Raw genomic sequence first — 82,204 nt, 5'->3', positions numbered from 1 at the left:
CGCCGTTTCTGTTCGAAATAGCCGTTGTCTTTCGTAAATTTAATATATTCCAGGATCATATTCCAGACTTCCTTGATCCCTATCTGGTAATAGCCTGAATAAGTCAGGACTTTCGGAATCCAGCCGGAAGCGGTAGGAGGGAAAAGATGCAAGGCGTTCCGGTAGTGGGATGCAGCCATTTTGGCTTTTTCGATATTGTCGCCGTCCGCCTTATTGATAATAACGCCATCCGCCATCTCCATGATTCCCCGCTTGATACCCTGTAATTCGTCACCCGTTCCGGCCAACTGGATCAACAAAAAGAAGTCGACCATTGAATGAACGGCGGTTTCGCTTTGCCCGACGCCTACGGTTTCGACAAAAACGGTATCAAAGCCGGCGGCTTCGCAAAGGATAATCGTCTCACGGGTTTTCCTCGCCACGCCACCTAAAGAACCGGCGGCTGGAGAAGGACGGATAAATGCATTTTTCTCACGGGAGAGGGCTTCCATACGGGTTTTATCACCTAAAATGCTCCCCTTCGTGCGTTCACTACTCGGATCGATCGCCAAGGTTGCCAACCGGTGCCCTTGTTTCAGGATGTACATTCCAAAGGCGTCGATGGAGGTACTTTTGCCGGCTCCCGGAACTCCGGTGATACCGACACGAACCGATTTCCCGGAAAAAGGCAGGCATTTTTCAATAATGTCCTGAGCTAAGTTCTGATGTTCTTCCCGTGTACTTTCAACCAAAGTAACCGCCTGACTGAGCATCGTGATATTTCCCTTCAGAATGGCCTCCACAAACTCTCCCGCCGAATAGGTTTTCTGCCGCGCCTTCGGCTTGAAATACGGATTAACGGTGGGAACATTTCCGATCCCCTTATTCACCCTCAATCCTTTATATTGGGCATCATTCTCCGGATATTCCATCTTTATTTTTCTTTTTCCGCCGTCACTTTAATTTGACGAACGGGACCGTTCGGGTCATTACATACAAGGGTAATCAAAGCATCCAATGAAGATTCTAACTTTTTCGGATTCAATTTCACTTTGAGTATGGCGGTTTTCCCTGCGTCTATCTTTTTGGGAAGTTTCCCGATCTCCAACAGTTCCTGTCGATCTGACGAAATGCTATGGATAAGGAGAGGGGATTGCCCCGAGTTAGATATTTCAACTATCCCGGTTGCATCGCTTCCGAACAGTCCGAACAGCCAACCCTTTTCGGATACTTTCCCGAGCTTAAGCATGGTACCCGAAAGTTGAATAGAAGGAGCTTTCGCCTTTTGTTCAGCCGTAAGCTTGCTGAAATCTTCCACAATATTGGCACTAATAGGGAAATCCTGTCTCTGAATTTCCTTCTTTCCTTGGAAAACAGACAGGACGGCGGGCACGGAAACATGTCCCAGCTTCTTCTGTCCCGGATGAATCGATATCAGAACCTCCCGGACGGCGCCCGGCCTCAACGTATCGAAATCAGCGGTAACATTCAGGTCGGAAGGCAACTTTTCCAACCGGACGGTAACCGCCTGCGTTCCTGAATTCTTCACCCAAAGGCGTTCCTTCCGCGTTTCATTCTGGGAAACAATGGAAAATGAGATATTGTTTCTGCTTAGTTCCAGCGGACCTACTTTCTGAATAAAAGTGACGACCGGCCGCTCCGGTTTAGCGACGACCTCACCGGATATAGATAAAGTAACTCTCCGGTCGGCTGCATTACTCATGATATTAATCGTCTTATAGAAAGGGCCCGGACGGCCTTTCGGATCGTAGGCCACCCATACTTCCCCCGTCTTGCCGGGAGCAATCGGGGCGGACGGCCATTCCGGTCTCGTACAACCACAAGAAGCCAATACTCCCTTGATTACCAAGTTCTCCGTCCCGATATTTTTGACGACAAAGACATGGCTGACAGGCCCGTCTTCCTCTTTGATCGTTCCGAAATCATAGTTCTTGTTATCAACGGCTATTTGCGCTGTATTCTGCCCTGATACGGCTGCCCCTTCCCAGAACAAACAAGCAACAATACCGAGTAATAGCTTCAGGTAATGCATTCTTTACTGTATCACATTCCCTTTAATGGTTAAGATATAGCTGCCGGTCTTTCCGTTACTGTAAACCGAAACCGGTTTTGTAAATGGACCGGGACGGCCATTCGGGTCGAAAGTAACCTTGATCTCTCCTCCTTTTGAAGGAGCGATCGGCTCTTTGCTCCAGGCCGGGGTCGTACAGCCGCAAGACGCTACGACACGGGTAATAACCAAAGGGACTTCCCCTTCGTTCTTTATTTTAAAAGTATAACTAACCGGGCCGGCCGATTCTTTTATATCACCAAAATCATGCGTTGTTTCGCTTGCTACGATAGCAGCGCTTTTTTGTTGGGCAGATGCTACACCTGCAGCCAACAGAATTGCCATAAATACAAATACCAAACGTTTCATAGTCTTTCCTTTTGTAACCATTATATGCTGCAAAGTTAAATTCTTTTTGATATATACAGGCTTTACCTCCTAAGAAAAGTAGCTAAAAGTAGATATTAATAGTAAAAATCATTACTTTTGTACTGTTTTGTTCCGTAGATCCCGTTCGTGATCCGGATGAAAAGGGAATCAGGTGAAAGTCCTGGACAGTCCCGCTGCTGTAAGCTCTTTTAAGGCTTTAGACAAACCCAGGCCACTGGAAAGAAAGGAAACAGGCACCAAAGCCGGTTTTCCGGATTCCGGGAAGGATGTGCTAAAGTAGAGTAAGTCAGAAGACCTGCAAAACAAACTAATTTCAAATGGCTTTCGAGGACGAGCCAGAAAAACTTATACGGATTGACACCTATCGCGTCTTTTATGAGACAAAAATGTGACTATCGGACTCTGCTGGCAGGGGTTCTGTTTTTATTTTGTGCATCTGCAGTTGCGCAACGGAAGGACTCTATCCGTACGCAATACTTAGCGCCCGTGGAGGTAAAAACGAAAGCCATGCCCTCCATCAGCCGGGCAACCGCTCCTTTACAGAGGATAACACACGAAGAAATCAATCAATTGGGTATCCAGTCGCTTCCGGATGCCGTCCGCCGTTTTGCAGGTGTATCCGTAAAAGACTACGGAGGTATCGGCGGACTGAAGACCGTATCCATACGCGGCTTCGGAGCGCAACATACCGCCGTAACCTATGACGGAGTGGCTGTTAGCGACGTACAATCCGGGCAGGTCGACATCGGCCGTTTCTCATTGGAGAACATATCGACCGTAAGCATTGCCATCGGGCAGTCGGACGACATCTTCCAGCCTGCACGCAGTTTCGCCTCGGTCGGCATCCTGTCCATCGAGACTCAGACGCCCACCTTTGAAGGCAAGAAGCAGGCAGGCACGGTACAGACCCGTACAGGTTCGTTCGGGCTATTCGCTCCTTTCCTCTCTTTCACACAACAACTAACCCCGGTGTTCACCTATTCGGCCAACGGGGAATGGCAACGGGCGGACGGAAATTATCCTTTCGACTTCAACAACGGTGCGGAGATCGAACGCCGCAAGCGCCTGAACTCCGACGTAGATATCCTGCGCGGAGAACTCAATCTCTACGGCTCTTTCGGGAAAGGCGGCGACTTGCGGGTCAAGGGAAATTATTTCCATTCCGACCGGGGACTTCCGGGAAGTGCCATCTCCTATAACATAGAGGCAGACGACCGGCTTAAAGACAAAGATCTATTTGTCCAGGCATCCTATAAGAATGAGTTGGGCAAATGCTTTTCCATCAAGGGAAATGCCAAGTTTACCCGCTCCTACTCCTTTTATAAAGATTATGGCAATTACATCGACGGCTATGTAGATAACATTTATACCCAACGCGAATATTACGCGTCGGCAACTCTTCTTTACAAGCCCATCCGCCACCTTCACTTTTCCCTGGGGCAAGACTTGTCATCCAATGATTTAAAGATAAACTATTCCGGACAGGATCCCGGAAGAACGACATCACTGTCGGCGCTCCGGATGAAATACGAAACAGACAGGCTGATCTTCATCACCGGATTGCTTGCGACCTTCGCCCATGAAAGCGTGAAGACGGGAGAAAAGCCGGACGATAAGAAAAAGCTATCCCCCGCCGTCAGCCTTTCCTGGCGTCCGATACCGGCAGCGAACTGGCATCTGAGAGGAAACTATAAAAACATATACCGGTTGCCGACATTCAATGACCTTTACTATTTCCGCATAGGAAATACGGAACTTCGCCCGGAGAATGCCCAACAATACAATATCGGGACGACCTGGATAGGAAAACTGTCCGATGCCATAGACTGGGTAGATGTATCAGCCGATGTTTATTATAATAAAGTCGAAGACAAGATAGCGGCCATTTCACCGACGCTCTTCATGTGGAAAATGATGAATGTCGGGTCCGTGGACATCAAAGGCGTAGACATCAACGTCGGGATGTCGGTACTTCTGGGGAAATGCCTTTCGCTCCGCGTCAACGGTTCCTATAGCTATCAATCGGCCATCGACCTGACAAATCCCGAAGCGAAAAACTACAAAGCGCAGATCCCTTACACTCCCAAACATTCGGGAAACGGGGCGGTGAGCTTGCTGACTCCCTGGATAAACTTGTCTTATAGCGTTGTGGCTTCCGGCGTAAGGTATTCTTTTCTTGAGAATATCCGGCGCAACCGGCTGGATCCTTATTGGGATCATACCGTTTCCGTCAACCGGACGTTTGCCTTTAGCGAATCATCAGCTTTGCGGCTGCAGGCCGATTTCCTGAATTTAGCGAATGAGAATTACGAGATTATACAATCCTACCCGATGCCCGGGCATTCTTTCCGGGTATCGGCCGCATGGACTTTTTAAAAACTTAAAAATGAGAATTATGAAAGCAAGATTTTTTTTATTGAAAACGGTATTATTTGCAGCATTTGCAACAGCGTTCATTTCCTGTTCAGACAATGATGAACCCGAAGTTCCCGTTGAAAAAGAATGGTGGCAAAAAGAAGGCGCTTATATTTTGAACCAGGGAAAATTCACCTCCAATAATGCAGAGCTTGGGTATTATATCAGTGAAGAAAAAAAGTACCAGGAAGTTTTCGAAACGGCAAATGAGGGCTTGAAATTGGGAGACACCGGACAGGACATGGTTATTTACGGCTCAAAAATTTATGTCGCAGTCTATAACTCGGGCATTATCCGTGTACTCGACCGGGCCGGGAAGCAGATCCAGACCATCGAATCGAAAAAGAACGGAACTTTGCAAAACCCCAGATATTTTACTACGTATCAAGGGAAAGTATATGTAACGTACTATGATGGCTATTTAGCCCAGATCGACACGACCTCCCTTCAGGTGGTAAAAGACGTGAAAGTAGGCAATAATCCGGAATATGTAACAATTACCAACGGCAAGCTATACGTTGCCAATTCGGGCGGGATGAACTACCCCAACTATGATAAAACCGTCTCGGTAGTCGATCCGGCCACTATGTCAAAAACGAAAGACATAGAAGTTGCGCCTGACCCAGTGCAATTACTTTCTGACAAAGAAGGAGATGTTTATTTAATATCATGGACCTACCCTAATTATACTCTGCAACGAATCGACGGAGCGACAGATCAGGTAACCACTATTACGACAGCCCATTTTATGGCGATCAATCCGGCAGGAGATAAAATTTATGGAGTCGTATCTCCCTACTCGGCAAATCCCATTACCGCCGAATTTTTCACCTATGACGCCGTAGAGGAAAAATTGTCGCAAACCAGCTTCGTTACAGACGGCACGATTGTAAAATCCTTCTGCTCGCTGAATGTCGATCCTTCCAACGGGGATATTTATATCGGTACATCTAATTCTGTGGAAAGCGGCGACATGTATGTATTTACCTCGGCAGGAGTATTGAAAGACAAGTTCCAAGTCGGCCTCAATGTTGCAGGAGCCTTCTTTCCTAAAAATTAAGCCGCTTTCATGAAAAAGAGGCTTGTTCTTTCCCAATTGCTCCTTCTTCCTCTCCTCTTCTGCCTGTTTGCGTGCGGAGGAGGAAAGAAGGAGACTTCCGCCACAAACGGGGCGATGGGTTATACCGTCGAATATGCCCGGGGATTCCAGGTAAACAGGCAGCCGGACTACACGGTGGTCACGGTGCGTGATCCGTGGGATACCATCCGCGTGCTGCAGCAGTATGTCTTGGTTGAAAAGTCCGCCTCCCTACCCGCCTCCCTTCCCTCCGGTAAACTGATCCGCACACCTCTGACTAACGTAGTAGCTTATTCCACCATCCACTGTGCCACGTTACAGGAACTGCAATCGATCGGAATTATCAAAGGAGTTTGTGAATCCAAATACATCGACATCCCGTACATTAAACAGGCGGTCGCCGAAGGGCGGATTCCCGACCTGGGAATGGCAGGCAACCCCGATATAGAAAGGGTGATAATGCTTTCACCGGATGCCATATTCGCAACTCCGATCCAGGGAATGCCCTACGGAAACGTCGAGAAGACAGGAATCCCGATGATCGAAACGCCCGATTATATGGAGTCATCTCCGTTGGGACGCGCCGAATGGATCCGTTTCTACTCGCTTTTTATCGGCAAAGAAGCGTTGGCAGACTCGCTTTTCCATGAAACAGTTGGCCGCTACCGGGCCATATGCGAAAAAACCAAACAGGTAGACCGGAGTCCGAGCGTTTTTATGGACCTGAAATATGGAAATGTTTGGTATATTGCAGGCGGAAAAAGTTTTTTAGCGAATATGGTCAAAGATGCAGGAGCAAATTACATCTGGGCGGATGATTCTTCTACCGGAGCCTTGCCGCTGGCATTCGAAACAGTACTCGATAAGGCGGGAGAGGCGGAAATATGGCTGGTCAAGTATAATAATATGGAAGACCTCACCTATCTCCGCTTAGCAAACGAATACAAGCCTTACAGTTATTTCACCGCATTTAAAAACCGGAGTATCTATGAATGCAATACGGGAAAAAGCACCTATTACGAAGACCTGCCGATCCATCCGGATTATATCTTGCAAGATATGGCTTTCGTTTTCCATCCCGAATTATTTCCCGGATATGAACCGAAGTATTATCAAAAAATGAAGGAATAAGGGAACGATTGATGAAAGTATCCTCCGGAATCACATATTCATTTTTACTGCTGCTGGCAATCGCTTTGCTTTTCTTTGCCAACCTGCTGTTCGGTTCCGTGCGGATTCCTGCTCCAAGCGTTTGGAATATTATGCTCGGGCATTCGGCGGAAAGGGAAGCTTGGCAACAGATCGTACTGGAATCGCGACTTCCCCAGGCCGTCACCGCGCTCTTCACCGGCGGAGCGCTGGCCGTCTCGGGGTTAATGCTTCAAACTTTCTTTCGGAATCCATTGGCCGATCCCGGAATTCTGGGTATCAGCTCGGGCGCCAGCTTAGGCGTGGCGGTTGTCATGCTCACCATCGGGAGCGCATTCAGCGGTTTTTCCTCCTTCTTCCTGCCCCATTCCCTTATAATCGTACTGGGGGCTTTCCTCGGCTCTTTGCTTGTCTTGGGGATTATCATCGCTTTCTCGTCGATCGTACGCAATAATATCCTCCTTCTGATCATCGGTATTATGGTAGGCTACCTCTCCTCCTCTCTCATTACGTTGATGAAATTCTGGAGTACCAGTGAAAGTGTTTTCGTCTATACCATCTGGGGTATGGGTGACTTCTCTGGCGTTTCATCCGCGCAACTCCCTTTTTATATCATTGCGGTATCCGCAGGGCTGATCTTTTCCCTGTTGCTCATTAAGCCGCTGAATGCTCTGTTGCTGGGAGAAAACTATGCCATCAATTTGGGAATCAAGGTGCGGGCCGTACGTCTGATGATCCTGTTCTGCACCGGATTGCTGACCGCGGTCACGACCGCCTTTTGCGGCCCGATTTCCTTTCTCGGTTTAGCCGTCCCCCATATGGCACGTCTTATATTGAAAACCTCCAACCATAAATCACTTCTGCCGGTCACCATCCTTTCCGGATCGGTCATGGCCCTGTTATGCAACCTCATCAGCCACCTTCCGGGCAGCGCCGGCATCATTCCGCTGAACGCAATTACCCCATTGTTCGGTACGCCCGTCATCCTTTATGTCATCCTAAAACAGCGAAAAAGCAAAGGAACTTATTGATTTTACCTTCCACTTTTTCCAAAGTTCGTATCTTTAAGGCAAACTCGAGTAAAAAATGAACCTAATAAAAACAACCTGGAAACGATTCATCTCCAGTGAAAAATCAGGTGGATTGATATTAATTGCCTGCACACTGATATCTTTATTAATTGCAAATTCGAGTGTTGGCGAGGTCTATCTCTCCTACTGGGATTATCCGCTCGGCGGGCATAGCCTGGCACTCTGGATTAACGACGGATTGATGGCGCTCTTTTTTCTTCTGGTCGGACTCGAGTTGGTCCAGGACCTCAGTGAAGGCGAACTGTCGAACCGCAAGACTGCATACTTACCGATGATAGCAGCCATCGGGGGCATGCTGGTTCCTGCTGCAATCTATCTCTTATTCAACGCCGGTACCGCCACCCATTCGGGGTTCGGAATCCCGATGGCTACGGATATAGCTTTTGCGTTAGGGATCTTATCTCTTTTAGGTAGCCGCGTTCCGCTCGCCCTGAAAGTTTTCCTAACGGCCTTGGCGGTTATTGACGATTTAGGAGCCATTCTGGTCATCGCCCTTTTCTACTCCACCTCACTTTCCTGGGTATACTTGGGAGCCTCGCTTGCAGTATTCGCCCTGTTACTGATTCTCAACAAATATTTCAAGGTAAAGAGCCTATTCCCTTATCTGATCGGAGGAGTACTGATGTGGTACTGGATGTTGCATTCAGGAGTACATGCCACGATCGCCGGCGTGCTGCTGGCCATAGCAATCCCTTTTGAAAAAAGAAATCCGGATTGCCTATCCATACGCATACGCAACTACCTGCACTACCCGGTTGCTTTTCTCGTCCTACCTTTATTTGCTTTAGCCAATACGGCCATACAGGTTGAAGGCAACTGGGACGCCGCTCTGGGAGAACCCTTCGCCATCGGTATTCTGGCCGGATTAATTATCGGAAAACCGATCGGCATCACGCTTTTCTCCTACCTATCGGTCAAAGCCAAACTCTGCCATCTCCCTTCCGGAGTAAAATGGAAAGAGTTGGCAGGTGCAGGCATGCTCGGCGGCATCGGATTTACAATGTCGATATTCATTACGCTATTGGCATTCAAGGGAAATAGCCATTTTATCAATGATTCTAAATTATTTATCCTTTTAGCCTCCCTATGCTCCGCGATCCTGGGTTTCGCCTGGTTAAACAATGTATTAAAAAAGAAGAAAGGTTAAACGGATCCTTATTGACTTGCGCACAAAACGCAAGAGAAAAACGCAATTTTCATGCGGATTATAGTGAAATATTCAATCCTATTGACTAAATTCGCACCCCGTAAGCAAGGAGAGATGCTCGAGTGGTTGAAGAGGCACGCCTGGAAAGCGTGTAAACCCCTAAAGGGTTTCGCGGGTTCGAATCCCGCTTTCTCCGCTGGAAATAAGGCAGTTACCAAAACAGGTAGCTGCCTTATTTATTTATGCAGATAAACAAAACATCGGTTATGATAGGTTTTAAACGGGTTTTATCTTAAGTTTGATTGCAAATTTATGGACGAGGTAAGACTATATTTAGACACACAAAGAGAGAAAAAAGGCGGTTCGTTTTTGTTACCAGATAAATTGTAGCTATTTTTATTCCCAAAATCTCACATAATAGAATCAATTAAATTATTGTAGCCAAACTATTTCTAACTAATTAAACAAAACATGATGAAAAAGACTATTTTTTTCTTACTCGGCCTGTCCTTCTTCCTATCAATACAGGAAAAGGTTTCAGCACAAAACGACACGCCACTCTGGGCGAAAGAAACGCCGGAACAAAAAACAAAACGCATGCAATGGTGGACACATGATCGGTTCGGGATGTTCATTCATTGGGGAATTTACGCTTTGCCTGCCCGTCACGAATGGGTGAAAAACAGAGAACGGATTAGTGACGAGGCATACCAAACCTATTTCGACCATTTTAACCCCGATCTGTATAATCCCGAAGAATGGGCGGCCAAAGCCAAAGCTGCAGGAGTAAAATACGTGGTGATCACAACCAAACATCATGACGGATTCTGCCTTTGGGATAGTAAATATACGGACTTCAAGGTAACAAACACGCCTTATAAGAAAGATTTAATCCGGCCTTTCGTGGAGGCGTTTCGCAACGCGGGCATCCAGATCGGATTTTACTACTCGTTGATCGACTGGCACCATCCTGATTTCCCCTACGACCGCATGCACCCTAATGCTCCCCAGACTAAGGAAGAGAGGGTTAAGGCCAATGAGAAAAGGAATCTGAAAAAGTATCAACAGTATATGAAGGATCAATTAACAGAACTTCTGACCCAATACGGACAAATCGACGAACTATTTCTCGACTTTTCATACCCCGGGGAAGAGGGCAAGGGACATGAAGACTGGGATGCTGAAGGATTGTTGAAAGTGATCCGCAAACTTCAACCTCAGATTTTAGTAGACAACCGCCTGGATTTGGACGACACGACGTGGGGATGGGATTTTGTGACTCCCGAACAGTTTATGCCGCAGGAATGGCCGACTGTAAACGGTGTTCGCGTCCCTTGGGAGACCTGCCAAACCTTCTCCGGCTCGTGGGGATACTACCGGGACGAATATACGTGGAAAAGCCCGCATCAATTGGTAGTCATGCTGATCGAAACAGTCAGTAAAGGGGGAAACCTGTTGCTGAACGTAGGTCCGACGGCACGTGGTGTTTTCGACGACCGGGCGGACGAACGGCTGAGCGCCATCGGCCGGTGGATGAAGTTCCACAGTCGTTCTATTTACGGTTGTACGCAAGCGCCGGATGATTTTAAAGTTCCGCAAAACTGCTTCCTTACCTACAACCCGGAAACGAAGCGGCTATACATCCACGTATTGGAATGGCCGTTCAAATCATTGAATCTCCCCGGTTACAAAGGAAGGATCAAGTATGCCCAACTGCTGAATGACGATTCGGAAATCCAGTTCCGCACGCAAGCAGTGAAAGGTTCCCATACGACAGAAAGTACGGGTGAAGACGATGTCATCCTGTCCCTTCCGGTAGAACGCCCGGACGTGGAAGTTCCGGTAATCGAACTGATATTAAATTAGTCTCCTTACTTTCCCGAAGGAAGTATCCGGATAAGAAAAGGGGCTGTAACTTGTCCCAAAAGCCGTAACTTATACGGAAAAAATCCAGTGCACTGAATTTTATAAATGAGTGCACTGGATTTTATAAATGAGTATACTGGATTTCATAAATGAATATACTGGATTTTCTGGGCGGCTCAGTGCTTTTTAGGCAACCTCATCTTTTTTTCCGACTTTACTATGGCATCACCCAATACAGACTGCAGGATAAAAACTTCCCGCCACCGAATCGATTTAGAATTCCAGGTCCCAGAGACCGGCGCTACGCTCCAGTTCCACCAGTGCGGCATTGCTTTGATAGAGAGTCTCTATGTATTGGGTTTGTACGTCGTCAAACGTACGCTGGGCATCCAGCACTTCCAATAAAGAAACCTCCCCCCTGTCGTAGCTGTATGTTTTCCCTTCAATGACTTCGCGGGCCGCTTGCAAAAGCCCTTTCTCATAATGTTGCACTTGCTCGGAATAAGATTCATAGTTACGAAAGGCCTGCATGACTTCGGTTTCTACCTGGAGCAAGGCCTGCTGATACTGCGCTTCAGCCTGCTGTTCACGGAAGCGGGCTGCATGAACCGCTCCTTTATTGAAATTAGAAAATTTCAAAGGAATAGCAATCCCCGCCGTAATTCCCGTAAACGGAGGAGCCGGCGCTTCCTCGTTATGCACGCGGGCATTCCGGCTAACCGCAAGCGACAGGTCGATATCCGTATTGCGTTCACGGCGCGTGACGGTTAAGGCGCGGCTTGCTACCTCTTTGTTTTTCAGGGCGGCTACTATATCGCTTCGGTTTTCACCGGCCGAACGGAGCAAATTCTGCAGAATAAATTCACGGGATTTGCTTTCCAGCCGGGCATCCGGCTGAAAAACGGAGTCCTTGCCTTGCGTTCCGGTATAAAGATTCAATCGGCCAAAGGCATTGAGTAATTCTACTTGGGCCTGTTTCAATTCATTGCGGATCATATCCGCCTCGACACGGCTCTGAATCGCATCCACCTCTTTTATCTTTCCCAAAGCATGCCGCAGGCTGTCACTCTCGGCCAAGCGGCGTACCGCTCCATAAGAGTTGGCTTTCACCTTATAAACTTCGTTCTGCTTTATCGCCTCCAGATAAGCCAAAGTTGCGTCTGCCTGCAGATTGCGCAAATAATCTTCAAGCAGTGCTTCGGCCAGTTGCTTCTCACTCTTGGCCAAGGCAATGCCGGCTCCGCGTTTACCCAACGTAAAAGTCTTGCTCAGTTCGACTTCGACGCCCTCTCCCATTTTAAGCGAGGAATTCTCATTATTAAAATAAGAAACCGAAAGATTCGGATCGTTAAAGACCTTGGACGCTACCAGTTCGGCATCCGAAACGGAGACCTTCAAGCGCTCGGCCGCATATTCAAAATTGCCGGCAATCACCTTCTCCATATACTGCCGGTATGACAAAGGGAGCAAAGGCTGCCCTGCCATAACCGGGAAAAAGATCCCTGTCAATAACAGGAAAACGATTATTCTATTTTTCATCTTGTAACGTTGTTTGACTCTCCTTATCCAATGCGCGTTTTTCGATCAGATAATAGAAAGACGGCAATACATAAAGTGTAATGACGGTAGAAAACAAAAGTCCGTAAACAATGACCGTTGCCAGAGGCCGCTGGACATCCGAGCCGATGCCGGTACTGACCGAAGCCGGCAACAAGCCCAAAATGGCAACGGTAGCTGTCATCAGAATCGGGCGGAAACGGTGACGGGTTCCATCGACAACCGCAGTCATCAAGTCTTCCCCGTGAAGCCGGAGGTAATTGATATGGGTTATCATGATCACTCCATTCTGGATGGCCACTCCTATCAACGCAATAAATCCGACAGCCGAAGAAACATTGAGTGTCATTCCGCGCAAATTCAACGCCAGCATACCGCCGAATATCGCTAACGGCACCACGCACATCATCAGAGCCGCCTGACGGAATTTCCCGCAAGCCCAGAACAAAAGCATCAACATAATTCCCAAGGCCATTGGCACCACCGCACCCAATCGTTGATAGGCCCGGCGTTGGTTTTCAAACTGCCCCGCCCATTTCAGGTGAACTTGCTCCGGATTATATTTAACCTCTTTTGATATCAACCGATTGGCCTGTTCCAGGAAAGCGGTCAAGTCCACACCCCGCAGGTTGACACGGACCGTCAGATGGCGCTGGTTCATTTCCCGCGTAATGGTACTGGCGCCGGCAGTCATCTTTATCTGAGCCACTTGTGAAAGGGGAATCTTCTTCCCGTCAGTGGTGGTAAGCAGCAGGTTTCCTATCTTCTCGGGAGTGTCACGACTCTCTTCGATGAAGCGACAAGTCACGTCATAACTCTTGCTTCCGACGAATATCCGGGAGATCGCACTTCCTCCGATAGCCATTTCGACCAGGTCGGTAACATCCGAAACATTGAGCCCGTACCGGGCAATCCGCTCCCGGTCGGCAATAATTTGCAATTGGGGCATCGGAGGTTCCTGATCGATTGTGACATCCGCCGCTCCCGGAATCTCTTTCAACAAGCGGACAATCTGTTCGGCCATATGGCGGGTTTCCACGACATCGTCATTATAGATCTTGAGCGCCAGGTCACTATGAGCACCGGCAATCTGATCCATTACCATATCGATGATCGGTTGGGAAAATCCGACAGTATAACCAGGCAGGGTAGATAATTTCTGCGACATTTCGTCTATCAGATCCGCCTTTGTCTTTCCCCGTTTCCACGTGTTATAGGGTTTCAAACCGACTGCACATTCCACATGGGAAAGAGAAAAAGCCTCCGCCCCCTCATCATCGCGCCCTACCTGGGTCATGACATACGAAACTTCCTCGAAACCGGAAATGACTTTACGCAATTCTGCTCCCATCTCTTTTGACTTCTCGATCGAAATGCCCGGAGGCAGTTGAACCTGTATCCAGATGGAACCTTCATCCAGAGGAGGCAGAAAGTCCTTTCCAACCGTATAGCTCAACGCTCCGGCGGCCAGTAGGATCACGAGAAGAGGTACGATCACCTGCTTGGGGCGTTTCAATATGTGAACCGTCTGCCGGTGATAACCGTCGGAAAGTTTTTCCAACCATTTATTATGATAGATTTTCCCCGGTTTCCGGTAAGCATAGAAGGCCAGTCCCGGGATCAGCAGCAAGGCGACACACAACGCTCCGACCAACGCATAGCCGATCGTATAAGCCATCGGCGTAAACAATTTCTTTTCAATATGTTCGAAAGCGAATAACGGCAAATAGGCCGTGATAATGATCAATGTGGAAAAGAAGATCGGGCGGGCTACTTCCCTGGCCCGGCCCAAGACGCTTTCCTCATCCAATACCTCCTCCGGATTCCGTTCGCGCTTCTTCAGTATAGTCTCCATCATGACAATCGATCCGTCGACCAATATACCGAAATCGATAGCTCCCAAAGAAAGCAAGTTGGCCGGGATATTGGTCAGATGCATCAGGATAAAAGCGATTAACAGGGAAAGCGGGATCGTGATGGCTACCAACAGGGCGCCCCGCCAATTCCCCAGGAAGAGAATCAATACCAGAACGACCAGTACCATTCCTTCGAACAAGGTATGCGATACCGTATTCAATGTCGTATTTACCAGATCGGTACGATCCATGAAAACATGCAGCTTCGTGCCCTTGGGCAAGATATCGCTATTCAGTTCCTCTACAGCGGCATGAACCCCTTCGAGCACCCGGGAAGGGTTTTGCCCGCGGAGCATCTGCACGATACCTTCCACACCGTCGGAATAGTTCCGTTCTTTGTCCTTGAATCCGAGCACGCCTTTTCGCTCCAATGTTCCGTATTTCAATGTACCCAGATCGCTAAGATAAACCGGCATTCCCTTCTCCGTTTTAATGACAATCCGCCCCAAGTCTTCCAGATCCCTTACCAATCCGATTCCACGAATCACATAGCTCAGGTCGCCATGACTCAGCATACTTCCGCCGGCATTGACATTATTCTTTTCGATTTTTCCGGTAATATCATCGAGCGTAACATCGTATTGCTCCATTTTCCGGGGATCGATCTCTATCTGATACTGAGTGGTGATTCCTCCATAATTACTGACGTCGGCCACACCCGTCACCTGTTTGAGCCGTGGAATCACGACCCATTTATGCAAGTCCGTCAACTCCCTCAAATTCTGATGGTCGCTTTCCAGAATATAACGGAAGATCTCACCCGTCGGAGAAGTCAGTGGATTTAATCCGGGAACAGCGTCATAGGGCAGTTCCACGTCCGTCAGCCGTTCTTGTACCCGTTGCCTCGCCCAATAATCATCAATTCCATCATCAAAAACAAGGATAATCGTGGATAATCCGAACGTATTTTTACTACGCATCACACTTAATCCCGGCAAGCCGTTCATTGCCCGTTCAATAGGAATACTGATCTGCTGCTCGATCTCTTCGGCAGCCAATCCGGGAACTTGTGTAACGACCTGTACGGTCGTATCCGCAATGTCGGGATAGGCGTCAATCGCCAGTTGCTTCCAGCAATAATAACCGACCAGAGCCAAAAACACAAAAAGGACGAACATCAAACCCCGTCGATGTAACGCCAGATAAATAATCTTCTTCATCGCGATTACTGTGCATCAAGTAAATAAAAGGCCCCGGTTGTCACTAATTCCTCTCCGGGAACCAGTCCCGAAAGAATGACCGTTTTCCCCTCTTTCGTCTCCCCGGCTGACACCGGTTGTTTCCGGAAAGAGTTCTTTCCGAGCGACACCCATACATAACTTCCCGCTTCCTCTTGCAGGAGAGCTGACGCGGGCACCCGGATAACTTCCGTTTCATGGTCGCTCAGCCGCACGGTTCCATACATCGACGGTTTCATTAACCGTTCCCGGTTATCACATTCGATCAGCAATTCCACCGAGCGTGTTTCTTCATCCAAAAGCTCGCTGATATGGTAAATCTTACCCTTTATCGGCCGGTCGGGCAAAGCGACCAGCCGGATCTCCACCTCTTCCGAAGACCGGAGAAGATGTAAATCCTTTTCCTTAATATTCGCCACGAACCAGACTTTATTCAGATTCGCCACGACAGCCACGGGTTCCGCGTCTTCCTTAAAATATTGTCCGATGACAATTCGGTCCAGGACAATCTCCCCGCTGATCGGAGAGCGGACAACCAACGGTTGTCCCACTATCAGTTTCTGCGGATCGATCTGGTAAACTTTCAGCGAGGCTATCCAGTTCTCCAATTCCTTTTTCTTTAATTCATAGTCTGCCTCCGCCTCTTCCAACTCTTTTTGGACGCCGACTTTATTTTTAAACAAATCCCGTTCCCTGTTCAGGTTCTTAAGGGCCAGCTCCAACTCCTGCTTTGCCTGGTAGTATGATTTACCCGTTTCAAAGAAGGAAGGAGAACTGATTTCAAAGAGGGGACTTCCTTCCGACACTTTTTGCCCCAAGCGAATGAATGTCCGGGTGATCCGTCCCGCAAAAGGAGGTGCTATTTCGGCGTAACCGGTCGGAATCGCCCGTACGACACCGGATGTGGAAAACTCCATCCGATATGGTTCGGTGCTGATTTTCTCTGTTTTCAATTTCCCCAATACCGGAGATTTCTCCCCGATTTGCAAGGTATCTCCCCGCAAAGTCATTGCAGACGAACCTCCGTCCTCCTCTTTCGGAGAATGGCAAGCACATGCAAACAGCAAGGGAAACATGAGTAATAACTTATGTTTCATATCTAATAAGTATCTTTTTATGAAAATAATAATTGGTTGCCGCCCTTACGGCAATAAAAATCTCAACAATTATATAGATATGAAACCGGAGGAGCTCTCAGATGAGGTCCCGATAGAATTGTTCTTTTCGTCGTCCGAACGGGTGCCGTAAAAACGCAAAACAAAAGGACGGAAAACAAAGAGAGCATAGAAGCCGGCATCCAGTCCAGCAGGATGGAGTTCAATGCTCCAATGAGTTCAAAAGCGGCCTGGCTATGCGTATGATGCGGCAATCCGTCCGCTCCGGGTAAGAAAGGGTGTGAATGAGTAATACTGTAATGCGGAAAGAAGTGAGTATGGGTAAAAGCCGTTATCCCCACATAGTAACTTACAAAAATTACCAGCAGAAACGAGCCGAATATCGATTTATACCTAATCTTCATCTCCTTACCTATCAGCCGCAAAAGTAATTCATTTATTTTAGAAAAGAAGAATTTCCGCTGATAAGAAAAGATTAAGACTCTTTTTCCCTGAGTTCGCTACAAGGATGCCTAATCCCAACAAAAATTATCAAAAAACCCGCCAATTCATTTGTACCTTCCCATAGATGTATGTGACTTTAGTTTTTATAGAGGTTTACTTATCAGGGACGGGAGCTTCATTCGAACCGGCTTCTTTCGTATCGACTCCTTTAAGATAAGAAGGCAGGTTCATGCCAGCCAGGTTGAAAAGATCGTTCAGTGGTGGTACGCTTTTCATCAATCCCGAAACAAAATTAGCGGTTGAAGTTTTTCCTTCCCCGTCCTTACCAGAGGCATTATCCCAAACCGTCACCTTGTCGATCTTAATATTTTTAATCGCTTCGACCTGTGTTTTAACCAATTCCGGCAACTTTTCGATCAACAGTAATTGGTAAGCATCCGTAGCATTGCCGCCTGCAGCTTTCACCATCTCCCGATAACCTTCCGCTTGCTTTGTCAGGATTTCATATAAACCGCGCGCTTCCGCATCCATCTTTGCAAAGATCGCATCCGCTTCTCCTTTTGCCTGTATTCTCACTTTCTCGGCTTCTCCCTGCGCGTCAATGATCATCTTCTGCTTTTCTATTTCAGCCGGGACGACTACATTCGCAATCTGTGTAGAGCGTTCCCTTTCCGAACGGGCTAATTCCGCTTTTTGCTCCGCTTGGTAGGCTTCCTCCAGGGCTTTCGCCTGTTGTACCTTTTCTGCCGAAATAGCAAGCCGCATCGCTTCCGCCTCGCGCTCGCGACGGGTTGCATCCGAATTGGCAATGGTTATTTTCGCTCCATTTTCCCCCTGAATGGCAATTGCGTTCGCCTCGGAAGTCTTCACACGCGTATCCCTGGCTGCTTCAGCCTTTCCGATAAGTTCATCCCTTTCGGCTTGCGCAATACTGACCTCCCGGTCTTTTTGCGTATTCGCAATTTTCACATCCCGATCCCGGTTCGTCTCGGCAATCTGTACATCCCGTTCCCGGTCGGCTCCCGCTTTTCCTGTTTCACCGATTTTCTCCTGTTCGGCGACGCTCACTTTCGCTTCATTAATCGCCTTTGCAGCCGCTTCTTTTCCCAAAGCATCAATATATCCGGACTCATCGTTGATGTCCGTTACATTCACATTGATTAATTTCAAACCAATCTTCCGAAGCTCAGCATCGACATTGATGGAGATATTATCCAAAAACTTATCGCGATCGGAATTGATTTCTTCGATTGTCATGGTGGCGATTACCAAACGCAGTTGCCCGAACAGTATATCCTGCGACAATTCCTGAATCTGAACCGGTGAAAGCCCTAACAAACGTTCGGCTGCCGTGCTCATTGTTTCCGGATCGGTCGAAATCGCAATTGTAAACCGGCATGGCACATCTACCCGGATGTTTTGACGGCTCAAAGCGCTTTTCAAATTCGCCTCGATCGAAATCGGCTTTAAGTCCAGAAAGGCATAATCCTGGATGACCGGCCAGATGAAACTACCTCCCCCATGTACGCACCGGGCGGAAGATCCCCCCGTCTTACCATAGATGACCAATATTTTATCTGATGGACAACGCTTGTAGCGAGAGGCAAGAAACAACATGAGTACGACCAGCACGATAGCCAGCACTCCGATAAGAAGAACAATTCCTGATTCCATAATTAATTTATTTGTTTTTGATTTAATCCATCTTAGTCACAACTAATGTATTTCCTTCTATACGGACGACTTTCACGTTGCCTCCCGTTTTAAGCTCTGTGTTGCCGGTTGTCACAGCTTCCATCTCCCGAACCGAACCATTGATACTAATCAGCACTTTCCCTTTCCCTCCCTTTAATGGAGGGATCTTCAGATAGACATTTCCTGTCTTTCCGATCATGTCTTCGATCTTCACCGTATTATCTTCACTCAGTTTCAGAAAAGCTTTAATGACAATCAGAAAAATCAGGGCAAAAAGACAACCGACAAAAAGAGAAACAAGTCCTAAGATCAATTTGGAACTGAAAACGGAATAAAATGCAACGCCTGACCATCCAAAACCTAAAAGAAAATTTACAATATTACGGAGGGACAGAAGATGAAGCGGATTTTCCATTTCACCTGCATGTGTTTCCATATCGGCATCTCCCCCTCCTACAAGTGAAGCAACAGTCAGCAAAATAAAAACAAAACTGGAACCGCAGGCGATATACCAATAAATTGCCTGAAGTGATTCCATCGTGGTAAAAAACTCTTTCATTATTTGTTTTTTTAAAAGGTCGGATTAAATGAGTAATAGACTTTACAAATATAAAGATTATTTAATAACTTATCTATCTTCGCCACCATTAATCGGATGCTATTTCTAGACGTTTATTTTGCCGTAGTAACCTGCATGACTTGATAATAATATTCACTCACCGTCTGATCAACCCATTGTGCATACTCCTTCAGTTTTTCCGGGCGTTTGCCTTGTTGCCTCCATTCCGAAAGCAGTTCTGACGATTTCTTCCATAACAGTTCTTCCAGAGGAGCCAGTTTCTGCAAAATTCCTTTCCCGTCTGCCGAGAGTAAAGCTGCCCAATTCAGATAATCACTCCCTTCGCCATATTGGATGGGAAACAATCGGTTCTTCAAGGAAAGCGACCAATCACATAGCTGGGCCTTTTCCTTAGAGTCAGCCAACATAATAGAAGGATAAATATGCCGGGGATTAAGCCAGACCGGAATTGCAACCGTTGTCAAAGGGGAGCCCAACAAGGTCCACATCGTAGTCATTTCGAGTGCTTCTCCTTTCTTTACTCCCTGGACGGCTATGGCAGAGGCCGTACTGTAGCGGATAATATAATCGCGAAAAGGAACAAAGGCAGGCTGTTCGGCTGTTGTAGGAAGGTTTTCCCGCAGGTTGGTTCCCGTCAGACCGTGCGTCAGGCAACGGGCCACATCTTTGAGTAGGAATTCGGGGGTAAGTCCACTGCATAGAGCAGCTTGATAAAATAAGACAGTAGCCTGCTGGTAACGACTCAATCCCATATCCCTCGTCCGATCACCCGAATAAGAAAAATTTGTTCGAATAAGATAACCGGAAGGGGCTATTTTCGAGTCGTTCACATCATATTTTACGTAATGATCGTCCCCTGTTTCATAATAAGCCGCTCCACCTTGGGCATCAATCACTCCGAAATTCGCGCTGACTAACAGCGGCCGGGGAAGCGTATCCAACAGTTTTTCAAAATCAGCCAAGGTCGCACAAGCTTGCAAAGCCTTTTTCATAACAATACCTTCCCGTTCTTCCCGGTTCTTATTGGAAGGAGGGTTCAGATTATAAGAGGCCGAATTCATTATCGCGAAACCGGTACTATTATAACCGCCCCAAACTTCCAAGCCCAACGTATCGCTCGTATTCACAATACCGATATATTCATACTTTCCATCGGAAAAAGACATCAGTTTATTCTGCAAACTCCCCGTATCCCGCTGTTTAAACAATAGAGGACGACCGTCCGGTGTACCTTTTCCCGAAATAATAGCTGTTGTACAAGCCATTAAATGGATAGAAGCAGAAAGAAAAAGCCCCGCAATACAAATAAGTGTTCTCATAGGATAAGTATATTAAATGCATGAAACATAAAAAACAGAATACGAATGCAATATACAGATAAAACAATTAAAAAGGAAACTCTCTCCGACTGAATTGCCATTTTAGGGATTAATCCTAAGTTCTTATGTTTGTAAAAGGTTAAAGCTATAAGCCAAGATTATTATATATTTAAGATGCATCTTCGGAGCAGTGTCAAAAGGAAATCCTGCCAAAATTCATAACTATGAATACGCACATTCATAGTTATGATTGCGTTCGTTCACAGTTATGGTTGAGTTCATTCATAGTTATCAATTTTTTAAGTGGATAAGCGAGTCCAACTTGTATTTTGACATAACCTTAAATATACCACATTGAGGGTATTGCCCTGTTGGGAGACTAGGCATACATTTGCAGCATAGAAAGATAGAATGTGATAAAACGAACATAATCCGAAAGATAAAAACTAATTAATTAATAAGACTTATGAACAGATCGAAATTCGTACAGCTTGTTGCTCTATTGCTTTTTGCCGGCACACTTGCCGCACAAAAACCTCAGGAGGAGACCATCTATATAAAGAGTCCCAAATTCACGACTCCCCTGATTGAAAAATGGATCAATGAATACAGCAAAAAAAACACCCAGGTGGTACTGAAAATCGCGGACAAACAGACGGCTCCCAATGCAGATGTTGATCTGGTTATTTCCAAAGTATCCGAAGATGAATTGCAACCGGGCCAATTCGTTTCCTACATTGGCCGGTATGCATTGCTACCGGTGGCCAACACTCAAAACCCGACACTCGACAAACTGAGCAAGAAGAAATTGAATAATAAAAGACTGAAAGAACTTTTCTTTGAAAAGGATATATTGGATGAAGATGCGTCTGCCCCTTCCAAAAACGACTTGAATGCAACCATCTATTCGGGAAACAACGAAGAATCGGTTGCTTCCGCTTTCGCTTCGCATTTCGGATATACTCCGGCAAGTCTGAAGGGGAAAAAAATATCGGGTGATGATATCTATCTTCTTCATGCCATAAAAAAGGATCCTTCAGGAATCACGTTCAACAACCTGAGTTATATCTACGACACGGATACCCGTCAGTTGAAAAAAGACTTGGCAATTGTCCCTCTGGACCTGAAGAAAGAACAACGGGAGGCTTTGGAAGCTTCGAATATCGACAAAACCATTGCATTAATCGAATCGGAGGAGATCGACCTGATTCCAGTGGAAGCGATCGGTTTCGTATACCAAAACAATAATCCCGAAATAAAGAATTTCTTGAAATGGATATTGTCCGAAGGGCAAACATATAATCACCAATACGGATTCCTGAATCCTGACCAAAAGACGCTGTCCGCCGAATTAGAACAGATCAACAAACAACATAACAACAATCTGACATCTCTGCAATCCAAATAAGTTCTATCTAAAATGAGTGTCGAAATATACGTATGATTTTTCATACGTATATTTTTTGCCTGTAATTGTCTTGCTGAAAATTCAGTGAACGAACTCTTTTATTTCAACAAGATTCCCTAACTTTGGACGCTGAACAACTTACCAAGGATGAAAAAAATAGTAAATTATATTTTCTTGCTGTTATTCAGCCTGCTGACACTCGGTATCGTCTTGTCTTGCAAAGAAAAGCGGGGAGAATTGATCCGCATTTGGTTCAACGGCAGCTATAACCGGGATTTCAACGACCTCAACGATTTGCACCTCTCTTCTGCCAAAACCTTGGGAATCGAACCTGTGGCATCGAGGGAAAAAGCCAAACACGCTTCCCGGAAGATGAAAGAAATCCGCTCGAATGATTACTATGACGTAGAAGAATTAACCCACTCCATTCCTTTTTTAGTACCGGAGGCCGAAAAATTACTGAAAGATATAGGTACGAATTTCCAGGATACACTCAAGAATCATAATGCACCTCTCTACCGCTTGCTGGTAACCAGCATTACGCGCACGACCGAAGATATTTCGAAACTACGGAAAAGAAACTTCAATTCGTCTCTGAATTCCGCCCACCTTTATGGTACGACGTTCGATATTTCATGGAACCGCTTTCCTAAAGTGGACGAAAAAGATACCCTGAATATCCCGGCAGAAGATCTAAAAATGGCGCTTGCTATGACGCTTCGCGACTTGCAAAAAGCCAAGCGTTGCTACATCAAGCATGAACGCAAGCAAGGATGCTTCCATATAACCGTGCGAAAAGAATCCTGAGCCCAACCTTATGGATTTTCACCCTCGATTCTGGATAGCCTCCACTCTTGCTGACAGTCTGACGCAAAAAACACGAGAACAAAGTTTTTGCCCATCCCATTTGTTTTCTATTAAAAATCAAACAGGTAGGATTTATGACTTCTTGTCAGCCGACCTGCCATTCCAAAAAGATGCTACTTTTTTCCTGTTTTGGCACACAATTTGACATATCCAGAATAAAGGATCAAAACAGAATTAAATAACAACAAATATAAAGTATAAAATTATGGGAAAAATTATTGGAATAGACTTAGGAACAACAAACTCCTGTGTTGCCGTTCTGGAAGGAAACGAACCGGTAGTCATCGCGAACAGCGAAGGAAAAAGAACTACGCCTTCCATCGTCGCTTTCGTTGAAGGCGGAGAACGGAAAGTAGGAGACCCGGCTAAACGTCAGGCCATCACGAACCCGCAGAGAACGATTTTCTCCATCAAGCGTTTTATGGGAGAAACGTATGATCAGGTAACGAAAGAAATAGCCCGTGTGCCTTACAAAGTGGTACGGGGTGAGAATAATACGCCTCGGGTTGACATCGACGGCCGTCTATACACCCCGCAGGAAATATCCGCAATGATACTTCAGAAGATGAAAAAGACGGCGGAAGATTATTTGGGGCAGGAAGTAACGGAAGCGGTCATCACGGTCCCCGCTTACTTCAGCGACGCTCAACGCCAAGCTACAAAGGAAGCCGGGGAAATCGCCGGATTGCAAGTGCGCCGTATCGTGAACGAACCGACTGCTGCCGCATTGGCTTATGGTTTGGACAAATCGTCCAAAGACATGAAAATTGCCGTATTCGACTTGGGTGGAGGTACATTTGATATATCCATCCTTGAATTGGGTGACGGTGTATTTGAAGTAAAATCGACCAATGGGGATACCCACTTGGGAGGAGATGACTTCGACCATAAAATCATCGATTGGTTGGCTGAAGAGTTCCAGAAAGAAGAAGGTCTCGACTTACGTAAAGACCCGATGGCTTTGCAACGGTTGAAAGAAGCTGCCGAAAAGGCAAAAATTGAATTGTCAAGTTCAACGAGTACGGAAATTAACTTGCCGTATATCATGCCGGTCAATGGAATTCCCAAACACTTGGTAAAGACATTAACCCGCGCCAAATTCGAACAACTGACCGATTCTTTGATTCAGGCTTGCCTCGAACCGTGTAAAAAAGCGGTCGCCGATGCCGGTTTGACAACATCCGACATAGATGAAGTGATCTTGGTAGGTGGTTCAACCCGTATTCCTGCCATTCAATCGATCGTAGAAAAGTTCTTCGGCAAAACTCCATCCAAAGGTGTAAACCCGGATGAGGTGGTTGCTGTCGGTGCCGCTATCCAAGGCGGTGTGTTGACCGGTGAAGTGAAAGATGTCTTGTTGTTGGATGTAACGCCTTTGTCCTTAGGTATTGAAACCATGGGTGGCGTGATGACAAAATTAATCGAGTCAAATACAACCATTCCGACAAAGAAATCCGAAGTGTTTACCACCGCGGTCGACAACCAGCCTTCCGTTGAAATTCATATCTTGCAGGGCGAACGTCCTTTGGCCAAAGACAATAAGTCAATCGGCCGTTTCCACTTGGATGGCATACCTAATGCAGCGCGTGGTGTCCCACAGATTGAAGTGACATTCGATATCGATGCCAATGGTATCCTGAATGTTTCCGCGAAAGACAAGGGAACCGGCAAAACGCAAAGTATCCGTATTGAAGCATCCAGTGGTTTGAGTGATGATGAAGTTAAGCGGATGAGGGAAGAAGCTGCCGCCAATGCCGAAGCCGACAGAAAAGAAAAGGAACGCATCGACAAGTTGAACCAGGCCGATAGTTTGATTTTCCAGACGGAAAAGCAATTGAAGGATTTGGGAGACAAGTTACCTGCGGACAAGAAGGCCTCGATTGAAGCCGCTTTGAACAAATTGAAAGACGCCCACAAGATTCAGGATGTGAATGCAATCGATGCAGCAACAGCTGAATTGAACACCGTCTTCCAAGCTGCCAGCCAGGACATCTACAATTCTCAGGCGCAAAGCGGAGCCCAAGCCGGAGCCAACCCCAACGCAGGAGCAGGTAGCAGCAGCAACAGCAATACCGGCACCGACAACAAAGGAGACGTCACCGATGTCGACTTCGAGGAAGTGAAGTAAAAGGCGATTAGAAATAATTGATAAATATTAGAAATAGGATGTAAACATTTGGTTTACATCCTATTTTATTTTTAATAAAGTTCTTGAATGCTATTGTTCTTGATTATTTTTTATCATCATTTGTACCATAATTGTATCGAAACTTATTTGAAGACGAAATGGAACTTATAAGCACTTATGAATACTTATAGGTACTTAAACTATAAAGATAACGATGAATAGAATTCAAAAACAATATGCGGTGTGTGGATAGGCTTTTGTTACAAAGACGATATCAGAAAAAATTACTTTACGGATATTTACGACACTCCAATCTATGAAAATGGCATTCAGCTAAAGGATATAGTTATGTTAATAAAAATAATCAAAAGCCTATCATACAGACCTATAAAGATCAGTAATTTCGAGGAAGTCTGCAATCTGCCTCAATGTGCTGGAGAACTATTCTTCATGTTTCCGAAAGCAAAGCATCCATTTGACAAAATACAATGTTTCGGAGATACATATTTCTTGTTTCAACACCAACACAAAGGGTATTCTGCTGTATTCCAAGCTGAGTTATACTCCTTATGCTATCGAAAGGCGGATGACACTTCAAGGCGAATCGTTAGCTTAATCAAACTTAGAAAGATAGTTTCGTAAAATTACAACCTCTATTTTTCAAATATTTACTAAATTTGTTAGTGATTCTAAATACATAGTTTTATGAGCGAAAGCAATGAAAATATCAAGACTTCGATTATAGCTTTAGAGAAGCATGCTTTAGAGTTATGGAACAACGGAAATCCTGATGGATTTATAAACTTATCTTCTACTGAAGTTGTCTATATTGACCCTGCTTTCGAGCAAAAACTTGAAGGGAAGAAGGCATTGGAAGATTATTATAACATTATCAGGGGGAAGATTAAAATCGACCAATATGAAATGATAAATCCCACCGTGCAACTATCTTCGGATACCGCTGTCCTAACATATAATTATGAGGCTCATAGGGGTGGTATGGCGTTCAAGATGAACTGTACAGAGGTTTACAGATTAAATTCAACTAATAAGTGGGAAATCTTACATACCCATTGGTCCTTTGTTCAGTCAAAATAACAATATGGACAATTTGCCTTTTTGGATACTGACGGTCGCTTATGCAGCACATATATTGGAAGAATATATGTTGAATTGGAAGAAATGGGCTCAGGAAATATCCAATCTACAATTAGAATGGTCTGAGTTCTTTGTTGCTAATTTTGCTGTTATCGTTTTAGGTATCAGTTGCTCTGTTGTGGGTTTCAGTTGTCCTGTTTATTCTTATCTGTTTGTTGGCTTATCCTTTATCAATGGCTTATTTGCACATATTGGGACAACAATAATATTAATTTTGAAGTAAAGAATCACAATCAGTCTAATAAAAAGCGATTATCTCTAATATGATAATCGCTTTTTTTATGCCTAATCGTCGAGGGACGAATTATTGGTTATACTGCTTTCACGCGCGATTAAAGCCATTTTGCGGAAGGAGCCCCAGTGGTAGCCTCCGATGAGACCGGTAGAACGAATGACCCGGTGACAAGGAATCCAGAGTGAAACAGGATTGCTGCCTACGGCTGTCCCTACCGCCCGGTTCGCTTGCGGACGGCCTATTTCGCGGGCTATATCGCCATAAGTGACTAAGCAACCTTCCGGTATCTTCAGCAAAGCCTCCCAGACTTTCAGTTGGAAATCAGTACCTTTAAGATATAATTTCAGTTCACCTTGAGATTCCCTGTCAGGCTCAAAAAAATGCAAAGCTTGTTGCTGATGAACGTCCGCACCTTCTTCCCATTTTGCCTGCGGGAAAAGAGCCTTCAACTCATTCAGCGCCGCTACTTCCTCATCTGCAAATCCCATGAAACAAAGCCCTTTGCCGGTAGACGCTGTCAGAATCCTACCTAAGGGGGTTGGATGAAAAGAATACCGGACATTCAATCCGGCGCCGCCGTTTTTATACTCACCCGGCGTCATGCCTTCCACCCGGATAAAGAGATCGTGCAAACGCCCGGTTCCGGACAAGCCGGTCTCCATGGCTGCATCGAAAAGGCTTGATCTGCCTTCACGCAACATCTTCTTCGCATTTTCCAGACTGACATATTGAAGAAACTTCTTGGGGCTGACTCCGGCCCATTCGGTAAAAATGCGCTGGAAATGAAAAGGACTCATCCCCATCTGCCGGGCAATATCTTCCAGCGCAGGCTGCTGCCGATAGTGCGTGTAAATATACTCTATCGCTTTCCGGATCCGTTCGAAATTAGTTTGTTGCTGTGCATTCATTTCCATTCTTTTTATTTCGTGGACAGTGCAAATCTAAAAGAATTTCATGAAAGAAACGACCCGAATCTTGCTAATGTTGCTCTCTTTAAAGTAGCCCTCTAAGGAAAGGAAGGGTCATGCTTTGGGCAGGCAAATCATATTTGGCAAGCTCTGAAACCGTACCGATCTTTACGGTGATCGCATCTTTCGGAAGTGCGGCAAACATATCTTCATCGGTAGTATCGTCACCGATCGCCAGGATAAAATCATAGGAATCCTGAGCCAAAAGACGCTTCGCCTCATATCCTTTATTATAATCGGCAGTCTTGATCTCAATCACTTTATTTCCTCTCATTATCTGCAGATTCAGACGGGTACAAGGGCTTATCAATTTCCGGATTAACTGATTGACACGTAAATCGGCTAACCATATATCCACATTTCGGTAATGCCAGACCAAAGCCGTCTTCTTTACTTCCATCTTCGAGCGTGGAGTCCGACTGATGGTCTGCTCAAGGATATGCAGGATCTCGTCATCCCATTCGATTTCATTGATGCGACTATGCCACACTCCTTCTTCCTTGTAGAACGTTCCGTGCTCTGCCGCCAGTCCGATAGGCAAATGGCCGAACCAATTCTCTAACGTGTCCTTATCCCTTCCGCTGTTAATGACTACCTTATTATGGGGATCCGCCGACAAATCGGTCAACAAGGCCAGCAACTCCTTTGTCGGCCTGGCTTGACTCGGATCATTATAAAAACGGCTCAACGTACCGTCGTAGTCAAAGAGGAGTAAACGTTTATGCGCCTGTTGATAACGTTTGCGGATTTGTTTCAGGCTTTCGGATTCGACAATCTTCCGGCTCATCTTCTCATTCCTTGCCTTTATATCTTCCAGTTCCTGGATAAAATCGCCGGCCCATTGCTTAACCGTATGCTTGGATATGACATTCTGCATTTTTTTCAACAACACCATCTGCTCATCGACCGACATCTCCAAAGCCTGTTGGATCGCTTCTTCGATCTCGTTTGTATCCGTCGGATTCACGATGATTGCATCGGACAGTTCGATCGCCGCTCCTGCCATTTCACTTAAGATCAAAACACCCGGCTGATCTCTCTTCGCTGCCAGATATTCCTTAGCAACCAGGTTCATCCCGTCCCTTAGCGGAGTAACCAATGCGATGTCCGCAATATGATACATCGCCGTCAGCTCTTCAAACGAAAAGGAACGGTAGAAATAATACACCGGCGTCCAGTTGATTGTCGAATAACGCCCGTTGATAAGACCGGTCATCTCATCGATCTTTGTCTTCAGATCGGCATACAGATCGACCGTATCCCGAGAAGGCACCACAATCATTACCAAAGACACTTTACCATGATACTCCGGATGTTTCTCCAGAAAGCCGAGGAAACTTCTCAAACGGATCAGAATTCCCTTGCTGTAATCCAGCCGGTCGACCGCCAAGATCAACTTATGACTTCCAAAGCTACTTTTAAGCTCTTTTGCTTTTTTGCTGACTACCGGATCCAAGATCGCATCGCGATATAAATCATAGTTAATTCCCATGGGGAACGCATCCACTTCGGCCATGTGATCCTCCATCTGGATCTCATCCAAGTTACAATCCACATTCAACACACGGTAGACGGTACTGATAAAATGGCGCATATAATCATAAGTATGGAACCCGATGAGATCGGCTCCCAGCAGTCCGTGCAAGATTTCCGCCCGCTCCGGCAGCCCACGGAACAGCTCATAGGAAGGGAAAGGGATATGATGAAAATAACCGATGCTTACTCCGGTCGTTTTTCCGCGCAGCATTGCCGGAAGCAACATCAGTTGATAATCCTGGATCCAGACGGTATCCCCCGGTTCGATAATCCGGAGCGCCGCCCGGCAAAACAACTGATTCACTTTCTTATATGCGATCCAATAATCGCTATTATATTCAATATAAGAGAAGAAATAATGGCATAAAGGCCAAAGCGTACTATTACTATAGCCTTCATAGTACTTCTCTATCTGTTCAGGAGTCAGGTGAACCGGATGAAAATCCAAGTCTACCAACCGGTTATCAATCTGCTTTTTCTCTTCGGGACTATCGATATACATGCCCGGCCATCCGACCCAATGAATCTCCTGTGCAGATTCCAACGAGCTTAAGCCGGTTGCCAGGCCTCCCTCACTCCTGACAATTTTATATTCTCCTGCTTCCTCTTTAATTTTTACGGGAAGCCTATTCGATATTATAATTAATTTCATAAGGGATTTTTTATTTTGAAAAAAAGATTATTTGATCAGTCTTTGTCGCAAATTAGAAAAAAAAAATCAAAAAGACAAATATCAATTCTTTTTATTTAAATTTAGCCGGTAGAATCCCTTATGATAAGTCTGTCAATACGGATAAGATCCCATCGCTTCACTTTTGCCAATCAACAGCGGGAAACAAGTCTTGCTACATACTGATTTTCATGCAAATATATATCCAATCTATTGTTTGCCGCAGGTCGCCACGAGGACGACCATGATAAGCTTCGAGGCTGACCTTGGTTAAAAATAGAATATCCGTTGTCATGGCAGAACGAAGGTGCTGCCTTAGCAGCGTTGTCCTTATACCCCGGCATAAAAAGAGTGTACTTTCTTATTTGAGAGACCTCATTTTTTTTATTTTTCGATAGAAATGGTTACTTTGCGGGTCATCTTAGTTTTTAAGACTAAGAAATTGTTTAATTTTTACCGAATTATATTATTAGAATAAGCATGAAAAGTTTAGATTATGGTGTCATAGGCAATTGCCGAAGCGCTGCGCTCATCTCTAAGACAGGAAGTATCGATTGGTTTTGCTTTCCGGATTTTGACTCTCCTTCCATCTTCTCCAAATTGCTGGATGAAAAGATCGGCGGCAGTTTCAGCATTGAAGTTTCCCAAGCTTATGCTGTAAAGCAAAAATACGTGGAAAGAACCAACATACTTTGTACCCGCTACGAATCGGCTGAAGGCATCTTTGAATTATTCGACTTTATGCCCCGCTACCGGACTTCGGACACAACCTATTATATGGCGCCTGAAATCGATCGTTATATCCGCTATGTCAGCGGAACGCCGCGCTTTCGCATCCGCTATGATCCCAGGATGAATTACGCCAGGGAGCAGGCCGTCCACCGTAAATTCAAGGAATACATACGTACCTCATCCGTTAGTAACGACAGGGACAACATCTACCTCTATTCCGGAATCGATTTTGACGATATACTTGAGCAGCGCGAGATTACTCTGACGAAAGATGAATTCCTGTTGCTCTCCTATAACCAGAAACTGATACCAATCAATATCAAACGTATCCTACTGGATTATCAGCGGACAAAAGTTTATTGGCTGAACTGGGACAACCGTTCCAAGAAATTTAAGGAATATAACGAACAAATCGCCCGGAGCCTGTTGACTCTGAAACTCATGTCCGCCGAACCGTCCGGAGCCGTCCTGGCCGCCATAACAACAGCGATGCCGGAAACAATCGGCGAGGAACGAAACTGGGACTACCGTTTCTGTTGGATGCGTGACGCCTCCATGTCGATCGCCACCCTCCTCCGGATGGGGCATCAGGGCGCCGCCCGCCGGTTCCTCGGTTTCATCAAACGCATCCTAAAATCCAAATACGATACGTTTCAGATCATGTACAGCATTCGCGGCGAACGGACGCTTACGGAAGAGATACTACCTCATCTCAGCGGATATGAAAACTCCCGGCCGGTACGCATCGGGAATGCCGCCTACGACCAGAAGCAGAACGATTCCCTCGGTTACCTGCTCGAGGTAGTCTACCGGTATTACATCTATTTTACCGGAACGCTGGACGAAGTGGAGGAGATATGGGAAGTCGTCAAGAATGTGGTAAAAACCATCTATGCCGAATGGCAGAACGCAGACCAAAGCATTTGGGAATTCCGGAACACGAAGGATTACTTTGTCTTTTCCAAAGTCATGTCGTGGGTTGCCTTGGACCGGGCTGCCCAGATTGCCGCCCTACTCGGAAAGACCTATTATGAACAGGAATGGAGACAAGAAGCCGACCGCATTTATCAGGATGTGCTGGAAAAGGGATGGAACGAAGAGCTACAAAGCTTCACCCAGACTTACGGGGGAAGCGAAGTCGATTCTTCCCTCCTGTTGATGGAATACTATAATTTCATCCAGCCGAATGACGAGAAATATGTGAAAACAGTCCAACGGATCAAAAAAGAGTTGTTCAACGACGGATTGATGTTCCGGTATAAAAACAAAGATGATTTCGGTACTCCCACATCCGCCTTCACGATTTGTACATTCTGGATGGTCCGCGCGCTCTATATGACCGGTTCGAAAGACGAGGCAAAAACGCTTTTCGACCAGCTTCTCACCTATTCCAACCATGTCGGCCTGTTCAGCGAAGACCTCGATTTCAAGACCAAACGGCAACTCGGCAACTTTCCGCAAGCCTACTCTCACCTGGCATTGATCGACACGGCCGCCCTCTTCACGGAAGAGCGGGTCTTGTCCAAATTTATCCGTCCGTGAACGGCATCAGGTGATGCAATCCTGTAAATGTGTCAAAAGTCCATCGTGGGGTGTGTAGGGGCGAATTGAATTCGCCCGTATTATGGAATCATGTATATAATACGTTGATTTTTATTAAATTGAATAGGAGCGGGCGAATGCAATTCGCCCCTACGGAATTCCCTTATGGCCCTTTTGACACACCTTCTCTCTCAAAACGGAATCAATGCAGCCCGAAAAATATATTAGAAAGGATGATAGCCAACACCAACAAGGTGATAAAGACATACAGATAATCGCGTTCGATGAAGAAGGCAAGCGCCGAAAAGGCCACCCTGATCACCGGGGTGGCTATCAATACGATGACCCCCAATTGGATAATCGCCGCCCCATCTCCTTCGAGCACGTGCGGCAAGATGCACGGTAACTCCCGGAGATACGCATCCACGCCGGGAAAAGGTTCCCCTGCAGGCGTTGAACTGTAGTCGGCAGTGACTCCGTGATGCTGATACAGGTAGAAAATGGCCCCCACCCCGGTGATGCAGCAGGAAAGCACCACTCCGTAACGCAGTAACTTCCCGATGAGAAGCTCCACATCCCGTTCCATCCAGAATTCTTTGGTAAAAATCCGTTTCATTACTTACAACTTTCCGCTTAAACCATTATACATCATTGTGATGGCGACAATGAAGATGACGACACTGAATAGCAAACGTAAATTCCGCACATTCGCTTTCGGAAGGATCTTCGAGCCCAGGAAAGCGCCCAGAAGTACACCCGTCACAATCGGCATTGCCAATCCCGGATCAATATATCCCCTTTGCAGATAAATAACCGCACTGGCAGCAGTGGTCACTCCCACCATAAAATTACTGGTCGTCGTAGATACTTTGAACGGTATCTTCATTGCCGTATCCATCGCCAACACTTTTAAAGCTCCGGATCCGATTCCCAGGATTCCGGACAAGACGCCAGCCAATGTCATCAGTGAGTAACCTCCCAGCACATGCTGTACTTTATATCGGACTACTTCTCCTTCCCGTGTTATATAGGAACTATTCAAATGAAGTTTCTCTCCCAACGGGTCTCCCTTTTCATTCGGATCCGCTTCCGTTTTTTTGTAAAAAATAGTTCTTAGGGAAGAAAAAATCAACACGCAGCCAAAAAGCACAGCGATAAAACCATTATTTAAATAGATCGCTACCAACGCCCCGACAACCGCACCGGTAGTCGTGGCTATCTCCAGGAACATACCAATGCGTATATTGGTAATACCCTCTTTCAAATAAGCCGCCGCCGCGCCGGAGGAACTGGCGATAGAAGTCACTAATGAAGCGCCGATTGCATAACGCAGATCTACCCCAAAGGCCAAAGTAAGCAGGGGGATAATAACAAATCCTCCCCCCAAGCCCGTCAACGAACCGAGAAAGCCGGCCAGAATAGCTCCGCAAAAAAGAATCAACGTAAACAATCCTAATGTCATAGGCCGCAAAGATATAAAAAACACAGAATGTTTTTTCGTTATACAGATAAAGTTTTTTCTGTACAAGTCAGAATAAAGAATTTCTATTAGCTGGAGTTTGAATGGTAACGTTCAGATTAAAAAGAATAACCGATCCCGATAAACCCGGTATGACAGAACGCCTTCTTTGAAGTAAGATGTTTATTTAACAGATCTCCCTCTATGACTATGTTTCTTCTTCCGGAATAAAGGTCGTAGGTAGAAAGGTTATAGCCGGCTAACAAAGACCAGTTATCGACAGTCAAGGCCAAATAATTTTTCACTTCATAGAAGAAGACACGTCCTCCTTTATTCTTGACTGTTTTATAGTTGGAAGGTATTTCGAAGGTTTCGGTATTAATAGAAGCAAACTCCAACGTTTCGTCGGGTATGGGATTGATTAAAAGGCCCGGTTCCATAGTAATGAAAAGACAGTCGCTTACGAGGGGAAATTTGAAACGTAAAGCCGGACGGAAAAGCAAAACCGCTGCTTTCTCCTTCCGACTGATCCGCCATTGATAGGTAAGGCCGCCTACTAAATCGTAATGCAGGTTTTCCACCACTTCCGTCACCGCCCGTATGCTTCCCACAATTCCGATATTCTTAAGAAGCCTGTAAGAATAAGAAGGTTCGAATTCAAAAGCAAGATAGGAATTTAAACCGGTTGAAAACTGGAATTCGTTTTTCAGAGGTTTAACGACCTGTTGCGCAGCACCTCTCAATGGACAAAGACAAGTAATAATCCATATCCAATAGATCGCAAAATACCTCTTTCCCATCAGAATATAAAACCTATCCCGCCCGAAAGGGAGTGACGTGTATTGTGATCTTTCTTTACATCTGAAATTACACCTGCATCAGAATAGTAAGTTAAATCGTAACGAATAGATTGTAAATGATACCCTAACAGAAAGTTTAAGGCAAAAAGTTTACGTAACTGAAGTTTATAACCCAACCCCGTATTTAACAACAATCCCGCGTTAGATATTCCTGTTCCAATACCGTAACCTACTTTAGCAAAAACGTAGGGTCTTTCATTGGCTCGAATAGGAGAATAAGCAACTTTTACAAAAACAGGCAGAATTGTATAGGAGGGATCATATAACTTTTCAACGCCGACACCTATTCCGGCAGATAAACGTCTATTTATATCATACATTCCGGCTATATTGAAATCGAAACCACTTAATCCTGATTTTATTGTCCAGAAATCACTCTTTTCATAAAGACCAAGCAGATAATTAGAATCTATATGAACGTGAGATTTATCTTGTCCGCACGCCAGAACCGTTTTCAAAACAATGATTAAAACAAAAAGAGACTTCAATATTGTTTTCATAAGTAAGTAAATGAATTATAAAACATTAATATAAATATTACATATGGGTAACAATGACGACATATTCTCCTAATTAGTATCAAGTATTCTCCAATTTATTCAACCTCACTCTATCTTATAGATAAAGTGAGGCCCTATTTTTAATTTATATCATTAGACTAATTTAATCCCATCGTTCTTACAACTTCCGCTTCTCTTTTTTTTATCCTCATCCCTTGCCAATACTCACCAAATTTTGCAGCCACATACATGTCTCCATTTGCTAAAGTAGGATAAGCCATCTGGGTACTACCTTGAACCACTTTAACGAGTGTACTGGTATAATCACTAAAGGTCTGAGGAAAACTTGCTAAATTTACAGTAATCATAAATTTTGCCTGCGAAGCAAATACATGCGTATATGACTCAGTATTAATTTTTTGGACATCTTGATCACGAAAAAAAGTAATTATATGAGTACGATTAACAACCAATGCGGCTTCAGCTTTATCCCAGTCTGTTTGATTTTGTGGAACTAAAGATTTTAACCAATCAAAAGCTATTTTAGATCCTTGATTAAGTATTTTATCAAATGTAGAAGCATCAAAATTTGGCATAACCATTGTTTTCACATTTATTTTATACAATGCACCTGGAATATCCATATATTGAACGGGAGATACAGAATTAGAAAGATTCTGCATTTCATCCATGTCTTCTTTAAATTTGTCAGGGATCTTAGTAACAAGAATAACATTTCTCCAACCGACTCTTAAATCATCAGAAGGCGTTTTACTCCATCCGATCCAGTTTTTCTTATCTGTCCAACCTTGTGCTCCAATCTCAGTATAAACAACATAATCGTAGAAATAAAAGGAACCCTTAACACGTCTTTTATCTGTATGTGGATAATACTTTCCAAACTCTCTTGTTGAACCAAATAAATTTTGAACAATTTTTCCCAACCAAGTCGTCCTATCAGCCGTAAACCAATCTAATTTATCAAGAATTGGGTCTAAACCTGTGTGCGATCCAGATTTTAAAGTCATAGGACTTTCACCTTCAATATACTCATTTTCAACCTTCTTATCAAAGAAAGTATCATACCTATATATACCATCTGCAACTATATAAAGCTTATCTCCTATCAACTCCCCTTTCACGAGACTATCCTTCTCATAAATAGCTTCAAATCCTTTCTTCTTATTTTCATTGTAATAATAAGTACCATTAGTAGTTATTCTATAAACAATGTTGTCAACAATAATTTCTCCTTTTTTATTTAATAATTTAGCAAACTCTGGATTTGGTACATATTCATGCATTACCTCGGGATAATTTTTCTGCTCATACATGGATTCGCCAGCTGGCAAAGATTGTTCTCCCGACGATGCAATTCCAGATTTTGTTCGTATTTCTTGGCTTTTTCTTTGGTTTATTGAAGCATTCAATTCATCCTTAGTACTAAATGATAGAATCGCGTCTTCGTTCATTTCTTCTATTTTTACTTCTTCATAGACATCAGATACTTCTGAACAGGAAAAAAGACCAATAAAAAGTGTAATAATTGGAATAATAAAATAATTTGCTTTCATAATTTATGATATGACATAGGTTAATAGTTCACGAATATACACAATAAATTTAACAATCAAATATATTCCAAAAAATTTCATAATAAATCCTGTAAGAATTCCTAAAGTGAACCGATCCCTCCATTTTCACTACAAATAAATAGCAATCAATGTAGAGAGATATCATTGAAAAGGCAGAGCCTATTCTCTGCCGGAGCCTTGAATCAAAAGTTTGCCGGCCATTGGAAGGCTTGTCGTCGGCCATTAGCAGACCTACCAATGGTGAACAACAGGTCTTCCAACGGCCGTCAAACAATAAATCCGGACTGTGATCTTACCGAAACGAATAGATTCCGCCACTGCTACCGGCAGGGAGAAAGGCTCTTCTTCACCTACTCTTTCAGAAGCGCGAGTAAACGATCCAACGCCGCAGCCGGATTAGCCTCGGCTCCCAACAGGGAAACAAATTTACTACCAATAATAGCTCCGGAGGAATTGCCGGAAGCCGCTTCCAAGGTTGCTTTATTACTGATACCGAAGCCAACCAGACGCGGATTCTTCAGGTTCATACCATTGATGCGTCGGAAATAGGCTTGTTTTTGTTCGTCAAAACTCTGTTGTGCACCGGTAATCGCCGCACTTGAGACCATATAGATGAAGCCGGAAGTATGGGCGTCGATCTCACGGATGCGCTCCTCCGAGGTTTCGGGAGTAATCAGCATAATGATTTTCAGTCCATAACGGTCCGCCACCTCCTTGTAATCGGCCAGATAGTCGGCAAACGGAAGATCAGGAATGATCATCCCGTTGACACCGACTTCGGAACAAGAGCGGCAGAAAGCCTCGAAACCATACCGCATGATCGGGTTCAGATAGCCCATTAAGATCAATGGGAGAGTAACTTCCTTACGGATATCTTTCAGTTGTTGAAAAAGCAGCCGGAGCGACATACCGTTGCGAAGCGCCCGGGTAGCGGCATCCTGAATGACCGGCCCGTCCGCCATGGGGTCCGAAAAAGGAATGCCGATCTCGGCCATATCGATCCCTTTGGCCTGCAAAGTGCGAAGTATCTCCACAGTATCGTTCAAATGAGGATATCCAGCTGTAAAATAGAGGGAAAGAATCCCTTGTTTCTTTGTTTCGAATAAATGAGTAATGCAATTCATTGTTGTTGTTTTTTGTAGTGATTGATAAAATCGGACAAACGGGGAATGTCTTTCAAAGCCGGCTCCGTTTCGAAGCCGCTGTTCAGATCGATGCCTGCCATTTGCAAATGATGGAAGGCCGCCAAGTCACCGAGGCTGCCGGGATGAAGCCCGCCGCTCAGCAAAAAAGGCGTCTTTCCGGTGTAGGTGGCCAGGATAGACCAGTCGAACCGTTTGCCGGAACCGCCATAAGCCGCCGCCTTCGTGTCGAAAAGGAAATAGTCGACCCGCCCATCATAGTCTGCCGTAGGCGGCAGCGCTTCTCCGCTCGCTACCGGAAAAGCCTTAATGACCGAAAGCCCCCTTTTCTGCAGGGTGTAACAGGTTTCCGGCGATTCATGCCCGTGTAGCTGCAGATAATCCAGCTCCAATTCACCGGCGACCTGCATCATCTGTTCCAGCGGAGCATCGACAAAGACGCCGACTTTCTTCCGTGAAGACGAACGGATCGCCTCGACCCGTTCCTTATCCAGCGATACATAGCGCGGCGAACGGGGATAAAAGATAAATCCCATCCAGTCGACCGCCAGCGCCGCCACTGCACGGATATTCTCCGGTTCGCGCAATCCGCAAACCTTGATCAGCATGGCAACCCTCCGATAAAGTCAGCCAGCGCTTTCCCGGGATTCTCCGCACGCATGAAAGTCTCCCCGATCAGGAAACCGCGGAAACCGGACGCCCGCAACCGCGCCACCGTCTCCGGATTGGAGATTCCGCTTTCCGAAACCAACAAGGGGGAGTAGCCATAAGTCGCCGACACTTCTTTCATGCCTTCTATCAAAAGATATGAGTTCCCGACGTCAGTATAAAAAGTTCCCAGATTCCGGTTATTCACCCCCAGTAAGTCGATGCAAGGGTTCAACCGGGAAAGCTCCCCGGGATGATGTACCTCCAGCAAAACTTCCAACCCCAGGACATGAGCCGTCTCGGCCAGAGAATAGCACTCGTCTTCCGTCAGGCAGGAGGCGATCAACAAGACTGCGTCCGCCCCCATCACCCGCGCCTGGTAAAGCTGATACGAATCGAGGATAAAATCTTTCCGCAGCAAAGGCAGTTCCACCAGCCGGCGGGCACGCTGCAGATCTCCCAAAGAACCGCCGAAAAAGCGCTCGTCCGTCAAGATAGAACAAGCAGCTGCTCCTGCCGCTTCATACGCGGGAAGCACTTTCGTGATGTCCGCATCAGGGTAGAGCCACCCTTTGGAGGGTGATTTCCGCTTGAACTCGGCAATGATTCCTGTCTTGGATTGCGCCAACGAAGCCCGCATCGAACGGGTAGACCGCTCCAGGCGATCGCTTCCGAAAGCCAAAAGGGTTTCCAGAGGAACCGCTTCCTTTTGCCGGGCAATCTCAATCCGTTTATTCGCAACGATTTCGTCTAATATATCTTTCATTATTCAGGTATTTAAAGAAACAAATTTCTTAAAGGAAGCCAGTGCTTTCCCGCCCTCCAACGATTCGCGCACCTCCGCCAGGCAATCCTGTATCTTCTTCTCCGGGCAGATCACCTGGATCGCAAAAGCAGAATTAGCCAGCACGCAGTTCTTTTGCGCTGCCGTCGCGGTATTCCCCAGTACGGCATCGAATATTTTCGCCGCATCTTCCGGCGTATCCCCGCCATATAGGTCTTTCTCCTCACAACGCTCGAAACCGAGCATCTCCGGGGTATAGACTTTTTCCATTTCCGGCAGCGATACCTTGAATTCGGTTGTCAACGAGATTTCGTCGTATCCGTCCAAACTATGCACTACACCGAACCGGATACCGCTCTCCTGATAAATATAACTATACAAACGCAGCATCGGCAAGCTGTAAACACCTAACAACTGATAAGCCGGCAGCACCGGATTCACCAACGGGCCCAAGATATTGAAAAAACTGCGGACGCCCAAACTTTTCCGGACGGGAGCCACTGCCTTCAAGGCCGGATTAAACAAAGGCGCGTGCAAATAGGCCAGGTTCGTTTCCTCGATAGAGCGGCGCAGACGGTCGATATCCGAAGTAAACTTAACCCCGTGCTGTTCGATCACATTGCTGGCGCCGCTGACGGAAGTCGCCCCGTAGTTCCCATGTTTGACCACTTTATATCCGGCGCCCGCCAGGACAAAGCAAGAGGCGGTACTGATGTTAAACGTATTCTTTCCGTCACCGCCGGTTCCGACAATATCGATCGGCCGGAATTCCGAAAGATCAACCGGGATCCGCATCTCCAGCAAGGCGTCCCGGAATCCAGCCACTTCCTCCACGGAAATACTGCGCATCAGGAAAACCGTGATCAGGCTTGCAACCTGCGCTTCACTGTATTTGCCGTCCGCAATGTTTTGCAGGATCTGATGAGCTTCTTCCCGCCCCAGATACTGATGTTCGAATAATCTATATAATATTTCCTTCATGATCTTATAAATTTAACCAGTTACGAATAATTGTTTTTCCTTGCGGCGTAAGAATGGACTCAGGATGAAACTGGATCCCGTGTACATCATATTTACGATGCCTTATCGCCATGATTTGCTTCTCTACCAGATCTTCGGCCGTTATTTCGAGGCAATCCGGAAAGTCCTCCTTCGAAACTACCCAGGAGTGATAACGACCTGCGCGGAAAGCAGGTTCCAACCCTTCCAACAGTGGATCCCGGGCAATCACACGGATTTCAGAGCAGACGCCATGATGCACATTCGTCAGGTTCTCCAGCTTCGCCCCAAAAGCCTCGCCGATAGCCTGCTCGCCCAGGCAGACGCCGAGAATGGATTTCGTCGGGGCGTACCGCCGGATCAACGGTAAAAGGATGCCGGCCTCTTCGGGGATACCTGGTCCGGGAGAAAGGACGATCTTATCGAAACGGTCGACCTCATCCAGGGAAATCTTGTCATTTCGGTGCACCTCCACATCCGCACCGAATTCCCTCAGTATATGAAGTAAATTATAAGTGAAAGAATCGTAATTGTCGAATAATAATATTTTCATGATCTATCTTAATTCTTTACGGTTGCAGCTAAGGAGATCGCTTTTTTCAACGCTCCCAATTTACTGTTCACTTCCTGCAATTCACGCGCATCATCGCTCTTGGCTACGATTCCGGCTCCGGCCTGGTAGTACAGCACGTTTCCCCGGCTGACAAAGGTACGGATCGTAATGGCCTGATTCAGGTCGCCGTTTAGTCCGATAAATCCGATGCAGCCTCCGTAGGCACCCCGGTTATGCTTTTCCAGTTCGGTGATCAGCTCCATGGCGCGCACTTTGGGTGCCCCGCTCAGCGTTCCGGCAGGGAAGGTATCGATATAGGTCTTAATCGAGTTGCTGTCCGGACGGATCTCTCCGCTGACGCGGGAAACGAGATGGATCACATGGCTGTAATATTGTACCTCCTTGTAGAAATCGACCTTTACGTTATCCGCATTCCGGCTCAGGTCATTCCTGGCAAGGTCTACCAGCATGACATGCTCGGCATTTTCCTTCGGATCGGCCAACAAAGCTTCCGTCCGTTGTTTGTCCAAGGCAAAATCCCCGGTACGGAAAGCCGTCCCGGCAATCGGATCGATGCTGGCATGGCGGCCGCCCACCTTGCAATGCGTTTCCGGCGAAGAACCGAAAATACGGAATCCGCCGAAATCGAAATAGAACAGGTAAGGCGACGGATTGATACTCCGCAAGGCCCGGTAGACCTTAAAGTCATCCCCCTTGAAAGGCTGCTCGAAGCGGCGGCTCAATACGATCTGGAAAACGTCGCCCCGCAGGCAATGCCGCACTCCTTCGCGTACCATCGCCCGGTATTCCTCATCCGTGATCGGAGAAGTCTCTTCTCCTTCCGGAATAAAGTTATAGGAAGCGAAATTACGATTCTCTATCATCGACTCGATGCTTTCCAAGCCGCTTTCCTCTTTTTCACGAAGCAGCTCGACGAGCGTCAGTTCGTTTCTGAAATGGTCGAACACGATTACGTACTTATACAGTATATAAAGAATATCCGGTGCATCGTTCTCCGCATGATGAGACTCGATGACCGGAATATTTTCGAAATAACGTACGGCATCAAAAGCGGTATATCCGTACAATCCGCAAACCTCTTTCTTGGGGCCTTCTACCTGAAAGCAACGGAGAAAGGCGTTCAAGGCATCCTCTACCCGGTAATCTTCGGTCAGGGTAGTTACCTCCGTTACGCCGTCAGGATATGTCGCGGTCGCTTTTCCACAATTGACCCCATAACTGGCCAGGGGGGAAAGCGCAATAAAAGACAAGCTGTTCTCATTTCCGTGAAAGTCCGAGCTTTCCAGTAGAGCGGACTCGGGGTAAAGATCCCTCAATTTCAGATAAAGGCTGACCGGTGTATGCAAGTCGCCGAGCAACTGCTTTGTTTTAGTTTTAAAAATGTAATCCATCTTTCCTATCTATTAATTGTTTTTACTTCCATAGCCGGCCTTCTTCGCCTTGATATAAGTTTCCATATCCTTGTCCCCGCGACCCGAAACGGTCAGCACGACCACATCTTCGGGTTTAAACGCCACTTTTGACAAAGCACCCAGCGCATGAGCGCTTTCCAATGCCGGGATGATGCCTTCGAACGCTGTCAGTTCGAAAGCGGCCTCCAGCGCCTCATCGTCGTCGATGGCCAAAACAGTCGCCCGGTGTTCCAAGGCCAGGTTGGCATGAATCGGGCCGATCCCCGGATAATCCAGCCCGGCGGAGATGGAGTAAGGCTCTTCGATCTGCCCGTCTTCATTCTGCATCACCAAGGTACGCGAGCCGTGGATGATCCCGAGTTTTCCCAAGTGGATCGTAGCGGCGCTTTCGCCGGAATCCACACCTTTGCCACCGGCTTCCGCCAGGATAATCTTCACCCGGTCGTCGTCGATATAATGGTAAATGGTTCCGGCCGCGTTGCTTCCTCCGCCGACACAGGCGAACAGATAGTCGGGATAATCCCGCCCTTCCTGCTCCAGCAACTGTTTTTTGATCTCCTCGCTGATCACGGACTGAAGGCGCGCCACCATATCCGGATAAGGATGCGGGCCGACGGTCGATCCAATGATATAATAGGTATCGGAAGGATGGCAACACCAGTCGCGGATCGCCTCGTTGGTCGCGTCCTTCAGCGTCATATTGCCGGAAGTGACCGGTACGACCGTCGCGCCGAGCATCTCCATCTTTTCCACATTCGGCTGTTGCCGTTCTACATCGGTCTTGCCCATATAGACGACGCAAGGCATGTCCATCAAGGCGCAGACCGTCGCCGTGGCAACCCCATGCTGGCCGGCTCCCGTTTCGGCGATGATCCTTGTTTTCCCCATCCGCCGGGCCAGCAGGATCTGTCCGATCGTATTATTGATCTTATGCGCTCCGGTATGATTCAGGTCTTCCCGCTTCAGGTATATCCGGCATCCGTATTTATCACTTAACCGTTTCGCCAGATAGAGAGGCGAAGGACGGCCCACGTAATCCCTCAGCAACTGTTCATATTCCTTGCGGAAAGATTCGCTCTCCAATACAGTCAGGTATGTCTTCTGCAGATCCTCCACACACTGATGCAGTATTTCAGGAACATAGGCCCCGCCGAACCGTCCGTAATACCCCTTCTCATCCACTTGATACGTTTTCATTTTCTTTTGATCATTTATATAATTGTTTTTCCTTATTCCGCTAAACAAAAAGACCTGTCGTAAGTACGACAGGCCTTCATTTATATCTATTCCTTATATAATACACATAGGACCGCTCCTTACGACATTTTGAGTTGTAAGAGACGCCACCACCAATATGTATTTACAAGCACTGTATTCATTTTTCCGTTATTTCGACAGCAAATATACAACTTCTCTATAAAAATGAAAATAAAAATGAGATTTTTTTGTAAGATGTTCTTTAGATGATTTATTTTATCCTTATTAAGTCTGTCTATGACCAGCTAATTTTCACTCTTCCTTCAGATCCGATCCCATATCGTTGTTGTTGGATCGGTGTTCCGTTTGCGTCCAAGCATTGTTATAATCTATTAATTCTATGGCACTTGTTGTTCCGGCAGGATTGAAAAAGTCTGTGCGCCCCTCTAAATTCCATGTATGTATAACAGCAGATCAGGTGGGATCTACCAAATGATAACCTCCTTGATAATAGTGTGTAATTTCCTGCTGTGTACTTGAATAGCGGGTTTCAAAGGTCCCTGTTGCGGAGAAATCGATCAAAGCTGGTTCGGTAAATATCACCTTTCTCGTATGTGCATCAATAAATCCTATTTCCGTATTATGCCGGTAATCGGCATACAAATAGATTTTATAAACGAGCATAGGCACAGTATCGGTTTTTGCCGGTATTTCCTTTATGATCAGTTCCGCAAGAAAATCAACAACATCTTCCAACGGTATATTCTTGTATCTGGCAAAACTCTCCATTGCTTCACGTTCAGTAATGGATGGTTGGATATTAATGTCACTAATACTTATATAATGCCCATGTGCAAATTACATTTTTCAGTTTTTATAATGAAAGTTATATCCTTCGCCTTCTACTTTTACACCTTTATAATATTGTTCAAAATGTTCGTGGGCAAATTCTTTTTGTTTTTGTTTCCGTTCTGTTTTCCTGAATTCGTCGGTTGATTATATACCCAGCATCTCTTTAAAAAAGACATCCGCGGTTGCCGGAACTATTGTACGTTTCTCATCTGCAGAAAATTCTACGGATTCAAGGACTCCTTTGGAATTTTTTAGTAAAATCGTTTCTTGTGCTAAACCGCTCCCTACCATTACCATAAAAATGGCTGCAAAAATCAGTTTTCTCATAACTGTCATTTTTTACGTTGATAAATAAAAGTATCAAATGTGGAAAACATATCGATGAATTATAACCATATTTTATCCTCATAAAATTTGTATGAATATTTAATGACGATAGTTTTATCGTATGAGCCATGATACAAAAAAGTATCATCTATCCAATATATAGCTTCAGAAACAACATATTCATTTGTATCATCATAATAATAAACCATCGTACCATTCTCTAAATATTCGATATATCTATTTGCTTTATATGGTTCTGTTACACCACTAACTCCTTTTTCTATTAGTTCCCATTTACCTACTATCGCGTTCTTGGGATCAAAAGGCGAAGTATTGGTCTCATCTTTACTACATGAAATAAGCATTATCAATGTGCTTTAAAAAATTAGTTTTTTCATCTATTTTTGTTTTTATCAATAAAACATTTTCATAGGACTAAAGGACTGTATGTTACAAATATCAGTGGCGGAGTAGTTGTTTTCATAAGCATTAGAATTAAATAATGGTTTGTATTATTCCTATAACATAGATACTTATTTCTTTCAAAAGGTTGCATCGGTTATCCAAGAGAGAAAGCCCTAACAGTCAAAAGACCTGAAGGTAGTTCGTCGAGAGTATATTCATTAAGCAAAAGAACAAGGAGCGGTTCACATTTACATGCTGTAAAAATACAAAAGTTTCGCATAAAATATTCAATAAAAAGAATAGCCCGATCCAATGAGATAAAGGCATACGCAATAGCCACCGGATTATAAGCAACATCCGCTCCACGAATATTAAAAGTCCAGGCAATCGTGTCTAACGTACTGATAAGAATCGAATCGGCTTTTGCTTGGCGGATGCTCTCACGTATCCGTGCGATCTTACTTGCCGTCGATTCGCCCGAAAACTCGACGGGGAAAATCCGAATCTTGCTTTTAGGGATCGAAGGACGATTCTCCCAAATGGCAGACAACGGATCATAGTCGCTCACCAGATTAATACCGGCAACACCGATGCGTTCTTTCAGGACCATGGCGTCTTTGGCGGCATAGACATTCGCATCGATACCCACAGCCTCTCCGGGTTTTAGTTCACTAATGAGCCAGTCGGTAAAAGAAGGGGTCTCTGGCAAACGATCTTTGAATAGAGCGATTTCTGAACCTTCCAACTCATTAGCCGCCTGGATAAAATAGCGGGAGTCCGTCCACAGACCTGCCTTCGATAAGGTTATCACTAACGTCCCAGCTGATCCGGTGAAACCACTTAGCCAGACCCTGCTTTCATAATAAGCGGGAGGATACTCACTCATATGCGGATCGGTACTCGGAACAATAAAAGCATGCAGACCGTGTTCTTTCATAAACAGCCTCAGGTCGGCTATGCGTTTATTTATGATATTAATTTTATTAGATTTTAAACATCTTATTCAATCTGCTTCTTGCTCGTTCACAATCGTTTTCAGCCATTTTACCAGCGAGAAGATCACGACAGCCGCGACCAGACATAAGGCCGCATTCATCATAAAGAAAAAGGCCTTATGGTCAAACTGATCCCACAGTCCGGCCAAGATTCCACTCAGTTTATTCCCGATCGAGTTTGACAAGAACCATCCCCCCATCATAAAGGCGGTAATATTCTTCGGGCTGAGTTTGGAAGTAAGCGAGAGACCGATCGGTCCGATCAATAATTCACCTACTGTAATCACGACATAACAGCCCACCAGCCACAACATTGGAGCCTTGTGGGTATAAATATCGGTAAACAAAACGGCAAATACCATTACCAATGATGATAATCCCGTAATCACCAATCCCCAAGCCATTTTTTCCGGGGTAGAGGGTTCCTTGCCTCTTCTTTTCAGAAAAGAGAAAAAGCCGATCATCAAGGGAGTCAACAAAACAATGAAAAAAGGACCGACCGATTGGAAAATCTCCGTCGACAGCAACGTCACTTTTTGTCCCTCTTCCGGCAAGCGGTCGGGAGACTGATTCTTAAAATAACTCGGATAATCATAGGTATTAAGTATCTGATCATTCCTATCTACCACCGTTTTTAAACGACTATCTAAGAACGGCACGGAATCTTTCTCATAAGTAAGCGTCTGTGTCATTTTAGCAGCATCTGCCGCCTTTGCTATGGCGACAGGCATTTCACGGTCGGTATATGTTTCGGCAAAGGTAGTCAACGCGGTCGCATTCTGCTGGAACACGGCAAAGAAAGGTATCATGATCACATATACGATAAGCAGCGCTTTTATTTGAGTATGCTCGGCTTTCGGTGCCCGGAACACAAGAGAACCGAAAAACACGATGACCGGAACACAGGCAAATAAAAAGGCATCAGCCGAATCCGTCCCGAGCAGATTACCGGGGATCAGCCACCCTACCGCTGCAAAAAGAATCGCCGGCACAAAGACATACAGCAGCACTTTGCTGATATCCGAACCGGCGTGTTCCTGTTTTTTAATGATATCGGCTTCCTTTATATGCTTTGTACCCGAGAGAAATACTATTAGACCGACGATCATGCCTATACTTGCTGCCAGGAAAGCATATCCCCAGCCATACTCATTCCGAAGGAAAGCCGCCACAAAATTACAAATGAAAGCACCTACGTTCACTCTCATGTAAAAAAAGCTGTAACCTGCATCCTTCTGGGCTTTATATTGCTCCTTGGTATATAAGTTACCCAATAAAGTAGTCATGTTCGGCTTGAAGAAGCCGTTTCCAAATATGATCAGCAGCAAAGCTCCCCATAATAGGTTCTCCGAAGGTATAGACAGCAATGCATAACCCAAAGCCATCAATAATCCACCTATAATAATAGACAAGCGGTAGCCGAGCAATTTATCAGCAATCATCCCTCCAAGAAAAGGGGTCAGATATACCAATCCCAGGTAGGTGCCTACGATATCATATGCTCTACTTTGCTCCATCCCCATGCCATCGGCACTCATTAGATAAAGCGTGAAAATACCCAACATCAGATAGTAACCGAAGCGCTCCCACATTTCCGTCATAAACAGGAAAACGAGGCCGGCAGGATGCTTGCTTGTCTTTGTGCTCATTACAACAACGTTTTTATACACTTTTGCTTAAAATTCGAGCAAAAGTATGAAATAAAGGTCACAAAAAACCACAAAAAACAACTTACATCATAGTCAAGGGGGCATTTTATTTTTATTTTATTTGATTACATTTTATTTTCATCTCAATTTTTTTTGTCTTTGAGTGAACAAAAATTGAGTGCACTGGATGGTTACATAGAAGTATACTCGATTATTCAGCGTAATTTCAATGAGGAGGGAATCAAGCGGCAGGTTGAAATCATTGAATTCCGGAAACTAAAAAAAGCATAAAAAAAATTCAAGATCACCCTTGTTTTCATTTTAATTTTGAACTTTACATACAGGTTTTAAATTAAGGATGGATATGAAAAAGATTCGATTAGGTAAAACAGGTTTGGAAGTTGCACGCATCAACTTCGGGGGAAATGTCTTCGGATGGACATTGGACGAAAAACAGTCGTTCGAAATATTGGACACTTTTACGGAAGCCGGATTTAATTTCATCGATACGGCCGACACCTATTCCTGGTGGGTGGATGGGAATATCGGAGGCGAGTCGGAAGCGATCATCGGCAAATGGATGAAAAGCCGGGGAAATCGCGACCGGATCATCATCGCGACCAAGGTCGGTTCACAGAACCGCGAGCACGGCGTGGACAGCAGCAAAAAACACATTTTGAAATCGATCGACGAATCGCTGAAACGATTGCAGACGGATACGATCGACCTGTATTATACTCATTTCGACGATGGCGTCACACCGGTGGAAGAAACGCTTTCCGCCTATGATGAGATTATCAAGGCCGGTAAGGTACGTTATATCGGTGCATCGAATGTTTCGCCCGCCCGGCTGGTTGAGTCGCTCGAATTGGCAAAAAAAACGGGATTGCCCGCTTACCAGACGCTCCAACCACATTATAATCTCGTGGAACGCACCCACTACGAAGCAGAATATGCGCCAATCGTAGCGAAGTATGGATTAAGCGTGCTCACCTACTGGTCGCTGGCTTCCGGGTTCCTTTCCGGGAAATACCGTTCGCAAGCGGATCTGGCGAAAAGCGTACGTGGTGAAGCAGTTGGAAAATACCTGAATGAAAAGGGATTGAATGTTTTAAAAGCCTTAGACGAAGTCTCCGGGAAACACGGCAGCCAACCGGCAACCGTAGCACTGGCCTGGTTATTGGCCCAACCGCATGTGGCTGCTCCCATCGTCAGCGCAACCAGTAAAAGTCAGTTAAAGACTCTCTTTGCCGCTCCCGGACTGGTTTTGGATAAGGAAGATCTGGCGTTATTGGACAAGGCAAGCAAATAATTAACGGCAACGAATGAACAATAACATTTCTATTCCGAACGGAAAGCTTAGTAACTGTTTAAATTTTTCAAGAACTGATTTCGAGAAGAAAAACGAGCAGATTTCGCCGCCGAAATTTTTGAGTTTAGCGGGCTAAATGATAAAATTCTTGGTAAGAAAGATGCCGTTTTGGCTCAAAATGCTTCATTGACTAAAATATAAACAGTTATTTAACTAAAAGAAGAAAGATGAAATCTTTGAAAGAATGGCTCCCCGTTATCGGCATGGCCTTCGCCGCCTTTGTCTTCAATACGACGGAATTTGCTCCGATCGGGCTATTGACCGACATTGCGGCAGATTTCAAGAAAAGCGAGGCGCAAACCGGTTTACTAATTACCATCTACGCATGGGTGGTAGCGATTGCCTCGCTACCACTCATGCTTCTTTGTGCCCGGATGGAAGGGCGCAAATTATTAGGGATCTTATTCATCCTTTTCATCGGGAGCCATGTGTTGTCTTATTTTGCCACGAGTTTCAGTATCTTAATGATTTCACGAATCGGAGTAGCCTGCGCCCATTCCGTTTTCTGGTCGGTAGCCTCCCCCTATGCCGTTCGTATCGCTCCACGGGGTAGCAAGTCGATCGCATTGGGAGTCCTCTCCGGAGGCACCTCCATTGCAATGGTATTAGGCCTACCCTTAGGACGGATGATAGGGCTGCATGCGGGTTGGAGGATGACTTTTCTGATCATTGCCATGGCCGCAACCGTAGTTATGGCATTACTTATGTATTTACTGCCGCCGCTTCCCAGTAAAAACTCGGGCTCGATCCGAAGTCTGCTCGGCTTGCTCAAACGCCCGGCGTTGCTCTGGCTATATCTTTTGACAGCCATCACGATTACGGCCCATTTCACAGGCTACAGCTATATCGAACCATTCATGCACCAGGTTGCCGGGTTAAGCAGCGACTACATTACGATGATACTATTGTTATTCGGTTTGGCCGGCATATGCGGCAGCTTGCTGTTTTCCAAATACAATGATAAAAACCCAGCAAACCTTATGGTCTTAGCCATAGGTTGTATCACGATTGCATTGCTTCTGCTCTATCCTTCGGCCATTCATCCTTACAGTCTCATCGCCCTATGCCTTTTCTGGGGGATAAGCATCACTCTGTTCAATCTGGTTTTCCAGCTGGTTGTCATCCAGTTGGCACCGGACGCCACAGCCGTTGCCATGTCGATCTATTCGGGGATTTACAATGTAGGGATCGGCTCGGGAGCTTTAGTCGGAGGACTGGTCAGCACTCATGCCAACATCGCTGATATAGGAATAGCCGGAGCCGCCATTGCTTTCTTTTCCTTTCTCTTCAGCCTCCTTTTCCTAAGGTCCTACCTTCGAAAAAGGGATTATAAAATAACAAAGATCCAGGAATAAAAATATCATACAGCTATCTATTTCTACTTTTATGATTACCTTCATAAATTGTAGCGTATATCATCGGGATGCCTATGATGAACAAGTTAGCCGAATGTACCCAAAAGCCATTTCCACGCAGGGATAACTTCAATAACCTGGCTATCAAACTCAAGCGTCTGTTCCATATCCCGTGTGATAATTAATAATTTGCGACAATCCAATACATTAGATATTTTCAGAAGGGCATTTACTTCCCTGTCAAACGTACCTTCACTCTTGTCAAGAGTGTAACATACCTGAATAGCGGTAGATATTTCAGGAATATAAAAATCAACCTCAATCCCTTTATTATAGAAATAAACGGCATCATTACGGCCATAGATACGTAACAGATGAATCGCGACTAAATTCTCTAACAGGGATGTGTTTCCTTCAAGCAGAAAAAGGTTAAGTATTCCGTTATCGGTAAAATAATATTTTGGAGTTGTTTCTTTATCAACAAGTTTGCTTGCTATATTTTGTACGGGAGTTATAAGCCAGGCATCTTTGGCATACTCTATATAATTAATAACAGTGTTTGTTCCTATTTTTGCTCCGGTAGAGGATACGACATTGGCAATCCGGGTAAAGGACATAGGTTGTTTAACACTTTCCGCCAGTTTCTTGAATAGAACACGTAACGCAAACGTATTTTCCACCGCATGACGGGTGACTATATCTCCCAGATAGATTTTCTGATAAATACTTGTCAAATAATCCCTTTTGACCAAAAGCTTCGCACCCTCCGGTAATCCGCCAAAATAGAAATAGTCGTTGAACTTTCTTAAAATCCCCGCTTTGGCTTCCGTGGATAGTAAAGTATTCCCGGTGATATTCATATTATTTGCAGTCAAAAACTCCTTGAAGTCATACGGATAGACATCAACAGTAATATACCGACCTCCGAGAGTCGTTTGAATATCCTGACTTAGCATTTTCGCATTACTACCCGTGACATAAACCCGGTGTTTCGTGTCGGCCATCCGGCGGGCAAATTTTTCCCATCCGGCAATATTCTGTATTTCATCAAGGAATAAAATAGGTTTTTTTCCATACAACTCCAGGTGAACCTCTAACAACAGATTCAAATCCCCGACGGTCATACCGCCCAAACGTTCATCCTCAAAATTAATATAAAGCATCTCATCCCAGCCGATTCCTTGGGCAAGCAACTGCTGCATCCGTTGGTAAAGCAAGTAAGATTTCCCAGCTCTCCTGATACCTACAAAAACATAATTTCCAAACTCTTCAAAGGTAAAATCTCTCGGAATCACCTCATATTTGGGAACCTCCGCTTGATTGTCGGCTATCACTGTTTTCAGTATATTTTTATCCATAGCACACGTTTTATTCTGTCGGCAGAACAAATATAGGCACATTCTATTTCGTACGCAAAACAAAATGCGCCTATTTGAAAAAAGGTAGCTCTCTTCTGCTACAAGCTAAGGCGAAACGAATTGCCCTGGTGCAGCCTTCTTAACGATTCGGCCTGATAACCCTCAGGACCTGGCATATCCAGATATTCTTTCTTGAAAATTTCAATAAGCAGAAAAAACATTGACAATCATATTATTCAAATTCCATCGGCAGGAATGCTTGAAATAGGAAAAATATCACAAAACTTTTTAATACATTCGTAGCACATTATGAGCAATATCGTTAACGGACTATTATGAACAAACATCCTTCCATAACGGTGTTAATGGCTGTTTACAATGCAGAAAAGTATCTGAAAGAAACACATTAAGGGCTTTTGTAAATCTAAAATTATGCGAACCTTAAACCATATATTCGTTCTATTTATTATTTTAAACACCCACAGCATCACACTATCAGCAATGATACGCTGACTGTCAAACAGATGCAGGAAGATATCGACTACTATTTTGAGACAAACAGACTAAATTATACCGCTATGAAAATTAAAAAGTATATGGATGGGCATACTGGGATTAATTTCCCCTCCTTCTTTTCGGACAGTGGGAAAAATCTGCAATACTTCCCCCAGGTACGGCTCCCGGACAATCAAATCCTGTTGAATGAAGATACCCTATGTTCCATAAATGGCATCCCCGCCCCGGAGATATTCAAAGAACTTGATTTATTGGTAAGTTGGGAGGCTCACCCTAAAAACAGACAAAAGAAAATGAATGAATATTTATCTCCTTTACTGCACCATATTTACAAGATATCTTCCCCATTTAAATTCGTACTCCGAAAGAAAGGGAGCGAAAATAACACAGACTCCATTATCGCTTCTGTTGATTACCAGACATGGAACCGTGCTTATAACCATTTATCTGCCAAGCGATACACGGAGTCTTACTTAAGTTATGATTATTTCCCGAAGGATTCGATTGCATTGCTGTATTATAACAATAGTAATATTTCCGGGAATGACGCTTTGAAAAACCAATTTGACCGTTTTGCCGAAGTTTTTTTTCAACAAGTCGAGCAGCAGGGAATAAAGTATCTCTTCATTGATGTCTCTCAAAATAAAGGAGGAAGTGATCTGGCGCACCAATCTTTCTATCACTATTTAAGAGCGGATTCTTACAAAGTTCACATGAATGTTGTTGCTAAAAAAGAGGGGGCTTTAAAATTGTATGACGATTATTATGAAACCACAATGAAAGCTGTCGGCAAGGAAAAAGGATCGAAACTCTCCAGAAAAGCTTTTGAGAAAAAAGATCCATGGGTTAAGAATATAATTATTCCCTTGATAAAAAAAGGAAAGATCGAACGAAGATACAATAACCCGAGTAAGAATACAGGATTTAAAGGAAAGATTTTTATTATTATGGGTGAAAATACATATTCAGCCGGATATGACTTCTGCGAAACTTCAAAAAGAGGAAGTATAGGCCTGTTGGTGGGTGAAGAACCCGGACAACGTAGTCCTTTTTGCGGAAATCAGGTAAGCGATCGATTGCCGGCTTCCGGCATTACTTTTTACTATCCGACCACATACGACTGGACTGGACCCGTTTTGCCTAATAAAGAGGGCTTTTTACTTCCTGATATCCCTTATCCCTTAGATCGGTTATTAGACATCGACGATTATAAAAAAATCATTGAAATAAGTAGGGAACGGAATCTGTAGATATCGGCAAAATTGCTTTAGTAAATTTTGCGATAAAAGTCAATTGTAAATATTTAGGAGAAAAATTTTCGACCGACTATTAATCGCTAATAATAGAACAATATAGATCAAAATAATTAAATGAAAAAAGAGCTCTTAATTCTATTGCTCTTTTGTATAGGTTGCAATCATACGGAGAGCAGGGACGAACTGGACATTTTAAGACCGGAAGAAATGCAAGAAGATATACATCTATTTTTCCGTGAAATCAGGAATATCCATCCGGACCTCTATGAAAGATATGACTCTGCAACTTTCGTCTCTCTGGAATCCCGAATGACAGAATCCTGCTCGAGTCCTATGTCCTTGTATGAATTTAAGATTCAGCTTTTAAAGACATCCAAATTCTTGGATGGACACACTGGTTTTCATATATCCCCGATGATTGGCTCATACCATTTTCCGGCAGTCAGATTTGAAGGCGATCAAATGATCCTGGAAGAAGATAGGATCTTGTCCATTCAAAACAAATCAGCTTCCGCTTTAGCTCTGAGCATTGATTCCATGGTTTCATGGGAGTTTCTGCCTGAAATCCGGAATGAAAGGAAAAACTTATTACTAAACAGGATGATACGCCAACCTATAGCCGAACCGTATAGCTATGAATGTACGCTTAAAAAAGGGGAAAGGGTATATCCGGTTTCTATCCCGGCCTCTTTTTCTGATGATTCCACTTCAGTAAAAAAAGACTCCAACTACATGAAGCCTTATGCTTCCACATTCTACCCCAAACACTCGATTGCTGTCCTCTATTACAATACATGTTGGTTCCTTAAGGAAAAGGAGAAAAATGATTTCGTTCAATTTATAGATTCCTTTTTCAAAGAACTGACCAAACAGAAAATAAAAGCCCTGTTTATTGATGTGACAGTGAATGGCGGAGGAAACGGAGAAAACGGCACAATCCTACTCAATCGATTAATCAAGAACACATTGAGTGTCGCCGTTAACATCTCTGGCAAAAAAGAAGGAGTAGAAAGATTCTGTAACTCCGGCCTCCCGGATGACGAATGGGTTAAGACATACGGTCTCCCAATGATAAAGGATGGTTTCTCAAACCATAAACAGCTATTTTTCTCTAAAAAGGATTACTACCCAGGAGATGTTTTTATACGAATGGGCAATCAGACTTTTTCTGCAGCGGCAGACTTCTGCTTATACGCGCGACAATCCAGTTCCGCCTTATTAGTAGGAGAAACGGCAGGGCAACGATATCCTATTTGTGGAAATATTATTTTCGGTAACTTGCCAAATTCAGGAATCAAATATCAGATTCCTACCACCAAAGCAGAATTCATTTCTCCTCTTATCAAAGACGGATATATTCATCCGGATATTGTCTACAAAATAAACCATGCACTGAACTTAACAGATTATAAAACGATCATAAACTTAAATGCAAAGGGGCGGCATTCGACTCCATAAAAGCTATTCCGCCATCAGGACCCGGGCGTATCGAGGTATTCTTTTTTGAAAATACCGATCAGGAGGAAAAACATCGACAGAAACAACGGACCGAATATAATTCCCCAGAAGCCGAAAAGCGAAAGCCCCAAGATCACTCCGAAAACAGTAATCAGGGGGTGGATATCGGCCAGTCTCTTCTGAATGACCAGCCGGATCACATTGTCTACATTCGTAAGGATGATAAGCGAATAGGCAGCCAGTCCAATCGCCCCGAACCAATTTCCGACAATTGCGAAATAGACGCAAATGGGAAACCAAACCAAGCCGGTGCCGACCAATGGGATAATGGTGGCAAAGCAGGTCAGAAATCCGAAAAGGAAAGGACTCGGTACTCCAAAGATCAGATAACCAATAACGGCAATGCCTCCCTGTATCACGGCCAACAAAGGGATGCCGATTGCATTCGAACGCACCATCATTTTAACTTCATTCATCACACTCTTCTTATTTTCATCATTGAAGGGTAAAAGGTCGTATAGGTAATCTTCCATCCGTCTATTACTGATCAACATAAAATAAAGCAGGAAGATAAGCACGATCGAATTGATGACGATGCCGCTGATTTGTCCGATCAGAAACTGTATGGCTCTTGACGCAACTCCTGTAATAGTCGTTAAATTATCCGTACTTAAGATATTATAGCCGGTTCGATCCTGAACGGTCGCGATAATGCTCTGGCACATCTGAATCATGGGAGTCAAATCCAGATTGATATGCTGTATCTTCCCCATCGCAGCCCAAAAGAAAAGGAAGGTCGGAACCAAAAGGCACAAGATGACTTCCAAGAGGATCAAAATCGCTGCCAACGGAGCTTTCATCTTCGTCTGCAACCAAGCCATCTGCCCGCGTACCAGTGTGTAGATTGTGAAAGCTCCCAATAAACCGTTGAAGAAAGACCATAATTCGAAAAAAATTGTCAGTCCGAAAAACAAGATCAGAATGATCAGGGAATATTTCCAATACCGTTCTTTAGTTGTTGGCATAGCGCTTCTTTTTAAGTTGATGAATTTCGGTAAAAATAGTAAATATTCCGGATAGAAAACAGAATTAAAAAAGGAGAATTTCTTTTCAGAAACGCTCCTCTTTTTTTTGTCATTCAATATTCTTCCGAACCTTGGTCAGATATTCTTTCATTGCCACCGTATCTTTCTTCTTTATGATCTCCTGCAAAAGGGTCAATTCGTTTTGAATCCGTTCGATCTGTTTGGGAGTCCGGGGATTGAAAAGTATCTCTGTCAGAAGGTAATCATCTTCCGAGAGCAGGCCGTTGGCAATCTTCATGTGCCGTTTGAAGGTAGTTCCCGGCGCATCCTGATGAATCATTGTAGCGGCAAAGACAAGCGTCGACGCGAAGGGTATCCCCAGGGAATAAGCAACCACGCGGTCATGCTCTTCAAACGTATACTCGAAAATGTTGAGATGAAGCTTGGCGTAAAGATCCTTGAAAAAGATCTTTCCCAGATGATCCCCTTCCGAGATGATGATCGTATTTTCCTTCTGAAGGTTCCCCAGGTTGGCAAAAGTCGGGCCGAACATCGGATGGGTAGACACAAAAGGAAATCCGGACGCTTTATAAAAATCCTGCAGGTTGTTCTTCACCGAAGCGATATCCGAAATGATGCAGTTAGGTGGCAGAAAGGGAAGCACTTCATTAAAAGCGTCGATGGTATAATTGAGAGTGACGCAATTGATCACCAGGTCCGGCGCAAAGTCTTTCACTTCATCGGCAGTCTCCATCCGGACGGCGTGATAGATAAACCGCATACGCAAAGGATCTTTATCCAAAACAGCCACTTCATGCTCAAAACTCAGCAAGTCCGTAAAGAAAGATCCCATCTTTCCGGCGCCCAAAATCAATATTTTCATTTCAGTTCATTCATTATAATCATCTGCTGACGCACAGATTCTTCGTGTATCTCCTTCAATATCTCTTTGACAAAGTCGGCGCTCAGATCAAGCGAACTCCCCATCTGCGAACGGTTCTCCAAGATCTCACCATACCGAGGCGTCTGCAGGATGGGCATGTTATGCTCTTTCTTATAAATTCCTATTTCGCGGGAAACGCGCATCCGCTTGGCCAGGAGTTCCAATAGTTGTTCGTCTATATTGTCGATCTGCCGGCGAAGTTCGGAAAGGTTTTCCGTTGTCTGGTTCGTCTCACGGATCACCAGTAAGTTCAGTACATAATCCAGCACATCCGGCGTAATTTGCTGGAAAGCGTCGCTCCAGGCTTTGTCCGGATTGCAATGGGATTCGACGATCAGTCCGTCGAAATTCAGATCCATGGCCTGCTGGCACAGAGGAGCAATCAATTCGCGTTTTCCGCCGATATGACTCGGATCGCAGAAGATCGGCAGGTTGGGGAGACGGCGGCGTAATTCGATCGGGATATGCCAAAGAGGAAGATTGCGGTAGATCTTCTTGTCATACGAACTGAATCCGCGATGGATGGCAGCCAGCCGGTGAATGCCGGCGCCATAAAGCCGTTCGATGGCTCCGATCCAAAGTTCCAGGTCCGGATTGACCGGATTCTTTATTAATACGGGGATATCTACTCCCGACAAAGCATCGGCAATCTCTTGGACGGCAAAAGGGTTAACCGCCGTACGTGCGCCAATCCAGAAATAATCGATACCGGCTTCAAGCGCCGCCTCCACATGTACTTTCGTCGCCACTTCGGTTGCTATATACATGCCGGTCTCTTCTTTAGCCCGTTTCATCCATTTTAAACCTTCCATCCCGACGCCTTCGAAGCCACCCGGTTTGGTACGCGGTTTCCAGATTCCGGCACGGAAAATCTTTATGCCTTTGCCCGACAAGGCGCGGGCGCTGTCCAACACTTGTTCCTCCGACTCGGCGCTACAAGGGCCGGCTATCACAATCGGACGTTTGCCGTCTACTCCGGGCAACAAAATTGATTCGAAATTCATTTCCATCTTATTTTCTTTTATTTGATTACTGTTTTTATTCTGTTCAAAGCCTCTTCCAATTGTTCATTTTTGCAGCAAAGTGAAATACGGACATAACGGTCGCCGTTACTGCCGAAGATAAATCCGGGAGTGATAAACACATTCGCCTCGTATAATACCCGGTTCGCCAGGTCTTCCCCGCTAACAATATCCTCCGGTATCTTTCCCCAGAGAAACATTCCGACCTGATCCTGATCGAACGTACATCCCAACGCCTGCATAATCCGGCCGGCCAAGTCCCGGCGGCTGCGATACGTCCGGTTGATTCCGTCATACCATTCTTTTGTCGCCTTGAGGGCTTCCACCGCCGCCTTCTGCATCGGACGGAACTGCCCGGAATCGACGTTGCTCTTCACTTTCAGTATCCATTGGATAAACCGTGGGTTGGAAGCCACCATCGCCATACGCCATCCCGGCATATTATGCGCTTTACTCATCGAATTCAGCTCGACACCGATCTCTTTGGCGCCGGGTATGCTTAACATACTGATCGGAGAATCATTCAGGATAAAGCTATACGGATTGTCATTACAGATCACAATGCCCTGTTCCCGGCCGAAAGCCACCAGTTTCTCGTACACCTCGATCGTAGCATTGGCACCGGTCGGCATATTCGGGTAGTTGGTCCACATCAATTTGACCCCGGACAAATCCATCCGTTCCAAGGCCTCGAAATCGGGCATCCACCCATTCTCCTCCTTCAAGTCATAAGGAATCAGGTTGGCGCCGACCAGACGGCTGACGGAACTGTAAGTCGGATATCCCGGATTGGGAACCAGCACGCCGTCCCCCGGATTCAGAAAGGCCATCGAGATATGGAGTATTCCCTCTTTAGAGCCGATCAGAGGTTGGATTTCCGTTTTCGGATCCAACGATACGTGGAACCACTCCTTATACCAGTCGGCAAAGCCCTGGCGAAGTTCGGGAATGCCGATATAAGGCTGGTAACCATGGGCATCCGACCGGTGCGCATCCTCACAGAGCGCATCTACCGCAGCCATCGACGGGGGTAAATCAGGGCTTCCGACTCCCAGGTTGATGACCTTCTTACCGGCGGCATTCATTTCAGCCACCTCCTTGAGTTTCCTTGAAAAATAGTACTCTGAAACCCCGGCCAGGCGATCGGCAGGCTTAACCTCAGATACTTTGCTCACCTTCTGCATATTCTCCTAATATTTTAAAGTCTTTCGTCAAAGGGATAATCGCATCCAACGCCTGTTTGTAGCGGGTGTAATCGGAAAAAGTCAGATTGATGTAAAACTGATATTCCCATTCCCGCCCGATAATAGGCAAGGATTGTATTTTAGTAAGATTCATGTCATAAAAAGAAAGGATGGAAAGGGTTTTGGAAAGGCTTCCGGCGGTATGGGGAAGAGCGAAAACGAGGGAGGCTTTATTTTTCCGAACCCCGTCCAGCAATTCTTCCGCCCTCCAACGGTCGGCAAGAACCAAAAAACGGGTGAAGTTTCGCTTATTGGTTTCTATTCCCTCAGCTAATACCTTCAACCCGTAACACTCTGCCGCCTCTCTACTGCAAATCGCCGCGTGCCCTTTCAGTTTCTTCTCCGATATAATTTTGGCGCTTAAGGCGGTGTCGTCCATCTCCACTATTTTTACACTGGGCAGCGTATCCAGGAAGTCCGAACATTGCATCAATGCGATCGGATGCGAATTAACTTCTTCGATCTCCTCCATCGACGTACCGGGAAGGACGGCGAAAGAGTGTGAAATACGTTGTTTGTATTCCCCGACGACATAGCATTTGCTCCGGTAAATCAACTCGTGATTTTGCAGCAAGCTACCGGCAATCGTATTCTCAATGGCCATTAATCCGACAACCGAAGGATCTTTTTCAATCGATGCAATGACTTCCCGAAAGGTATGGCAGGGAATAAGCTCTACCTCATCCTGCCCATAATAATGACGGGCGGCGATGTCGTGATAGGAACCGGCAATACCTTGAATAGCTACTTTTCTTTTCATCTGGCTTCTTTTATTATCATAAAAAAAAGTCCCACCGTTATCGGCAGGACTCTCTGTTTCTATATTGATTTCTTTTTTATCATTGATCAACGCTTTACAAACAAATTCCTGCCTTCACTCTGCTAAAGTAAAAGTAAAAATAAGAATATGTAAAGCTAAATCGTGTCATTTACTTCTCTCTCATTTCAAATTCGGCGTAAAAGTATTATTTTTTTTTGAAATGCAAACTATTTATTGATAAAAATAATTGATTTTAAAGATTAAAAATATCCTCCTTTTTCTTTTATCTGTTGAATTGTTTGTCCTTCTTTCACCCAGCCGAAGATCGTTTTCTCGTTTTCTTTTATCTCCTCCGCCCGGAGCAATACTTTATAGGCCATATCGCGGGGAACCACCAATACGCCGTCCATATCACCCAAGACCACATCTCCCGGACGAATCAGAACGTCACCGACAAGAATAGGTATTTGGTAATGTGTAATCTGACAACGTCCCAAACTTCCGTTTGAAATCCGGTATTTATAAAAGACCGGAAAATCTGCAGCCAAAATCTGTCGTGTATCCCGAATGCCCCCATCAATACAAGCAGCCTTTACCTTTTTCCCTTTTGCTGTTGCAGACATGACTCCTCCCCATAAGGTCGCTTTATCGTCATGGCTGGTATCCCATAATACAAAGGCATCCTCTCCCATCTCGTCCAGCATCTGGGTACGGAATTCCATCTCGCCTTGGATTATTACATTCGGCGAGCTTTTCACCGTAAAAGCAAAACCGGCAATAGTGTCATACTCGCGCAAAGGCAGGATATATCCGGGCAAAGCCTGGTTCAAGCAACAAAACTCGCGCAAGACATCATTGACCGCGCCGGTATAAAGCTGTTCGAAACGTTGCAATAATTCTTTTCCGGCAATGGGAAATTTCGTTTCGGGTATATATTCCCTGGACTCTATCAGTTGTTCCAGATTCATCATACCCACCTCTTTTTTGTATTGATCTACACTCATAACTATATTTATTATCCTATTCTATTATTCTTTTCCCTATTAAAACAAAAGGCTCATTCCACCGTCCACGTAATAGTCCGCCCCCGTTATATAACGCCCGGCTTCCGAGCATAAGAGCAAGGCTAACTGGGCGCAGTCGTCCGGGTTGCCTACATAACCCAGCGGAATCTTTTTTTCGGTTGCTTTCCGATATTCCGGATTAGCCAGGACCGCTTCATTACGTCCCGTGCCAATAGCGCCGGGGGCCAGCGTATTTACCGTAATGCCCCAGGGAGCCAACTGGGGAGCCAGGTTTGAGACTAAGTTGGTTAAAGCCATCTTCGAAGCGGCATACACACACATTTCGGGATGGGGCCTTTTTTGCTGTACGGAACCAATGTTCAGAATTCTCCCCCATCCTTTCTCTTTCATATAAGGTACCGCCCCCTGTATAAGAAACAATGTAGCGCGTACATTCACATTCATTTGCTGCGCAAAATCCTCTTTCGTCACTTCATCCCAGAACTTCCGTATCTGGTAAGAGGCATTCGCCACCAGGATATCGGCCGGACATTGATGTTCGGCTACAAAAGCCAGGTAATTTTCACGCACCTCCTCCCGTGCCAAATCATAGGGCCATAACCAAACCTTGTTACCATACTTTTCCGCCCATTCCGCCGTCTCTTCGGCTAACGGAGTATTACTCCGGTAATTAATAATCACATTAGCTCCGGCTTCAGCCAACGCAAGCACGATCGATCTTCCGATGCCTTGCCCGCCTCCCGTTACCAGTGCCGTTTTTCCTGTCAAATCATACTTATTTCCCATTTTCTTTCTATTTAAATAAAGGGCAGCCTTTCACTCCATTCTCTATCCATACTAACTCTCCCCGCTCTGTTTCCGTAACCAACAATCCTCCGGTCGGGAGAAATGCACAGTTGGTAGGATTCTTGCCCGGCAGAGGTATCTCTTCTATGATTTGTCCTTCGGGAGACACTACTTTGACGGCTTGTTTTCCGAATACGGCTACATATAAATTGCCATCCGAATCGAAAGCCATCCCGTCAGGCCCGACAGGGCCTCCGACTTCCACCCAAGGAGCCTCTTCTGTCCATCTACAGGAAACAGCATCCCATTTCCCCTTCCAAATCCTATGACGATAAGTTTCGGCAACAACCAATTCTTTCCCATCGGGAGTAAACGCCAAACCATTGGGGAAGAATTTCTGCTCTGTGATTTTTCTCACTATTCCTTTAGATAAAACGCAGGCATAGCCTGTCGGTTCCTGCCTGGAATTACCCGGGCAGGTAAAAAGCAGATTGCCGGACAGATCAAAAGCCAGATCGTTCGGTTGGTTCAACGGTTCTTCTTCTACTGTCGAACAAACCACTTCGATGTTCTTCGTTTGTTGGTCAAAGCGGGAAATGCAATTATTCTTTGAATCGCAGAACCAGATATTATCCATCCGGTCAATCGCAATTCCATTCGGCCCGCCATTGACCGGATATCGCTTTATCTCTTGTTCCGAGGTAAAACATAGCAGATTACCTCCTTTCAATTCGACCAACCAAATAGTTCCCTGGGAATCGATAGCCGGCCCTTCGGGAAAATCCAGTCCGTTTAATAATACCTTACTCATAACTCTTTACCTTAATAGTCAATCGTTTGTTCCTGAGCCTTTGCATTCCATGATTTAACAACAAGCTTTACCTGTTTCACAGGCTGCTTCTCCCGCAAAAGAATTTCCATATCAATCTGCTTCGACTCTCCGGGGGCCAGCCAAAAGAAATTATCATTTGCATAAAACGACCGGCTACATCCTTCTATATCCATCGTTGTCATGAAAGAAGGATTCTTCCCCGTATTTTTGACGGTAAAAGAAATCGTCCCTCTGTCGTTCATAAATGACTCTTTTTTCACACTCGAAAGTACCAACGATGTTTTAGTCTTAGCGACTGTAGGTTTTAGCCATGGGCCTTTGTCCAAAGCAGGCCATGCAACCGGTTCCGTACTATATTGATGATAAAATGCCGGATCTTCCATCAATCGAATGGTCCTCGGCCAATATTCAGCTTGTGAAACCAGTTGGTCTTTATCATTATATAAAGACGCCACTGCAAAGAAATATTTTTCTTTATACGAATCAGGAATAGAGAAACTACCTAAGTCAAGAGAAGTCACAGACGTTCCCTGTAAAACTTGTAGCGGTTTCCGTTCCTTCCAAATCTCATTGAACCGATAATCCAATATCCGCACTTCTACCTTTCCACTGACGGAAGGCTGATTCACTTCGTTCAGCACCTTTATTTTCACGGGGAATTCCTCCCCCGGAGCCCATAGAAGACGCTCTATAGCAAAAGATATGCGAGTCGGTTCATACGTCCTTTTCAAAAAGTAATAAGTTGCCGACGGTTGTCCGTAACCATCCACCAGATGGATGGCCGCCACTACCGGCCAGGGACGTTTATATACCCAGGGCATCAGTCCGGTCGTAATCGGATAATTACCTTGGAAGCTTTCCGACATCACCTGGTAAAACTCTCCTGCCCCGACTTGGGTCGCCTCGGCAATTTTCTCTATATCCGGCTTGGACATATCGTCGATATGGGAAGCGCGGCTTAACATCCGGGGAACACGGGCGGGATTATATTCGGCAAAATGTTCCACGAATTCCGGATGGGAAGCGGCGAATTCCTTATCATACATGCCGCTTAGATTATTCAGCTCCGAATCAGTCACGACCTCCCGGATATTTCTCGCATCCGTAATGCTATGGATTCCCGTCTCCGCTACATAGGGAACCAAATCAAACGTTTTATACCAGGACGGATCAAAGTCCGGATACAAATGCATCGACCCGGCATCCGGAGAAGTTCTCAAGAACGGCCTTGTAGGATCGAATATCGCTAAGTTCCTTTCCAGGATGCCGATGGAAGCCGCATTACCCGTCGAATAGGGGTTAAACTCATTGCCGCCGCACCAGACCGCCAAAGAAGGTTCGTTTCTCAAGCGGAAAATATTCTGGCAAACCTGTGCTTCCCAAACATCCTGAGGCCATTCGGGCGTGTCGAAATTAGCTATGCAAAAGTCCTGCCAGACCATGATCCCGTATTTATTACAGGCATCGTAAAACTCCTTGCTTTCCAACAGGCCGCTTCCCCAGATCCGGAACATTTGTATGCCGGCTTCTTTTGCCATCCGGATCGCCCAGTCGTATTTATCCGCAGTCAGGTCATATAAGGCGTCTACCGGCATCCAATTGATTCCTTTGACAAAGATCTTTTGTCCGTTCACGACAAACTGCCAGTCCTGCCAACGGTCGTTGGTTCGAATGCCGGCGCTCCGGACTTGCTCTATCTTGCGAATGCCAAAATCAAACTCGATACAATCGGCTTTCCCTCCGTCTACATATAAGGTAACCCTTGCCTTATAATAATCGGGGGAGCCGATACCGTTCGGGTTCCACAACTTGGGATGATCCAGGGTAAAAGCTTCTTCCAACCAGCAACGTCCTTCAATGACATAAGGAGTGAACTCCCGAGTATAAGCGGCCCGGCCTTTGTCGATTAACTCCAGAACGACTTTAAGTTTCTCCTTTACAGGCCTATTCAGCGGCGCTGTTTTGGGATTACTGTAATCCACTAACTGCCGGTTTCCATCGGGATGCAAAATATAGTCTTTTGAATTCGTCCCGGAAAAGAGTTCTACGCTAAAGCCTATATCCGCCTGATTATCTTTTAATTGCTTAGTAAAAAGGAAAGGCCGTTCCAGATGATAATGAGGCACTATTTCGATACGAATATTCCGCCACATGCCTAAATTGAAATAAGGTTCCATAGCGCTTCCACCCGTAAGAAACCAACCTTTTACAATTTTTCCCGGCTTCCGGCTATCATGATTCGGGTTATTATAGTTGGCGGAAATTACCTCGACTATCAATTCATTATTTCCCCCAAAGGAAGCTTCCTTGCTAATTTCGATGACCGGGCCACCGAATATACCCTGATGCGTGCCTAAGAGCTTCCCATTTAACCATATTTTGGCAAAATAATCGATCCCGTCAAAATTCAACAGAATATTTTTCCCTTTGGCTTCATCAGGTAAACTAAATTCCTTTTTATAATACCAGACTTTTTGTTCCAGTTTTTCATGTTCCTTTGCATTCAGGTGTTTATAAGGATCACCCAGCTTGCCGGCTTTAAAATGTGCCATTTGTACGGAAGTGGGATAAGCAACCGTAAACCAGTTGTTTTCATTCAATTCATTTAAATCGGCAACGGGTTTGTCTTTTGCGCTCAAAAGCCAACCCGGGGAAAGATCGATATGCTGTTCCTCTGTACGGGGAAATACATAATAAGGAGATTCCAGCACTTTCTCCTGTGCATAAAGCGTTGTATTAAAGAGAAAGCCGATCCATAAAAGATATTTTATTTTCATAATTCCTTTCTATTATCTAAAAACATATGATTGAAAACCAGCGGAATAATCAAGAGAAAAAGGAGTGCATTAATTTCTCCGATTCAGTACTGTCGTTTTTTGAATAAGGATGCGTCGAAAGTCACCGCTTATCAACTTAAAAAATTGACAACTATGAATGAACGCAGTCATAACTATGAACGAACGCAATCATAACTATGAATGTGTGTATTCATAGCTATGAATTTTTGCAGGATTTCCTCTTGACACATCCTCATCTTCAAACTCATTTGCAGCGTCTAAATACCTCCTACATTAGGATACCAATCCGGCCGGCGGGGATCCTGATGGAAACGGGCGTAATAATCGCCATGTTCCTCATAATAGCGTTCGTATTTCGCCATCTTCTCTTCATCCAATGCGACTCCCAGACCGGGCCCGTCCGGCACCTTAATGGCCCCGTCCACGTACTGCATCTTTCCTCCCTGGATGATATCGTCTTCCAGATAATGATAATGCGCATCGCCGGGCATCGTCATGGCCGGAATCGTGGAGGCAGTATGCAACATCGCCGCCAATTCAATACCAAATTCAGCGCCGGAATGCATCGCTACTCCCAGGTTAAACGTCCGGCAGACAGCCGTCAGGTCTTTCACCCCTCTCGGCCCTTCCCAGTAATGGAGGTCGGTAAGGATAATATCGATCGAACGCAAATGGATGGAAGGGCCCAGATCATCGAACTTATTCGGATACATGTTCGTTGCCAGGGGAATGCGAACTTGTTCCCGAACCGCTTTCATGCCTTCGATTCCCCAGGAAGGATCCTCGTAATATTGCAGCTCCAGATCTTCCATCCGGCGCCCGGCTTTCACAGCGGTAGCCACACTCCAGACTCCATTCGGATCGATACGCAGCCCGAAGTCATCGCCTAATTTTTTACGGCAAAGCTCCAGGACTCTGACTTCTTCCATCGGATCCATTACGCCGGCTTTCAATTTCATGGCGGTAACGCCCAATTGCTCTTTCAACTGGACACAGAAGTCCGCCATATCCTCCGCACAAGTATCATCTCCTCCCTCCGGGCGGTCATAGCGCCAGAACAGATAAGCGATCATGGGGATGGAATCCCGCAGCTTGCCCCCGAGTAATTGATTCATCGGGACATTGCACGCTTTTCCCATAATGTCCAGGCAAGCGATCTCGATAGCACCATACAAACGCGAGTTGGATAGATAATAAATACTCCGGAGGACTTTCAACTTGATCGCTTCCAGGTCGAACGGATCCATACCTACAATACGCGGCTTGAGCTTCAGGAGCGCGGCCCTGGAATCTCCGCCTCCCACTTCCCCAAGGCCGACAATCCCCTCGTCGGTAATCAGTTCCAATACTGTCCGTAACAAATAACCGGGATGTACCCCTGTGTTGTGCCGCAACATACAATTCATCGGTATGGCCACACACCGCACCCTCATGTCAATAATCTTCATTTCTTTTATTTTTTATAGATAAACTATTTGTTCGATTTCTATTCTTATAAATTAAAGCCGTCGCCGTCGTTTTTCAAATAAAAATCTTTATACTGCGTTTTCCCCTTTTGATCTTTCCAGCTGACCCGGTATTCGCCTCTGAATCCGCGGAATTTAAGGACACTCCCTTTCTCTACTTTTGCCGTAAGCTGCGTTTTCCATTCATGATTGATCAATTGATCCAAAGCAAAAAAGGCAGGCTTCGGTTTCATATCCCGGGAAAAGATTCCCGATACGGAAGGCTCGCCCGGAGCGCCGCAATCATCCACTACATTCCACCAGGTAATACCCATCATCGGCTTGATGCTGAACCATAAGCGATAGAGATTGCGGGTAATTATCGCTTGGATCGCTTGTCCTTTTTCATCATTTCCCGGAGCCGTGATAGTTATTTCACTTAAATGGATGGGTAGGCCTGCTTGGGCAATTGTGGATATCTTTTTCCATACAATCTCCGGCGTTTCTATCGCTTTTCCGTCAGCAATATCCAGGCATTGTTGCGGATCGAACAGATGCATTTGCGAACCCATGATATCGATCTTGCAACCGCGCGCCAACAAATCTTTTACCTGATCGACGTAACTTTGATCGTTTTTATAGTCATTAATGTTCATCTTTATATTCCCGGGGAAAACGCGGTTCGCCACTTTGAACGCTTCATAGGTATAATCTCCGGGCATAATGCCATAATGACTTTTACAAATACCGTCACCCGGGATCATCCGCCCCAGAGAATAATCAGTAGCGCTTTCATTAACGATATCCCAACTATCGATCCGGTCTCCGTAATATTCCGCCAGCTCTACAATACGTTTTTCGAATAATTGCTTCATTTTTTTCGTATAATCAGGCAATAAAGCCTCTACCTGTTGGGGAGTCATTTTATTATATTCATCTGTAAACTTGTCTCCGATGGTACCCTTCTTTTCAGAAGCGAACTCAGCCAATCCCTTCAGATTATTTTTCTCTTCTTCCGTAGCATATTTTTCGAATAGCCACTCAGGATGTTGCCAGCGACGGTTTCCCCAAATAAGAGTATGTCCATGCAGACGAATTCCCTTACTCTCGCAGAAACGGACTACCTGGTCGGAAGAAGGACGGCGCCAATGCGGCTCTTTCTTTGGTTCTTCCACGCCATTCCAATAGGCTTCCGTATCCCAATATTCCTCCCTGAGACGGGGACGATTGGGTTGCATCTCGAATTTCTTCCAATAAAAAGAGATTGTTGCTGAATTAAATAAAGTACCGTACAATTCTTTGTACTTCTCATTGCGTTCGCGCGTTCCCAATTGGTTATAATTAAAAATATGGGCGCCAAAAATAAAGTCATGGGAAAGCTGTTCCACTTTCACTTCCGTACCGACCGGAACCGTACCCAGTTTGCATACCGCATCCGCTTTCCGGTTTTGTTCGATATCCCGGTCTATTTTCGCCTGGACTTCCGGGTTCCACAATTTCCAATAGGCTTCGCTCATCACGGCATCCGGTTGGATCTCCTGCGCATATCCTTTCACACACAATAGAGCAAACAATAATAAAAGTTTCATTTTCATAATTCGTTTCTTTAATATTTAGTATGGTATTCTTCCTTATAATATTCTTTTTCAAAGAAAAATTTGATGGCTATAAAGACCATTAAAGCAGCGATCACATAAAACAAAGAAAGTGAAGATATGCCGATTGATAATCCGTATTCCATTTTGACAAAGCCTAATACTAATGGAGCAAAAGCGCCTACAAGAAACGCAAAAGCAGTCATAATTCCTACAGAAGAGGATCTTAAATCCGGTTGAATCACATCAAATAAAGCGGCATACAAATTTGAATCATAGATTCCTCTGAAAAAACCGAATAAGGCCAATGCCAAACAGCTTACATATAAATTAGAAGTATATCCCATTATAAAAATAAAAGGAGCTCCTAACAGTAAACCGATGAATTCCGTCTTCATCCGAATCGTTTTATGTTTTAACGCTAATTTATCCGATAGTTTTCCACCGAAAATAACCCCGACTAAAGCAAGGGAAAAATGGAAAAACATAGAAATAAAGCTGGCTGTAGATAGAGGCAAATTAAACTTTTCATGATAGAAGGTAGGCATCCAGGTTACATACCCGATATTGACGAACACCATTCCCCCAAATGCCAGACAGAGCATCCAAACTGTTTTCTTTTTGAATATCTCCCGTATGACCTTTCCAATAGAATGTTGTGTTTTTTCTATCTTCTCGTGTGGTGTATCCTTCATCCTGAAAAACAAATATATAGAAAGCAGAAGTCCTCCTATACCGAACGTAAAAAAAGAGAAATGCCATCCGAAACGCTCTCCGATATAAGCTGCCAGAAAGCCGCTTACCACGATTCCGACATAAAGTGATGTTTGATGAATAGACATGGCCATCGCTCTCGTTTTCTGATGATATTGCCCGATCAAAGAGGTTGCTGCAGGATAATAAAAGGCTTCTCCCCCGCCGGTCGTAATTCCCCTTAGAATAATCAACGAAATGAGTCCTGTACTGAATCCGGTCAATAAAGTTCCGACACTGAAAACAAGAAGGCTCGTGAATATAATCCATTTACGTTTCATAAAATCGCCTAAATAGCCGCCGACCGGCACCAAAAGGCCATACACAACTGTAAAGATGGAGGCGACCAGGCCCAATTCGACATCTGTCAGATGGAGATCTTCTTTGATTAAGGGAATAACTGCATTAAATATTTGCCGGTCTCCTTGATTCAAGAAATAAGCAAACCAAAGCATGATAATCAATTCCCATTTATAGGGCACTACCTTTTTATTCATATTTTTATTATTGACAGGAAAGGTTATCCTTGCTTATAATAAAGTAAGGATAACTCCCCTTTACTTTAATAACCCGGGTTCTGATCGACAGTTGCATCCAATCCTTTGTTATAGTCAAACTCTGTTGTCGGTATCGGAAACAGAAAATGTTTATCCGCTACATCAATCCCTTTGACCTCCTTAATCACCTGTTTCGCAATGCCTAAACGGACAAGAAATGGCCAACGCTTCGCTTCATTATAATTTTCATAAGCCTGCTCACGAACCAACAAATTTATAAACTTCTCTTTGGTATTATATTCCTCCAACTTAAAATCAACGGGCGAAGGGGCTGTTGGAGAATAGCCATAAGCTCTTCGATGTATCATATTCAACTTCTCCATTGCATCTGCCGTAGGTGAACCGGAAGCTTGTGTAGTGGCTTCGGCATATAACAACAAGATGTCTGCATAACGAATCAGTGGATTGGATACGTTGGCGGCTCCTCCCCCTGTTGCTTCAGGGTCATAAAATTTAGACGGCAAATAAGTATTATCTCCCAAGCCAATATTATAATGTAATATATTATAATCTTTCCTGAGATCATTCACATCCCATTCGGCAATCACTTTATTTGTTGAAGTAGTGTATAGCCCATACCATCCTCCGGCTCCATGCATCTTTTTCCCTTCGATCGTGGCGCCCGGATGAGCGCAAAACATCACAAATTCCCATCCCAAATCATTCGTCCGGGAAGATTTCAGATAAAAGATCTCTTCCGGGGTATTCGTTACATCGGGTCCGAATATTTTTTCAAATTCCCTGGAAGTTGTGACCGGAACTAAACTATATGCTCCACTATTAATCACCTCCTCAGTCAGTCGTTTCGCCTCTGTATAATTTCCCAACTGAGCTTGAACCTGGGCAAGTAAACTTTTAGCTATGTTTTTCCCCGGTGTCCCAACGAGTCTTGGTTTATCCGGTGCATTTGCAACAGCATATTCCAAATCGCTTTTAATAAGTGCGTATATATCCTCTGCAGAACTTTTAGCCAAGTTCCATTCTGACATATTTTCTTCCGTTCTTAAAGGTGCAGCATTCCAGAAGCGAACTAAATAATAGTAACTAAAAGCACGTAAAAATTTCAGTTCTCCAATATAGGCCGCTTTTTGCGTATCATTTAATTCTGTAGCTTCGGATAAACGTGATATAGGAATATTACAATCACGAATAGCTCCATATAAAGACCCCCATATTCCATTTGTTCTATTCACATTAGTCGTATTTAATCCGGCATATCTACTATTATCTTCCCAACTACCTCTTCCATACTGATAGTCTGCAAAGCATTCCATTATTCCAGGATAACTCATTGCAAAACCACTTCTCAATTTTGCCAATGGAGCCATCACTGCTGCATCCGCTTCTGCTGCAGTATTATAAAATGTTTCAGCAGCGACCGCTTTGGGCTCTTCATCCAGCCAATTCTGGCAGGATATAAAAGATAGCATCCCAATCATAACTATAAATAATATATTTTTTTTCATTTTCTTATTTATTTAAAATGAGACTTTCACACCAAATGATATCGTTTTACTATTGGGATAAGTCAAGTAATCCAACCCAAGATTTACAGAATTGCCACCTCCCCACGAGTTGACTTCAGGATCCATTCCGGAATAATCGGTAATTGTTAATATATTTTGTGCACTTACATAGAGTTGAATTCCTTTCAACCAATGCCCCGGACTCCATTTTTGAATGGGCAAGCGATAGGCCAGAGAAATATTTTTCAAACGTAAATAGGAACCATCTTCAATAAATCGATCCGAATGAACCAGATTTTGATTGGCTGTCAGTCTGGGATATTTAGCTACAGCATTCTGTTCCGGAGTATTAGAAGAAGACCAATGGCTATAAAGTACATCTTTCCTCAGATTCAACCCCATCCCATAATCATAATTCGCCGTTTCTCCCACATTATATATATCATTACCTCGGCTTCCCTGCAGGAAAAAAGAGAATTCGAAATCCTTATATTGAATAGTTGAATTTAATCCATAGGTGAAATCCGGATTGGGATCTCCCAAAACAAATCGATCTTCTGTGGTCAAATTACCATCATTATCCACATCGATATATTTAAGTTGTCCGTTCTCATCATATCCATCTTCTTTAAAAACATAGAAAACACCCAAAGGCTCTCCTTCTCGTATTAAATTTATGGTACCGTCAATATATGATAAACCGACACTGCTTCCATAAATATCATTCCCATCATACAATTTTTCGACCCGATTCTTATTCAATGCAAAATTAACAGACGCATTCCACAGAAAATCTTTTGTGCGGATCAAATCTCCGTCAATCAAAAGTTCGAACCCTCTATTACTCATTTCGCCTATATTCTGAATGGTATTACTATAACCTGTAGACGCAGGTAAGGAAACCGAATTCAACAGATTGGTCGTTTTTTTATAATAATAATCGGCTGTTATGCGTAAACGTTGATCCAACAAACTTAAATCCATACCAAAATTCCACTGAGTAGTCGTTTCCCACTTTAAGTTTGCCGGGAAAGTCGTACTTGCTGCATAATAGGTATATACATCTCCATTTGCCGGAGCCTTTCCTTGGCTCAACATATTCATAGTAGTATAAGGACTGATAGCCGTAGAACCAGTGGCCCCCCAACCTACACGAAGTTTTAAGTCCGAAAGGAAATCCGCGTCTTTTAGAAAATCTTCATCTGAAATACGCCAAGCTAAGGCCGCAGATGGAAAATATCCCCATTTATCTCCCTTGCTATAGCGAGAAGAGCCGTCAGCACGTATACTTGCCGTTGCCAGGTATTTACCTTTATAGGAATAGTTTGCCCGTCCCAAATAAGACATTAAAACCCATTTGGTATAACTGGTTCCGGGAGTGCCATGATTTGCTGCCGCTCCTAACTGGTAAGACTCCGGTGCATCACTTAGGAAACCATTTCCACTGGCGGATAAAGAAGTTCCTTTATATTCCTGATAGGTAAAACCTCCCATCAGATTCAAGCGATGATTTTCTGCAATTGTTAGATCATAATTGGCGATATTTTCATTGACAATTGTTGTCTCTTGATTACTTGATACCGAAGCGCTGGATGAACTATATAGATATTTGGAAGTAGTGTAGCTATCCGTACGATAATTAAGCGATTCAATGCCTAAAGAAGATTTAATAGATAACCCTTTTACCGGCTTCCAAGTAAGAGCTGCATTTACATTACTAAGATCAGCTTTTGTCTTATTGCTGGTTTCATTTATCAAATTAATTGGATTATACAATGCATTTGACATAAACGGATAAGCTAAACGGAGATCTTGGTAGGAACCATCTTCATTATACGGTGTTAATGTAGGAGGGGATGCTATGGCTCCCCCAATGAGAGATCCCCCTCTATTACTTCCACTAGAGCTTTTCAGATGCTTGTCTGTTCTTGTATAAGAAGCAATTAATGACAAATCAAAATAATCATTGATAGCATGATCTATACTGGAACGCACATTGTATTTATTATATAGACTATTAGGGATAAGCCCGTCTCTTAACATAAGCGAACCGCTTGCGAGTATCCTTGTCTTTTCTGTCCCTCCGCTTATAGTAACATTGTGATTCTGAACAGGCGCATCTTTAAACACAAGAGATTGCCAATCTGTTCCTTTACCAAAAGCGGCAATTTGTTCAGCTGTAAAATACTCTTTTCCGGTAGCAATCAGTCGCTGTTCATTATACAATTCCCCCCATTCGGTACCATTCATCATATCCAGTTTTTTAATTTGTGACTGCATACCATATTCAAAATTGTAATCAACGGATGTAGTTCCGGTCTTTCCTTTTTTGGTCGTAATAAGAATTACCCCGTTAGCACCACGAGAACCATAAATAGCTGTTGCCGAAGCATCTTTAAGCACTTCGACCGATTCTATATCATAATTATTGATGGAAGAAGCATTGGAAGGTATTCCATCAATTACATACAAAGGAGTATTATCTCCTCGGATAGAGTTGGTTCCACGAATACGAATACTGAAATTTCCTTCCGGAGATCCGGTGTTGGAAGTAATGACAACTCCCGGTACACGGCCTTGCAAGGCTTGAATCGGATTGGCAACCGTAAAAGCTGTCATATCCTTTGCTTTTACAGAACTGAGTGAGCCGGTTAGGTCGCTTTTTCTCATCGTACCATAACCAACAACGACCACCTCCTCCAATACTTCCGTATCTTCATTTAAAGCGACATCGACAACCGTTCTATCGCCGATTGAAATTTCTTGGCTCATGTATCCAATACAGGAGAACAAGAGAACAGATTGTCTGGGGACTTCCAATCTGTAGTTACCATTAAGGTCGGAAATCGTTCCGATAGAGGCAGAACCTTTCACGACTACATTCACACCTACCAGCGGTTCGCCGGTCTTCACATCTGTTACTTTCCCTTGGATAGTCTGCTGGGCATAAGCCGGGAGGGAAAATAGCAAAACCAATAAGAAAAACAAGAATCGTTTTTTCATGAAATAGTGATTTAAGTTTATAATATAAAAGTAACTTTTACATTGCAATATTAATACACCATCATATTATATGCAAACAATCAGGACAAAAATTTTATAAACATGCCTTTAAACATAAAATAAGGGCTTTTTTCATATATTAAAGACGAAAATACAAGTTATCTCAAAAATAGCTATAATTTTGCATTATAAAATTAAACTCATGATACAGGTTGTTAATAGAGCATTGAACATTCTTGAAATAATTGCTAAGAATCCGGAAAAAGAAGTAGGACTTTCCGAAATTGCCGATTCACTGGGACTAAACCATGGTACTTGCGCTAATATTTTAAAAACATTAGTGAATCGTGATTATGTAGAACAAACGGCTGCAAAGAAAGGATATAAATTAGGTTACATGGCCTACCGACTCACCAATGCAAATTACTACAACGTAGAACTGCTGAATGTATCCAAAGCTTCTATGGAAGATCTGGCAAATGAAATTAATGAAACGGTAATCTTATCCGCCATAAAGAATGATAAACGTATTCTATTGAAGGAAATCCCCTGCAATCATGAAGTCCAAGTGAAAACAGCACAGGAATCATCCGTATATAGAGCAACTACCGGCCGGATGATCCTGGCTTTCTATTCTCCGAAAGAGCTGGATGACTTTGTGCAAAGAATCGGATTGCCTTCGGAAGAGGATTGGCCGGAAGTAAAGACCAAAACAGATTTGATCCATCTTCTGGACGAGATAAGGACGAAGAAGTTTGAGATAACTTGTAACAAAAACCATGTGATCGGATTGGCAACCCCCTTATTCAAGAAAGACACGGTAATTGCAAGCTTAGGTATTTATTTGCCGGACTTGCGTTTCGGGAAAACTGAAAAGAGCAAAATAGTCAAGGCCCTCCAAACGGCAACAGATCTCATTAATAAGGAACTTACCAGGTTACATATATAAAAGTTATCTGTATTTTTGTTGATCGTATTAACGGTATTGCTTATGGAATTTTACGAAGATAAAAATATTGAATACAAAAGGATAGATAAACTGTTTGGGAAAAAAGCCGTTCTTTCTGATATTGCAGAAGAATGCGTGGCTTTTGCCAATGCCCAGGGAGGATGGATCATTGCGGGAATTTCAGACGGAAAAACAGAACCGCCTCCATATCAAAAAATAGACCCGGATGAAATGAATAAGGTTGTTTCAAGGTTACGTTCATTAACTGATAGCGTAGGTTTTGTTAATCCTGAAATCATTACGCACGAAAACAGCGGACAATTCTTCAAATTTCGAATATTGCCGACTTCCAGGACAATAGCGACAACGACCTCCGGTAAAGTCTTTATTCGTATCACAGATAAATGTATGCCGGTTTCAGGTGAAGATTTAACAAGCCTTGCGGCTGATAAAAACGCTTTCCAATGGGAATTAGTCCCAACAAAAACATCTTTAAATAACGCTGACGAAAAAGCTAAAACAGAATTTCTAAATGATATTCGTAATTCTCCAAAAATATCGGATTTCATTAAAAACAAAGACAATAATGAAATTTTATCCTATTACCAGCTTATTACAGAGGATGGAATACTTACAAATTTAGGAGTCCTTTGGATGGGAACGCCTGCTCAAAGGGCCAGACTTGCGTATCCAATAACGGTTCAATATATCGTATATAATACGAACGGAGAAAAAATACGAAAGACAGATTGGCATTTCCATCAATTCTCGCCCAAACAACTTTTATTAAATATAGAGAAAAATGCGATAGAACTCACTTATACCACTGAAATATCCGACGGACTATTCCGCAAACAAATTCGCAATTACCCAAAAGAGGTAATCCGGGAATTATTAGTTAATGCAATGGCTCATAAAAGATTTACTATTTCAGGGGATATCTTTATTGAAGTCTATCCTGATAAATTTGTTATTACCAGTCCAGGAGGTTTACCTCTCGGAATTACCGAACATAATATTTTACATGAACGTTCACGTCGGAATCCCCATTTAATACAGACATTCCATGATTTAGATTTAATGGAAGGTGAAGGTTCAGGTTATGATCTAGTTTATGAAAAGTTAGCTCGTGATGGCAAGCAACTACCAATTGTTGAAAGTTCTATTACGAAAGTAGCCGTTACCGTATTTTCGGGAATCGTTGATAATGAAGTATTGTCCATCCTTGATTATATAGACAAACACTTTCAACTCACCCAAAAAGAATATATCACTTTAGGAATTATTGCAACAGAACATAAAATTCTTACGACTCAACTATCAGACAGGTTACAATTGACTTCTCAAGACCGTATAAGAACTTGGATGGGAAGTTTGCAGGAGAAAAGAATTATTATTACACGTGGAGTTAAGAAAGGAACAGAATATTTGTTGAATCCGGAACTTTTCGCATCGGCTAAATTAGGCATTATCCCGACCTTGAAAACGATTGAGCCATTCAAATTGGAAGCATTGATCGAGGAAGATCTGAAATATAATGGAGAAAGTAAAATGTCTGATGTACAAAATCGGATAAAGGAAGTTCCCAGAGAAGATATTCAAAAAGCTGTATATCGGATGGTTGAACGTGGAAATATAATTGCTTTTGGTGGAAAGCGAAACCGTACTTATTGTTTGGCTAAAAAAAAATAATAGAAAAATAAAACATCGCTATAAATCAAGCTATATACTGATAATCAATAAATTAATTTATTTTCAGCACATTTCAATTCTAATATAAATTGAAACCACTTTTTTAGTAACGGCTTAAAGTGAGCTGGTATGACCTGAAAAACACTTCGAGACTCTTCTCAATGTACTTATACCAGCATGGAAGCGCCCAACAAAGCTATATCTTCTTGCTTAGATACAAGAATCTTTACCTTACGGACGGTTTCCGGATAGGGGAAACCGGCAAGGCATTCGTGCATACGAGGAGCAAAATATTCATAGGCTTGGGAAATGCTTCCGCCGAAAATGATAGCCTGCGGATCGTAGGCAAACAAGATGGCCTTGACTAATTCGCCGATATGCAGACCGATCTCTTTCCAAAGGCGAAGGGCGTACGGATCTCCGTTCCAGGCCCGTTCGTAGGCTTCTTTTCCCGTAAGGCGGTACATCTCGGAGAAAAAGGCGCTGCCGCAATAATACTCATAGTTTTGTTCCAGATAAGGCAGGCAGCCGATCTCTCCCGCACCGGTATTATTCCCGCAAAACAATTTGCCATCGATGATAAGCCCGGCTCCTACGCCAGTTCCCAGGGCCACGCAAACCAGATCTTTATAGCCTTTGCCTTCACCGAAATAGCATTCGCCCAAAGCAAAGCAATTGCAATCGTTATTTACGCCGACGGGGAGACCGAATTCTTTCGATAAAATCTTTTTCAATGGAACCTCCTTCCACGAAGGTATATTCGCCACATTATACACCGTACCGGTCTCCGCATCGACTACCGAAGGCACACCGATGCCGATGCCTTTTACTTCCGGCGTAAGCAACTGCCGTATAATCCCCTCTATCTGCGCCAACACTCCCGCTTCGGAAAGATGAGCCTTTGTCGGTTCCATTATTTTCCGTCGGATTTCTCCTTTTTCTATTAAGCCGGCACGGACATTCGTTCCTCCTAAATCGATTCCTATTTTCATATATCTGAAGCTTGTTACGCCATCATTCCATTCCCAACAAGTATAAAGTTATTTACGGAGAGAGAAGCATCAGACTACCTTGACTCCGGCCTGGACGCTGAGCATTGACTTCGGGACCGAGGCTTTCACGCTATCAATCAACTTCTGGGCCAAGGTATGGCGCACAAAGTCTTTGCGGGTGACAAATACGATCTCACGCGCCGGCTTCGGAATGGCAAAAGGACGAACCAGTTCCAATTGCTCAGAATGCAATTGCAGGGAAGCAAGTTCCGGGATAAAGGTGATTCCGTTGCCGCTTTCCACCATCCGCATAAAAGTCTCCATACTGCCCAACTGGTAAGCGGCCTGGCGAAGTTTCACCTTCTCCATCTGGCAAAAACGCATCAACTGATCACGGAAGCAATGTCCTTCGTCCAACAGCCACAGGCGTTCCTGGCTGATATCCGCCGAACGGATCAATTCGTGTTTAAAGACAGGCTCGTTCCGTGAAATATAGCCGAGGAACTGTTCATAATACAAAGTTTGGTTGTTCAACAGATCTTCATCTTCCCTGGAAGCAATGATGCCGGCATCCACCTCTCCGTTCAGCAGAGCGTTCACAGTCTTTGCCGTCTTCATTTCGACAAAACGGATATCCAGTTCCGGATGATTGGAGGTCAGTTGTTGGATAAAGCGGGGCAGTAGATAGGGAGCGATCGTCGGAAGAATGGCGAGGGTAAAGGTACCTTTAAGCGACTGTTCTTCCTCGCTGACAATGTCTTTGATCAAGGAGGCCTGGTGAATGACAACCCTTGCCTGTTCGATAACCTTGCGGCCGGCGGGCGTAGGTTTGATGGGTTGCATACTGCGGTCAAAAAGTTTAACATTCAGTTCGTCTTCCAGTTTTTGAATCATCATACTCAGCGTAGGTTGCGTGACCCGGCAAAGTTCGGCCGCCCGTCCGAAATGACGGCAAGTATCCACAGCCAAAACGTACTCCAATTGTTGTATCGTCATATTTCCAGTTTTTTATATAGCATAAAGAGTGATTCCGAATGACATATGCGTACAAAGGTAATAAAAACAATCGGAGTATATCCTTTTTTCTGTCAGGGCAGTGGCAAAACTTAAAATAGTTACCTTTGTCCGGTTAAACACTTCGATTATTAATAAATTATGCTGAGCGAAAATATAACTTTCCCTGCCGAATGGTATCCGCAAAGCGGAGTACAGTTGACCTGGCCGCATAAACAGACCGATTGGGCCCCTATCCTGAACGAAGTCACCTCCTGTTTCGTCCGGATTGCCAAGGAGATTTTAAAACAAGAATGCCTGCTGATTGTCTGCACCGATGAGAAGGAGGTACAGAGGCAGCTCGGAAAGGTGGACTATAGCCGGGTCCTTTTCAGGGAAATGGAGACGAACGATACCTGGGCCCGCGACCACGGCGGAATTTCCGTCTTTGAAGACGGCGTACCGACCCTCTACGATTTCGTTTTCAATGGCTGGGGGCTGAAGTTCCCTGCTAATCATGACAACCTGATCAACCGTAAGCTCGTGGAGAACGACACTTTTGCCGAAGGGGTGGTTCCGCTCAGCCTGATACCGATCGTCCTGGAAGGAGGAAGCATCGAGTCGGACGGGCAGGGCACGTTGCTGACCACTGTAGAATGCCTTTCTTCGCCCAACCGGAACGAATATCTTTCAAAAGAACAACTGGAAGTCCATCTGAAGGAGATTTTCGGGCTGAAGCGCATCCTCTGGCTGGAGAGCGGTTACCTTGCGGGAGACGATACGGACAGCCATATCGATACCCTCGCCCGCTTCTGCGATGCAGACACGATTGCCTACGTACAATGCACGGAGGAAGAGGACGAGCATTTTGCCGAGTTATCCCTCATGGAAGAACAACTAAAATCCTTCCGTACAGCGACAGGACAGCCCTACCGGCTCATCCCGCTTCCGATGGCCGACAAGGTGGAATGGAACGGCGAACGCCTGCCTGCCACCTATGCCAATTTCCTGATCATTAACGGCGCCGTGCTGGTTCCCTTCTACGATTCGCCGAAGGATGAGGTTGCGAAGGCGGCATTGCAACAAGCCTTCCCGGATCGGGAGATAATCGGAATAAATTGCCTACCTTTGATCAAACAACACGGATCCTTGCATTGTATCACCATGCAGTATCCGGAAGGATTTCTTAATATAAAAGAGAAATAAAAGATGAAAGTCGGAATCATACAACAGGCGAACAGTCCTGACATACAAACCAATATCGAAAAGCTAAAATCCCATATCAGGCAATGCGCCGGAGAGGGGGCCGAGCTGATCGTCCTGCAGGAACTGCACAATAGTCTCTACTTCTGCCAGACCGAAGACACCCGTCTATTCGACCTTGCGGAAACGATTCCGGGCCCGTCTACGGAGATATTCGGAGCATTGGCAAAAGAATTGGGCGCCGTCCTGATCCTTTCCCTATTCGAGAAACGGGCTCCCGGACTTTTCCACAATACGGCAGTCGTGCTGGAGAAAGACGGCCGTATCGCCGGGAAATACCGTAAAATGCATATTCCGGATGATCCCGCTTACTATGAAAAGTTTTACTTCACGCCCGGAGACCTGGGTTTCGAACCGATCGACACTTCAGCCGGCCGCCTGGGCGTATTGGTCTGCTGGGATCAGTGGTATCCCGAAGCCGCCCGGCTGATGGCCATGCGGGGAGCCGAACTATTGATCTATCCAACGGCAATCGGTTGGGAAAGCGCCGACCCGGAAGACGAGAAAATCCGCCAGTTGAATGCGTGGAAAACCGTTCAGCGCGGGCATGCCGTAGCCAATGGGCTCCCGGTGATCGCAGTCAACCGTACCGGTCATGAGCCCGATCCCTCCGGACAGACGAACGGCATCCGGTTTTGGGGCAACAGCTTCGCCTGCGGCCCCCAGGGAGAACTACTCTGCGAATTATCGGGTGATAAGGAAGAAATACAAATCGTTGAAATCGACCGAACCCGGACGGAGCAAGTCCGCCGTTGGTGGCCTTTCTTCCGCGACCGCCGTATCGACGCCTTCGGCGGCATTACCGAACGCTTTTTAAAATAATAATATCAATAGGGCAAATTCGCATTTAAACTCCTATTATGTTCGGCGGAAGCTGATTCCCGGCACTTCATCATCCAGTAGCTCCTCCTATTTAAACTCTTGTTATGTTCGGCGGAAGCATCGATATGGGACATGCCCGCGCCCTGATTCCGGATTTAAACTCTTGTTATGTTCGGCGGAAGCTCCAGCTTCCGTCGGTGATAAAAGCGAGGCTCCCGCCTCGCAATGATTATCCTTTTTTAAAAATAGGCAAAGCAGAAGCTTTGCTTCCAACACGACGGAGTGAGGACATTCCGAACAAATGGGGAAAGTTTGCCCTGATAATTATTTACCAATATTTTGGACGTTTCAATATCATCATCTATTATTTCTTTTAGTTTAGTCGCTTCAAAGAAAATATCTATCAGGCAGATACTGAAACCCTTTTTTATTTTATCCCATTAAAATTTAAACGAGCCCTTAAATTAAAATAACATAAATTTATCGAGCACTGATTGATCATTACCTATGGAATATCAATCCTTAAAGAAATAAAACAATTAAAATGAAAAATGATCCTATTTGCAGGAGTTTCTCTATATTTTACTTAATATTGTGGCATAAAAAGTAAAGACATACATTTGATATCATTTTGTAAACAAATTACGTAAAACAACTTCAATAATGGAGAAGACAAGAAGAACTTTTATCAAAAAAATGACAACAGCGGGAATAGCTGCTGCCGGATTAAGCATCGCGGGAAATGCATCCGCCGTAGAAACATCAATCACAGAAACCCAACAAAAGAAGAAAGCGGCCGGAAAAGACGATGGGAAACTTCGTTTCGGCTTTATAGGTACCGGCTCCCGTTGCCAGGAGCATATCAATAATGTACTGGCGATCTCCGGTAATAAGATCGTGGCCATTTGCGATATACAGAAAGGACCTCTGGAACGTACACTCAAACATATTGCCAAATTCAATGTCCCGGAGCCGAAGATTTACACCGGCAGCGAACGGGCTTTCGAGCAGATGCTGAACAATGAGGAGTTCGATTGCGTGATCATAGCCAGTCCGTGGGAATGGCACGTCCCCATGTCGGTTGCCGCCATGAAGGCCGGCGTCCCGTACGTAGGCGTGGAAGTTTCCGCCGCCAATACGCTGGAAGAATGCTGGGACTTGGTGAATGTCTCCGAAACGACGGGCAGCCATCTGAATATCATGGAGAATGTTTGCTACCGGCGGGACGTGATGGCCTCCCTCCGGATGGTGCGGGAAGGCCTTTTCGGCGAACTGCTTCACGGGGAATGCGG

General features: G+C 44.7%; 68 protein-coding genes, 1 tRNA gene, 1 pseudogene and 1 riboswitch. Of the genes and pseudogenes, 23 read left to right on the top strand and 47 right to left on the bottom strand.

Translation table 11 applies throughout. The features are described 5' to 3' along the window. From meaB to BQ8014_RS05970, 3 genes are all read right to left on the bottom strand, one after another. A partial coding sequence (gene meaB, locus BQ8014_RS05980) for a methylmalonyl Co-A mutase-associated GTPase MeaB (RefSeq protein WP_080905842.1) occupies positions 1–911 on the bottom strand: 911 nt, incomplete at its 3' end. Positions 912–913: 2 nt separating this feature from the next. Continuing rightward, the gene (locus BQ8014_RS05975; protein ID WP_080903574.1) at positions 914–2,032 is read right to left on the bottom strand and encodes a DUF1573 domain-containing protein; all 1,119 of its coding nucleotides are present in this window, start codon (positions 2,030–2,032) and stop codon (positions 914–916) included. Between the two features lie 3 nt (positions 2,033–2,035). Continuing rightward, entirely contained in the window at positions 2,036–2,419 is a 384-nt protein-coding gene (locus BQ8014_RS05970; protein ID WP_080905841.1) for a DUF1573 domain-containing protein, read from the bottom strand. Positions 2,420–2,529: 110 nt separating this feature from the next. Continuing rightward, a riboswitch (cobalamin riboswitch) is annotated at positions 2,530–2,758 on the top strand. Between the two features lie 57 nt (positions 2,759–2,815). Here BQ8014_RS05970 and BQ8014_RS05965 point away from each other — a divergent pair. The 7 genes from BQ8014_RS05965 to BQ8014_RS05935 all read left to right on the top strand — a co-directional run bounded on the left by BQ8014_RS05965 (position 2,816) and on the right by BQ8014_RS05935 (position 11,186). Then, positions 2,816–4,816, top strand: a complete 2,001-nt coding sequence (locus tag BQ8014_RS05965; protein WP_080903573.1) for a TonB-dependent receptor plug domain-containing protein — start codon at positions 2,816–2,818, stop codon at positions 4,814–4,816. A 19-nt stretch (positions 4,817–4,835) separates the two neighbouring features. Next, positions 4,836–5,915, top strand: coding sequence for a YncE family protein (locus BQ8014_RS05960; protein WP_080903572.1), 1,080 nt, complete (start codon positions 4,836–4,838; stop codon positions 5,913–5,915). A 9-nt stretch (positions 5,916–5,924) separates the two neighbouring features. After that, complete coding sequence (locus BQ8014_RS05955) at positions 5,925–7,064, top strand: ABC transporter substrate-binding protein (protein WP_080903571.1); 1,140 nt, start codon at positions 5,925–5,927, stop codon at positions 7,062–7,064. Positions 7,065–7,075: 11 nt separating this feature from the next. Then, positions 7,076–8,113 carry an iron ABC transporter permease gene (locus BQ8014_RS05950; protein WP_080903570.1) on the top strand — a complete coding sequence of 346 codons (1,038 nt, stop codon included), beginning with the start codon at positions 7,076–7,078 and terminating at the stop codon, positions 8,111–8,113. Between the two features lie 55 nt (positions 8,114–8,168). Further along, positions 8,169–9,320, top strand: coding sequence for a Na+/H+ antiporter NhaA (gene nhaA, locus BQ8014_RS05945; RefSeq protein WP_080903569.1), 1,152 nt, complete (start codon positions 8,169–8,171; stop codon positions 9,318–9,320). A gap of 108 nt (positions 9,321–9,428) precedes the next feature. Continuing rightward, positions 9,429–9,516: transfer RNA gene (locus tag BQ8014_RS05940), tRNA-Ser, on the top strand. 278 nt (positions 9,517–9,794) lie between these two features. Next, a complete protein-coding gene (locus BQ8014_RS05935; protein WP_080905840.1) occupies positions 9,795–11,186 on the top strand; it encodes an alpha-L-fucosidase in 1,392 nt (463 codons plus the stop codon). Positions 11,187–11,459: 273 nt separating this feature from the next. Here BQ8014_RS05935 and BQ8014_RS05930 read toward each other — a convergent pair whose 3' ends face one another. The 7 genes from BQ8014_RS05930 to BQ8014_RS05900 all read right to left on the bottom strand — a co-directional run bounded on the left by BQ8014_RS05930 (position 11,460) and on the right by BQ8014_RS05900 (position 20,990). Continuing rightward, a complete protein-coding gene (locus BQ8014_RS05930) occupies positions 11,460–12,725 on the bottom strand; it encodes a TolC family protein (RefSeq protein WP_080903568.1) in 1,266 nt (421 codons plus the stop codon). Beyond that, entirely contained in the window at positions 12,715–15,819 is a 3,105-nt protein-coding gene (locus BQ8014_RS05925) for an efflux RND transporter permease subunit (protein WP_080903567.1), read from the bottom strand. Before BQ8014_RS05925 ends, BQ8014_RS05930 begins: the two co-directional genes overlap by 11 nt. A gap of 5 nt (positions 15,820–15,824) precedes the next feature. Further along, entirely contained in the window at positions 15,825–16,934 is a 1,110-nt protein-coding gene (locus BQ8014_RS05920; protein WP_080903566.1) for an efflux RND transporter periplasmic adaptor subunit, read from the bottom strand. A gap of 62 nt (positions 16,935–16,996) precedes the next feature. After that, a complete protein-coding gene (locus tag BQ8014_RS19680) occupies positions 16,997–17,356 on the bottom strand; it encodes a hypothetical protein (protein WP_234997992.1) in 360 nt (119 codons plus the stop codon). Positions 17,357–17,549: 193 nt separating this feature from the next. Continuing rightward, entirely contained in the window at positions 17,550–19,070 is a 1,521-nt protein-coding gene (locus tag BQ8014_RS05910; RefSeq protein ID WP_080903564.1) for a flotillin family protein, read from the bottom strand. Positions 19,071–19,092: 22 nt separating this feature from the next. Then, positions 19,093–19,650 (bottom strand): NfeD family protein, encoded by a 558-nt coding sequence (locus BQ8014_RS05905; protein ID WP_080903563.1) that lies wholly within the window; start codon positions 19,648–19,650, stop codon positions 19,093–19,095. A gap of 113 nt (positions 19,651–19,763) precedes the next feature. Continuing rightward, positions 19,764–20,990: a C45 family peptidase gene (locus tag BQ8014_RS05900; protein WP_080903562.1), complete on the bottom strand. Its 1,227-nt coding sequence runs from the start codon at positions 20,988–20,990 to the stop codon at positions 19,764–19,766. Between the two features lie 466 nt (positions 20,991–21,456). Between BQ8014_RS05900 and BQ8014_RS05895 the strand changes: the two genes are divergently transcribed. The 5 genes from BQ8014_RS05895 to BQ8014_RS05870 all read left to right on the top strand — a co-directional run bounded on the left by BQ8014_RS05895 (position 21,457) and on the right by BQ8014_RS05870 (position 26,774). Continuing rightward, positions 21,457–22,398, top strand: coding sequence for a type 2 periplasmic-binding domain-containing protein (locus BQ8014_RS05895; RefSeq protein ID WP_080903561.1), 942 nt, complete (start codon positions 21,457–21,459; stop codon positions 22,396–22,398). A gap of 147 nt (positions 22,399–22,545) precedes the next feature. Beyond that, positions 22,546–23,205 (top strand): DUF5715 family protein, encoded by a 660-nt coding sequence (locus BQ8014_RS05890; RefSeq protein WP_080903560.1) that lies wholly within the window; start codon positions 22,546–22,548, stop codon positions 23,203–23,205. A 265-nt stretch (positions 23,206–23,470) separates the two neighbouring features. Beyond that, the gene (gene dnaK / locus BQ8014_RS05885) at positions 23,471–25,393 is read left to right on the top strand and encodes a molecular chaperone DnaK (RefSeq protein ID WP_080903559.1); all 1,923 of its coding nucleotides are present in this window, start codon (positions 23,471–23,473) and stop codon (positions 25,391–25,393) included. 705 nt (positions 25,394–26,098) lie between these two features. Continuing rightward, positions 26,099–26,491, top strand: a complete 393-nt coding sequence (locus BQ8014_RS05875) for a YybH family protein (protein WP_080903558.1) — start codon at positions 26,099–26,101, stop codon at positions 26,489–26,491. Positions 26,492–26,495: 4 nt separating this feature from the next. Next, positions 26,496–26,774, top strand: a complete 279-nt coding sequence (locus BQ8014_RS05870) for a hypothetical protein (protein ID WP_080903557.1) — start codon at positions 26,496–26,498, stop codon at positions 26,772–26,774. Between the two features lie 62 nt (positions 26,775–26,836). Here the strand turns inward: BQ8014_RS05870 and BQ8014_RS05865 are convergent, their stop codons facing one another. Next, a complete protein-coding gene (locus BQ8014_RS05865; protein WP_080905839.1) occupies positions 26,837–27,694 on the bottom strand; it encodes a bifunctional transcriptional activator/DNA repair enzyme AdaA in 858 nt (285 codons plus the stop codon). 85 nt (positions 27,695–27,779) lie between these two features. After that, a complete protein-coding gene (locus BQ8014_RS05860) occupies positions 27,780–29,942 on the bottom strand; it encodes a bifunctional alpha,alpha-trehalose-phosphate synthase (UDP-forming)/trehalose-phosphatase (protein ID WP_080903556.1) in 2,163 nt (720 codons plus the stop codon). 498 nt (positions 29,943–30,440) lie between these two features. Between BQ8014_RS05860 and BQ8014_RS05855 the strand changes: the two genes are divergently transcribed. After that, the gene (locus BQ8014_RS05855) at positions 30,441–32,234 is read left to right on the top strand and encodes a glycoside hydrolase family 15 protein (RefSeq protein WP_080903555.1); all 1,794 of its coding nucleotides are present in this window, start codon (positions 30,441–30,443) and stop codon (positions 32,232–32,234) included. Positions 32,235–32,436: 202 nt separating this feature from the next. Here BQ8014_RS05855 and BQ8014_RS05850 read toward each other — a convergent pair whose 3' ends face one another. The 18 genes and pseudogenes from BQ8014_RS05850 to BQ8014_RS05765 all read right to left on the bottom strand — a co-directional run bounded on the left by BQ8014_RS05850 (position 32,437) and on the right by BQ8014_RS05765 (position 47,632). After that, on the bottom strand, positions 32,437–32,850 hold the full coding sequence (locus tag BQ8014_RS05850; protein ID WP_080903554.1) for a DUF1634 domain-containing protein: 414 nt from the start codon (positions 32,848–32,850) through the stop codon (positions 32,437–32,439). Between the two features lie 3 nt (positions 32,851–32,853). Next, positions 32,854–33,696, bottom strand: a complete 843-nt coding sequence (locus BQ8014_RS05845) for a sulfite exporter TauE/SafE family protein (RefSeq protein WP_080903553.1) — start codon at positions 33,694–33,696, stop codon at positions 32,854–32,856. Positions 33,697–33,812: 116 nt separating this feature from the next. Continuing rightward, positions 33,813–34,493, bottom strand: coding sequence for a hypothetical protein (locus BQ8014_RS05840; RefSeq protein ID WP_080903552.1), 681 nt, complete (start codon positions 34,491–34,493; stop codon positions 33,813–33,815). Continuing rightward, positions 34,493–35,053, bottom strand: coding sequence for a hypothetical protein (locus BQ8014_RS05835; RefSeq protein WP_080903551.1), 561 nt, complete (start codon positions 35,051–35,053; stop codon positions 34,493–34,495). The genes BQ8014_RS05840 and BQ8014_RS05835 overlap by 1 nt, the downstream gene beginning before the upstream one ends. 158 nt (positions 35,054–35,211) lie before the next feature. Further along, positions 35,212–36,627 (bottom strand): hypothetical protein, encoded by a 1,416-nt coding sequence (locus BQ8014_RS05830; RefSeq protein ID WP_080903550.1) that lies wholly within the window; start codon positions 36,625–36,627, stop codon positions 35,212–35,214. Between the two features lie 371 nt (positions 36,628–36,998). Continuing rightward, complete coding sequence (gene trpA / locus BQ8014_RS05825; protein WP_080903549.1) at positions 36,999–37,772, bottom strand: tryptophan synthase subunit alpha; 774 nt, start codon at positions 37,770–37,772, stop codon at positions 36,999–37,001. Further along, positions 37,769–38,398 (bottom strand): phosphoribosylanthranilate isomerase, encoded by a 630-nt coding sequence (locus tag BQ8014_RS05820; RefSeq protein ID WP_080903548.1) that lies wholly within the window; start codon positions 38,396–38,398, stop codon positions 37,769–37,771. Before BQ8014_RS05820 ends, trpA begins: the two co-directional genes overlap by 4 nt. After that, positions 38,392–39,204 carry an indole-3-glycerol phosphate synthase TrpC gene (gene trpC / locus BQ8014_RS05815; protein ID WP_080903547.1) on the bottom strand — a complete coding sequence of 271 codons (813 nt, stop codon included), beginning with the start codon at positions 39,202–39,204 and terminating at the stop codon, positions 38,392–38,394. Before trpC ends, BQ8014_RS05820 begins: the two co-directional genes overlap by 7 nt. Before the next feature lie 3 nt (positions 39,205–39,207). Then, entirely contained in the window at positions 39,208–40,203 is a 996-nt protein-coding gene (trpD, locus tag BQ8014_RS05810; RefSeq protein WP_080903546.1) for an anthranilate phosphoribosyltransferase, read from the bottom strand. Positions 40,204–40,207: 4 nt separating this feature from the next. Further along, the gene (locus tag BQ8014_RS05805; RefSeq protein ID WP_080903545.1) at positions 40,208–40,774 is read right to left on the bottom strand and encodes an anthranilate synthase component II; all 567 of its coding nucleotides are present in this window, start codon (positions 40,772–40,774) and stop codon (positions 40,208–40,210) included. 8 nt (positions 40,775–40,782) lie between these two features. Continuing rightward, positions 40,783–42,186, bottom strand: a complete 1,404-nt coding sequence (locus BQ8014_RS05800; RefSeq protein WP_080903544.1) for an anthranilate synthase component I family protein — start codon at positions 42,184–42,186, stop codon at positions 40,783–40,785. A 12-nt stretch (positions 42,187–42,198) separates the two neighbouring features. Further along, the gene (gene trpB, locus BQ8014_RS05795) at positions 42,199–43,404 is read right to left on the bottom strand and encodes a tryptophan synthase subunit beta (protein ID WP_080905838.1); all 1,206 of its coding nucleotides are present in this window, start codon (positions 43,402–43,404) and stop codon (positions 42,199–42,201) included. 474 nt (positions 43,405–43,878) lie between these two features. After that, positions 43,879–44,193, bottom strand: coding sequence for a hypothetical protein (locus tag BQ8014_RS19930; protein WP_080903543.1), 315 nt, complete (start codon positions 44,191–44,193; stop codon positions 43,879–43,881). Positions 44,194–44,271: 78 nt separating this feature from the next. Beyond that, positions 44,272–44,382: pseudogene (locus tag BQ8014_RS20000) on the bottom strand (hypothetical protein); the annotation flags it as partial. A gap of 18 nt (positions 44,383–44,400) precedes the next feature. Beyond that, positions 44,401–44,583, bottom strand: a complete 183-nt coding sequence (locus tag BQ8014_RS05780) for a hypothetical protein (RefSeq protein ID WP_139785088.1) — start codon at positions 44,581–44,583, stop codon at positions 44,401–44,403. 59 nt (positions 44,584–44,642) lie between these two features. Then, a complete protein-coding gene (locus tag BQ8014_RS05775) occupies positions 44,643–44,948 on the bottom strand; it encodes a hypothetical protein (protein WP_080903541.1) in 306 nt (101 codons plus the stop codon). 194 nt (positions 44,949–45,142) lie between these two features. Further along, a complete protein-coding gene (locus BQ8014_RS05770) occupies positions 45,143–45,937 on the bottom strand; it encodes an aminopeptidase P family N-terminal domain-containing protein (protein ID WP_255376322.1) in 795 nt (264 codons plus the stop codon). 54 nt (positions 45,938–45,991) lie between these two features. Beyond that, positions 45,992–47,632, bottom strand: a complete 1,641-nt coding sequence (locus BQ8014_RS05765) for a peptide MFS transporter (RefSeq protein ID WP_080903539.1) — start codon at positions 47,630–47,632, stop codon at positions 45,992–45,994. Positions 47,633–47,996: 364 nt separating this feature from the next. Here BQ8014_RS05765 and BQ8014_RS05760 point away from each other — a divergent pair, with 364 nt between their 5' ends. Continuing rightward, positions 47,997–48,944: an aldo/keto reductase gene (locus tag BQ8014_RS05760; RefSeq protein ID WP_080905837.1), complete on the top strand. Its 948-nt coding sequence runs from the start codon at positions 47,997–47,999 to the stop codon at positions 48,942–48,944. A 227-nt stretch (positions 48,945–49,171) separates the two neighbouring features. Beyond that, positions 49,172–50,359, top strand: coding sequence for a sugar transporter (locus BQ8014_RS05755; protein WP_080903538.1), 1,188 nt, complete (start codon positions 49,172–49,174; stop codon positions 50,357–50,359). 86 nt (positions 50,360–50,445) lie between these two features. On the opposite strand, the gene BQ8014_RS05750 is transcribed toward BQ8014_RS05755, so the two are convergent. Continuing rightward, positions 50,446–51,717, bottom strand: coding sequence for an ATP-binding protein (locus tag BQ8014_RS05750; protein WP_080903537.1), 1,272 nt, complete (start codon positions 51,715–51,717; stop codon positions 50,446–50,448). A 578-nt stretch (positions 51,718–52,295) separates the two neighbouring features. Here BQ8014_RS05750 and BQ8014_RS05745 point away from each other — a divergent pair. Both BQ8014_RS05745 and BQ8014_RS05740 read left to right on the top strand, forming a co-directional pair. After that, positions 52,296–53,483, top strand: coding sequence for a S41 family peptidase (locus BQ8014_RS05745; protein ID WP_160150038.1), 1,188 nt, complete (start codon positions 52,296–52,298; stop codon positions 53,481–53,483). A 120-nt stretch (positions 53,484–53,603) separates the two neighbouring features. Continuing rightward, the gene (locus BQ8014_RS05740; protein WP_080903535.1) at positions 53,604–54,947 is read left to right on the top strand and encodes a S41 family peptidase; all 1,344 of its coding nucleotides are present in this window, start codon (positions 53,604–53,606) and stop codon (positions 54,945–54,947) included. Positions 54,948–54,961: 14 nt separating this feature from the next. On the opposite strand, the gene BQ8014_RS05735 is transcribed toward BQ8014_RS05740, so the two are convergent. The 14 genes from BQ8014_RS05735 to BQ8014_RS05670 all read right to left on the bottom strand — a co-directional run bounded on the left by BQ8014_RS05735 (position 54,962) and on the right by BQ8014_RS05670 (position 74,201). After that, positions 54,962–55,972, bottom strand: coding sequence for an AI-2E family transporter (locus BQ8014_RS05735; RefSeq protein WP_080905836.1), 1,011 nt, complete (start codon positions 55,970–55,972; stop codon positions 54,962–54,964). 109 nt (positions 55,973–56,081) lie between these two features. Then, the gene (locus tag BQ8014_RS05730; RefSeq protein WP_080903534.1) at positions 56,082–56,855 is read right to left on the bottom strand and encodes a prephenate dehydrogenase; all 774 of its coding nucleotides are present in this window, start codon (positions 56,853–56,855) and stop codon (positions 56,082–56,084) included. Further along, positions 56,852–57,919, bottom strand: coding sequence for a chorismate mutase (locus tag BQ8014_RS05725; protein WP_369808823.1), 1,068 nt, complete (start codon positions 57,917–57,919; stop codon positions 56,852–56,854). The genes BQ8014_RS05730 and BQ8014_RS05725 overlap by 4 nt, the downstream gene beginning before the upstream one ends. 17 nt (positions 57,920–57,936) lie before the next feature. Then, on the bottom strand, positions 57,937–59,121 hold the full coding sequence (locus tag BQ8014_RS05720; protein ID WP_080903532.1) for a pyridoxal phosphate-dependent aminotransferase: 1,185 nt from the start codon (positions 59,119–59,121) through the stop codon (positions 57,937–57,939). After that, positions 59,096–59,941: a prephenate dehydratase gene (locus BQ8014_RS05715; RefSeq protein WP_080905835.1), complete on the bottom strand. Its 846-nt coding sequence runs from the start codon at positions 59,939–59,941 to the stop codon at positions 59,096–59,098. Before BQ8014_RS05715 ends, BQ8014_RS05720 begins: the two co-directional genes overlap by 26 nt. A 260-nt stretch (positions 59,942–60,201) precedes the next feature. Further along, positions 60,202–60,945 carry an RraA family protein gene (locus tag BQ8014_RS05710; RefSeq protein ID WP_080903531.1) on the bottom strand — a complete coding sequence of 248 codons (744 nt, stop codon included), beginning with the start codon at positions 60,943–60,945 and terminating at the stop codon, positions 60,202–60,204. A 39-nt stretch (positions 60,946–60,984) separates the two neighbouring features. After that, a complete protein-coding gene (locus BQ8014_RS05705; RefSeq protein ID WP_080903530.1) occupies positions 60,985–61,752 on the bottom strand; it encodes an SDR family NAD(P)-dependent oxidoreductase in 768 nt (255 codons plus the stop codon). 7 nt (positions 61,753–61,759) lie between these two features. Then, positions 61,760–62,563 (bottom strand): SMP-30/gluconolactonase/LRE family protein, encoded by an 804-nt coding sequence (locus BQ8014_RS05700; RefSeq protein WP_080903529.1) that lies wholly within the window; start codon positions 62,561–62,563, stop codon positions 61,760–61,762. A gap of 11 nt (positions 62,564–62,574) precedes the next feature. Further along, positions 62,575–65,361 (bottom strand): glycoside hydrolase family 2 protein, encoded by a 2,787-nt coding sequence (locus tag BQ8014_RS05695; protein ID WP_080903528.1) that lies wholly within the window; start codon positions 65,359–65,361, stop codon positions 62,575–62,577. 278 nt (positions 65,362–65,639) lie between these two features. Continuing rightward, a complete protein-coding gene (locus BQ8014_RS05690; protein ID WP_080903527.1) occupies positions 65,640–66,830 on the bottom strand; it encodes an enolase C-terminal domain-like protein in 1,191 nt (396 codons plus the stop codon). A gap of 44 nt (positions 66,831–66,874) precedes the next feature. Beyond that, entirely contained in the window at positions 66,875–68,422 is a 1,548-nt protein-coding gene (locus tag BQ8014_RS05685; protein WP_080903526.1) for an endo-1,4-beta-xylanase, read from the bottom strand. Positions 68,423–68,433: 11 nt separating this feature from the next. Next, positions 68,434–69,672 (bottom strand): MFS transporter, encoded by a 1,239-nt coding sequence (locus BQ8014_RS05680; RefSeq protein ID WP_080903525.1) that lies wholly within the window; start codon positions 69,670–69,672, stop codon positions 68,434–68,436. A 65-nt stretch (positions 69,673–69,737) separates the two neighbouring features. Further along, the gene (locus BQ8014_RS05675) at positions 69,738–71,198 is read right to left on the bottom strand and encodes a RagB/SusD family nutrient uptake outer membrane protein (RefSeq protein WP_080903524.1); all 1,461 of its coding nucleotides are present in this window, start codon (positions 71,196–71,198) and stop codon (positions 69,738–69,740) included. A 12-nt stretch (positions 71,199–71,210) separates the two neighbouring features. Beyond that, positions 71,211–74,201, bottom strand: a complete 2,991-nt coding sequence (locus BQ8014_RS05670; protein ID WP_080903523.1) for a SusC/RagA family TonB-linked outer membrane protein — start codon at positions 74,199–74,201, stop codon at positions 71,211–71,213. Positions 74,202–74,403: 202 nt separating this feature from the next. Between BQ8014_RS05670 and BQ8014_RS05665 the strand changes: the two genes are divergently transcribed. Next, the gene (locus BQ8014_RS05665) at positions 74,404–75,150 is read left to right on the top strand and encodes an IclR family transcriptional regulator (RefSeq protein ID WP_080903522.1); all 747 of its coding nucleotides are present in this window, start codon (positions 74,404–74,406) and stop codon (positions 75,148–75,150) included. Between the two features lie 42 nt (positions 75,151–75,192). Beyond that, a complete protein-coding gene (locus tag BQ8014_RS05660; RefSeq protein WP_080903521.1) occupies positions 75,193–76,842 on the top strand; it encodes an ATP-binding protein in 1,650 nt (549 codons plus the stop codon). Between the two features lie 167 nt (positions 76,843–77,009). Here BQ8014_RS05660 and BQ8014_RS05655 read toward each other — a convergent pair whose 3' ends face one another. Continuing rightward, on the bottom strand, positions 77,010–77,834 hold the full coding sequence (locus BQ8014_RS05655) for an ROK family protein (RefSeq protein ID WP_080903520.1): 825 nt from the start codon (positions 77,832–77,834) through the stop codon (positions 77,010–77,012). Positions 77,835–77,903: 69 nt separating this feature from the next. Beyond that, positions 77,904–78,830, bottom strand: a complete 927-nt coding sequence (locus BQ8014_RS05650; RefSeq protein WP_080903519.1) for a hydrogen peroxide-inducible genes activator — start codon at positions 78,828–78,830, stop codon at positions 77,904–77,906. 159 nt (positions 78,831–78,989) lie between these two features. Here BQ8014_RS05650 and BQ8014_RS05645 point away from each other — a divergent pair, with 159 nt between their 5' ends. The 4 genes from BQ8014_RS05645 to BQ8014_RS05630 all read left to right on the top strand — a co-directional run. Beyond that, complete coding sequence (locus BQ8014_RS05645) at positions 78,990–80,033, top strand: agmatine deiminase family protein (RefSeq protein ID WP_080903518.1); 1,044 nt, start codon at positions 78,990–78,992, stop codon at positions 80,031–80,033. A 3-nt stretch (positions 80,034–80,036) separates the two neighbouring features. Then, positions 80,037–80,912: a carbon-nitrogen hydrolase gene (locus tag BQ8014_RS05640; RefSeq protein WP_080903517.1), complete on the top strand. Its 876-nt coding sequence runs from the start codon at positions 80,037–80,039 to the stop codon at positions 80,910–80,912. 104 nt (positions 80,913–81,016) lie between these two features. Then, positions 81,017–81,289, top strand: coding sequence for a hypothetical protein (locus BQ8014_RS05635; protein ID WP_080903516.1), 273 nt, complete (start codon positions 81,017–81,019; stop codon positions 81,287–81,289). A gap of 286 nt (positions 81,290–81,575) precedes the next feature. Beyond that, positions 81,576–82,204: Gfo/Idh/MocA family protein (locus BQ8014_RS05630; protein ID WP_160150127.1), on the top strand; the 629-nt coding region annotated here is incomplete at its 3' end.

The sequence above is a fragment of the Parabacteroides sp. Marseille-P3160 genome (genome assembly GCF_900162725.1).
Taxonomy (GTDB): domain Bacteria; phylum Bacteroidota; class Bacteroidia; order Bacteroidales; family Tannerellaceae; genus Marseille-P3160.
The sequence above is the reverse complement of the archived record's forward strand: the minus strand, read 5'-3'. Positions and strand labels throughout refer to the sequence as shown.

What these genes read in the sequence shown, in the direction of transcription:
- BQ8014_RS05725 (WP_369808823.1), bottom strand. Translation starts at nt 57,919, where the DNA reads ATGAATTTCGAATCAATTTTGTTGCCCGGAGTAGACGGCAAACGTCCG.
- trpA (WP_080903549.1), bottom strand. Translation starts at nt 37,772, where the DNA reads ATGAATTGCATTACTCATTTATTCGAAACAAAGAAACAAGGGATTCTT.
- BQ8014_RS05955 (WP_080903571.1), top strand. Translation starts at nt 5,925, where the DNA reads ATGAAAAAGAGGCTTGTTCTTTCCCAATTGCTCCTTCTTCCTCTCCTC.
- BQ8014_RS05875 (WP_080903558.1), top strand. Translation starts at nt 26,099, where the DNA reads ATGAGCGAAAGCAATGAAAATATCAAGACTTCGATTATAGCTTTAGAG.
- BQ8014_RS05970 (WP_080905841.1), bottom strand. Translation starts at nt 2,419, where the DNA reads ATGAAACGTTTGGTATTTGTATTTATGGCAATTCTGTTGGCTGCAGGT.
- BQ8014_RS05640 (WP_080903517.1), top strand. Translation starts at nt 80,037, where the DNA reads ATGAAAGTCGGAATCATACAACAGGCGAACAGTCCTGACATACAAACC.
- BQ8014_RS05900 (WP_080903562.1), bottom strand. Translation starts at nt 20,990, where the DNA reads ATGAGAACACTTATTTGTATTGCGGGGCTTTTTCTTTCTGCTTCTATC.
- BQ8014_RS05665 (WP_080903522.1), top strand. Translation starts at nt 74,404, where the DNA reads ATGATACAGGTTGTTAATAGAGCATTGAACATTCTTGAAATAATTGCT.
- dnaK (WP_080903559.1), top strand. Translation starts at nt 23,471, where the DNA reads ATGGGAAAAATTATTGGAATAGACTTAGGAACAACAAACTCCTGTGTT.
- BQ8014_RS05635 (WP_080903516.1), top strand. Translation starts at nt 81,017, where the DNA reads ATGTTCGGCGGAAGCATCGATATGGGACATGCCCGCGCCCTGATTCCG.
- BQ8014_RS05775 (WP_080903541.1), bottom strand. Translation starts at nt 44,948, where the DNA reads ATGCTTATTTCATGTAGTAAAGATGAGACCAATACTTCGCCTTTTGAT.
- BQ8014_RS05735 (WP_080905836.1), bottom strand. Translation starts at nt 55,972, where the DNA reads ATGCCAACAACTAAAGAACGGTATTGGAAATATTCCCTGATCATTCTG.
- BQ8014_RS05740 (WP_080903535.1), top strand. Translation starts at nt 53,604, where the DNA reads ATGAAAAAAGAGCTCTTAATTCTATTGCTCTTTTGTATAGGTTGCAAT.
- BQ8014_RS05830 (WP_080903550.1), bottom strand. Translation starts at nt 36,627, where the DNA reads ATGAAAGCAAATTATTTTATTATTCCAATTATTACACTTTTTATTGGT.
- BQ8014_RS05920 (WP_080903566.1), bottom strand. Translation starts at nt 16,934, where the DNA reads ATGAAACATAAGTTATTACTCATGTTTCCCTTGCTGTTTGCATGTGCT.
- BQ8014_RS05685 (WP_080903526.1), bottom strand. Translation starts at nt 68,422, where the DNA reads ATGAAAATGAAACTTTTATTATTGTTTGCTCTATTGTGTGTGAAAGGA.
- BQ8014_RS05760 (WP_080905837.1), top strand. Translation starts at nt 47,997, where the DNA reads ATGAAAAAGATTCGATTAGGTAAAACAGGTTTGGAAGTTGCACGCATC.
- BQ8014_RS05905 (WP_080903563.1), bottom strand. Translation starts at nt 19,650, where the DNA reads ATGAAAGAGTTTTTTACCACGATGGAATCACTTCAGGCAATTTATTGG.
- BQ8014_RS05645 (WP_080903518.1), top strand. Translation starts at nt 78,990, where the DNA reads ATGCTGAGCGAAAATATAACTTTCCCTGCCGAATGGTATCCGCAAAGC.
- nhaA (WP_080903569.1), top strand. Translation starts at nt 8,169, where the DNA reads ATGAACCTAATAAAAACAACCTGGAAACGATTCATCTCCAGTGAAAAA.
- BQ8014_RS05715 (WP_080905835.1), bottom strand. Translation starts at nt 59,941, where the DNA reads ATGAAAAGAAAAGTAGCTATTCAAGGTATTGCCGGTTCCTATCACGAC.
- BQ8014_RS05705 (WP_080903530.1), bottom strand. Translation starts at nt 61,752, where the DNA reads ATGGGAAATAAGTATGATTTGACAGGAAAAACGGCACTGGTAACGGGA.
- BQ8014_RS05935 (WP_080905840.1), top strand. Translation starts at nt 9,795, where the DNA reads ATGAAAAAGACTATTTTTTTCTTACTCGGCCTGTCCTTCTTCCTATCA.
- BQ8014_RS05925 (WP_080903567.1), bottom strand. Translation starts at nt 15,819, where the DNA reads ATGAAGAAGATTATTTATCTGGCGTTACATCGACGGGGTTTGATGTTC.
- BQ8014_RS05975 (WP_080903574.1), bottom strand. Translation starts at nt 2,032, where the DNA reads ATGCATTACCTGAAGCTATTACTCGGTATTGTTGCTTGTTTGTTCTGG.
- BQ8014_RS05765 (WP_080903539.1), bottom strand. Translation starts at nt 47,632, where the DNA reads ATGAGCACAAAGACAAGCAAGCATCCTGCCGGCCTCGTTTTCCTGTTT.
- BQ8014_RS05730 (WP_080903534.1), bottom strand. Translation starts at nt 56,855, where the DNA reads ATGAAAATATTGATTTTGGGCGCCGGAAAGATGGGATCTTTCTTTACG.
- BQ8014_RS05845 (WP_080903553.1), bottom strand. Translation starts at nt 33,696, where the DNA reads ATGACATTAGGATTGTTTACGTTGATTCTTTTTTGCGGAGCTATTCTG.
- BQ8014_RS05860 (WP_080903556.1), bottom strand. Translation starts at nt 29,942, where the DNA reads ATGAAATTAATTATAATATCGAATAGGCTTCCCGTAAAAATTAAAGAG.
- BQ8014_RS05850 (WP_080903554.1), bottom strand. Translation starts at nt 32,850, where the DNA reads ATGAAACGGATTTTTACCAAAGAATTCTGGATGGAACGGGATGTGGAG.
- BQ8014_RS19930 (WP_080903543.1), bottom strand. Translation starts at nt 44,193, where the DNA reads ATGGAGAGTTTTGCCAGATACAAGAATATACCGTTGGAAGATGTTGTT.
- BQ8014_RS05655 (WP_080903520.1), bottom strand. Translation starts at nt 77,834, where the DNA reads ATGAAAATAGGAATCGATTTAGGAGGAACGAATGTCCGTGCCGGCTTA.
- BQ8014_RS05670 (WP_080903523.1), bottom strand. Translation starts at nt 74,201, where the DNA reads ATGAAAAAACGATTCTTGTTTTTCTTATTGGTTTTGCTATTTTCCCTC.
- BQ8014_RS05675 (WP_080903524.1), bottom strand. Translation starts at nt 71,198, where the DNA reads ATGAAAAAAAATATATTATTTATAGTTATGATTGGGATGCTATCTTTT.
- BQ8014_RS05865 (WP_080905839.1), bottom strand. Translation starts at nt 27,694, where the DNA reads ATGAATGCACAGCAACAAACTAATTTCGAACGGATCCGGAAAGCGATA.
- trpC (WP_080903547.1), bottom strand. Translation starts at nt 39,204, where the DNA reads ATGAAAGATATATTAGACGAAATCGTTGCGAATAAACGGATTGAGATT.
- BQ8014_RS05895 (WP_080903561.1), top strand. Translation starts at nt 21,457, where the DNA reads ATGAACAGATCGAAATTCGTACAGCTTGTTGCTCTATTGCTTTTTGCC.
- BQ8014_RS05835 (WP_080903551.1), bottom strand. Translation starts at nt 35,053, where the DNA reads ATGAAAACAATATTGAAGTCTCTTTTTGTTTTAATCATTGTTTTGAAA.
- BQ8014_RS05710 (WP_080903531.1), bottom strand. Translation starts at nt 60,945, where the DNA reads ATGAGTGTAGATCAATACAAAAAAGAGGTGGGTATGATGAATCTGGAA.
- BQ8014_RS05910 (WP_080903564.1), bottom strand. Translation starts at nt 19,070, where the DNA reads ATGGAATCAGGAATTGTTCTTCTTATCGGAGTGCTGGCTATCGTGCTG.
- BQ8014_RS05690 (WP_080903527.1), bottom strand. Translation starts at nt 66,830, where the DNA reads ATGAAGATTATTGACATGAGGGTGCGGTGTGTGGCCATACCGATGAAT.
- BQ8014_RS05870 (WP_080903557.1), top strand. Translation starts at nt 26,496, where the DNA reads ATGGACAATTTGCCTTTTTGGATACTGACGGTCGCTTATGCAGCACAT.
- BQ8014_RS05820 (WP_080903548.1), bottom strand. Translation starts at nt 38,398, where the DNA reads ATGCTGATCAAGGTTTGCGGATTGCGCGAACCGGAGAATATCCGTGCA.
- BQ8014_RS05800 (WP_080903544.1), bottom strand. Translation starts at nt 42,186, where the DNA reads ATGGATTACATTTTTAAAACTAAAACAAAGCAGTTGCTCGGCGACTTG.
- BQ8014_RS05695 (WP_080903528.1), bottom strand. Translation starts at nt 65,361, where the DNA reads ATGAAAATAAAATATCTTTTATGGATCGGCTTTCTCTTTAATACAACG.
- BQ8014_RS05750 (WP_080903537.1), bottom strand. Translation starts at nt 51,717, where the DNA reads ATGGATAAAAATATACTGAAAACAGTGATAGCCGACAATCAAGCGGAG.
- BQ8014_RS05840 (WP_080903552.1), bottom strand. Translation starts at nt 34,493, where the DNA reads ATGGGAAAGAGGTATTTTGCGATCTATTGGATATGGATTATTACTTGT.
- trpD (WP_080903546.1), bottom strand. Translation starts at nt 40,203, where the DNA reads ATGAAGGAAATATTATATAGATTATTCGAACATCAGTATCTGGGGCGG.
- BQ8014_RS05930 (WP_080903568.1), bottom strand. Translation starts at nt 12,725, where the DNA reads ATGAAAAATAGAATAATCGTTTTCCTGTTATTGACAGGGATCTTTTTC.
- BQ8014_RS05650 (WP_080903519.1), bottom strand. Translation starts at nt 78,830, where the DNA reads ATGACGATACAACAATTGGAGTACGTTTTGGCTGTGGATACTTGCCGT.
- BQ8014_RS05805 (WP_080903545.1), bottom strand. Translation starts at nt 40,774, where the DNA reads ATGAAAATATTATTATTCGACAATTACGATTCTTTCACTTATAATTTA.
- BQ8014_RS05680 (WP_080903525.1), bottom strand. Translation starts at nt 69,672, where the DNA reads ATGAATAAAAAGGTAGTGCCCTATAAATGGGAATTGATTATCATGCTT.
- BQ8014_RS05965 (WP_080903573.1), top strand. Translation starts at nt 2,816, where the DNA reads ATGAGACAAAAATGTGACTATCGGACTCTGCTGGCAGGGGTTCTGTTT.
- BQ8014_RS05855 (WP_080903555.1), top strand. Translation starts at nt 30,441, where the DNA reads ATGAAAAGTTTAGATTATGGTGTCATAGGCAATTGCCGAAGCGCTGCG.
- BQ8014_RS05950 (WP_080903570.1), top strand. Translation starts at nt 7,076, where the DNA reads ATGAAAGTATCCTCCGGAATCACATATTCATTTTTACTGCTGCTGGCA.
- BQ8014_RS05890 (WP_080903560.1), top strand. Translation starts at nt 22,546, where the DNA reads ATGAAAAAAATAGTAAATTATATTTTCTTGCTGTTATTCAGCCTGCTG.
- trpB (WP_080905838.1), bottom strand. Translation starts at nt 43,404, where the DNA reads ATGAAAACGTATCAAGTGGATGAGAAGGGGTATTACGGACGGTTCGGC.
- BQ8014_RS05960 (WP_080903572.1), top strand. Translation starts at nt 4,836, where the DNA reads ATGAAAGCAAGATTTTTTTTATTGAAAACGGTATTATTTGCAGCATTT.
- BQ8014_RS05660 (WP_080903521.1), top strand. Translation starts at nt 75,193, where the DNA reads ATGGAATTTTACGAAGATAAAAATATTGAATACAAAAGGATAGATAAA.
- BQ8014_RS05780 (WP_139785088.1), bottom strand. Translation starts at nt 44,583, where the DNA reads ATGAGAAAACTGATTTTTGCAGCCATTTTTATGGTAATGGTAGGGAGC.
- BQ8014_RS19680 (WP_234997992.1), bottom strand. Translation starts at nt 17,356, where the DNA reads ATGAAGATTAGGTATAAATCGATATTCGGCTCGTTTCTGCTGGTAATT.
- BQ8014_RS05720 (WP_080903532.1), bottom strand. Translation starts at nt 59,121, where the DNA reads ATGCAGAAGGTGAGCAAAGTATCTGAGGTTAAGCCTGCCGATCGCCTG.
- BQ8014_RS05745 (WP_160150038.1), top strand. Translation starts at nt 52,296, where the DNA reads ATGAAAATTAAAAAGTATATGGATGGGCATACTGGGATTAATTTCCCC.
- BQ8014_RS05700 (WP_080903529.1), bottom strand. Translation starts at nt 62,563, where the DNA reads ATGAGTAAGGTATTATTAAACGGACTGGATTTTCCCGAAGGGCCGGCT.
- BQ8014_RS05755 (WP_080903538.1), top strand. Translation starts at nt 49,172, where the DNA reads ATGAAATCTTTGAAAGAATGGCTCCCCGTTATCGGCATGGCCTTCGCC.